This is a genomic window from Metabacillus idriensis, from assembly GCF_009674765.1.
Lineage (GTDB): Bacteria > Bacillota > Bacilli > Bacillales > Bacillaceae > Bacillus_P > Bacillus_P idriensis.
Genome location: NZ_WKKF01000003.1, coordinates 173,015 through 288,357, shown reverse-complemented (window position 1 = coordinate 288,357; position 115,343 = coordinate 173,015). Strand labels below are relative to the sequence as shown.

At 41.0% G+C, this 115,343-nt stretch carries 118 protein-coding genes and 3 pseudogenes (2 of these 121 running past the window's edge); 97 read left to right on the top strand and 24 right to left on the bottom strand.

The genetic code is table 11. From position 1 onward, the window contains the following. The 4 genes from gatB to GJU41_RS14365 all read left to right on the top strand — a co-directional run. A protein-coding gene (gene gatB / locus GJU41_RS14380) for an Asp-tRNA(Asn)/Glu-tRNA(Gln) amidotransferase subunit GatB (RefSeq protein WP_154319005.1) crosses the window boundary here: on the top strand, positions 1–754 show its 3' portion. The gene continues 677 nt to the left of window position 1, outside the view; only the last 754 of its 1,431 coding nucleotides appear in the window; its start codon lies off the left edge, out of view; the stop codon is at positions 752–754. A gap of 174 nt (positions 755–928) precedes the next feature. Further along, on the top strand, positions 929–1,840 hold the full coding sequence (locus GJU41_RS14375; RefSeq protein WP_070879503.1) for a diacylglycerol kinase: 912 nt from the start codon (positions 929–931) through the stop codon (positions 1,838–1,840). Between the two features lie 228 nt (positions 1,841–2,068). Next, positions 2,069–3,448, top strand: a complete 1,380-nt coding sequence (gene rlmD, locus GJU41_RS14370) for a 23S rRNA (uracil(1939)-C(5))-methyltransferase RlmD (RefSeq protein WP_070879504.1) — start codon at positions 2,069–2,071, stop codon at positions 3,446–3,448. A gap of 180 nt (positions 3,449–3,628) precedes the next feature. Continuing rightward, entirely contained in the window at positions 3,629–4,603 is a 975-nt protein-coding gene (locus GJU41_RS14365) for a tRNA dihydrouridine synthase (RefSeq protein WP_083328410.1), read from the top strand. A gap of 268 nt (positions 4,604–4,871) precedes the next feature. On the opposite strand, the gene GJU41_RS14360 is transcribed toward GJU41_RS14365, so the two are convergent. Beyond that, on the bottom strand, positions 4,872–5,834 hold the full coding sequence (locus tag GJU41_RS14360) for a helix-turn-helix transcriptional regulator (protein ID WP_154319004.1): 963 nt from the start codon (positions 5,832–5,834) through the stop codon (positions 4,872–4,874). A 106-nt stretch (positions 5,835–5,940) separates the two neighbouring features. Here GJU41_RS14360 and GJU41_RS14355 point away from each other — a divergent pair, with 106 nt between their 5' ends. Beyond that, positions 5,941–6,420, top strand: a complete 480-nt coding sequence (locus tag GJU41_RS14355; RefSeq protein WP_070879507.1) for a GyrI-like domain-containing protein — start codon at positions 5,941–5,943, stop codon at positions 6,418–6,420. Between the two features lie 18 nt (positions 6,421–6,438). Continuing rightward, on the top strand, positions 6,439–6,903 hold the full coding sequence (locus tag GJU41_RS14350) for a phage tail protein (RefSeq protein ID WP_070879508.1): 465 nt from the start codon (positions 6,439–6,441) through the stop codon (positions 6,901–6,903). A gap of 443 nt (positions 6,904–7,346) precedes the next feature. Here the strand turns inward: GJU41_RS14350 and GJU41_RS14345 are convergent, their stop codons facing one another. After that, the gene (locus GJU41_RS14345) at positions 7,347–8,237 is read right to left on the bottom strand and encodes a manganese catalase family protein (protein ID WP_070879509.1); all 891 of its coding nucleotides are present in this window, start codon (positions 8,235–8,237) and stop codon (positions 7,347–7,349) included. Between the two features lie 24 nt (positions 8,238–8,261). Continuing rightward, positions 8,262–8,471 (bottom strand): YuzF family protein, encoded by a 210-nt coding sequence (locus tag GJU41_RS14340; protein WP_070879510.1) that lies wholly within the window; start codon positions 8,469–8,471, stop codon positions 8,262–8,264. Positions 8,472–9,158: 687 nt separating this feature from the next. Here GJU41_RS14340 and GJU41_RS14335 point away from each other — a divergent pair. From GJU41_RS14335 to GJU41_RS14330, 3 genes and pseudogenes are all read left to right on the top strand, one after another. Next, positions 9,159–9,710 (top strand): annotated as a pseudogene (locus tag GJU41_RS14335) (cupin domain-containing protein); the annotation flags it as partial. A gap of 18 nt (positions 9,711–9,728) precedes the next feature. Further along, complete coding sequence (locus tag GJU41_RS25030) at positions 9,729–10,040, top strand: DUF5661 family protein (RefSeq protein ID WP_170292805.1); 312 nt, start codon at positions 9,729–9,731, stop codon at positions 10,038–10,040. 664 nt (positions 10,041–10,704) lie between these two features. After that, entirely contained in the window at positions 10,705–11,100 is a 396-nt protein-coding gene (locus tag GJU41_RS14330; RefSeq protein ID WP_070879511.1) for a VOC family protein, read from the top strand. Between the two features lie 63 nt (positions 11,101–11,163). Here GJU41_RS14330 and helD read toward each other — a convergent pair whose 3' ends face one another. Together helD and GJU41_RS14320 are read right to left on the bottom strand one after the other, a co-directional pair. Continuing rightward, complete coding sequence (gene helD, locus GJU41_RS14325) at positions 11,164–13,503, bottom strand: RNA polymerase recycling motor HelD (RefSeq protein WP_154319003.1); 2,340 nt, start codon at positions 13,501–13,503, stop codon at positions 11,164–11,166. A 386-nt stretch (positions 13,504–13,889) separates the two neighbouring features. Continuing rightward, on the bottom strand, positions 13,890–15,377 hold the full coding sequence (locus tag GJU41_RS14320; protein ID WP_224771435.1) for a DHA2 family efflux MFS transporter permease subunit: 1,488 nt from the start codon (positions 15,375–15,377) through the stop codon (positions 13,890–13,892). 242 nt (positions 15,378–15,619) lie between these two features. On the opposite strand from GJU41_RS14320, the gene GJU41_RS14315 reads away from it, so the two are divergent. The 3 genes from GJU41_RS14315 (at position 15,620) to GJU41_RS14305 (ending at position 18,812) form a co-directional block, all read left to right on the top strand. Further along, positions 15,620–15,871: a hypothetical protein gene (locus GJU41_RS14315; protein WP_070879513.1), complete on the top strand. Its 252-nt coding sequence runs from the start codon at positions 15,620–15,622 to the stop codon at positions 15,869–15,871. Between the two features lie 465 nt (positions 15,872–16,336). Beyond that, positions 16,337–18,235: a ribosomal protection-like ABC-F family protein gene (abc-f, locus tag GJU41_RS14310; protein WP_070879514.1), complete on the top strand. Its 1,899-nt coding sequence runs from the start codon at positions 16,337–16,339 to the stop codon at positions 18,233–18,235. 136 nt (positions 18,236–18,371) lie between these two features. Then, complete coding sequence (locus GJU41_RS14305; protein ID WP_070879515.1) at positions 18,372–18,812, top strand: cell wall hydrolase; 441 nt, start codon at positions 18,372–18,374, stop codon at positions 18,810–18,812. A 343-nt stretch (positions 18,813–19,155) separates the two neighbouring features. On the opposite strand, the gene GJU41_RS14300 is transcribed toward GJU41_RS14305, so the two are convergent. From GJU41_RS14300 to cidR, 3 genes are all read right to left on the bottom strand, one after another. Further along, positions 19,156–19,530, bottom strand: a complete 375-nt coding sequence (locus tag GJU41_RS14300; RefSeq protein ID WP_224771434.1) for a hypothetical protein — start codon at positions 19,528–19,530, stop codon at positions 19,156–19,158. An 11-nt stretch (positions 19,531–19,541) separates the two neighbouring features. After that, entirely contained in the window at positions 19,542–20,060 is a 519-nt protein-coding gene (locus GJU41_RS14295; protein WP_070879517.1) for an acyl-CoA thioesterase, read from the bottom strand. A gap of 251 nt (positions 20,061–20,311) precedes the next feature. Continuing rightward, entirely contained in the window at positions 20,312–21,208 is an 897-nt protein-coding gene (gene cidR / locus GJU41_RS14290) for a cidABC operon transcriptional activator CidR (RefSeq protein ID WP_070879518.1), read from the bottom strand. Between the two features lie 227 nt (positions 21,209–21,435). Here cidR and GJU41_RS14285 point away from each other — a divergent pair, with 227 nt between their 5' ends. From GJU41_RS14285 to rbsK, 7 genes are all read left to right on the top strand, one after another. Then, positions 21,436–21,948 (top strand): YehS family protein, encoded by a 513-nt coding sequence (locus GJU41_RS14285; protein WP_070879519.1) that lies wholly within the window; start codon positions 21,436–21,438, stop codon positions 21,946–21,948. A gap of 6 nt (positions 21,949–21,954) precedes the next feature. Then, positions 21,955–22,662, top strand: coding sequence for a M48 family metallopeptidase (locus tag GJU41_RS14280; protein ID WP_070879520.1), 708 nt, complete (start codon positions 21,955–21,957; stop codon positions 22,660–22,662). A gap of 239 nt (positions 22,663–22,901) precedes the next feature. Further along, on the top strand, positions 22,902–23,924 hold the full coding sequence (locus tag GJU41_RS14275) for a LacI family DNA-binding transcriptional regulator (RefSeq protein ID WP_070879521.1): 1,023 nt from the start codon (positions 22,902–22,904) through the stop codon (positions 23,922–23,924). Between the two features lie 96 nt (positions 23,925–24,020). Continuing rightward, on the top strand, positions 24,021–24,686 hold the full coding sequence (deoC, locus tag GJU41_RS14270; RefSeq protein WP_070879522.1) for a deoxyribose-phosphate aldolase: 666 nt from the start codon (positions 24,021–24,023) through the stop codon (positions 24,684–24,686). Between the two features lie 45 nt (positions 24,687–24,731). Continuing rightward, positions 24,732–26,072 (top strand): L-fucose:H+ symporter permease, encoded by a 1,341-nt coding sequence (gene fucP / locus GJU41_RS14265; protein WP_070879523.1) that lies wholly within the window; start codon positions 24,732–24,734, stop codon positions 26,070–26,072. 80 nt (positions 26,073–26,152) lie between these two features. Continuing rightward, the gene (locus GJU41_RS14260; RefSeq protein WP_070879524.1) at positions 26,153–27,166 is read left to right on the top strand and encodes an aldose 1-epimerase family protein; all 1,014 of its coding nucleotides are present in this window, start codon (positions 26,153–26,155) and stop codon (positions 27,164–27,166) included. A gap of 13 nt (positions 27,167–27,179) precedes the next feature. Further along, positions 27,180–28,100 (top strand): ribokinase, encoded by a 921-nt coding sequence (rbsK, locus tag GJU41_RS14255; protein ID WP_070879525.1) that lies wholly within the window; start codon positions 27,180–27,182, stop codon positions 28,098–28,100. Positions 28,101–28,146: 46 nt separating this feature from the next. On the opposite strand, the pseudogene GJU41_RS14250 reads toward rbsK, so the two are convergent. Further along, positions 28,147–28,811: pseudogene (locus GJU41_RS14250) on the bottom strand (cupin domain-containing protein). A gap of 516 nt (positions 28,812–29,327) precedes the next feature. On the opposite strand from GJU41_RS14250, the gene GJU41_RS14245 reads away from it, so the two are divergent. Beyond that, entirely contained in the window at positions 29,328–29,654 is a 327-nt protein-coding gene (locus GJU41_RS14245; protein WP_070879526.1) for a hypothetical protein, read from the top strand. 189 nt (positions 29,655–29,843) lie between these two features. On the opposite strand, the gene bglA is transcribed toward GJU41_RS14245, so the two are convergent. Continuing rightward, positions 29,844–31,283, bottom strand: a complete 1,440-nt coding sequence (gene bglA / locus GJU41_RS14240) for a 6-phospho-beta-glucosidase BglA (protein ID WP_070879528.1) — start codon at positions 31,281–31,283, stop codon at positions 29,844–29,846. 12 nt (positions 31,284–31,295) lie between these two features. Then, positions 31,296–33,185 carry a beta-glucoside-specific PTS transporter subunit IIABC gene (locus tag GJU41_RS14235; RefSeq protein WP_070879529.1) on the bottom strand — a complete coding sequence of 630 codons (1,890 nt, stop codon included), beginning with the start codon at positions 33,183–33,185 and terminating at the stop codon, positions 31,296–31,298. Positions 33,186–33,359: 174 nt separating this feature from the next. Between GJU41_RS14235 and GJU41_RS14230 the strand changes: the two genes are divergently transcribed. Further along, complete coding sequence (locus GJU41_RS14230) at positions 33,360–34,070, top strand: GntR family transcriptional regulator (RefSeq protein WP_154319000.1); 711 nt, start codon at positions 33,360–33,362, stop codon at positions 34,068–34,070. Between the two features lie 155 nt (positions 34,071–34,225). Here the strand turns inward: GJU41_RS14230 and GJU41_RS14225 are convergent, their stop codons facing one another. Continuing rightward, positions 34,226–35,137 carry an endonuclease/exonuclease/phosphatase family protein gene (locus GJU41_RS14225; RefSeq protein WP_083328390.1) on the bottom strand — a complete coding sequence of 304 codons (912 nt, stop codon included), beginning with the start codon at positions 35,135–35,137 and terminating at the stop codon, positions 34,226–34,228. Between the two features lie 416 nt (positions 35,138–35,553). Beyond that, positions 35,554–36,222 carry a YesL family protein gene (locus tag GJU41_RS14220; protein ID WP_070879531.1) on the bottom strand — a complete coding sequence of 223 codons (669 nt, stop codon included), beginning with the start codon at positions 36,220–36,222 and terminating at the stop codon, positions 35,554–35,556. 288 nt (positions 36,223–36,510) lie between these two features. Here GJU41_RS14220 and GJU41_RS14215 point away from each other — a divergent pair, with 288 nt between their 5' ends. The 10 genes from GJU41_RS14215 (at position 36,511) to GJU41_RS14175 (ending at position 45,036) form a co-directional block, all read left to right on the top strand. After that, positions 36,511–38,085, top strand: a complete 1,575-nt coding sequence (locus GJU41_RS14215; protein ID WP_070879532.1) for a vanadium-dependent haloperoxidase — start codon at positions 36,511–36,513, stop codon at positions 38,083–38,085. 148 nt (positions 38,086–38,233) lie between these two features. Then, on the top strand, positions 38,234–39,163 hold the full coding sequence (locus tag GJU41_RS14210; protein WP_070879533.1) for an ABC transporter ATP-binding protein: 930 nt from the start codon (positions 38,234–38,236) through the stop codon (positions 39,161–39,163). Beyond that, positions 39,160–40,248, top strand: a complete 1,089-nt coding sequence (locus tag GJU41_RS14205) for an ABC transporter permease (protein ID WP_070879534.1) — start codon at positions 39,160–39,162, stop codon at positions 40,246–40,248. The genes GJU41_RS14210 and GJU41_RS14205 overlap by 4 nt, the downstream gene beginning before the upstream one ends. 32 nt (positions 40,249–40,280) lie before the next feature. Beyond that, positions 40,281–40,943, top strand: a complete 663-nt coding sequence (locus GJU41_RS14200; protein ID WP_070879535.1) for an O-methyltransferase — start codon at positions 40,281–40,283, stop codon at positions 40,941–40,943. A 326-nt stretch (positions 40,944–41,269) separates the two neighbouring features. Continuing rightward, positions 41,270–41,695, top strand: coding sequence for an ASCH domain-containing protein (locus GJU41_RS14195; protein WP_070879536.1), 426 nt, complete (start codon positions 41,270–41,272; stop codon positions 41,693–41,695). Between the two features lie 446 nt (positions 41,696–42,141). Continuing rightward, positions 42,142–42,564: a GNAT family N-acetyltransferase gene (locus GJU41_RS14190; RefSeq protein WP_070879537.1), complete on the top strand. Its 423-nt coding sequence runs from the start codon at positions 42,142–42,144 to the stop codon at positions 42,562–42,564. Between the two features lie 13 nt (positions 42,565–42,577). After that, complete coding sequence (locus GJU41_RS14185) at positions 42,578–43,003, top strand: DUF1801 domain-containing protein (protein ID WP_070879538.1); 426 nt, start codon at positions 42,578–42,580, stop codon at positions 43,001–43,003. Between the two features lie 320 nt (positions 43,004–43,323). Then, a complete protein-coding gene (locus tag GJU41_RS24675; protein ID WP_170292802.1) occupies positions 43,324–43,467 on the top strand; it encodes a glycine zipper domain-containing protein in 144 nt (47 codons plus the stop codon). A 75-nt stretch (positions 43,468–43,542) separates the two neighbouring features. Beyond that, positions 43,543–44,070: a signal peptidase I gene (gene lepB / locus GJU41_RS14180; RefSeq protein WP_070879539.1), complete on the top strand. Its 528-nt coding sequence runs from the start codon at positions 43,543–43,545 to the stop codon at positions 44,068–44,070. A 147-nt stretch (positions 44,071–44,217) separates the two neighbouring features. Further along, positions 44,218–45,036, top strand: coding sequence for an SDR family NAD(P)-dependent oxidoreductase (locus GJU41_RS14175; RefSeq protein WP_154318999.1), 819 nt, complete (start codon positions 44,218–44,220; stop codon positions 45,034–45,036). Positions 45,037–45,054: 18 nt separating this feature from the next. Here GJU41_RS14175 and GJU41_RS14170 read toward each other — a convergent pair whose 3' ends face one another. Beyond that, complete coding sequence (locus GJU41_RS14170) at positions 45,055–45,306, bottom strand: hypothetical protein (RefSeq protein WP_224771181.1); 252 nt, start codon at positions 45,304–45,306, stop codon at positions 45,055–45,057. A gap of 332 nt (positions 45,307–45,638) precedes the next feature. Between GJU41_RS14170 and GJU41_RS14165 the strand changes: the two genes are divergently transcribed. From GJU41_RS14165 to GJU41_RS14140, 6 genes are all read left to right on the top strand, one after another. Beyond that, the gene (locus GJU41_RS14165) at positions 45,639–46,106 is read left to right on the top strand and encodes a DUF2243 domain-containing protein (RefSeq protein WP_070879542.1); all 468 of its coding nucleotides are present in this window, start codon (positions 45,639–45,641) and stop codon (positions 46,104–46,106) included. 1 nt (position 46,107) lies between these two features. Next, a complete protein-coding gene (locus GJU41_RS14160; protein WP_070879543.1) occupies positions 46,108–46,890 on the top strand; it encodes a cytochrome c oxidase assembly protein in 783 nt (260 codons plus the stop codon). 16 nt (positions 46,891–46,906) lie between these two features. Then, positions 46,907–47,737, top strand: coding sequence for an NAD(P)H-hydrate dehydratase (locus GJU41_RS14155; RefSeq protein ID WP_154318998.1), 831 nt, complete (start codon positions 46,907–46,909; stop codon positions 47,735–47,737). Positions 47,738–48,164: 427 nt separating this feature from the next. Then, the gene (gene proC, locus GJU41_RS14150; protein WP_154318997.1) at positions 48,165–49,007 is read left to right on the top strand and encodes a pyrroline-5-carboxylate reductase; all 843 of its coding nucleotides are present in this window, start codon (positions 48,165–48,167) and stop codon (positions 49,005–49,007) included. Between the two features lie 48 nt (positions 49,008–49,055). Beyond that, a complete protein-coding gene (proB, locus tag GJU41_RS14145) occupies positions 49,056–50,171 on the top strand; it encodes a glutamate 5-kinase (RefSeq protein WP_070879546.1) in 1,116 nt (371 codons plus the stop codon). Between the two features lie 18 nt (positions 50,172–50,189). Beyond that, entirely contained in the window at positions 50,190–51,458 is a 1,269-nt protein-coding gene (locus tag GJU41_RS14140) for a glutamate-5-semialdehyde dehydrogenase (protein ID WP_154318996.1), read from the top strand. 263 nt (positions 51,459–51,721) lie between these two features. Here the strand turns inward: GJU41_RS14140 and GJU41_RS14135 are convergent, their stop codons facing one another. The 3 genes from GJU41_RS14135 to GJU41_RS14125 all read right to left on the bottom strand — a co-directional run bounded on the left by GJU41_RS14135 (position 51,722) and on the right by GJU41_RS14125 (position 53,494). Beyond that, positions 51,722–52,336 carry a TasA family protein gene (locus tag GJU41_RS14135; RefSeq protein ID WP_070879548.1) on the bottom strand — a complete coding sequence of 205 codons (615 nt, stop codon included), beginning with the start codon at positions 52,334–52,336 and terminating at the stop codon, positions 51,722–51,724. A gap of 71 nt (positions 52,337–52,407) precedes the next feature. After that, positions 52,408–52,953, bottom strand: coding sequence for a signal peptidase I SipW (gene sipW, locus GJU41_RS14130; RefSeq protein WP_070879549.1), 546 nt, complete (start codon positions 52,951–52,953; stop codon positions 52,408–52,410). Next, on the bottom strand, positions 52,922–53,494 hold the full coding sequence (locus GJU41_RS14125; protein ID WP_070879550.1) for a DUF4047 domain-containing protein: 573 nt from the start codon (positions 53,492–53,494) through the stop codon (positions 52,922–52,924). Before GJU41_RS14125 ends, sipW begins: the two co-directional genes overlap by 32 nt. Before the next feature lie 234 nt (positions 53,495–53,728). On the opposite strand from GJU41_RS14125, the gene GJU41_RS14120 reads away from it, so the two are divergent. From GJU41_RS14120 to GJU41_RS14000, 26 genes are all read left to right on the top strand, one after another. Continuing rightward, positions 53,729–55,441 (top strand): M4 family metallopeptidase, encoded by a 1,713-nt coding sequence (locus GJU41_RS14120; RefSeq protein WP_154318995.1) that lies wholly within the window; start codon positions 53,729–53,731, stop codon positions 55,439–55,441. A 192-nt stretch (positions 55,442–55,633) separates the two neighbouring features. Beyond that, positions 55,634–56,881, top strand: a complete 1,248-nt coding sequence (locus GJU41_RS14115) for a helix-turn-helix domain-containing protein (protein ID WP_070879552.1) — start codon at positions 55,634–55,636, stop codon at positions 56,879–56,881. 138 nt (positions 56,882–57,019) lie between these two features. Beyond that, positions 57,020–59,449: a carbohydrate binding domain-containing protein gene (locus GJU41_RS14110; protein ID WP_224771433.1), complete on the top strand. Its 2,430-nt coding sequence runs from the start codon at positions 57,020–57,022 to the stop codon at positions 59,447–59,449. 355 nt (positions 59,450–59,804) lie between these two features. Continuing rightward, a complete protein-coding gene (locus GJU41_RS14105) occupies positions 59,805–60,125 on the top strand; it encodes a WXG100 family type VII secretion target (RefSeq protein WP_070879554.1) in 321 nt (106 codons plus the stop codon). Positions 60,126–60,142: 17 nt separating this feature from the next. Further along, the gene (locus GJU41_RS14100) at positions 60,143–60,310 is read left to right on the top strand and encodes a hypothetical protein (RefSeq protein ID WP_154318994.1); all 168 of its coding nucleotides are present in this window, start codon (positions 60,143–60,145) and stop codon (positions 60,308–60,310) included. A 369-nt stretch (positions 60,311–60,679) separates the two neighbouring features. Continuing rightward, the gene (locus GJU41_RS14095; protein ID WP_070879555.1) at positions 60,680–61,927 is read left to right on the top strand and encodes a hypothetical protein; all 1,248 of its coding nucleotides are present in this window, start codon (positions 60,680–60,682) and stop codon (positions 61,925–61,927) included. A 12-nt stretch (positions 61,928–61,939) separates the two neighbouring features. Next, positions 61,940–62,755 (top strand): hypothetical protein, encoded by an 816-nt coding sequence (locus tag GJU41_RS14090; protein WP_070879556.1) that lies wholly within the window; start codon positions 61,940–61,942, stop codon positions 62,753–62,755. A 20-nt stretch (positions 62,756–62,775) separates the two neighbouring features. After that, positions 62,776–63,333 carry a DUF5381 family protein gene (locus tag GJU41_RS14085; protein ID WP_154318993.1) on the top strand — a complete coding sequence of 186 codons (558 nt, stop codon included), beginning with the start codon at positions 62,776–62,778 and terminating at the stop codon, positions 63,331–63,333. A 199-nt stretch (positions 63,334–63,532) separates the two neighbouring features. Beyond that, positions 63,533–63,916 carry a DUF5381 family protein gene (locus GJU41_RS14080; protein WP_249042953.1) on the top strand — a complete coding sequence of 128 codons (384 nt, stop codon included), beginning with the start codon at positions 63,533–63,535 and terminating at the stop codon, positions 63,914–63,916. Next, positions 63,892–64,083 carry a DUF5381 family protein gene (locus tag GJU41_RS25255; RefSeq protein WP_318185824.1) on the top strand — a complete coding sequence of 64 codons (192 nt, stop codon included), beginning with the start codon at positions 63,892–63,894 and terminating at the stop codon, positions 64,081–64,083. Before GJU41_RS14080 ends, GJU41_RS25255 begins: the two co-directional genes overlap by 25 nt. A gap of 488 nt (positions 64,084–64,571) precedes the next feature. Further along, positions 64,572–64,841 (top strand): gas vesicle structural protein GvpA, encoded by a 270-nt coding sequence (gene gvpA, locus GJU41_RS14075; RefSeq protein ID WP_154318992.1) that lies wholly within the window; start codon positions 64,572–64,574, stop codon positions 64,839–64,841. A gap of 40 nt (positions 64,842–64,881) precedes the next feature. Then, positions 64,882–65,367 carry a GvpT/GvpP family gas vesicle accessory protein gene (gene gvpT / locus GJU41_RS14070; protein ID WP_224771432.1) on the top strand — a complete coding sequence of 162 codons (486 nt, stop codon included), beginning with the start codon at positions 64,882–64,884 and terminating at the stop codon, positions 65,365–65,367. 28 nt (positions 65,368–65,395) lie between these two features. Further along, positions 65,396–65,863: a gas vesicle protein GvpQ gene (gene gvpQ / locus GJU41_RS14065; protein WP_070879558.1), complete on the top strand. Its 468-nt coding sequence runs from the start codon at positions 65,396–65,398 to the stop codon at positions 65,861–65,863. 19 nt (positions 65,864–65,882) lie between these two features. Continuing rightward, entirely contained in the window at positions 65,883–66,143 is a 261-nt protein-coding gene (gene gvpJ / locus GJU41_RS14060; protein ID WP_070879559.1) for a gas vesicle protein GvpJ, read from the top strand. 85 nt (positions 66,144–66,228) lie between these two features. After that, positions 66,229–66,492, top strand: a complete 264-nt coding sequence (gene gvpO, locus GJU41_RS14055) for a gas vesicle protein GvpO (protein ID WP_070879560.1) — start codon at positions 66,229–66,231, stop codon at positions 66,490–66,492. A 28-nt stretch (positions 66,493–66,520) separates the two neighbouring features. Further along, on the top strand, positions 66,521–67,444 hold the full coding sequence (gvpN, locus tag GJU41_RS14050) for a gas vesicle protein GvpN (protein ID WP_154318991.1): 924 nt from the start codon (positions 66,521–66,523) through the stop codon (positions 67,442–67,444). 14 nt (positions 67,445–67,458) lie between these two features. Beyond that, positions 67,459–68,223, top strand: a complete 765-nt coding sequence (locus tag GJU41_RS14045; RefSeq protein ID WP_070879562.1) for a GvpL/GvpF family gas vesicle protein — start codon at positions 67,459–67,461, stop codon at positions 68,221–68,223. Position 68,224: 1 nt separating this feature from the next. After that, positions 68,225–68,488: a gas vesicle protein GvpG gene (locus GJU41_RS14040; protein ID WP_070879563.1), complete on the top strand. Its 264-nt coding sequence runs from the start codon at positions 68,225–68,227 to the stop codon at positions 68,486–68,488. A 4-nt stretch (positions 68,489–68,492) separates the two neighbouring features. Beyond that, positions 68,493–69,302 (top strand): GvpL/GvpF family gas vesicle protein, encoded by an 810-nt coding sequence (locus tag GJU41_RS14035; protein WP_154318990.1) that lies wholly within the window; start codon positions 68,493–68,495, stop codon positions 69,300–69,302. 18 nt (positions 69,303–69,320) lie between these two features. Continuing rightward, entirely contained in the window at positions 69,321–69,590 is a 270-nt protein-coding gene (locus GJU41_RS14030; RefSeq protein ID WP_070879565.1) for a gas vesicle protein, read from the top strand. Next, on the top strand, positions 69,562–69,846 hold the full coding sequence (locus GJU41_RS14025; RefSeq protein ID WP_070879566.1) for a gas vesicle protein K: 285 nt from the start codon (positions 69,562–69,564) through the stop codon (positions 69,844–69,846). Before GJU41_RS14030 ends, GJU41_RS14025 begins: the two co-directional genes overlap by 29 nt. Positions 69,847–69,875: 29 nt before the next feature. Next, a complete protein-coding gene (locus GJU41_RS14020; RefSeq protein WP_070879567.1) occupies positions 69,876–70,208 on the top strand; it encodes a gas vesicle protein in 333 nt (110 codons plus the stop codon). A gap of 14 nt (positions 70,209–70,222) precedes the next feature. After that, positions 70,223–71,059, top strand: coding sequence for a YtxH domain-containing protein (gene gvpT / locus GJU41_RS14015; protein ID WP_154318988.1), 837 nt, complete (start codon positions 70,223–70,225; stop codon positions 71,057–71,059). A gap of 27 nt (positions 71,060–71,086) precedes the next feature. Continuing rightward, positions 71,087–71,500 (top strand): gas vesicle accessory protein GvpU, encoded by a 414-nt coding sequence (gene gvpU, locus GJU41_RS14010; protein WP_070879569.1) that lies wholly within the window; start codon positions 71,087–71,089, stop codon positions 71,498–71,500. 286 nt (positions 71,501–71,786) lie between these two features. After that, the gene (locus GJU41_RS14005; protein ID WP_224771431.1) at positions 71,787–72,446 is read left to right on the top strand and encodes a 5-bromo-4-chloroindolyl phosphate hydrolysis family protein; all 660 of its coding nucleotides are present in this window, start codon (positions 71,787–71,789) and stop codon (positions 72,444–72,446) included. After that, positions 72,443–73,492 (top strand): toxic anion resistance protein, encoded by a 1,050-nt coding sequence (locus GJU41_RS14000; protein WP_070879570.1) that lies wholly within the window; start codon positions 72,443–72,445, stop codon positions 73,490–73,492. The genes GJU41_RS14005 and GJU41_RS14000 overlap by 4 nt, the downstream gene beginning before the upstream one ends. Positions 73,493–73,829: 337 nt before the next feature. Here the strand turns inward: GJU41_RS14000 and GJU41_RS13995 are convergent, their stop codons facing one another. The 6 genes from GJU41_RS13995 to GJU41_RS13970 all read right to left on the bottom strand — a co-directional run bounded on the left by GJU41_RS13995 (position 73,830) and on the right by GJU41_RS13970 (position 81,100). Further along, on the bottom strand, positions 73,830–75,281 hold the full coding sequence (locus tag GJU41_RS13995) for a carbon starvation CstA family protein (protein WP_070879571.1): 1,452 nt from the start codon (positions 75,279–75,281) through the stop codon (positions 73,830–73,832). Between the two features lie 173 nt (positions 75,282–75,454). Further along, the gene (locus tag GJU41_RS13990; RefSeq protein ID WP_070879572.1) at positions 75,455–76,183 is read right to left on the bottom strand and encodes a LytR/AlgR family response regulator transcription factor; all 729 of its coding nucleotides are present in this window, start codon (positions 76,181–76,183) and stop codon (positions 75,455–75,457) included. Further along, positions 76,170–77,921, bottom strand: coding sequence for a sensor histidine kinase (locus tag GJU41_RS13985; RefSeq protein ID WP_070879573.1), 1,752 nt, complete (start codon positions 77,919–77,921; stop codon positions 76,170–76,172). Before GJU41_RS13985 ends, GJU41_RS13990 begins: the two co-directional genes overlap by 14 nt. A 115-nt stretch (positions 77,922–78,036) precedes the next feature. Further along, a complete protein-coding gene (locus GJU41_RS13980; protein ID WP_070879574.1) occupies positions 78,037–78,411 on the bottom strand; it encodes a hypothetical protein in 375 nt (124 codons plus the stop codon). Positions 78,412–78,534: 123 nt separating this feature from the next. Beyond that, a complete protein-coding gene (locus GJU41_RS13975) occupies positions 78,535–80,049 on the bottom strand; it encodes a UDP-N-acetylmuramoyl-L-alanyl-D-glutamate--2,6-diaminopimelate ligase (protein ID WP_154318986.1) in 1,515 nt (504 codons plus the stop codon). Positions 80,050–80,137: 88 nt separating this feature from the next. Further along, entirely contained in the window at positions 80,138–81,100 is a 963-nt protein-coding gene (locus tag GJU41_RS13970) for a D-2-hydroxyacid dehydrogenase (protein WP_154318984.1), read from the bottom strand. A gap of 216 nt (positions 81,101–81,316) precedes the next feature. Here GJU41_RS13970 and GJU41_RS13965 point away from each other — a divergent pair, with 216 nt between their 5' ends. The 14 genes and pseudogenes from GJU41_RS13965 (at position 81,317) to nadE (ending at position 91,946) form a co-directional block, all read left to right on the top strand. Further along, positions 81,317–81,607, top strand: a complete 291-nt coding sequence (locus GJU41_RS13965; RefSeq protein WP_070879577.1) for a hypothetical protein — start codon at positions 81,317–81,319, stop codon at positions 81,605–81,607. Positions 81,608–81,681: 74 nt separating this feature from the next. Then, positions 81,682–81,912 carry an excisionase family DNA-binding protein gene (locus tag GJU41_RS13960; protein WP_070879744.1) on the top strand — a complete coding sequence of 77 codons (231 nt, stop codon included), beginning with the start codon at positions 81,682–81,684 and terminating at the stop codon, positions 81,910–81,912. Positions 81,913–82,053: 141 nt separating this feature from the next. Then, on the top strand, positions 82,054–82,482 hold the full coding sequence (locus GJU41_RS13955) for a YwqH-like family protein (protein ID WP_070879578.1): 429 nt from the start codon (positions 82,054–82,056) through the stop codon (positions 82,480–82,482). Next, positions 82,483–82,743 (top strand): YwqI/YxiC family protein, encoded by a 261-nt coding sequence (locus GJU41_RS13950; protein ID WP_070879579.1) that lies wholly within the window; start codon positions 82,483–82,485, stop codon positions 82,741–82,743. A 12-nt stretch (positions 82,744–82,755) separates the two neighbouring features. Further along, positions 82,756–84,726, top strand: a complete 1,971-nt coding sequence (locus tag GJU41_RS13945; RefSeq protein ID WP_154318983.1) for a T7SS effector LXG polymorphic toxin — start codon at positions 82,756–82,758, stop codon at positions 84,724–84,726. Between the two features lie 2 nt (positions 84,727–84,728). Next, the gene (locus tag GJU41_RS13940) at positions 84,729–85,283 is read left to right on the top strand and encodes an SUKH-4 family immunity protein (RefSeq protein ID WP_070879581.1); all 555 of its coding nucleotides are present in this window, start codon (positions 84,729–84,731) and stop codon (positions 85,281–85,283) included. 112 nt (positions 85,284–85,395) lie between these two features. Further along, complete coding sequence (locus GJU41_RS13935) at positions 85,396–85,866, top strand: pre-toxin TG domain-containing protein (protein ID WP_154318980.1); 471 nt, start codon at positions 85,396–85,398, stop codon at positions 85,864–85,866. Then, positions 85,793–86,808, top strand: a pseudogene (locus tag GJU41_RS13930) (hypothetical protein). The gene GJU41_RS13935 and the pseudogene GJU41_RS13930 overlap by 74 nt, the downstream one beginning before the upstream one ends. A 13-nt stretch (positions 86,809–86,821) precedes the next feature. Next, complete coding sequence (locus GJU41_RS13925; protein ID WP_070879583.1) at positions 86,822–87,370, top strand: SUKH-4 family immunity protein; 549 nt, start codon at positions 86,822–86,824, stop codon at positions 87,368–87,370. A 231-nt stretch (positions 87,371–87,601) separates the two neighbouring features. Continuing rightward, a complete protein-coding gene (locus GJU41_RS13920; RefSeq protein ID WP_070879584.1) occupies positions 87,602–88,375 on the top strand; it encodes an NUDIX hydrolase in 774 nt (257 codons plus the stop codon). Positions 88,376–88,429: 54 nt separating this feature from the next. After that, positions 88,430–88,978 carry a cysteine hydrolase family protein gene (locus GJU41_RS13915; RefSeq protein WP_070879585.1) on the top strand — a complete coding sequence of 183 codons (549 nt, stop codon included), beginning with the start codon at positions 88,430–88,432 and terminating at the stop codon, positions 88,976–88,978. Between the two features lie 19 nt (positions 88,979–88,997). Next, complete coding sequence (locus GJU41_RS13910; RefSeq protein WP_070879586.1) at positions 88,998–90,470, top strand: nicotinate phosphoribosyltransferase; 1,473 nt, start codon at positions 88,998–89,000, stop codon at positions 90,468–90,470. A 27-nt stretch (positions 90,471–90,497) separates the two neighbouring features. Further along, positions 90,498–91,112: a nicotinate (nicotinamide) nucleotide adenylyltransferase gene (gene nadD, locus GJU41_RS13905; protein ID WP_170292801.1), complete on the top strand. Its 615-nt coding sequence runs from the start codon at positions 90,498–90,500 to the stop codon at positions 91,110–91,112. 12 nt (positions 91,113–91,124) lie between these two features. Next, positions 91,125–91,946 carry an NAD(+) synthase gene (gene nadE / locus GJU41_RS13900; protein ID WP_070879588.1) on the top strand — a complete coding sequence of 274 codons (822 nt, stop codon included), beginning with the start codon at positions 91,125–91,127 and terminating at the stop codon, positions 91,944–91,946. Positions 91,947–92,496: 550 nt separating this feature from the next. Here the strand turns inward: nadE and GJU41_RS13895 are convergent. Further along, complete coding sequence (locus GJU41_RS13895; RefSeq protein WP_070879589.1) at positions 92,497–94,167, bottom strand: glutamine--tRNA ligase/YqeY domain fusion protein; 1,671 nt, start codon at positions 94,165–94,167, stop codon at positions 92,497–92,499. A 230-nt stretch (positions 94,168–94,397) separates the two neighbouring features. Between GJU41_RS13895 and GJU41_RS13890 the strand changes: the two genes are divergently transcribed. The 20 genes from GJU41_RS13890 to GJU41_RS13795 form a co-directional block, all read left to right on the top strand. Continuing rightward, on the top strand, positions 94,398–95,414 hold the full coding sequence (locus GJU41_RS13890) for a Bug family tripartite tricarboxylate transporter substrate binding protein (protein ID WP_070879590.1): 1,017 nt from the start codon (positions 94,398–94,400) through the stop codon (positions 95,412–95,414). Between the two features lie 303 nt (positions 95,415–95,717). Then, positions 95,718–96,170 carry a tripartite tricarboxylate transporter TctB family protein gene (locus GJU41_RS13885; protein WP_070879591.1) on the top strand — a complete coding sequence of 151 codons (453 nt, stop codon included), beginning with the start codon at positions 95,718–95,720 and terminating at the stop codon, positions 96,168–96,170. Between the two features lie 24 nt (positions 96,171–96,194). After that, a complete protein-coding gene (locus tag GJU41_RS13880; RefSeq protein WP_154318978.1) occupies positions 96,195–97,721 on the top strand; it encodes a tripartite tricarboxylate transporter permease in 1,527 nt (508 codons plus the stop codon). A gap of 54 nt (positions 97,722–97,775) precedes the next feature. Then, on the top strand, positions 97,776–99,383 hold the full coding sequence (locus tag GJU41_RS13875; RefSeq protein WP_070879593.1) for an ATP-binding protein: 1,608 nt from the start codon (positions 97,776–97,778) through the stop codon (positions 99,381–99,383). After that, the gene (locus GJU41_RS13870) at positions 99,367–100,056 is read left to right on the top strand and encodes a response regulator (RefSeq protein WP_070879594.1); all 690 of its coding nucleotides are present in this window, start codon (positions 99,367–99,369) and stop codon (positions 100,054–100,056) included. Before GJU41_RS13875 ends, GJU41_RS13870 begins: the two co-directional genes overlap by 17 nt. 187 nt (positions 100,057–100,243) lie before the next feature. Continuing rightward, positions 100,244–100,570 (top strand): hypothetical protein, encoded by a 327-nt coding sequence (locus GJU41_RS13865; RefSeq protein WP_224771189.1) that lies wholly within the window; start codon positions 100,244–100,246, stop codon positions 100,568–100,570. A gap of 48 nt (positions 100,571–100,618) precedes the next feature. Further along, positions 100,619–101,935, top strand: coding sequence for a WXG100 family type VII secretion target (locus GJU41_RS13860; protein ID WP_070879596.1), 1,317 nt, complete (start codon positions 100,619–100,621; stop codon positions 101,933–101,935). Then, positions 101,928–102,332, top strand: a complete 405-nt coding sequence (locus GJU41_RS13855; RefSeq protein ID WP_070879597.1) for a hypothetical protein — start codon at positions 101,928–101,930, stop codon at positions 102,330–102,332. Before GJU41_RS13860 ends, GJU41_RS13855 begins: the two co-directional genes overlap by 8 nt. Further along, positions 102,329–102,730, top strand: a complete 402-nt coding sequence (locus tag GJU41_RS13850; RefSeq protein WP_070879598.1) for an SseB family protein — start codon at positions 102,329–102,331, stop codon at positions 102,728–102,730. Before GJU41_RS13855 ends, GJU41_RS13850 begins: the two co-directional genes overlap by 4 nt. Before the next feature lie 434 nt (positions 102,731–103,164). After that, positions 103,165–105,879: a GTPase domain-containing protein gene (locus GJU41_RS13845; protein ID WP_070879599.1), complete on the top strand. Its 2,715-nt coding sequence runs from the start codon at positions 103,165–103,167 to the stop codon at positions 105,877–105,879. 158 nt (positions 105,880–106,037) lie between these two features. Further along, on the top strand, positions 106,038–106,871 hold the full coding sequence (locus GJU41_RS13840; protein WP_070879600.1) for a hypothetical protein: 834 nt from the start codon (positions 106,038–106,040) through the stop codon (positions 106,869–106,871). A 252-nt stretch (positions 106,872–107,123) separates the two neighbouring features. After that, entirely contained in the window at positions 107,124–108,056 is a 933-nt protein-coding gene (locus GJU41_RS13835; protein ID WP_070879601.1) for an NAD-dependent epimerase/dehydratase family protein, read from the top strand. 13 nt (positions 108,057–108,069) lie between these two features. Beyond that, positions 108,070–109,059: a pectate lyase family protein gene (locus GJU41_RS13830; protein WP_070879602.1), complete on the top strand. Its 990-nt coding sequence runs from the start codon at positions 108,070–108,072 to the stop codon at positions 109,057–109,059. A gap of 97 nt (positions 109,060–109,156) precedes the next feature. Then, positions 109,157–109,900 carry a YveK family protein gene (locus GJU41_RS13825; protein ID WP_070879603.1) on the top strand — a complete coding sequence of 248 codons (744 nt, stop codon included), beginning with the start codon at positions 109,157–109,159 and terminating at the stop codon, positions 109,898–109,900. Further along, on the top strand, positions 109,893–110,537 hold the full coding sequence (locus tag GJU41_RS13820) for a CpsD/CapB family tyrosine-protein kinase (protein ID WP_070879604.1): 645 nt from the start codon (positions 109,893–109,895) through the stop codon (positions 110,535–110,537). The genes GJU41_RS13825 and GJU41_RS13820 overlap by 8 nt, the downstream gene beginning before the upstream one ends. 37 nt (positions 110,538–110,574) lie before the next feature. Then, complete coding sequence (locus GJU41_RS13815) at positions 110,575–112,020, top strand: oligosaccharide flippase family protein (protein WP_070879605.1); 1,446 nt, start codon at positions 110,575–110,577, stop codon at positions 112,018–112,020. Beyond that, the gene (locus GJU41_RS13810; protein ID WP_083328395.1) at positions 112,010–113,260 is read left to right on the top strand and encodes an O-antigen ligase family protein; all 1,251 of its coding nucleotides are present in this window, start codon (positions 112,010–112,012) and stop codon (positions 113,258–113,260) included. The genes GJU41_RS13815 and GJU41_RS13810 overlap by 11 nt, the downstream gene beginning before the upstream one ends. A gap of 15 nt (positions 113,261–113,275) precedes the next feature. After that, positions 113,276–114,343: a glycosyltransferase family 4 protein gene (locus tag GJU41_RS13805; protein WP_154318976.1), complete on the top strand. Its 1,068-nt coding sequence runs from the start codon at positions 113,276–113,278 to the stop codon at positions 114,341–114,343. A 42-nt stretch (positions 114,344–114,385) separates the two neighbouring features. Then, entirely contained in the window at positions 114,386–115,003 is a 618-nt protein-coding gene (locus GJU41_RS13800) for a sugar transferase (protein ID WP_070879607.1), read from the top strand. A gap of 15 nt (positions 115,004–115,018) precedes the next feature. After that, a protein-coding gene (locus tag GJU41_RS13795) for a GNAT family N-acetyltransferase (protein WP_070879608.1) crosses the window boundary here: on the top strand, positions 115,019–115,343 show its start. The gene runs 446 nt beyond the window's last position; the window shows 325 of its 771 coding nt (coding positions 1–325); the start codon lies at positions 115,019–115,021; its stop codon lies off the right edge, out of view.

Sequence of the window (115,343 nt, the reverse complement as noted above, 5' to 3'; positions counted from 1 at the left end):
ACATGAAGTGAAGCGTCAGGAGGAAGTTCTTCTAGCAGGCGGCATCATTGAGCAGGAAACACGCCGCTTTGACGAAGCAACGGGAAAAACACTCTTGATGCGCGTCAAAGAAGGTTCTGACGACTACCGCTACTTCCCGGAGCCGGACCTTGTGTCCCTCTACATTGATGACGAGTGGAAAGAACGCATTCGTTCAACGATTCCTGAGCTTCCTGACCAGCGGCAAAAGCGCTACGTCGAAGAGCTTGGCCTGCCATCGTATGATGCACAGGTCCTTACTCTGACAAAAGAAATGTCCGATTTCTTTGAAGCAACGGTGGCAAAAGAAGCAGACGCTAAGCAGGCTTCGAACTGGTTAATGGGTGAAGTGAGCGGCTACTTGAATGCTGAAGGCAAAGAGCTTCAGGATGTGGCCCTTACACCAGAAGGACTTGCAGGCATGATCAAGCTCATCGAAAACGGCACAATTTCAACGAAAATCGCCAAAAAAGTGTTCAAAGAGCTGATCGAAAAAGGCGGCAATGCCGAGCAAATCGTTAAGGATCAAGGACTTGTTCAAATCTCTGACGAAGGCACGCTCCGTAAAATCGTAAACGAATCACTGGATGCAAATCCGCAATCCATCGAGGACTTCAAAAGCGGCAAACAAAAAGCGATCGGCTTCCTTGTCGGTCAAATCATGAAAGCAACAAAAGGCCAGGCGAACCCGCCGATGGTCAACAAGCTTTTACTAGAGGAAATTCAGAAACGATAAAACCAAGAGACGGCGCCGCGAGTGAACATCATGAATGGCGCCGTTGTTTTTATCCGGCTTTGGCTATACTAGTTCTAGGGTTTGCGTATCTAACAAAAAAGGTGTAGTATAATTGATGGTTTGTTAGATACAACAAATCATGGAAATACATTCTAACTTAGGATGATGGGGAAAATGAAAAGAGCAAGAATAATCTATAATCCAACATCAGGGCGCGAAGCCTTTAAAAAACAATTACCTGAAGTTCTTCAGAAATTTGAAATAGCCGGCTACGAAACGTCATGCCACGCGACAACCTGCGAAGGCGACGCCATCCAGGCAGCGAGAGACGCGGGCGAACGCGGCTTTGACCTTGTCATTGCAGCAGGCGGAGACGGCACCGTAAATGAAGTAGTTAACGGGCTTGCTGACCTTGAAGAAAGACCTCAGCTTGGCGTAATTCCCGTTGGAACAACAAACGACTTTGCGCGTGCGATCGGAATTCCGCGCGACAATATCTTAACAGCAGTAGACTCCATCCTAGCAGGCGAAGCAAGAGCGATCGACATCGGACGCGTCAACGGCCACTACTTCGTCAACATCGCAGGCGGCGGACGTCTCACTGAACTCACATACGAAGTCCCAAGCAAACTGAAAACCGTCCTCGGCCAGCTCGCGTACTACCTGAAAGGCATCGAAATGCTGCCTTCCATCCGTCCGGCTGAAGTAGAAATTGAATACGACGGAAAGCTGTTCAAAGGCGAAATCATGCTGTTCCTCGTTTCGCTCACAAACTCTGTCGGCGGCTTTGAAAAGCTTGCGCCAGACAGCAAGCTGAACGACGGCATGTTTGACCTGCTGATCTTGAAAAAAGCAAACCTTGCCGACTTTATCCGGGTCGCAAGCCTAGCCCTCCGCGGTGAGCATATCAGCGACAGCAACATCATCTACACAACTGCAAACCGAGTGAAGGTAACATCCGCTCAAAAAATGCAGTTAAACTTAGACGGCGAATACGGCGGCGATCTGCCGGGCGAATTCGTCAACATGTACCGACACATCGACGTCCTCATGCCGCTTGCAAAAGCACAGTCCATGGACGAATAGAAACTTGGCCCTGCGCCAAGTTTTTCTTATGTCTGCAGTGTGGTAAAATGAGGGTAATAGTTTGATTTAAGTTATCAATGTCTAGCTCCAGCGCCTAACACCTCGGTCAGAACGGCTCCGCCAAAAAAGTCAAAACCGGACTTTTCCGACGGATCCTTTTTTGCCTGTCGGAGCTAAACAGGCGCTTCCGCTTTTCTATATTATCAGTAAAAATAAAGGAAGATTATCATGACAAAGGCAATAGCGCCTGTACAAAAAAACGAATACTACGACGTGACCTTTGAAGACCTGACACACGACGGATCAGGTGTTGCGAAGATCGAAGGCTACCCAATTTTCGTTCCTAACGCCCTTCCAAACGAAAAAGGCCAAATCAAAGTCACGAAAATAAATAAAGGCTACGCATTTGGACGCCTAGTCGAGCTGCACGAAGAAAGCTCACAGCGCACCGATGCCCCGTGCCCGATCTATAAACAATGCGGCGGCTGCCAGCTGCAGCACTTAAGCTACCAAGGACAGCTCGATTTTAAACAGAAACAAGTAAAAGAAGTACTCACAAGAATCGGCAAGCTGAACCTGGACAATGTCACCGTTCACCCAACACTTGGCATGGAAGACCCATGGAACTACCGCAACAAGGCACAGGTGCCAGTAGGGGAACGCGAAGGCGGACTAGTAGCCGGCTTCTACCAGCAGCGCTCCCACGAAATCATCGACATGGAGCAATGCCTCATCCAGCAAAGCGAAAACGATGAAGTCGTCGCAGCCATCAAGACAATCGCTAACTGTCACGGCATCCGAGCCTACGACGAAAAGAAAAACAAAGGCTGGCTCCGCCATATCATGGTCCGCTACGGCATCGTCACAAAGGAAATGATGGTCGTCTTCATCACCCGAACACCCGATTTCCCAAACAAAAAAGCCATCATCGACGACATCACATCCCAATTCCCAGCCATCAAGTCCATCGTCCAAAACATCAACCCAAAACGCACCAACGTCATCTTCGGCGACCAAACAACCGTGCTCTGGGGCGAAGAATACATCTACGATTACATCGGGGATATCAAGTTTGCGATATCGGCTAGATCTTTCTATCAGGTCAATCCTGAGCAGACGAAAGTTCTTTACGATAAAGCGCTGGAGTACGCAGATTTGAGCGGTGAAGAGTCTGTTATTGATGCGTACTGTGGCATTGGAACGATTTCGTTGTTTTTAGCGCAAAAGGCTAAAAAAGTTTTCGGTGTGGAGATTGTTCCTGAAGCCATTGAAGATGCAAAACGCAATGCAGCATTGAACCGAATTGAAAATGCAGAGTTTGCAGTAGGTGAAGCTGAAGTCGTTATTCCGAAGTGGTATGAAGAAGGGAATGCAGCTGATGTAATTGTGGTCGACCCGCCTCGTAAAGGGTGCGATGAAGCCTTGCTGCAGACAATTTTGGATATGAAACCGAAGAAGGTTGTGTATGTAAGCTGCAACCCGGCAACTCTTGCACGTGATTTGAAAGTGCTGGAGGATGGCGGATACGCAACGGTGGAAGTCCAGCCGGTGGATATGTTTCCGCATACGACGCATTGTGAAGCGGTCGCGTGTTTAAAATTGGTATAATAGAAAAAGCAGCTGAGATAGAACATTCTATGCCATCTGCTTTTTTGTTTGTGAAATGATCAGATGTTTTTCCAATAATTTATAAATAAGCAGAGATTGATAAACAGTCAGGAAACATGATATAAGTGTAAAAGAATATTTTTTACCGGAAGTTTGACAGTGAGAGGATTTGAGTTTGACATGATCAATAATTTTTGGCGTGATCTGCCGAAGCCATTTTTCGTACTTGCCCCAATGGAGGATGTGACAGATGTTGTTTTCCGTCACGTAGTCAGTGCAGCCGGCCGGCCGGATGTATTTTTCACAGAGTTTACAAATTCGGACAGCTATTGTCATCCCGAGGGCTTGAAAAGTGTGCGCGGCCGATTGACGTTTACAGAAGATGAACACCCAATGGTGGCACATATATGGGGAGATAATCCCGACTATTTCCGTCAAATGAGCATTGGCATGGCGGAGATGGGTTTTAAAGGAATTGATATTAATATGGGCTGTCCTGTCCCGAACGTGGCATCAAGAGGAAAAGGCAGCGGCCTGATTCTCCGTCCGGACGTCGCGGCAGAACTCATACAGGCTGCAAAAGCAGGCGGACTGCCTGTCAGCGTGAAAACAAGACTCGGGTTTAAAAAGATAGATGAGTGGGAGGACTGGCTTGGGCACATCCTGAAGCAGGACATTGCGAACCTTTCCATTCACTTACGCACAAGAGATGAAATGAGCCAGGTTGATGCGCATTGGGAGCTCATCCCGGAAATCAAAAAACTGCGTGACCGCATCGCACCAAATACGATGCTGACCATAAATGGCGACATCCCTGACCGCCAAACCGGGCTTCAGCTTGCTGAACAATATGGAATTGACGGCATCATGATCGGGCGGGGTATTTTTAAAAATCCTTTTGCTTTTGAAAAAGAGCCAAAAGAGCACAGCAGCAAAGAATACCTAGATCTTTTAAGACTGCAGCTTGATCTTCAAGATCAATATGCAGAAGAAGTAACGCGTTCAATCACAGGGCTTCACCGCTTTTTCAAAATTTACGTCAAAGGATTCCCTGGAGCTGCTGAACTGCGAAACAAATTGATGAACACGAAGTCAACAGATGACGTGCGTGCATTGCTTGAACACTTCGAAAAAGAAAACAGTGACAGGATGTAAGTCTCAAAAATGCAGAGAATTTAATTCAGCACTAAGTTCCTTTGCAGCCTGCACCTTTTTGATATAGTCTTTTTCCGAAAAAAGGTCTTAAGAATGCAATATACCCGCCAGCACTCATGTGTTGTCACATACACTGTAGAGTGTGTATCAAAGCTGGCTTATAAAAATGACAAAGGTAAACCTCCTCTTATTAAATGCAGGGACGGCTCCTCTCGGTAATGATTTACCTGGGGACCGTCCTTTTTAATTGATTCCTCTTTGTTTAAATCTATGAGCGGTACAGGCGTAATCTCTCCTGTAAACCCTCTAAAACTTCTTCCGGCATTTCCCTGACCTTGACATCTGGTCCTAGAAAAAGCAGCCAATTGGTTATTTCGGTTAGTTCTTCAGGTTTATTCACATTGATGAAAGTCTTTAGAGTGGCTGTGGTTTGGTATGGATTCGTATAGAAAAGTGAAATCTTTAAAGGATGGTATTTTTTGAACTGGGCGATTGCGTTTGGGCCAAGCTCAAGGACAAGATTGATGGTTTGTTCCTGCTTGTTTAGTTTTCTTAAGATCTTTTTCTTGCTGATTCTTTTTTTTGACGGGTAGGGTTTGACATCTGTGAGATGGTCGACAGGAATAATCTTCTTATTTTCTTCTATTAAATCAAAGCATTCAATCAGCCATACGCTTTTTTCACGATAAAGGTGCAAAAGGTAAATCGGATATGACATTGCTTCCTTTTCTTCTTTGGTGGTTATGACTAGATAGCTGTCTGTAAGAAGGGTTTGGATGAGTGTTTCTAACATCGGGTGGGGAAGGTCAGACAGATCAAGCAGGTCGGGGTTATGTGGATTGGTCCCTTCAAAAAGCAGGATTTGATTTAGAAGAACAAGATCATCCTGCTGGTTTTTGGAGATGAGACCCAGTAACTTTTCAGCTAAAGACTGACGGCTCTTCAGGTAGGGAAGCTGCTGGTTTCTTGTAGCCATAAAGGCAATAAACAGTGCTTTGACCTCATCGTTGGTAAAACGAACATCGGGCAGTACGGAATTGTGCATGACAAAATAACCCCCATCCCTTCCAACTTCAGCGACAAGAGGCATTCCCATGGCTTCAATTTCTCTGATATCTCTAATGGCTGTCGAACGTGAAATGTTAAACTCCTGCATGATTTCAGAAATGGTAAAGCGGGCGCGGTTGTTAATATACCGCATGATGATATTGATCCGTTCAACTTTTTTCATGAGGGGCTCCTAAACAGTATCGTTTTTTGACATGATTTAAGACTATGATAAACCTAGCAAGACAATAATACAAATCATTGAAAAATGCAGAAAAGAGGTATGGGAAATGGCAAATTATACATTGGAAGAAAAAGAAGGCTTTACCGTAATCGGTCTTGGAACTGAGCTAAAAAGCGATTACACAGACTATGCAGGCATACACAGGGAAAAGTTCGAATTTTGGCAAGGCGTCAGCCAAGATGGAAGGCTGGATACTTTAAAATCCATGGCCGCCAATGACTATGTTTTTGCTGTGAACGAAGCGGTAAATAACAAGATGATGCATTATGCAGGCGTCATGACAGAGGAACCTGCACCAGAAGAAGCGAGAGTGATTCAATTTCCTAAAGGGGAATACGTAGTGGTTAAAGGCGAAGGAAAGTCAGCTGATGATTTGAATAACCAGCTTGCTGCTATTGCCTTTGGTCAAGTCCTTCCAGAAGCAAAGGATGTTGCCTATGTTGGCGGACCAAATGCAAGTGTTGAGATGGAGCATCGTAACGGCATGATTTATGGGGAAATGTGGATTCCTGTTGTCAGGAAATAATCAAAAGGAGGGATGGCAATGTCCTGTATCGTTGATTTTAAAAATGTGTCTGCGGCTGGTTTAGAGTCTTCGCCTGCAGCAGAAGCGCTTGCTGGTTTACGGGCAAATGAATCTCGTTACTTTATGAACAAATACAAACACGAATTTGCGGTTGTACCAGCGAACGAAAGCCAGGAGACAATCGATTATGTGAACCGGATTTTAAAGGAAGAGCGTGATATCGAGTTTGCGGCCAAACCGCTGGAAACGTCCAGATTTCAAGTGGCAAATATTAAATTTGCCTACGTTTTTTATGAGGATGGTCTCGCGGTCAACATCATGTATACCGTTGATGATCAGAAGAAGAGGGCAGTGGGCTTTAAGCTTTCTGAGGGAATGGAGATACCAAAGGAGTTAGAAGGCAAGTTTAAGTTTGCCAGACAGAAGTCTAAACTCGCTGGAACCATCAGGGGCTCGTTTTTTGTCATCAAAGGAGAATATTAAGGCAGAGCTGTACAGTGGAACGGAAAACAATTTTATTGAACAGGAAGATAAATAAACTCACAGCATACCGCCAGTATTGCTGCAAACACTTAAGGCATGTGGAGTGCTGTTCGCTACTTGTAAGTAAAGATAAATAAAGATTTAACAGTGAGTAGAGGGCCTTTCCTGAGTGGGGAGGCTCTTATTTATTGTCATACAGAGACTAACATAACTGACATCTTTGCTGCCAGCGTGAAAAGTAAAATTTTCTATCGTTTTCTAGTGAGTTAAGTTTCCAAGAATAATAAAAAAACAAGGAAAAATTTTCATCAGACGACTTCAAACTGATTCTATTTAAGTGTCAACTTGGATTGTTGAAGTATGAATGAAAATAGCGAACAGTGGCTGTTGCCGTTCGCTAAACAAATCCAAATTTAATTAATATTTTTCCTGCAAAAAAACCATTATAAATTTTCCATTAGACGTTTTTTGATTAATTCATAATCGTCCCTAGTAATACCAGGAGCAAATTCTTCAGGTAAATCCTCTAAGTCTGGAATTGGTCCGCCTTCAGGAGTACCAATTTTCACTTCAAGCGGTTGCCCATTTTCCGGATTTGTTCCTTTCCAAATCATTCCGATATCCCTGTATTCTGTTTCGCTCCATGTGAATAGCACATTGCTTAAGCCTTTTTCTATGAACGGTTTGGCATAATCAAATTTTGAGTTATCAAGATTTGGAATTGGAAGCATTTTCGTCAAGTCTACCCCTGTAGCAATTTCGATTGCTTTCGCATAGGCGAGGATATGTGTTCCTCCACGAACAAGCAAATACCCAATCATGGTTCTAGCAACTGGGTGATCAGTCATCTCATAAACTCTCATTTTATGTGTACGTGCACCAATTTCTAGAAAAAAGTTATGTGTTAAATCTAAAACCAGATTTCCGCTATTAAAAACATTATCACCAGTCCAAGGTCTTCCCATTGAATCACCTGGTATAGCCGTTTGAGCTGTAGAAATAAAATGGTGGGTGTTTCTCGCATCCTTCCCATTTTGAAGTGGAGTAATATCTGGATCCCCTGGAAAAGTATTCCCTACCGATAACAAATTAATCGTATTAGAAACAAGTTCTACATGACCAAATTCTTCTGCTGTAATGCTTGCCACTAACTCATAGAATGGTTTTAGCTTTTTTTTATTTCTGAAGTTAAAAGACTGAAACATATAGTTATTTAAGGTAGACATCTCCCCAAACTTGCCACCCAAGAGCTCTTGTACTGCTGCTGCTGCATTCATATCGCCGTGTGCGGGTATAGGAAGTTCAATTGCCAATTTATTTATTCTTTTAAACATTTTTTCCCCTCCACTTCCTTTTTGTTAACCAGGAAAAACCCAAATAATTTGCTGGGTACGAATAAAAAAGGGAGTTTCGTTAGATTCGACAACAATGTGATCTGGCATTACATTTTTCAAGGAGCCACGAACGCTGCCTCTTATGGTTTGAACAGTAACCATTTTACCAACAATGGTTGTTAATGTCTGATAAACATAGGGATCATAAAAGCTTAACAGGTTGTTGTTTGTCATTTAGATCCTCCTATTCTGAAGTCATTCTTACTGAGTATATGTTTCTCGATATGAAAAAAGACTGAAAAACAACTGTTCAATTGGACTCTTTTATGCTCAGTTTGGTTCTCCAGATGCCATGGCGCTGTTCATTAGCTATGACACGACAGGGGTGGTGAAGGATGAGTAAGAGAATCGTGATTAATCCATTGGCGCGGATTAGCGGCATTTGCTCTCAGCCCACTCAATGGCTTCATTCCGTGCTTTAGAAGATGCTTTAAACATTGAACAAGGAAAATAATTACGAGACATCTTTCATCGATGTGAGTTTTTACAAAATCATATCCGCCTTTTTTATCAGTAGCTTACCGTTTATCCACTTGCCAATTTACATGAATATCAAACTTTAGATATCTCAGCGCATAACTTTCACTTGTTTCAATCATTGTAACAACAGAAAGAATCTTAAAAGGGGTATCTCATAGGAGTGGAACCTTATGAGATCAGGTTCCATATTGGATTAATCAAATCTTTAGGAGAAAAATGGAAAACGTTTTTGCAAGATGTATCACAGACCATCGATAGCTTGATTGCTAAGAATTGTGTGTGTTATATAGATCTTAAGATTATAAGTAAAAATAAATAGAAGAACATTCCCTAAGGATAGGCATATGATGTTTTTGTATATCTGTGAAGGGAATGAAGAAAATGTACAATGTCCCTAGTATTTATCCATATCAAAATCAATATCATTATTATGTTAATGCACCAATGAGTGAAAGACAGTCTGTTTACAGGAATATTCCTAAGGGTACTAACCAATATGGTTTTAAAGATTATGGATCAGAACCATTTGGAGTTAATATCAATGAGGCTACGAAGCGAAACAAAACCTATCGTACCGCTTTATGGACAGGGGATCGTTTGCAAGTTACTTTAATGAGTCTCAATGTTGGCGAAGATATCGGTTTGGAAATGCATCCTGACGTTGATCAGTTCTTACGTATTGAACAAGGACAGGGAATTGTTCAAATGGGCAAGAGTAAAGATAATTTTGACTTTGAAAGAAATGTCTATGACGATTTTGCAATAATGATACCCGCTGGAACATGGCATAATCTAACCAATACAGGAAATATTCCGCTAAAACTTTATTCGATATATGCTCCTCCTAACCATCCATTTGGTACTATTCATGTTACCAAATCAGATGCAGTAGCTACGGAAGATGCTTATGGTCATCGTAATGACAAAAATATAATTATAAAAAATTCAAATATGTTTAGACCCGAAAATATTGATACAACAAATTCTAACACCTCTAAAACTAGCTTTTCTAAAGAGGAAGCAGCAGCAATAGCTTTACTTTTAGGTATTGATTTTACCAATAGTAAATTTGATTTAAATGAGTTTTGGATGGGAGTAAATACCGAACTTGAACATGGAAGAAAATACAATCAGACTAATGTTACTGCGGATGAACCTATCACTACTGGAAAAATTGCACTAGCTCATCTCAGTGAATTTCCTGATTATTATAGTAGGTTGAAAGTGCTTGAGGAAGAAGCAAAAGCGTATTGGAAAAAATAATGAACTGGATAAAAATGGTCAAGCGGAAATCAGGCTGACCATTAGTTATAGAAGAGTGTTGTGGATCATACGTTGTAAAGCGAATCTGATTATATTAGATTAAGATTGAAAACGTTGATAAATAGGCTTTTGTTTATCCTTATTCTGATTTAAACAGATAGAATTGGTGGCAGTATGTTTCTTTATGCCACCACTCTGTCACCAACTAGCTGAAGAAGCTTATAAATATAAATGATATAACGCCGGAGTTGCTACATAACTTTATTCATTAAAATTATTTGAAGAAAAACAAGGATCTTAACATTACCGTTTTTCTAACCCTTATATGGTCAATTGAAGTAGTGACCAGAAGTCGACACATGCGGAATGTGTGACAAAGCTCGTTTTAAATTATGAAGCAGAAACCTTAAAAGGTTCCTGCTTTTTTTCATTGAGATTAAATGTAGGATTTAAAGGTTGATTACCCTTTAGGCAACAGGTGTTTTTATCTTTTTGATGATACGAACGATACTTATGTGTTACGTATAACAGGAGCCTTAAATAAAAAAACGCAAGACTTATGTAAGAAAATGGGATAAATCATTGAACTTGGGTAAGAGATTGATTTACTATAAAGAAGTATTATGAAAATTATCATAAATTATTAGGGATATGGGAGGTACTCATGGGCAGATTAATTCACTTTGAAATTCACGTAAACGACATGGAACGCGCAAAGAAGTTTTATGGAGAGGTATTCGGTTGGACATTTCAGGACTGGAGTGATTATGCCGGGCTTCCTTACTTTGGAGCAGTGACCGGCGACGAGAATGAACCCGGAATCAATGGGGCTTTGATGCAGAGACAAGGTCCTCCGCCGGAACAAAACCAGCCGTTAAATGGATTTTCCTGTACATTGGGAGTGGAAAACTACGATGTAACGGAAACGAAAATTATCGAGCAAGGCGGCAAGGTGGCATTACCGAAATATGCGCTGCCCGGAATGGCGTGGCAAGGGTACTACCTTGATACCGAAGGCAATATCTTTGGGATTCATCAGCCTGATGTGAATGCGAAATAGGATTTATGATAAAAAGGAAGGAAAGGCAGAATGTATGCCTTTCCTTCCTTTTTTACTATTCCTTTAAGTCGAACTCTGAATCAAACTCTCCCTCGATGCCTCCTGCAAAAATGCACACGGTTCACCAACACTGAACAGCTGTAAGTGATGCAAAGCCCGGGTGCAGGCGGTATAGAACAATCTGCGAAGGCTCTCATCAAAGTATACTTGTGCGGATGCGTCATATATGATGACGGCGTCGAATTCTATGCCTTTGGCCAAATACGCAGGGATGACAACAATGCCTTGCTCGTACTCAACTGAGCCGCTTTTTACTAGCTTAATGTCTTCAATGCTTCCCAAGGCATTGTAGGCATGGGTGCTTTCGGCAGCGGATTTGCATATGACCGCGATCGAATGGTACCCCCGCTTTTGAAAGTCTGCGACTTTAGATGTGATGCGGCGGTGCAGCTCGGCTCGGTCGGATATCTGTGTCAGCACAGGCATCTCGCCGTCGCGTTCAAAAGGGGCAATTTGTTCTCCGCCAGGAACGAGCCTCCGTGTGAATTCGGTAATCGGTTTAGTGGATCTGTAGCTTCGGTTTAAGAGAATCGCTTCTGTTTCATCAGGCCCATATAAGCCGGTAAGCGGGTGGAAATCGGACATTTCGCTTGCGTGAACGAAGATTGCCTGGTTAAAGTCCCCGAGCACGGTCATCTTTGCGGAAGGAAACAATCGTTTCAAAAACTCGAATTGAAACGGAGAATAATCCTGTGCCTCGTCTACAAGCACGTGCTTAATAGAGGTGTTTGTCTGAAACCCCTGAATCTGCTCTTTCAAAAATAAAAACGGCGGAGCATCCTCATAATAAAGTTTGCCCTCATTAAGCATGTTCATGGTCAACAGGCAAATATCCTCCCACTCCTCAGGTGTGTTCCCCGCAATCCACTTGTTGATGCTCGCCGGGTTTGAAAAAAGCTGCCTATAGATGGTTGTAAAATGGACGAAACGAAGCGCCTGCACCCATTTCCGGAGCGGCTTCAACTTCTTGCGGACAACCATCCGGCCGAGCACCTTGATCTCTTTTTCGTAATCATCAAGATCGACTTTCGAACCCTGTTTTTTCTCTAAGTAGGCAAAAGCCTTTTGATACTCATCTTTGCTGAGAAGCTCAATTTCTTCCTGAACCCACGGCTTGGTCAGCTCGATTTTTTCGGTTTCATCGATTTTCTCACTCAGCCATTCTGTCAGCTTCTCGATTCTGTTGGAAAAGCGGATAGAGGTGTCGCTGCTATAAAACCTTTCTTCGATTTGTTTGGCAGAGACAAATGGTTTTCCTCTGAATTTCATCCCTCTAAACATCATGCCGGATTCTTCAAGCGATTGACTGTATGCTTTTATGGTTTCGAAAAACAGGGCCGATGCCTTGAACTTGATGCTTGCAGACCTTGTCCTGTGGGAAGGATCATCTGTGGCGGTGAGCACATATTCCAATTGATCATAAGGATCCTCAACTTGAAATGAGCTGCTCAGCCGGTGGTTCAAGTATTCCTGGAACGTAACCTGCTGCATATTCTCTTCGCCAAGTTCAGGCAAGACATTGGATACGTAGCTGTTAAACATCGAATTAGGCGAAAATAGAATGATTTGATCAGCCTTCAGACGATCCCGATACTTGTAGAGCAAGTAAGCGATCCGCTGCATGGCAGCCGATGTCTTGCCGCTGCCTGCAGCACCTTGCACAATGAGCAGCCTGCTGCTGATATGCCTGATGATCCGGTTTTGCTCCTGCTGAATGGTGGCCACTATGCTGTGCATATGTTTGTCTGTTCCTTTGCCAAGCACCTGCTTTAAAATCTCGTCTCCAATGGTAAGACTCGTGTCAAACATCGATTCTACAGTGCCTCCGCGGATGATGTACTGCCATTTTTTCTCGAGACTGCCTTTGATGACGCCGCCGGGAGTCTTATATTCAGCTGGACCGGGCGGATAATCGTAGTAAACACTCGAGACCGGAGCCCGCCAGTCATAAATCAGGAAATCCTCACCGCTTGAATCCGTAAGCGTAGAGATGCCGATATAGACTCTTTCGGCTTCCTGAGTTCCTTCTTCGATGAAATCGATACGTCCAAAATAAGGCGTTTTTTGCATGCGCTGCAGGACAGACAGCCGGCTTTTTGCATGCCTGTGAGTGTTCTGGCTCACGGTCAGGGCCTGCGCCTGCTGCCTTAAGCCGATGATTGTCTCAAGATAGTCGTCAAACGTATCTGTGTTCACCTTGACCTCATCCCAAAAGTGCCTTTGGATATGGACCACTTCACTCCGGCGCCGGCCGGCTTCATCTGCAAGCTTGCCGATCTGCTCCGAAATTGTCCCGGTCACCTGATCCAATCGTTCCTGCTCCTGCCGAAGGTCATTGTTCATTCAAAGCACTCCTTTAAAAAAAATTGAAAAATAAGGGTTGACTGAAGAGGGGTTTTGTTGTAAGATTAAAATAGGGATAAATTTATATTATTATATATTTAAAATGTGTTTCTATAGTAATATATCACAGCTTCCCGTTTTTATCAATGTATACTTTAACAATGAAATTGACGGTTTTTACTGATATATACTTAAACAAGGCGGGCAAAGGATTAACTTTGCCCGCCTTGTTTTGTTCATGTCATTCTCTTACAGATTTCTCAGGTCACTATGAAAGGCCTTTTTATTTCGTATAAGGATTGTTTAAAAAGGGCCAAACCCTGGTTGTTTGGCCAGGGAATAAAAAGCCATAGATTAGCCCGCCCTGATAATGTGTTACCTCTTTGTCAGTTCGCAGCACCTTGCTTCATTTTCAAACTCTGTTCTTCAGGCACAGCCCGTTTGATAAATAATGAAACGATCCATGCGATGGCAACTAGTCCGAATGCAAACAAGAATGCACTTTTCATGCCAGAAATCATCGCTAGAATTTGTAAGGTAGCAGCGTCATCCTTAATCAGCGTACTTTCCATAAAACGAGCAGAACCATTGGTCATGATAGAGACAAGCAATGCTGTCCCGACTGCGCCGGCAACCTGCTGGAGCGTACTGATAATGGCCGTGCCATGCGGATATAAGGGAGGCGGCAGTTCGTTCAAAGCGTTGGTCATAATCGGCATCATAACCATTGAAATCCCCAGCATTAACAGCGTATTAAAAATCATAATTGTGCTGTAGGAGGTTGACACTGTGATGAAGGCAAATTGCCACAAAGTATTCGCGACCAGCCCAAGCCCGATAAGCGCAAGCCACTTGGCACCAAATTTATCAAATAAACGGCCTGTAATGGGTGACATAATTCCCATGACAATTCCGCCCGGCAGCATGACCAAACCTGCCTTCAACGGACTGTAGCCTAATGCATTCTGGAGAAAAATCGGCAGCAGCATCATCGCGGAAAACATCGCCATCATGATAATCATCATAATGACCGTTGACATCCTGAAAATGGTGTATTTAAATGTCCGTAAATCCAGCAGCGGCTGTGTAATCGTCAATTGCCTCCAAGTAAACAAGGCTAAAGCACCAACGCCGATTATAAGTGGAATGAGAACTTCATAGCTCGACCAGCCCCCCTGTCCTTCTCCGGAACTGCTGAATCCGTACACAATCCCTCCGAATCCTAAGGTTGAAAGGAGAAGCGAAAGCGGATCAATCTTCGGATTACTTGTCTCCGTCACGTTTTTAAGCTTCATAAATGCAAAGATAATCACTAACAGTGCGATCGGCAGAACCCCGTAAAAGAGAACCCGCCAGCTGAAATGCTGTACAATGATTCCGGATAGCGTGGGTCCAATCGCGGGAGCAAACGTAATGACAATTCCAATGGTCCCCATTGCCGAACCCCTTTTTTCTATAGGAACGATTGAGAATACCACATTAGTTAGTAAGGGAAAGAGCAGTCCGGTACCCGCTGCCTGAAGCAGCCTTCCGATTAAAAGCATTTCTATCCCTGGTGCGATAGCGGCTACAAATGTCCCCGCCGTAAATAATCCCATAGCTCCAAGGAACAGGCTTCTTGTCGTGAAACGCTGAATTAAATAAGCGGTGACCGGTATAAGGACCCCGATAACAAGGAGATAACCAGTAGTCAGCCATTGCGCCGTGCTCGGCTCAATTCCGAAGTCATCCATAATTTTGGTTAAGGCAACATTAAGCAGCGTTTCATTTAAAATGGCTACAAACACACCCAGAATCATAATTATGACCAGTAAAAAGTTTTCTTTGCTCCCGAATGTCCCTGCGTTTTGAGCCGATTCGTTTTGATTTTTCAACGTCTTTCTCCTTTCGTTTTCAAAATGCATAAATAACAGATTGCTGCATCAACGTTGAGAAAGTATCAGCCTGCTTTCCGTCCATATTCATTTATTATTGCCAAATACAGAACAAATATTCGCATTCATAGTACCACATAAAAGATCCCTCTGCCAACGATGAAACAGAGGAAATTGGGGATTTAGAATAAAAATCATTTTAGCGGGCAAGAAGTGGTTTATTCAAGAGGAAAAGGTTTTTTTTGAAAATGAAGAAAAGCGCGGGGAAAGAAAAGAGTTTATTTTACCAGCGAACGAAAGAATGCAGGTTTGAGCGGGATAGAAAGCAAAACTATTTTGCAAATGAACAAAAGAAAGGCAAACCACAAAAGGATAATTGGCTGGATTTATCAGAAGATCATCCATACAAACAATTCTTAATCAAGCCATGTTGTATAGCAGTTCTAAAATTAGCATTAACAGCCTTTTATTTAGGCCTTTTTTTAATGTTTTAAAATCAATGCAAATAAAATAATTTACATATATATGTAAAAATGAGACAATAAAACAAATCTCAAAGGAGGAAAGTAACCATATGATGCCATCTTATTGCTAATTCATTTCCAGATAAAATTCATATGAATTTTATAACGAGTATAAATTTGCCTAGGTTGTTAGGTTTATTTGGTTATGCTCTTTATGGAATGTTGGCAATTTAGAGGATCGCTTACTTTTCTAAAATTGAGATGATGCGGGTCGGCTGTTTGTTTAAACAGTGGTGCTGATACAGGCATGTTCTGTGCATTTATGCAGACGCCTGCTTATTTGAGTTTACCTGAATCATAATCACTGACGATTTTAGGCTGTAAGAAGAGACATCTTCTTGCGGCCTTTTTGCATATAAAAAATGAATAGTAACTGTCTTCTTTGCCCTGTCCATAGACGGCGTAACTCACATAATCATGAAAGAAGGGGATTTTGTGTTTGAGTTGACGTTGCAGGGTGTTAAGAAATATATGGATGCTACGCTTGTGCTTAGAGATATCAGTTTTGAGGTGTATGCAGGAGATAAAGTTGGTATTGTTGGGGCCAATGGGAGTGGAAAGAGTACGGTTTTGAAGCTGATTGCCGGAATTGAGAAGATGCATTATTATCCGGGTTATCCGCAGACATCGAGTCCCGGGTATGATGAGGGGCTGATCCACAGGCCGAGGGGTGCGACGATGGCGTATCTTGAGCAGATGCCTTCGTTTCCTGAAGGGCTGAAAGTGATGGATGTGCTGAACGTGGCATTTGAGGACGTCTATGCGATTGAGAAACAGATGCGCGCATTAGAGGAGCAGATGAAGACGCTTGCGGATGCTGAGCTTGAAAAGGCCCTGATTAAATACAGCGATCTTGTTCAGCTGTATGAAGGGAAGGGCGGATATGAGATACAGGAGAAATTATGTAAGGTTTGCACAGGGCTGAAGTTCAGTGAAGCCTTCTTGAATCAGGATTTTGATTTGCTGAGCGGCGGGGAGAAGACGACGGTCATGCTTGGGAAGCTGCTGGTTCATGATCCAGACATTTTGCTGCTGGATGAGCCGACGAACCATTTGGATATGGATGCGCTTGAATGGCTTGAAGGCTATCTGAAGAGCTATAAGGGAATTGTCATCATTGTCTCCCATGACCGCTATTTTCTGGACCATGTCGTGACGAAAATCGTAGAGATTGAGGACATGGAATCCATCACGTATAAGGGGAACTATTCCTCGTTTGTGAGTCAAAAAGAAGAAAACATGCGGATTCAATTTGAGCATTTTCGGGAGCAGCAAAAGAAAATTAACTCCATGGAAAGCACCGTAAAAGATCTCAGAGACTGGGCGATGCGGGCTGACAACAACAAGTTCTTCAAACGGGCTGCGAGCATTCAGAAAAAGCTTTCGAAGATGGAACGGATTGATAAACCGGTCTTTGAAAGGCGGAATATGAGGCTGAACTTCAAGCAGGCCGAACGTTCCGGAAATGAAACGATCAAAGCGGCCGGCCTCTCGAAAAGTTATGCGGATAAAGTACTGTTTAAGGACGCTGAGTTGATGATTCGCTACGGGGAGCGAGTGGGTCTTATCGGCGGGAACGGCAGCGGGAAAACAACCTTTTTAAAAATGCTGTTGGGAGAAGAGCAGCCGGATGCCGGTACGGTTGAAGCAGGTGCCAACGTCATTGCCGCCTATTTGCCGCAGAAAATTACATTTGAAAACGAAGATCACACGGTGCTGGAATGCTTCAGGGAGGATATCTCAATTCCGGAGGGCAAGACGCGGGAGTATCTGGCTAAATTCATGTTTTACAAAAATACGGTCTTCAAGAAGGTGAAGCACTTGTCAGGGGGAGAGCGAATCAGGCTCAAGCTTGGGATGCTGCTTTTCCAGGATGTTAATTTATTGATCCTGGATGAGCCGACGAATCACCTGGATATTGATTCGATTGAGACCCTTGAAGAAGCGCTGGAAGAGTTCGCAGGGACGATTTTCTTCATCTCGCATGACCGGTATTTTATCAATAAAATCAGCCAGCGGATCGTTGCACTTGAGGACTGTGCGTTTAAAAGCTACCTTGGAAATTACGATGAGTATAAACTGGAGAAAGCGAAGCAGATTACTGCAACTCAAATGGTGAAAAGCAAGAAACACAGAGTGGAAGCTGTAACTGATGTGGATTTAAAGGCTTTGGCTCTGTCCGAGATTGAACGTTTTGAAAAGGAGCTTAGCGAGCTTGAGGCAGCTATGGCAGGCGAGTTGGAGTATGAAGAACTTAGCCGGATGTATGAGCGGAAAGTGATGGTGAGCAAGCAACTCGATGAGGCGATGGAGGTTTGGGTCGGCCTTGAGTAAGAAAAAGAATGAAGTACACAGATCAATTTTTTAATCAGGCTGAATGTACGTCTGGATTCAGGCTCATTTTTCATTATTTTAGTAACAATGACATCAATATGGGCTATTGTTCATACTATATTTTTGGGGTGGAAAAATGCCAAGAGTAAAATACACAGATTCAGACGTTGCCTTAATGGCCAGGATGATGAGAGCGGAAGCCGAGGGTGAAGGACAACAAGGGATGTTATATGTTGGAAATGTCATTGTGAATCGCCTTAAAGGAAATTGTATAGACTTTAAAAACTTGAGGACCATTCCACAAGTCATTTATCAAGTGCAGGGAGGGAATTACTCTTTTGAAGCAGTTCAAAAAGGAAATGTATTTTATAATAGAGCGAGATCGGTTGAAAAAAGATTAGCAAAAAAGAATTTGGACTTTTGGAGAGAGCATCCGGCAAAATTTGCTCTATGGTATTTTAATCCATATGCTCCATGTCCTCCAACTTGGTATGATCAGCCTTTTTCGGGTCAATTTAAAAAGCATTGCTTTTATGAGCCTAAACCAGGGACATGTGATAATGTTTATTCTGGATAAGTTTATTCTGGAATTTTCCTGTAAAATTACCTGAGATGCCAAAAAACAAAATTTTCAGGTGCTCAGTACGTTAGTTTAATATACATTAAGGGTGAGGACCACTTTAAGTGGTCTTATGCTATATGTTGATTTAACGGTATTTAGATACTTACCCTTGCAGTCACTCTTCAGGTTGAGCAGAGAGGGGGCAGTATTCATGAAGTTATTTCACATCAGCAAAACACCTTACAATGTGCACATTAAAGCTCGTTTTTAACAAAAAAAGGGTACAAATTGCTGTGCAATTTCGTACCCTTTTTTTCGTCTGAATTAAGATTCCTGCTTTTTAACATTGTTAGTCATATTACTTAATAATAGAAGCGCCTACCAATGATTCAGGTGTCATGCCAAGTATTAATTGACTGATTTTTGAGTAACCTGTATTTCTGTATTCAGAAAAAGTTTGTTTTAGTACTGGGAAATCAAGGTCATTTTTTAATTTTTGCAATTCTTTTTTATACAATTCTAAAACCGATCCATATGCAAATTTCGGGGTATATACACCAGGATCTTCATTCATAATTAAACATCCCAGGTAATGGTATTTAAATTGAAAGGCACGAGTAAGAAAAACCATATCCAACAATTTTTCAAAAAGGTCTGGATAGTCTCTTTTTAACTTCTCAAGGGCTTCTTTAGTATCTTTCAATTCATCAATACTAGATAAAGTGATCATCATACTTCCTCCTCTTAATTATCCCAAGGTTTATCCAATGAAATATACGCAGCTAATTCTTTACTTTTCTGTCTTCTTAATTTGCGCATTTCTGCTCTTTCTTTCCCTGTTTCGTAAAGAAATGCTTCTTCTTCTGTTTCAGGAATGATACTCGGAACTTCTACAGGCCGTTTATTTTCATCTAAGGCTACAAAAGTCAGAAATGCTGTAGCAGCAATTCTGCGATTGCCATTCATCATATCTTCGGCAATCACTTTACAAAAAATCTCCATAGAACTTTTTCCTGTATAAGTTACAAACGATTCGACACAGACTGAGTCAGTCTGATGAATAGGGCATAAGAAATCGATATGGTCAGTAGATGCCGTTACGCATTCTTTCACTCGAGAATGTCTGCGGGCTGATAAAGTTGCGGCGTCATCGAGCTTTTTCATCAAAACTCCGCCAAACAGTGTATTATAGTTATTTAAATCGCATGATAATACTTGAGCTGTATTAATAATGCGGCTTTCTTTTGCTTTTTTTGCTTCCATTAAAATGCTTCCTTTCATGAATGGATGCTAGTTAGTAAATACTATATCCACGTGATTAAAGGTTTTTTTTTACCTAAAACAAGTGTACGCCGCGCTCGATTGTAAGTAAAATGGTTATATTTTATCCGAAGCATAGCTTTTATCTATGTAAATGCTTTCAATTATTCCGTTTATAAATAGGAGATTATTAGAAAAAAAAAGACGGTTCATTTAAAAATGAACCGTCTTCCGGGAATATGGATCATATAAAATTAATCATCTCTAAATCCCTTTGTGAGCTGTTCTTTCGTGAACTGCAGCCATTCTTTTGCAGCGTAAGAAAAGTATTGATTTTTGCCCCAGATAATCGCTAAGTTCCAGCTGATTGACGGGTTTACTACTTTAACCGACTTTACATTTGTATTTAGATTATCGCAGATACTCTCAGGCAAGAGAGAAATTCCAAGTTTGGAAGCAACCATTTCCTCAATGAAAGACTGCTGTGAACTTTCAGAGATAATATGCGGATTAAAGCCTACACTGTTACAAGAAAGAATAATTCGATCGTTTAAGACAAAGTCCTTATTAAACAAAATAAAAGATTCATTAGCCAATTCCGCTAATTGGACTTCCTTTTTTTCTGCTAATCGGTGGGAAGGGTGAAGAATGAGCTTAAGGTCTTCTTCCATAAAAGAGAAATGGTCGAAGATGTCGTTCTTAGTCGGAAGAACAATGATCCCAACATCAAGAAGATTGTTGGTCACATCTTCTTCTATTTTTTTTGAACCGTCTTCTACTAATTGAAAGGTAATCCCGGGATATTTTTCGTGAAAGCTGCTGATAATTTTCAAGAAAAAATGCGCATAAAATATTGGCGGCAATCCAATACGAATATGCCCTTTTTTTAGCCCAGTCAGGTTGTCCAATTCCGTTTCTAAATTATTAAAAGCTTTGTCAATTAATTTTGCCTGCTCCAAAATGATCTGTCCTGCATCGGTCAAGGCTAATTTCTTCCGGGAGCGATCAAAAAGTTCAACTCCGAGCTCCGTCTCAAGATTTTTAATCATTTTACTAATAGTAGGCTGGGTGATAAATAAATGTTCCGCCGCACGGGAAAAACTATTAAAATTCGACACCTCAATAAAATATTGTAAATGTTTGATATCCAAAATCGTACACCTGCTTGTGGTTTTAGGTTATGTTTCCACTTTGATTGGAAATAACAGATATTCTATATAGCTAGCGATCCTATCCTTTGCTATAGTATATCCTATTTCTTAGTAAAAAAAGAAGCAGTGAAGTGAAAGTAGAAAGTGAAGTAGCCATTCACTATAAGAGTGGTTTAAAATGTAGTGACAGGTTTTGATGGAACTGCACGCTAATAGGAGGTTTTAAGATGGATAATAACGATATTTTAATTCGATTAAGATACGCACTCGATCTAAAAAATACAGAAATGGTTGAGATTTTTAAGCTTGGCGGGATTGAAGTGAGCAGGCAAGATTTGCCTAAAATCCTCACTAAATCAAAAGACAGCTACGACGATGAGATCGCTGAGGATGAAGAGAACATTAAATGTGACAATGTGATGTTCGAGTCCTTTTTAAATGGCTTCGTTACGTTTAAAAGAGGCAAACAGGAGCAAAAGCCGGGCCAGCCTGAAACACCGGAATTGACTTTGGGGAGAAGCGCTAATGTGAACAATCTTCTTTTGAAGAAAGTGAAAATCGCCCTCGCAATGACAAGTGAGGACATGCTTGATGTCTTCGAAAAAGCGGGCATCCATGTGACAAAAGGGGAATTAGGCGCTTTATTGCGAAAAGAAGGCCATAAGAATTACAAAGAGTGCGGGGATAAATTCGCTAGAAACTTCTTAAAGGGATTAGCTGTTAAATACAGAGGAGCTTAAGCGAGGATGATTCATACTTACTCTGGCGAAACCATCCAGTTTGAGGTTACGTACAAAAAGCGGATGTCCATCGTCCTTCGGATGGACCAATATGGGAATGTAGAGGTTCTGGCTCCGAAAGGAACATCTGATGAACGTGTGCTTCAGGCTCTAGAAGAAAACTGGGATCTCATACAGGCAAAAGCCAAGGAAATGAAGGAACGGCTGCTTGGGCCGAAAGAGAAAGTTTATGAACATGGAGAGAGGTTTCTTTATTTGGGAAGGGACTATCCGATCCAGATTGTTCATGATGAAACCATCCAGCAGGATCATGCCGTGTTTAAAGAAGACAAGCTGCAGATCTATGTAAAGCAGCTTGAGGATGAAAAAATCAAACAGGCGCTGAAACGATTCTATTATCAGCAATGTAAAACGATCGTCGAAAAGAGCATCAAGTCCTACCAAAGCAACTTTAAAATGAAGCCTCGTTCGGTTCGCATCGTGGACAGCAAAAAGAACTGGGGAACCTGTGATGGCAACCTGCAGCTGACCTTTAACTGGAAGCTGGCCATGGCGCCGATGAAAGTGATTGATTACGTCGTCGTTCACGAAATGTGTCATATGGTTCATTTGAATCATGACCGGTCATTCTGGCGTTTGGTTGGAAAGATAATGCCGGGGTATAAGGAGCAGGAGCATTGGTTGGCTGTTTCTAGTTGGAAGATGACGGTTTAAATAAAGGTGGTTCTTTTGTTTATTGGGAAGCATAAGAATCACCTTATTTTTTATTAACATATAAATTTGAAACCGTCTTCAAAAAAATCTTGCCATCAGAAATCAAACATGCTAATCTAATTCCAAGAATAAAATCTAAACGTTTACATTTTAAGAGTGACGATTACGTAGTTGAAATCATGTTTAATACCTATTCTTCTAAAAAAATCTAAACGTTTACATTTTTGGGGTGTTGATAAGTGGAAGCAAAACCAAATATTCAGGATGTGGCTAAGCTTGCAGATGTTTCGATTGCAACTGTGTCCAGGGTTATCAATAATCAGGGTGGGGTTCGCAGGGTAACAGAGGAGCGGATCCTTAAGGCAATTGAGGAACTTGGCTATATCCGCAGTGCAGCAGCCAGAACGATGAAGCGAAAAGAAACGAATACTATTGGCGTGATTGTTCCTGATATCAAGAACCCGTTCTTTCCTCTGGTTATGGCAGGGATTGAACAGAAAGCCCGTGAGAAGGAATTCTTTACGATTTTGAGCAGTACCAATGAATCTCCGAAAGTGGAAGAGGAGATTGTAAAGAATTTTATTGAGCGCGGTGTGGACGGTGTGATTATTACAACGGCCAATGAAAATGGGGACCATTTGAAGCTGCTTCATGAGCAGGGGATTCCGGTAGTGGCGGTTGACCGCAGCATTAAGAAGTTCGAAGTGGATACAGTTCTGGTGGATAACAAGAAAGGCTCTTACCAGGCGGTTCAGCATTTGATACTTCAGGGGCATGAAAAGATTGCGATCATATGTGGTCCGCAGAGCACGACCCCTGGACTTGAGCGGTTCTTAGGTTATAAGAAGGCGCTTGAGGATTACAACATTGAATTGGACGAGCGGTATGTGATTCATGGAGATTTCGGGGAGCAGAGCGGTATCGAAAGTACAAAAAAGCTTTTTGAACTGGATGATCAGCCGACTGCGATTTTTTCTTCCAACAACTTGATGACGATCGGCTGTATGAAAGCGCTGGATGAATTGAACTGGAAGCTTGGAAGTGAGGTTTCGTTCATTGGGTTTGATGAAGTAGACATTGCGACATTCTTGAATCCGAAGCTTAGTGTCGTTGCAAGACCTATGAATGCGATTGGAGAGATCGCTTTTCAGCTGCTTCATGAAAGGATTTCATTTAAAGGAGCTCTTCCGAAGCGGGAGTATTTATTGTCTCCAGAGCTGAAGATCAGGGAATCTTGCCGATTAGCGAGTCAGCCAATGTGAGAATGAGAATAGGGCGATCATGGATCAAATTTGATCCAACGCCTTTCTATATAATGAAAGCGTTTTATTTTAACTTAAGAAAGAGGAGATAAGGATATGAATACAGCAAAAATGATTGACCATACGCTGTTAAAAGCAGAGGCAACAAAAGAACAAATTGTGAAACTTTGTGAAGAAGCGAGAGAATATGGATTTGCGTCAGTTTGTGTAAATCCGGTATGGGTGAATACGGCGGCAGAGGAGCTTAAAGGGAGCGATGTAAAGGTTTGTACCGTTATTGGTTTTCCTCTCGGAGCTTCAACAGCTGCAGTTAAAGCTGCAGAAACAGCGGATGCGATTCAAAATGGCGCTGGAGAAGTGGACATGGTGCTTTCAATTGGTCTTTTAAAATCAGGATCAGAAGAAGCGGTTGAAGCTGACATTCGTGCGGTTGTTGAAGCCGCTGAATCAAAAGCGATTGTGAAGGTCATTATCGAGACATCACTGCTTACTGAAGAAGAAAAGGTACGCGCTTGTGAGCTTTCCCTTAGCGCTGGTGCCGATTTTGTCAAAACGTCTACTGGATTTTCAACAGGGGGAGCGACGGTTAAAGATGTAACGTTAATGCGAAAGGTTGTTGGAGACAAGGCTGGCGTAAAGGCATCTGGAGGCATTCGCGATTTGAATGATTTGAGAGCGATGGCTGAGGCTGGTGCGAACCGCATCGGGGCAAGCTCAGGTGTAAAGATTATGAACGGTGAAGCTGTTGAAGGCGGATACTAATTTTATAGAGTAATAGATTACAAAGGACAAAAGGGGATGTTAGAAATGAAAGCAAACAACATTATTCAGCTTCAGGATGGGTATTTGAACCGCACACCGATTTTTCAGTTTATCCTCTTGTCTCTGCTGTTCCCGTTATGGGCAGTGGCGGCAAGCTTGAATGATATTCTGATTACACAGTTCAAGCATGTGTTTGAACTTAGTGATTTTGCAAGCGCTTTAGTACAAAGTGCTTTTTACGGAGGCTATTTCCTAGTAGCGATTCCTGCTTCTATGGTCATTAAAAAAACAAATTATAAATTTGCAATTCTAACAGGTTTGCTTTTCTATATTGTGGGCTGTTCACTGTTTTACCCGGCATCACATATGGCCACTTACACGATGTTCTTATTTGCCATTTTTTCAATCGCGATTGGCTTAGGTTTTCTTGAAACGGCTGCGAATACATATAGTTCAATGATCGGACCGCGCAAGTATGCGATTCTTCGATTGAACATCAGCCAAACGTTTTACCCGATTGGTGCCATTTCCGGAATCCTGCTTGGAAAATATCTTGTGTTCCAGGAAGGCGCTAGTCTTGAAGCACAAATGGCAACGATGACTCCTGCAGAAGCACAGGCTTTTGGATTAAAAATGCTAGAGCATACTCTTGAACCTTATAAATATATTATTTTCGTTCTTGTCGGTGTGCTTGTTCTGTTTGTTCTTACGAAATTCCCTTCTTGTAAACCGGAAGTGAAAAGCACCATAGCTTCAGAGAAAGCACCTGGCATCTTGCAGACACTTAAATACTTAGCTGGCATCAAACGTTTCCGCAAAGGAATTGCCGCTCAATTTTTATATGTAGGAATGCAGGTAACAGTCTGGTCCTTTACGATTCGTCTAGCACTGGATCTTAATCCTGATATTAATGAACGTACAGCTTCAAACTTTATGGTATACAGCTTTATTGCCTTCTTTATTGGTAAATTCATCGCGAATTTCTTGATGACTCGTTTTTCACCATCGAAGGTATTGGTTACTTATTCAATTATCGGTTCAGCTCTGCTTGCTTATGTGGCATTCGTGCCGAACATGACAGCGGTGTATGCAGCGGTTGCCGTGAGCATGCTGTTTGGACCGTGCTGGCCGACGATTTATGCAGAAACGCTTGAAGTCGTTAAAGAGAAAAAATACACAGAAACAGCTGGCGCCATTCTAGTGATGGCGATTGTCGGGGGAGCTGTTGTCCCAGCCGTTCAGGGATTTGCTTCTGACATCTTTGGTTCAATGCAGACGTCTTTCCTTGTATCAATGGCTTGCTTCGTTTATGTAGGTTTTTATTTCTACGGTGAAATGAAAACACAAAAAAACGCTGAGCAAGTAAAAACAAAAGCCACAGCGTAAGACTTAGACTCCAATCCAATAGATAAGGCAGCCTTTTACCTGGCTGCCAAATCTATATGGGCTTGAAAGGAATGGAAAGAATGACAGGTATGATAGAATTACAGCGTGCATTTTTCTCAGAAAGCAGCAAAGTGATTTTCAGAAACACTGAATTTACTGTAAGCTTATTTAAATATCCATCTGGTGTTGAAGCGATTGAACTGAAAAATTCCCGCGGCAGAATGGTTGTGCTTCCATATATGGGGCAAATGATTTGGGATTTGGAATTTGACGGTGCCGATCTGAAAATGAAAAACATGTTCTCTCAGCCGAAAAAGGCAGAACAGGTGATTGATACCTATGGCTGCTTTGCTTTTCACTCTGGATTAATCAGCAACGGCTGTCCTGGTCCCGAAGATAATCATGAACTCCACGGAGAAATGGCATGTTCAGTGATGGACAAAGCGTGGTTTGAGATTACGGATAAAGGCATTAAAGTATGTGGTGAAACAGAGTATGTCAAAGGCTTCGGCCATCATTACATGGCTTCACCGAGCGTTGAAATGGTAAGCGGGGAATCATTCATTAAGATGAATATGACAGTGAAAAACCTCTCAGGTGCAGAAATGCCGCTTCAATATATGTGCCATACAAACTATGCCTATCTTGATCAGGCAGTGATGAAGCAGAATATTCCACAGGATGCTTTTAAGCTTAGGGAATCGATTCCAGGTCATGTGAAGCCGACTGAAAAATGGCTGAATTATAATAAGAAGCTATTGAATGGCGAAGAATCGCTCACTCAATTAACCAATCCAGATATGTATGACCCTGAGATTGTGTTTTTTGCAGATGAACTCAACCAATACGAAGACATAGCAGAGTTTGAAATGGTATCGCCTAATGATGTGACATTCTTTACAAAATTTAAAACAGCGGAATTAAAATATGCTACAAGATGGTTATTACATAATACGGACCAGCAGGTAGGAGCGTTTGTCCTGCCGGCAACATGCCGTCCTGAAGGCTTCAAGGCTGCTGAAAAAGCAGGAACATTAATTTCGCTTAAAGCCGGGGAAGAACGGTCATTCACCGTTGTAACCGGAAAGAAATAAGGAGGAAAAGAACATGGATATAGCAGTTATCGGATCCAACATGGTGGATCTTATCTCATACATTGATAAAATGCCTAAAGAAGGAGAAACACTTGAGGCGCCTGACTTTGAAATCGGGTGCGGCGGCAAAGGAGCAAACCAGGCTGTTGCAGCTGCCAAAATGGGCTCTAACGTCATGATGGTCACAAAAGTTGGGGATGACCTGTTTGCAGACAATACAATTCAAAACCTAAAAAACTACGGTATCGATACAGAATTTACAGAGAAAGTGCCAGGCACATCAAGCGGAGTTGCCCCTATTTTCGTAGACCCGGAATCAAAAAACCGCATCCTTATCATTAAAGGAGCGAATCAGCACTTGCAGCCAGAGGATGTAGACCGTGCAGCTGAAAAGCTTAAGACATGCTCCCTTATTGTTCTTCAGCTTGAAGTTCCGCTGCCGACGGTTTACCGCGCAATTGAAATTGGAAACAAGCATGGCATTCCGGTTATCTTGAATCCCGCACCTGCATCTAAGGACTTGGATTTTGAATATGTATGCAAAAGTGACTTTTTCATCCCGAATGAAAGCGAACTTGAGATCTTAACTGGCATGCCAGTAGAGTCTGATGAGCAAGTCAAAGCAGCAGCAACCGTCCTGATTGAAAAAGGAGTAAAAGATGTCATTGTGACAATGGGCAGCCGCGGCGTGATGTGGGTTACGAAGGATAAAACACAAGTTATCGAGTCACATAAAGTGGCAGCGATTGATACCACTGGAGCAGGCGATGCATTCATTGGATGCTTTGCACACTACTATGCGAAAAACGGGGACCTGCTTCAGGCGATAAAAATGGCGACAGCATTTGCGGCATTGAGTGTTACTAAACGTGGAACACAGTCTTCTTATCCGACGGCGGAGGAAGTTGAAGAGTTATTGAAAATCCAGGCTTAATAGAAACAAGACAGGAGCAGAGCTTCCTGTCTTGTTTCTTATTTACTCAGTAATACGGATTATACTGCGCAGGATAAGAATATTGAGTCTGCCCCTGCGGATTGTAATACTGCGCTGCATAAGGATTGTAAGCTGGCCACTGCTGCGGATAAGCCGTAACCGGCGGTTCAAACTCCTGTCTGCCATTGCAGTCATTGGATGGGCCAATGATGACGGTCTTTTTGATTGACGCGATTGCTTCTTTCCATTTGCCTTCATCCAGGCAATAAGTGTCTGCCATGACGTTGGCTGGCGTTAAGCGCATGATGTCAGATCCGAAAATGGCTTGCGGGTACGGGGCGTCAAAGATGGCAATCAGATGGGTATTATCTTCCACAGCCACTTCATAATGCCAAAATCCCTGCGGCACATTTGCCACTTGGCCCGGTTTAATCGGAAGATTGATCAGCTGATTTGTAAACGGGTTGATGAATGAAACAACGGCAGAGCCTGATACACAATAAACCAGCTCCGACGCATTCTGGTGAATATGCGGTTCTACATACTTGCCTTTGCTCAAAAAGATATCAAGCAGCGAGACGTTGCCAAGGGTGTTCATGTTGTTGCGCCCGAGGGCATTGATGTAATTACGCGCGTCTCCTTTAAACAGCTGGTTGTTGTTCAAATCGAAGTATATTTGTTCTTTGAAGATGTATAGTCAATCTCTAAAATGGCCACTCTGTCAGCCTCCCTGAAAATAGTCCTTTCATTCTATGATGGGGCGGAGAATGCGTGACAGATGCCTATTTCAAAAAAGCCTGACCCTCTGAAGGTCAGGCTTGTCTTATTTAGAGGTGCTTGTTTTGTCCATATGCTTCAAAAGCTCATTCAATACCTGACTGTAGGTAGACAAACGCTCTTCTGTGCGGCCAGGGAATGCTTTTTCGATAAAATTTTTCATCGAATCCCCCTTTTTATTAAAATACAAATACATGGATAATGATAAAAATAGATTCATAGACTGACAATCCATTTTTAACTTAAAAAGCATGAGAATCTGAACTGAGAAACTAAAAGAGCCGCAAGACAAAGATTTGTAATTTCATGTTGGAATTAGAAGAATCATAGAAGAAAAACAGGAGGATTCACATATAAATCTTGTTCTTTTTGCAGGAATATGCAGGATTATTAGGGAATAGGTAATAGTTTGACATCAGCTGCGGAGGCATGAAAGTAGAGGAGAGACACATGATCGAGATTTTCGCAAAATATAACTTCAAACTAACTAAAGAAACAACCAAAGCGATAGAATTCGAACATATTATTAGTAAAGACGTCATCTATACTCAGAACACAAAAGGAATCAACATCGCCCTTCATCCTGATACAGCAGAGTCGCTTTGTCTGACCGAAAAAAGCGACGGGCCTGTGCATAGCACGGCGCTGCGCATTTTTCCAAAAAGGAAGAATGGCGGGAAGACAGCCATTCATTTTGGCTATTCTTTTAAGTTTCAGTCAGAGGAAGAGTTAGGCGATTTCTTAAGTAGGTTAGATGATCTTTTTAGATGCAGATAAAGAAAACGATCAGCGAGTGCTGATCGTTTTTCTTTTGTCTATTCATCAGTTCATCGAGAACCATTCTTATTTTGAAAAAATGACCATGCTTTTGATAACCAATTATTTAAATCGTTTTTGCAAAGATGTTTCTTTTTACAAGGATCCATCATTGTTTAGCTGACAAGATACTAGTCCTGTTATTTTATATTATAATTCTGCACCATTCGTCTCAATCACGTTTTTATACCAATCAAACGAATCTTTTTTATAACGCTTCATAGATCCATTTCCTTCATTATCCCGATCCACATAGATCATCCCATACCGTTTTTTCATTTCCCCGGTAGTGAATGACACAATGTCTATAATGCCCCATGGTGTATAGCCCATTAGATCAACGCCATCGTATGTTACGGCTTTTTCCAAAGCTTCGATATGGGATTTCAAGTATTCGATTCTTTGAGTGTCATGGATGGATCCGTCCTCTTCTACTATGTCAATGGCACCGAAGCCATTTTCCACGATGAACAATGGAATTTGGTAGCGGTCGTAGAAACGGTTTAGGGTGTATCGTAAGCCAGTTGGATCGATCGCCCAGCCCCAGTCGCTGGATTTAATGTAGGGGTTCTCTACTCCGTTTGGCAATCCGCCGTTGACGATATCTCCCGTGTTGTCATTGACTACACCGGTTTTGACGGTAGTGGACATGTAGTAGCTGAAGCCTAAGTAGTCCACCTTTCCGTTTCTCAGGATTTCGTCGTCGCCGTCTTCGATTGGGATGTTGAATCCTTCTCGTTCGAACTCTTTAAGAGCATAGCTTGGATAGTAGCCGCGGACATGTACATCCGGGAAGAAGTAGCGCTGCCTCATTGTTTCTTCCGCCAGCATGACGTCTTCCGGGTTTGATGAGTAAGGGTAGATCGGTACATGGGAAACCATGGCGCCGATTTGGAATTCCGGGTTAATTTCTTTTCCAATGGATACAGCTAATGCACTGGCAAGCAGTTCATGGTGTCCCGCGATGTACATGATTTCTTTCGCGTTTTCATTTTTTTTAACCTGAACCCCTGAGTTTGTCCATAAAAACAGCGGGTTGTTAACATCCATTTTGTTGTTGATTTCGTTAAAGGTCATCCAGTATTTCACTTTGTTTTTATAACGTTTAAAGCAGACTTCCGCAAATTTCACAAAGAAATCGACCATTTTTCTGTTTCTGAATCCGCCATATTCTCTTGCTAAATGCAGCGGCATTTCAAAGTGGGATAAGGTAATGACTGGTTCGATTCCATGCTTCAGCAGTTCATCAAATACATCATCATAAAATGCTAAGCCATCTTCGTTAGGTTCCGCTTCATCGCCTTTAGGGAAAATTCTGCTCCAGCCGATTGAAGTCCTTAAGCATTTTAATCCCATTTCGCTGAATAGAGCAATATCGCTTTTATAGTTATGGTAGAAGTCAATGGCTTCATGGTTTGGGTAGAATTCATTCTCTTCGATCGTTTCAGTGATTTTTCTCGGTACGCCATGGGCACCTGCTGTCATGACATCGACTACACTTGGTCCTTTTCCGCCTTGATTCCATCCGCCTTCAAATTGGTGTGCAGCTAAAGCGCCGCCCCATAAAAAATCTTTTGGCATTTTCTTCATAAGCCATTCCTCCTATTTCACGACTGTTAATAATTTTTGATGTAAAGAAGTTTCTTCAAGATCTTCAATGATAATTTTTTCATAAGCTGCTGAATTCGTTATGATGACTGGTGTAACAGTCTTTAACCCCTTATTCAGAATGCTTTCTTTGTCAAATTCGACGAGCAAATCGCCTTTTTTCAATCGGTCTCCATCTTTTACTTTCATTGCAAATGGTTTTCCGTCTAAAGTAACTGTATCCAGCCCGATATGTACGAGCATTTCAATCCCGGATTCTGAACGAAGGCCAATGGCATGCTTTGTAGGGGCCACCATAACTACTTTACCGTCAAAAGGACTGTATAATTTGTTGTCTGCTGGATGAATGGCTAAGCCTTGTCCCATCGCACCAGAGCTGAAGACTTCATCTGGCACCGCTGAAAGGGGGATGACCTTTCCGCTTAATGGAGCATCCACTGTTTCTTCATTGTTTTGAGGTGCTTGTAAATCAGCTTTGCTTTGATCTGCTTTTTCACTATTTGCTTCTTTAGCTGTATCCTCTCCATAACCGAAGAGCTGAATGAGAATGACCGGAAGGATGATGGCAATTGCCGAACCGATCAGAATCCCCCAAATGGACGTTGGAAATTCGGCATTGATTCCATTGACAATCGTAAGCGGTCCCGGCAGCCCGGCGTAAACAAAGTAGTAAGGACTGAAGAAGCTCGCGGCAACAGCTCCGACTGCCCCGGAAATGCATCCGAAAATGAACGGTTTTTTAAATCTTAAAGTCACTCCGTAAATGGCCGGCTCGGTGATTCCGAAGATTCCGGTGATCCCAGCTGAAATCCCGACTTTTCGTGTTTCCTGATTTCTCGCTTTCAAAATGACTCCAAGGACAGCTCCGACCTGTGCAATCACGGCAATGGTCTGGTAAGCCTGAAAGGAATCGCGGCCATACTGTTCAAAATTCGCCAATACCATTGGTGTGACTCCCCAATGGACACCGAAAATAACGACGATCTGCCATAAGCCGCCGATAATGGCTCCGGCTAAAGCAGGTGCGTTTTCCGCCAGGAAGTTATATCCATTCGCAATCCCATTTGCTCCCATTGTTGTAACAGGGCCAATTAATAGAATGGTTAATGGGACCATGAGGATCATGCAAAAAAATGGAACAAATAATGGCCGAATCACTTCATGGATGAATTTATTTAAAAATCTTTCCAGGTAAGACAAGATCCATACTAAGAATAGCGGAGGCAGGACGGAGGATGTATACACCGTTTCTGATAAGGCAAGCCCCAGGAACGTAATGCTGTCTCCTTCTGCAATTTTTGCCGCCATATCTGCCCAAGTTGGACTAACCAATGCCGCACTGCATGCTACGGCTATAAAGGTGTTTGTCTTAAAATGCTTGGATGCGGTAATGGCGATGAAAATAGGCAAAAACGTAAATGGTGCCCATGATATAAAACTTAAAACCTGATAAGTGCCTGTTTCTGCAAAGCTATTAAAAAATAAATTGATGATGATTAACAAACCCTGCAAAATACCGGCTGCTGCCAATATGTAAACAAAAGGAGCAAAAACGGCTGACATTGTGGCAATGACGCGGTTTAAGATCGTTCCTTTGTTTTCGCTGTTATCATCCGATGCTTCAACGTTTACTAAACTAGAAAACTCTTCATAGACTTCTCCTACATGCTGTCCGATTACGACTTGGAATTGTCCGCTGTTTTCTACTACCGTAATGACGCCGGGCATGGATCCTACAATTTCTTTCGCTTTCGGATTTGACCGCTTAAGGACTAACCGGAGCCTTGTTGCACAGCGCGTAACCCCAACCATATTTTCTTCTCCGCCGACCGCTTCTAAGATGTCTTTCGCGAGCTTTGGATAGTTTCTCACTTTACCCGACAATTTAATTCCCCCCTGAATGAAAATTGTAGTATACGCTTACAGTATAATTGTACCGGTACAATTAATCAATACATAAACAATTTATTTTGTTGGGTATAATAATATTGAATGTGCGATTTAGAAGGTTATGCTATAATTTTGGTATTGGAAATGATCAATAAATGAGGAATGTGCATGTTAAAGTACCAGCAAATCGCAGCAGAAATGGAAAAGTATATTGAAGAACATGAGCTTCAGCAGGGGGATAAACTGCCTGTTCTGGAGGCATTAATGACTCAATTTGAAGTGAGCAAGAGTACAATCACGAAATCTTTGGATCTGTTAGAAAAAAAAGGGGTTATTTATCAAGTCAGAGGCAGTGGGATTTTTGTTAGAAGGCATAAGAGAAAGGGATATATCAGTCTGCTTTCAAATCAAGGATTCAAAAAAGATCTTGAGAATTTTACCCTAACTTCAAAAGTGATTGAATTAGATGTGAGGAAACCAACAGAAGAAGTGGCTTACAATTTAAATATTGAACTTGAAGACGATGTCTATTATGTAAAAAGGGTCCGGTTTGTGAACGGGCAAACGTTGTGCCTGGAAGAATCGTATTTTAACAAATCGATCGTTACGTATTTAAACAGAGAGATCGTCTCTGAATCCATATTCAGCTATATTATGGAAGGACTGGGATTGAAGATCGGCTTCTCCGATTTATTTCTTAATGCAGGAATCCTGAATGAGGATGAAGCGAAGTGTTTAGGCTTGCCGAACGGATCACCTAAACTCTACGGCGAGAGTATTTTTCACTTAACCAACGGACAGCCATTCGATTTTTCTAAAATCACGTACAACTACGAAAATTCCCAGTTCTTTATTCAGGCGAATAGTCATTTTATATAAGCATAAATAAGAAACGGCGCATATACGATGCGCCGTTTCTATTTGTAGATCAAATCAGGGAAGGTTCTCCATCTAATAAAGAAAACAAGGAAAAAATCCCGAATAAATACAAGTGCAAAAAAGACCCCTGCAATGATGCGGGGGTCTAGCTATTTTCAGTTATACTTCATTGTTAAATCAGTCACAACAGGGTAATGATCGCTTGGAAATTGCCCATTCTTTTGATAGTTAATGATTTCAATTGTTTTTGCTAAGATGTTGCCTTTTGCAAGGATCCAGTCGATGCGTCTTTCAGGACCTTGTCCAGTAGGATCGTTAAAGCCGTTGAATGTTCCAAGATCTTCGTTCACGCGAGTTTGAGCTGTATCCCAAAGATCACTGAAAGCTCCGTCTTGTGTAAGAGTTTGATGCGGAAGACTAGTAGGACTAGTGTTAAAATCTCCTGTTAAGATGACGGGTAAATCCGGATTGAATTCTTTTGTTTTTTCTAAGATTAGTGAGGCACTTTTTTCTCTGGCTTCTGGTGATTGATGATCAAAATGCGTATTTACTACATAGAACTGCTGGTTGCTCCTTTTTTCAAGAAACTTTGCCCATGTGACCATACGTGGAATTTGATTCCCCCAAGACTTTGATCCAATAACTTCTGGGGTATCCGATAGCCAGAAGTGATCATATTCAAGTGGCGTATACTTATTTTCGTTGTAGAAAATAGCTGAGTATTCGCCTTTGCTTCCGCCTTCACGACCTAGGCCAATCCAATTGTATTTTGGCAGCTGGTCTTTTAGATCTTGAATTTGCTGATAGACAGCTTCCTGAGTTCCAATGATATCTGGCTGTTCCTTTTGGATAAGCTTCTTGATGGTAGGAATCCGCTCCGCCCAAGTATGCGGGGAAGGATCATTGCTGTTTAAATATCTTAAATTGTAAGTCATTGCCCTTAAGTCTACCTCGGATGATTGCTTGGATTTTTCTGCAGCTGAAACATTTTGCATTCCTGAAAACAAACTGCTTACCATGGCGAGTACCATTGCGGCGAAAAAAATAGGTTTTAATCCTTTTTTCAACTGTTTTCCCTCCTAAGTATGTATGCTTACCTACTAAGCATAACGTCTGATTGTAAAAAATATGTATTAAAGGGAATAAACTTTGTAAAGAGAATATGAGTTATGAATACTCTTGATATCTCAAGGATCTGACTGTTGAATTTAGGAGATTAGTTTTATAGATGTGAGAGATTTATTTCCTAGAAAAATTTACAGAGGTTTTAATATGTTACGTCAATTTAACAGAATATAATTTTTCAATCCTGCTCAGTGTGCGTATTGAGTATAGTACTTATTGTGAAATCAAAACGGGACGCAATCACTTTTCCGCCTAAGTGGGCAAAGTTCTGCAAAGCAGTGTCAAAAGTAAGGAAAGCGGATTTTTACTAGATTCCATATCAAAAAGCCTGCCTTCAAAAGAAAGCGGGCTTTCATTCTTAACTTTCAACAACCTTACGAAAAACAAAAAAAGCAACCAAAGCCCCCAAACTCCCCAATCCAAGCAGTACCAGAAGAGGAAACAGGCTTGTGCTTATGTAAAACAGGATTCCAACCCCTGCCGCAATACCAACTGTATGTACCGGCTTTCCCAGCGAGAGCAGCATGGAGTTTTTAAGCGATTGGAACAACTTCAGATGAAAGTGCACCGTGTTGGAAAAGAAGTGCAGAGTAAAGACAAACATGAACATGCCTGCTGCCAGGAATAGATAGTAGAGGGGCGAGCTCGCTTTGGCAAAGTATAAGTAGTCGATAACTAGGATAATCCAGAGTGGAACAATAAGCAGGCCGCCGGTCATGCTGCGGACATAGTTTTCTTTGTAGAAACTCCAATATGAACGGATCAGCGGAACTTGGCTGTCCGTGGTCACCCATTTGCGCACGATGCCGAAGAGTGCGGCTGTAGCCGGAAACAGGATAAATGGAGCAAAGAATGCAATGGTTAGACCGTTGACTATTAAGCCAGCTGGTTCTTTAATTGCAAATAAATTGAAAGTTAAGTAGACGATAGGCAGGTTGAAGAAAATCCAGACGATGTTTGCTGTAAAGATTCTGGTGATCCATTCGGTTATGGTGTAGAGCTGCTGCGGCAATTCTCCGAGTTTCATTGATATCCCCCTGTTGCTTGAAAACGTTTTTCTCTTATCATAGCATAATTTATTTTTTCTTTTGTGCTAAGAGTTAGTTCCCAATTGCAAGCTTAGAACCAATCATGTCAATAATTCCTGGCTTTTCGGTTAAAAGTTAACCATTCTTTCAAAATGATCTAAATACCCTAATCCAAAAGACTATACATTATAAATACCTTTACATAATTTGAAGTTATAACAGGATTCTTGTGAGTTTTGAGTTGTCTAGAAAATTTATAAGGAACCTACTTTGAGAGGTATGATGTAATGGAAGAACCGAAAAGGTTAAGTGCAAGTGGCAGTAAGTCTCATTCCAAAAAGAATTCATGTCAAATCGGACCTTTTTCACAAAAGAAACGGCGTGATGAAGTACTGAAGTTACGTATGAAACAAGCAAAGTATTTTGATAGACATTACCGTGCTCATCGATGTAACGGAGATGAGGAGCTTTATCCAAATAAAATCGGGAATTTTTCTAAAGCATTGCCCCATAATCTGCTTGGGGAGGTAGACAAAAAAGCATATAGATCTTTGAAGAAGGCACTAACATCAGGAGAACCTGAAGATTTCGATTCGATCCTTATGGGCAATGTTGTGAAGCTTGCAAATCCTCAGGCTGCTTATTCATTCGATATAGTGGGTCCTGATAGTCATCAGTTAAGCATAGCTGTTCCTCCCCGATTCAGCAGTGCGTGGCAAGCGGGTGAAATGGTGGAGCTTTACTGGCGAGCACTCACCAGAGATATCCCTTATTCAGATTACAATCAGAATCCACTGATATTGGAAGCGGCTGCTGAGCTTTCAAAGCTGTCTGATTTCAGGGGGCCAAAAGAGAATGGAGTGGTTACGAGTAGAACCTTGTTCAGGGGGAATACACTTGGAGAGCTGACAGGGCCATTGATTTCTCAATTCCTTTGGAAGGATATTCGGCAAGGGATTAAAACTGTAACACAGAAATACTATACTCCAGTGCCAGGTGACGACTACCTGACATCGTACAACGAATGGGCAACTATACAGAATGGTCATCCTCCATCTACTGCCAATCATCTTGATTCTGTCCCAAGGTATATCCGGAATGGCAGAGATCTCGGAGAATGGGTTCATCAAGACTATTCATTCCAGGCTTTTCTTAACGCGTGCTTAATATTGATAACTTACGGACAAGGTGCTCTTGATCAAGATAATCCATATATTCATTCAAAAACGCAGGGTGGTTTTATTACCTTTGGGTCCGTGCATATGCTGGACTTCATTACAAAAGCAACTAGAAATGCGTTAGAAGCAGCATGGTTTCATAAATGGTTAGTCCATCGCAGAGTTCGGCCAGAGGAGTTTGGAGGCTTTGTTCATAATCATCTAATTGGTGCATCGTGCTGCCCTATTGATCAAGAATTGCTGGATTCAAATGCTATAAAACATATAAAAAGCAACTTTGGTACGTACTTGCTGCCACTAGCCTACCCGGAAGGCTGTCCGACCCATCCTTCATACCCTGCCGGACATGCAAGTATTGCTGGAGCTTGCGTTACAATCCTCAAAGCTTTCTTTAATGAATCCTTCGCCATTCCAAATCCAGTGGCTGCTAATTCTGATGGTACAGCCCTCATCCCTTATGCCGGTCCAACCTTAACAATAGGTGAAGAATTAAATAAACTTGCCTCTAATATCGCACATGGACGCGATACAGCGGGCGTACACTTTCGATCTGACGGAGTTGAAGGTCTGAAATTAGGTGAATCAGTGGCCATTGGCATTCTACAAAGCTATAGAAAAACCTATAATGAAACGTTTAAAGGCTTTACCTTTACAAGATTTGATGGGACGAAAATAACCATTTAAGAGCCGAATTTTGTTTTGGCTCTTTCTTTAATTAAGCACATAGCTTGTAGATTGAAAGAAAGGGATAAAGCCCTCCCGCAAAGAATACATACCTATATAAACAAATCTGAGGCAGCAGCAAGACTGTCTCATTTTGGAGTGTGAAAAAATGAGTGATCATGAACGGATTATTACCGTGAATGGCTTGGTGAAAAAGTACGGTGATTTTACTGCGGTCAATGGAATTGCTTTTGACGTGTATAAAGGCGAAGTATTTGGAGTGCTTGGCCCGAATGGTGCAGGGAAGACGACGACTTTGGAGATGCTGGTCGGACTGCGGAAGCCGGATGGAGGTTCGGCTGATATTGGCGGGTTTGATGTGGTGAGGGAATTGAAGAAGGTGAAGGAAGTGATTGGGGTCCAGCTGCAGTCGACGACGCTGTTTGAGCTTTTGACGGTAGAAGAAATTCTTCATTTGTATGCAAGTTTTTATAAAAAACAGATTCCGATTCATCCGCTGATTGAGGATATGCTTTTGACGGATAAGACAAAGAGCCGGATTAAAAGCTTGTCAGGCGGGCAGAAGCAGAGACTTGCGATTGCGCTCGCTCTTGTCCATGACCCTTTGATTATTTTTCTGGATGAGCCGACGACGGGACTTGATCCGCAGGCTAGAAGAACGCTGTGGGATATTATTTTTAATCTGAAGGAAAAGGGAGTTACGGTTGTTTTGACAACGCATTACATGGATGAAGCTCATGTGCTTTGCGACCGGATCGCCATTATGGATCAGGGGAATCTGATTGCACTCGATACACCGGCCGAGCTTGTCCGCAGCCTTCACTCTGAAAATGCGGTGGAATTCCGTTTTGAGGGAGAAGCAGCGGAGATGGATTTCTATGAAATTGAAGATGTCAAGCAGGTTGGGGGGCAGAAGGATGCAACCATTCTCTATACGGATAATCTTCAGGCTACTTTAACGAGCCTCATTCAAACGGCTGCAGACCGGGGTTTGAAATTGGCAGACTTACAAATTCGAACGGCAACGCTTGAGGACGTCTTTATTCATATGACGGGAAGGAGGCTGAGGGAGTCATGAGGGCATATTGGCAGTTAACGTTAACCCAGCTGCGTATTTTTCTCCGCAATCGCCAGGTCTTATTCTGGACGCTATTGTTTCCAATTTTTCTAATGGTCATGCTCGGATCATTTCTGGGAGGCGGGAACAGCATGTCGGTGACGGTTGGAGTTGTCGATCAGGATAAATCCGGTGAATCTAAGGTATTTGTAACCTCATTAAAGAAAAATAAAGCGATGGAGCTTGAAATGGAGTCGGAGGAGGACAAAGCCTTCAGCGAGGTGAAAAATGGAAATCTGCAAATCTTGATTGTGATTCCAAAAGGTTATGGTGAAGAGCTTAATCAAGAGTCTCCTTTCAAACTCCCAGTCTATTATGACGAAACAAATACAGCTGTCTCGCAGCTTGGACTGCAGCTTGTAAATGGAGCGGTTGATCAGATCAGCAAAGAAAAAGCAGATTACAAGCCTGTGGTCGTCACCGAGGCGAAAGGAATTGAGACGCTGAATCTGCAGTATATTGATTTCCTTGTACCGGGAATTGTGGCGATGATGATTATGAGCAACAACATGAACGGGGTGGCCGGGCAGATCGCGGCGTGGAGAGAACGGGGGATTTTAAGAAGAATGCAGGGAACAACTCTCAAAGCATCAACCTTCATTGCAGCTCAGATCACGGCGCGTCTTATGCTGAATGGTTTGCAGGCACTGCTTGTACTTATAATAGCGCAGCTGATTTTCGGAGTGGATGTGCGCGGATCCTGGCTGACACTGATCACTTTTGTTATTTTAGGTACGCTTGCCTTTATGGCAATCGGATTTATCATTGCCGGAATTGCAAAAACACCGGAGAGCGCAGCACCAATCGCAGGATTCCTTTCGTTCCCAATGCTTTTCTTAGGAGGTGTCTTTTTCCCGATAAAAAATATGCCCGATTTTCTGCAGCCGATTGTCTATGTGCTTCCAATTTCCCATTTAAGCCATGCATTAAGGGAAGTTATGAACGTCGGAGCATCCTTCTTGGCACTTGGAACTGAAACGTTGATTTTGGGATGCTGGGTTATGGGAGCATTTATCGTGGCGAGCTTGACGTTTAAGTGGGAATAAGAACCAGAACAAAAGATAAAGGAGCCGATCATATGACGACACCAGCAACCTGGAAGAAAGCAGACGATTATTTTATTTCTAAACTTCATTCCGCTGACCCGGATATGTCTTACATCCTTAAGGCAAACGAAGAGGCGGGGCTGCCTGAGATTGATGTGGCGCCTAACCAGGGCAAGCAGCTTTATTTGCTTGCGAAGATGAAGGGTGCGAAAAGGATTCTTGAAATAGGAACGCTCGGCGGCTACAGCAGTATTTGGCTGGCGCGTGCGCTGCCTGAAGACGGACAGCTTATCACGCTTGAATATGAAGAGAAGCATGCGAAGGTTGCCATGGAAAATATGAAAAAAGCCGGTCTTGATCATAAAATTGAAATTATTGTTGGAGCCGCGCTTTATACGCTTCCTGCACTCCAGGATCAGGAACCGTTTGATTTTATCTTTATTGATGCGGATAAAGTCAATTATCCAGGCTATTTTGAATGGGCAATAAAGCTTTCTAAACCAGGAACCGTTATCTTGGGAGACAATGTGGTCCGCGGCGGAAAGGTTATCGATGAAAACAGCGGGGACGAGAATGTGAACGGTGTCCGAACGCTGATGGATTTGCTTTCAGAGGAGCCTGGAATCGAGGCGACGGCTATTCAGACGGTGGGAAGCAAAGGGTACGACGGATTTGTGCTTGGGATTGTCAAATAAAAAGGGTAAAGCTGCTGAACAATGGCAGCTTCTTTTTTTGTGAAAGAATAACAAATTATTGTTTGGGATGTTACTTAAATTTAAGCCTGGTGCAGGTAGCTTCAAAATGATGAAAATACCCTCATTCACCAGACTATACATGAAGTAGAGCATTACATAGATTGTAGGTATATCAGGAAGTATGTTCTTATAAGATTCATTTATATAAAAACTGAATCGATTGAGAGATGAATTCCGATCTCAAATAGGAATTTGTCCGGTCCTCATAATACTCTCTCTCATGGACAAGATATAGACAACGAAAACGTATTATGGAGGCGGGCAGAGTGAAAGTGTTATCAATGATTCAGCCATGGGCAAGTCTTTTTGTGCTCGGAGAGGTCAAATATGAAACAAGGTCATGGCGCACAGCCTATCGCGGGACGCTGGCCATTCACACGAGTAAAAAAATGGATAAGACAGCCTGCAGACATGCAGGCATCCAAGCTTTGCTGGGCAAGCATGGGTATACCGAAAATAAACTTCCATCGGGCAAAATTATTGCAGTTTGCAGACTTGAAAAGTGCCTTAGGGTTATAGAAAATAATCAGGAATCGGCAATTTTGGAAGATGGACGGATTGTCACAGGCAATGATTTTTTCCTGGGAGACTACAGAGTGGGAGGCTATGTGTGGGAAGTTGAGGACATGCAGCAGCTGGATGAATATATCCCTGCAAAAGGAAGGCTTGGATTATGGGAGCATAAGGTATAGGTTACATTCTGATTGAGTCTTTCTCGAATGGCTTAAATGGAAAAATATAAATCCGCTGCAAACGTGGATCCCAACAACCGCAAAGTGTTAGGCAAGCTCAGATCCTGATAAATAGTACCCTTTTCCTTTTTGAATAGAAGAATTTGGTTGTAGCTGGTCAATTCCTGTTTGATCTGCTTAATATCAGTAAGCATGGTACTTCGGCTAACCAGAAAACGGTCAAGAAACGTTGTAAGATAAACTGGTTTTCCCTTGTAAGAATCATCACTGCGGCCGTATAATTTACGTAAAAGGATATTGCTAGAATAAAAGAAAAGTTAGACGGATTTGTTCTAGTAAATGTAAAATGGTACAATCTGCCCGTTCATCAAAATAAAAAGAAACAGGAACTTGGTATCTGTAAAAAGAATTATTAAGTAAATATTAAATAGACAGGGAGACAGCACATGACATACTACATTTTAAAAGAAGATAGTCTGTACAGCAAAAATATCGTCAATCAAAAACTCTATGAGTACAATTCCCTGCACTTTCCGGAGGATTTAAACGGCAGGTATGAAGAAGTTAACTTGTATCTCAAAGATGAAAATGACATGGTCCGCGGAGGGATCTTAGGAGAAATCTGCTGGAACTGGCTTGAGATTCATACTCTGATGATCGATGAGGACCTGCGTCATTCAGGTCACGGATCAAAGCTTCTGGCAGAAGCGGAAAATCTAGCTAAACTTAAAAAATGCGACTTTGTAAAAGTTGATACCCTCAGCTTTCAGGCAGTGGATTTTTACAAAAAGCACGGGTACGAAGTGTACGGCACGCTTGATGGAGTTGGAAGAGACTTTAAGCACCACTATTTGAAAAAGGACCTGTAAAGGAGCGAAGTTTGTGGCGTATGAATTGAAAACAAAAGAAACCGACAATAGTGTACTTGAGTTTATTGAGGCGGTTGATTCTGCTAAGAAGCGTGAGGATGCTTACGAGCTGCTGGACATCTTTACAGAAACGACTGGCTATGAGGCTAAAATGTGGGGACCAAGCATCATTGGCTTTGGTTCGTATCATTACAAATATGCGTCGGGTCATGAAGGGGATGCACCGCTTGTCGGCTTTTCACCCCGCAAAGCTAAAATCAGCCTTTACTTTGCACCAGGTGAAACGAAGCGGGATGAGCTCTTAAAAGAGTTTGGAAAGCATACGACCGGGAAGGCTTGCGTCTACATAAACAAGGTGGCTGATATTGATATTGAGGTGCTGAGGAAACTGATTCAGCAGTCTGTCACTTTTTTAAAGGAAACATATCCGGATCAGTAATCAGAAGAGGCGGGCCTTATTAAAAGGTCCGCCTTCTTTTATTCACCGTTCTGCTTGGCAGGTCTGATAGCATACAAAAAGCAGGAAAATCCGGCACAGAGGAAAAGAAAGATAATGAAGTTCATAAATGGAGGTGCATAAAATCCTACAAACCCCTGAAGAAATTAAAACAAAAAGCCGAATGAAAAATAGATGGCTGAAGCAATATGTTTCATAAAGGACATCTCTCCATATTTATGGAATGATATAGATATATTCCCTGAATTTTGAAACTTTCCGCTTTGAACATTCGTAGATAGTCATATAAGGAGCGGATGAAAATGAGTGCTGAAAAAAAGAATCAAACGGGTTTGGCCCTTAGCATTGCACTTGGAGCAGGTATTGGAATCGCGCTTGATAATATTGGAATGGGAATTGCTATCGGGATTGTTTTTGGAATCGCATTCGGGTCTTCAAAAAAGTAAATCGCAAGCTTAATGTTTTTGATGCACAATGCCTCTTTTTAAGAAAAAGCAGTCGAGCCAATTGGAGGGACAGCAATGAAAGATAATACAAGAAAAGAAGTATGGAGCTGGATCAAATCAATCGTATTTGCCGTCGTGATTGCATTGATCTGCAGAGAATTTCTGTTTGCGCCTGTTGTTGTGGAAGGAAAGTCCATGCAGCCGACGTTTCAGGATCAAAACAGGCTGATCATTTCTAAAACAAGTGGAATTCAGCGTTTTGACATGGTGGTCTTTCACTCACCAGAACGGGGAAAAGATTACATCAAGCGTGTCATCGGACTTCCTGGTGATACAGTTGAAATGAGACAGGATACTTTGTACATTAACGGAAAGAAATACGATGAGCCTTATTTAGATGCATCTAAAAAGAACCTCCCTTATAATGAACAGCTGACGGAAGACTTTCAGACCATCGTTCCAGAAGACGCATACTTTGTGATGGGAGATAACCGACGGCAAAGCAGGGACAGCCGCGAGATAGGCCCAATTTCTGAAAAGGAAATGATCGGCGAAGTAAAGCTGCGTTTTTTTCCATTAAATCAAGCAGGTATTCCTGAATAGATCCGGTCACCTCTATTGCACCTGAAGCAGTGGAGGTTTTCTTTTTGTAAAAATGACAATCCAAGGAACAATCTTCTGTTTTTACCTTTTTTACTGTTAAAAATTGTATAATTTGGTTGTGAAGAACTAATTTGCGGAGGGATGCAAATGGAAGAGTTCATGAAAGCTGCGATTGTGACAGGAGGGGCTTCAGGGATAGGCAAGGCGCTATGCAGGGAGCTCATTGCAAGAAACGTGTTCGTCATCCTGGCAGACATTGATGAGTCTGAGGGGAAAAAGACGGAATCCGAGTTTAACCAAAGCGAAACTGTCTCAAGATTTGTTCGTTTGGATGTCACTGATTATAAACATGTAGAACAACTGATCGAAGAGACGTTCCAGGAGTTCGGCCGGCTTGACTATATGTTTAACAATGCGGGAATTGCCATGTACGGTGAGCTTTATGATATGTCCATCGACCACTGGAAAACGATTATGGACGTCAATGTTTGGGGAGTCATCAACGGCACCCAGGCAGTCTATCCCATGATGAAAAAGCAAGGTTTCGGCCACATTGTCAACACCGCATCCGCAGCAGGACTTGGACCCGCACCAGTCTCATCCGCTTATTCCGCAACAAAGCATGCCGTTGTAGGTCTTACAACATCCCTGCATTACGAAGCTCTGGCACATGGTGTAAAAATAAGCACCCTTTGCCCGGCATTCGTCGATACGCCTATTTTCTCAAAAGCAACAGCCCTCAATATTAATAAAGACATGATGGCAGAACAAATGAAAAAGCAAAAAATGATGACGCCTGAGAAACTCGCAAAGCTTGCGATTGATGGTGTGCATAAAAATCAGCCGGTCATCTGTCCGATGCCTCTAAGAAAAACCATGGATTTCTTCTTTTTAATCGTGCCTTCAGCCCATAAAGCCCTGATGAGGCTCGTCTGCAAAGTAAGCAGGCAGGCGAGGGTGAGCTGATAAATGAAAGTGCTGTCATTAATTGATGACAGCTCCTTTTTTATGAAGCTTTTTCTTTTTCCACGGTTTCCAGATTGAGATAATGATAATAAAAATGGTAATCGCAATCTGAAAAATGACGGCATACTCCCTTATTGCATGATTATGAATGAAGTTGGCATTAGTTAATGCTGCGCTTCCTTCAGTCTCAAGCAGAGCCATATTTGACATCATCAGTTTATCCACGACAAAAATGCCAATGAAAGTCTGCAATGCTGTAATTAAGCGCAAAAGAGCTCATAATTCCGCCTAAGAATATGGAAATGAGCAGAATGTGAGCAATTTTGAGCCATTTTAATCCGGCTGGGCCAGCTTTTTTCAAGAAGATCCTCCTTTCGGCATTTTATGAAACCTACTTCAGTCTATCAATAGAAAAGAAAGATCGGGATGACCTGCAGATGCATTCATGGATAGGGGGGAGACTGATTTTAAAAAGGAAGATAAGTCTATTTGAGAGTTTGGTGCTTTCGTATGATATCTGGGCACATTACAATATATACGTTTATGCCGGATATTTAATGGGGAATTTCAATAGTAAACATTTGGAATGGAGGGACCCAAAAATGGATCCTGCACAATTGGCTCAAAGGGAGGCATACTCTTCCCGCAATCTTCTTTCAGGCATCTTGTTTGGTCTGGGACTTGTCGCTTTTATTGATGAAACCATCTTTCATCAGCTTCTTCACTGGCATCATTTTTATGATAAATCGACAACGGATATCGGTTTGGTTTCGGATGGTTTGTTTCATGCATTCAGCTGGCTTGCGACAATCGGAGGGTTATTTTTGTTTGCAGACCTCAGACGCCGGAATGGCTTATGGCTAAAGAGATGGTGGGGCGGCGTCTTATTCGGAGCAGGCGCATTTCAATTGTATGATGGCACCGTTCAGCATAAGCTGATGGGGCTTCACCAGATTCGCTATGTGGACAATGTGTACATATATGATTGGATCTGGAATATCATTGCAGCCTTGATGCTGATTGCCGGCATCATTCTCATCATCCAGACAAAAAAGCGGAAGGCTGACTAGAATGCATCATTCCCATCATGTAATCGGAATCGGCCTTCAATTGCTTATGGCCCTGCCATATGTTATGGCTTTGGTTTTGTATGTCGCGGCTGTCTTGATCTCTAATCGCAGCCGCAGAAAGTGGCCTGTTTACCGAACTGTTTTCTGGTTTATTGGGATTCTTTGCGCAGTTGCTGCTGTGAGCGGTCCTCTAGCTAATCGTGCCCACATGGATTTCACCGCACACATGCTCGGACATTTGCTTCTCGGCATGTTGGCGCCGCTGCTTATGGCTCTTGCCGCACCAATGACACTCTTTTTACGAACCATAAAAGTGAACCAGGCAAGACGGCTTACTGGTTTGCTGAAAAGCGGTCCAGTCCGCGTTCTAAGTAACCCGGTTACGGCTGCTTTATTGAATGTGGGAGGACTTTGGGTCCTTTATACAACGGATTTATACGTAGCCATGCATGAGAACATCCTGCTCCATGCCGTCATCCATCTTCATGTTTTTTTAGCAGGTTATTTATTTACTGTATCTATGATTTACATTGATCCGGCGCCGCACAGGACGAGCTATGTATATCGCGCAATTGTCTTGGTGCTTGCACTCGGAGGCCACGGAATCTTGTCAAAGTACATCTATGCTCACCCGCCAAACGGAGTGCCGGCAGATCAGGCTGAAGCTTCCGGAATGCTGATGTACTACGGTGGAGATGTGATTGATATTGTGCTTATTTTTATCCTCTGCCTTCAATGGTACAGGGCAGCGCGTCCTCGTATCGGGGAGCTATCGCTAAATTAGAAATGAGGTAATCTGCATGACTTCCTTTTGGACAGAAGAAAACGTCAAATCGACTCTTCCTAAAAGAGAAACTTCAGCTCACAAAGGCACGTACGGAACGGGTCTTCTTTTAGCGGGAAGCGAGGACATGCCGGGAGCTGCGCTGCTTTCAGGTCTTGGTGCGATGCGCAGCGGGATCGGGAAGCTTGAGATTGGCACAGTCGAAGAAGTCATTCCGTATGTTGTCCCGATTTTGCCGGAAGCGACTTATTTAAGAAATGGATTGCAGAAAACAGCAGAAGACAACGTCGATTTGGATAAGTACAAAGCGATAGCGGCAGGGCCTGGCTTAGAGCCAGTTGAAGAAACGGAAAAGGCCATTCATCAGCTGCTGAAACTGGATTGCCCCGTATTGCTGGATGCTGGGGCGCTGTCTGAGAGATCGTATAAGAAAAGACAATCACCTGTTATTCTGACTCCACATCCTGGAGAGTTTTCAAAAATTACGGGTGTTGATGTCAAAGAACTGCAGCAAAACCGCCCGCACCTTGCCTCCGTTTGGGCGAAGAAGCTAGGTGTGACAATTGTTCTAAAAGGAAACGAGACGATTTGCGCTTTCCCGAATGGGGAAGTCTGGGCAAATCCGACAGGGAACAGCGCGCTTGCAAAAGGCGGCACAGGCGATACTTTAACAGGAATGATGCTTGGAATGCTGTGCTGCCATAAGGACTGGAAGCATGCCGTCTTAAATGCTGTTTACCTTCACGGAGCATGCGCAGATAAATGGTCTGAAAAGAGGTCGGCACATACGATGCTTGCCCATGAGTTAACGGAGCTGCTTCCTGAGGTTTGGAAGAGGTTTGAGTAATCCCGCAATAATAGAAAGGTTGATAAAGAGTGTCCCGTCATAAGAATGGGGACACTCTTTTTTGAATCCTTTCCATTTCCGGCCGAATCCTTTCTTTTTCACCAGATTTTACTTGCCCTAATCAGCCCCTTACTTGCCGAAATAGCTAAAATACTTTCTTTTTTCCAAGCGTCTCCTAGCCCGGCAAGGCCGTTATCTTTTAAAACCAAAATCCAAATATCCGCAAATATCCCGATTACAGCCGATTATTCCGGTTTAAACCGATTCGCTGATAGGTAACCCATCAATGATAACGCTTCCTTTCACTATCTCGGCCTATTCCTTATGAATGTCCTGTATTCCCTTGAATCTCTCTCTCAGCATGTTACGATTATAACCGTTGAAAAAAACGAACGGACACGAACAGAGATTTTTGAGGGGGCTCATTATGTTAAGAGAAAAATCAGTTGCGTTTTTAGGTGCAGGTTCGATGGCAGAATCAATGATTTCAGGGATTGTACAAGTCGGAAGCATCCCTGCAGAAAATGTTTATGTAACAAATAGAAGCAATCAATTGCGTCTTAAAGAAATGAATCATGTTTATGGTGTAAACGCGGTACAGCAGGATGCACTGCCATATGAAGAAATCGATTTGTTTATCCTGGCGATGAAGCCGCAGGGTGCAGCAGATGCACTTCGGGCACTGAAGGATAAAGTAAGAGCGGATCAGGTTGTGATTTCTGTTTTAGCTGGTATTTCTACAGAGTTTATGGAAGATCATTTAAACCTGAATCAGCAGGTTGTGCGCGTGATGCCGAATACGTCGAGCATGATCCAGGAATCAGCTACAGCGCTAAGCCCTGGAAGACATACCGCTATGGATAACGTACTTGCGGTGAAAGAACTGCTCAGCTGTATGGGAAAAGTCTTCTTAATAGAAGAGGAGCAGATGGATATTTTCACGGGAATCGCAGGAAGCGGTCCGGCTTACTTCTATTATTTAATGGAGCATATGGAACAGGCGGGCGTTGAAAAAGGAATGGACGAAGAGATGGTACGCGAGATTGTTGCTCAAACCATTCTTGGCGCAGCGAAAATGATTATGGCAAACGACGAAGCACCAGAGAGTTTAAGAAAAAAAGTGACTTCACCAAATGGAACAACAGCATCAGGACTTGAGGCATTGCGGAAAAATAATGGCGGAAAAGCCATTTCACAGGCGATACATCATGCGGCAAAACGTTCGAAAGAGCTGAATGAAGAAATGGCAGGAGCATTGGTGACGTCTTAACCCGAATGTACTAGATAAGGTTAGACACAGATTCTCAGGAGGGATAGGATGTTAAAAGAAGAGAAAAAGATAAAAAGAGTTGTTATTAAGATCGGAAGCAGCTCTCTGACAAGTATGCACGGCGAGGTAAGCCGAAGAAAGCTTGAGAAGCTGGCAGATCAGATTGTCGAACTCAAGGATGCGGGCTATGAAACGGTTGTAGTTTCTTCAGGAGCCGTGGCAGCGGGCTACCGCAAGCTTGGATGCATTCAGCGGCCGTCAGCGCTGCCTGAAAAGCAGGCCGCAGCTTCCATCGGACAGGGCCTGTTAATGGAATCTTATTCAGAACTCTTTTTATCTCACGGATACGTCGCTTCACAGCTTTTGATTACAAGAAGCGATTTTTCCGATGAAACACGCTACGGAAATATGAAAAATACGATGAATGTGCTGCTTGAACGCGGCATTATTCCGATCGTAAATGAAAATGATACTGTAACAGTCGACCGTTTGAAATTTGGAGATAATGATACCCTTTCTGCTAAGGTTGCAGCTTTGATCGGCGCAGATCTGCTGATTATTTTATCCGATATCGATGGACTTTATAATGATAATCCTAACAGCAATCCGGATGCTTTGCTTCTTGAAAAAGTAGACGCGATCACACCGGAAATTGAAGCAGCAGCCGGCGGTTCAGGAAGCGCAGTCGGAACAGGCGGCATGAAGTCTAAAATTGCAGCCTTTAAGATTGCGATGGCATCAGGCATTCAATCTTTCTTAGGGAAATCAAGCACTAGAAATATCTTGATGGATGCTGTAAACGGAACAGCGAAAGGCACGTATTTTGAACCGAAGCCGAATGCGTTCAATCTTGATAAGAAAAAACAATGGATCGCATTCCATTCTGGTCCTGAAGGCAAGATTATGATTTCGAATAAAGCGAAAACAGCCATCATCGATAATCAGCGAAACATTTATCCGATCGATATACAGGAAGTGAACGGACGCTTTAATGATGGCGCGGTCGTGACAATTCTTGATGAAGACGGAGAAGAATTCGGTCTTGGCAGAATCAACTTTTCAACGGAAAACTTAAAAAGAGATATTCATAATGAAACAACGGCAGCGATTGATCAGGAGACATTTGTTTGCTCTCTCGATTTTTCAATAAAGGTGCCAAGCTAAAAATGAACGGGAGGCGTTTTGATGAGTATTGCAGCTCTTAAACCAATGACGGTGGAAGAACAGGCAATCACAGCGAAAAAAGCACAGAAAGCATTAAGCTTGTTAACGACAGAGGAAAAAAATGAAGCTCTTAGAATTGTGGCAAATGAATTAGAAAAAGAATACCAAGTGATTTTGGATGCCAATAAAGAAGACTTGGATAAGGGCAGAGAAAAAGGGTTTGATGAGGCCTACATGGATCGTTTGGCTCTTAATCAAGATCGTATCGGCGATTTTGCAGAGGGTCTGCGTCAGGTGGCTGATCTTCCTGATCCAACTGGGGATGTTTTGTCAAACTGGACTCTTGAAAACGGCTTAAAGGTAGAAGAAGTCCGCGTTTCTCTAGGCGTCATCGGCATGATTTACGAGGCGCGCCCAAATGTAACGGCAGATGCGGCAGGACTTGCGCTTAAATCAGGTAATGCGATTGTGCTGAAAGGCGGCTCGTCTGCACTATCATCAAACAAAAAGATTGTGGAAGTGATGCACCGTGCGCTTGAGAAAACGAAAATTCCGAAAGAAGCCGTTCAGTTTATCGCTTCAACGGATCGCGCGGCAACACAGCAGCTTTTCACAATGAAGGAGCATATTGACGTTCTGATTCCAAGAGGCGGCGCTTCTTTAATCAAGGCGGTTGTTGAAAATGCAACAGTACCTGTTTTAGAGACTGGAGTAGGAAACTGCCATATTTATTTTGATAAAGAAGCTGACACGGATAAGGCGCTGAACATTCTCATCAATGCCAAAACAGACCGTCCTGCAGTATGTAATGCAGCGGAAACACTGATTGTTCATCGTGACTGGCTTCTTGAAAATAAAGAAGCACTTGCAGATGCTGTGAAAAAGCATGGCATTACCATTCATGGAGACAAGGAAGCAGCCGATGCTCTTCCAAATGTGATTCCTGCAAATGAAGAAGACTGGGCGGGCGAATATTTAAGCCTGGATCTTGCAATTAAAACAGTAAGCAATCTTGATGAAGCTATTGATCATATCGATCAGTACGGCACGAAGCATTCAGAAGCAATCATCACAGAAAACGCGGAAACAGCTAAGCGTTTTATGCACTTAGTCGATGCTGCAGCCCTTTATCATAATGCTTCAACAAGATTTACAGATGGCAGCGCGCTTGGATTCGGCGCAGAAATCGGCATCTCCACACAAAAGCTCCATGCACGCGGACCGATGGGCTTGCCGGCGCTGACAACGATTAAATATATGATGACGGGGAATGGACAAGTTAGGTAAATATCGAATAACATTTAAAAACGCCCGATTTTGGGCGTTTTTACTTTGCTTTATAAATGAGTTAAAAAAACTAGGATTTCTATTTGATTACCTTAGTTAAAGAATTTTTTGGTTTTGGGTACTCATACAACCGCTATGATTACCTTACAGCTTTGGGGAATCTAAAAAATGTTAAAATAACAAAAAGGATACCAATTGCTGCGCAATTTGGTACCCTTTTTCATTTCCACTTTGAATTTACCTCTACGGTTTTTTACCTATTGTTAGTTATTGCTTTCATCCGTATCATCATAATAAGTTCCTGCGCCTTGCTGTGCATTGAAGTTCCAGTTAACTTGAAGCTTGTCGCCCTGGAATTGATTTTGATCCTGTCCGTTGTCAACAAACTCAAACAGAACGAAGATTTTTTCTTTGCCGCCAGCCGGTATGCCGTCAGGCTTTGTTGTGCTGCCGACGAAAGTATCAATTTGAGTTAAGTCTGGCGTCTGATTTTGCAGGTCGGCTAGGGTTGTTTCCACGACTGCATTTGTTGCGCTGCTCGTGTTGTACATAATCGTAACTTTAATGTGTTTGGCGAGATCATCTGTGTTGTCGCCTTTCCAGTCCTCTACAGAATACTGAGTATTTAATAGGACTTTATGGATGTCTAATGTCCCGTTGTTTTCAAGAGTGAATTCACGGTACACTTCATCTCCTGGTTTAATGTTGTTTACATTGACGACAAGGTTAGGGTTAACGCCAAGATCCAATGTTCCTGCTGCAAACGTATTTTTCGTTTCTACTGTGTCACTGAAGTACGCAAAGGTTCCTCCGCTGACTAAAGATAGTCCAAGTGCTGCCGTCATTACCCCGCTGCTTATTTTCTTAACAAAACTCATTTCTTCATCCCCTTTAATTGTTATGTAAGCAAAATTTATTAAACTCATATGCAATGTGATACATAGGAGGTCTAACCGGCTTTTGTCAGTTCCATTTCCTTTACTGCAGTGAAAATCGTGCGAAATGCAGAGAGTATCAACAGGGCGCCTGGAACGATTAATAGAAGAGCTGATCCCGCTTTTGAGTTTGCATAATTCATAGCGTATCCTGCATAAGGAATTGTAAATCCGCTGTATTCCCCAATAATTTGTCCAGGCTGCACTGTCCACATATCAGGTCCGTTATTATTATCACCCTTTGTTTGATACGCAGCTTGCCCATTTTGATCGATAACTTTGATGACTCTGTGGGTAATCAGCTTTTCGTCCATTTGAAAAGTAATAATATCGCCTTTTTTATAAGTGAACGGATCTTTTCCAAGTTTGATGGAGATGACAGACCCTGTTTGGAACACAGGTTCCATCGATCCTGATAAGACAGCTTTCAATTGATGGCCCATAATTGCGGGCTCTCCGCCGGTCAAGCGGGAAGAAAGGACGATGAACGCTAAAGAGCAGATGATCAGGATGAATATCCCGCTCAGACTATTTTTCACTAGTTTCGTTATCACTTTCAGCTGCCTCCTTTTGGACGGATGCCTGATTTTCCATCTCTTTTATCTGTTTAACAAGAGAAGTTTGAAAATCTTCTATCCGCTGATAATCAATGAACTTTTCTGCTTCTTTTATAATTTTGCCGACGGCTTTTACCCCTTTTGCAACGTAATCTAGTGGTTTGCCGTTTTCTGAAGCGGACTGCTTCTGATAGGAGAGCAATTCTATATAGAGGCTGTCCAGTTCTTCCTGTTCGGCAGCTAGCTCTTCTTCAATGGCTTCAAGCTCGGCAAGTGTTCCGTGCAATTCTTCCAGAGTGCCGCCCTCTGACTGTTCAGGGATACGATTGTATGATTGAATCATCTTCTCTCCGATTTGCCGGGCTTGTTTTTCCATTAACTGAACGCCCTCTGGAAAAAGAACGGCTGCTGAGATAGTTAGCGGGGCGGGTGAAGTCTGGCTGCTGAAAACAGCTTCTGTTTCACCGATGAGCTGTGTGCCTGTATAAAATCCGATACAGCACAAGCATGGCAGCGAAAGTAGTTTAGGCAGTATTCCTTTCATTTCCGAAACCTCCAGGACAAGCGGTGTGCTACTGCCTTAATTATTACTGAATGATCCTAAAATTGTTATGGGGTTATTTTTCAAGAAAAAGAACCAAGGATTTTGTCGTTTTTCATCATTTCTTAGGAAATAACGCAAAAACAAGGCATTAAAATAACCCAATTGACTTAAATGAGAATATTCACAATAATTCAAATTGTTACAGCAGCACAATTCGAATAAGGGGTGAAGGATTTGAAAAGGAAAAACAAAGGGAAAAAAGCCGTGATACCAGCAGTATTAGCTTTATCCGTTGTGCTGGGCGGGATCGCACTGCCGACAGCTAATGCACATGCCGCTGAAACAACGGTTCTGTTTGAAGCGGAAGGGTTAAGTAAACAAGCGGTTGTCAAAGCATTTCTTCAGTCTAAAGTAGCGGATTCCGGGGCTCGTTCAGCAACAACATCCGGCGAGCAATTCAAGATTATCAGCGAACAGGCAGATCTGGCGACAAATACATATCACGTGCGTACAGTTGAGCAATACAACGGCATTCCTATCTATGGATCTGGCCAAAGTGTTGCCCTTGATGCAGAAAACAACGTGTATGCTTCGTTTGGAGATGTTACGCAAAAATTAGCCCGTGCAATCATACCGACTGAGCCTGTTTTATCAAAAGAGGAAGCAGTGGAGATTGCAAAAGAAGGCGTCGTATCGGAAATAGGAGAAGTTAAGGGTTATGACGGCATTGATTCCGAATTAACGATTTACAAGCATGAAGGAAAATACTACTTAACATACTTGGTCAAAGCTTCTACTTCCATCCCTGCTCCTGGTTATTTCCATTACTTCGTTGATGCTTTAACTGGAGATGTAGTGGAGAGCTTTAATGCTGTTCATGAAGCGGATTTGCCGTCTGTTTCTCCGGTGAATTCAAGAGGCTTGGATGTTACTGGTACGATGCAGTCGTTCCTTGCTGTGAAGGATCTGGCAAGTGGGACAAGCTACTTGCATGGGGCTGCTGCTTCTGGAGGGAATGTGGTTGATGTTCACACTTACAACGCGAAGAGAATGGGGGAAACTCCGTTTATACTCCTCTCTGCTCTTTTAGGATATACAGGCCAAGAGGTCACAACGAAGACCAGCTTCTTTGCAGATCCGGCGGCTGTTTCAGCACATGTCAACTCGATTAAAGTAAATAATTACTATCAAACCATGCATAAGCGCAACAGCTTAGATGGCAATGGCATGAAGCTTGTCAGCACTGTTCATATTGGGGAGAAATGGAACAATGCTGCGTGGAACGGAAAGCAAATGCTGTATGGAGACGGTGACGGCGTTCAGTTCAGCTCGCTTGCAGGAGGACTTGATGTGGCAGGACATGAAATGACACATGGTGTAATATCTAATACAGCCAACATGACGTATCAGGATGAATCCGGCGCCATCAACGAATCAATTGCAGATATTTTCGGGGCATTGGCAGAAATGCATGCAAGTGGTTCCGCAAGCGCACCTGAATGGGAGATGGGTGAGGACATTTTCACACCTAATAAACCTGGTGACGGTGGCCTGCGCTCACTAAGCGATCCTACGAAAACAAAGCTGAGCACAGCCTATCTCCCTTCAGGCCATTATCCTGATCATTACAATGACCGCTACTTAGGCACTTTAGACAAAGGCGGAGTCCATATTAACAGCAGCATCAACAACAAAGCAGCCTACCTGATCTCTGAAGGCGGCGAGCACTACGGAATTACTGTAACAGGCATCACTCGCCAAAAAACAGAAAAAATCTACTACCGTGCTTTAACGAAATATCTCACTCCTTCATCAGGCTTCAAAGAAATGCGCCAGGCTGCGATTCAGTCAGCAAGAGATCTTTATCCAGACCGCAGTGGCCAGCCATCTGCTGAAACAAAAGCTGTCATTGCAGCGTATGATTCTGTTGGAGTTCCGGCTGAATAATTTTTTGAAAAACCATGGACTACAGTCTATGGTTTTTCTTTGAATAAATTCTGGCAATTTCATAGTTCGATGGTCACGTTCAGAAGTTTTCAAAGATGTGTCTAAATCCTCATCCCTCAAGCAGGGAAAACGTCGTAAAATGGATACATTTATATAGATGTTTTTTACAGACGGGGATAGGGAGAGATGTGTATGCTAGAAGGAGAAATTATTAAATTTTACCGAAAAAGAGCAGGACTCACACAAGAACAATTGGGTAAAGATATCTGCACCGCTACACATGTAAGTAAAATTGAGAGGGGGCATACTCAGTATTCAGAGGAAATCATTGACTTATTTTCTGCCCGCTTACATATCGATATTAAAAAAGAAATCGAAAACCTCCAAAACATAGAGAAAAAGCTCCACCAATGGCATTCGTCCATCATCATGCTGAGAAAGAAAGAAGCGGACAAAATCAAAACAGAACTCGAACGCCTGCCCTTTATCAGCTCCTCAAATCATGGCGTCTTCTATCAATTGCTGCTTGCAAGATATTACATTTTGAACAAAGAAGGCGAAAAAGCCTTCACCATCGTTCAGCATATTCAGAAGGAAAATCCCCAGTCTTCACCCTACGAGAGAAATCTTCTTCAGCACGTGATTGGGCTGTGCTACCTGGAAAAGTACAACAATTTCAGCAGTGAAAACCGGAATAAAGCAATCGAAGCAATGAAAGGCATTCATCCGCAGGACTACCCGAACAGAGAATACCATTATCATTTGGCTGTCGCGTATCACTGGGTTGAATCAAAAACGATGGCCTATCTGCATGCTGAAAAAGCCCTTCATTTTTTTAAAGAAACAAATAATTTTTTCCGTGCGATTCAATCTGAAGCTGTTATGCTTTTGCAAAAAGAAAGTGCGACCAAAGCTGAATTAGATCTTAAAATAGCGCGTTATCATCAATTAATTGAGGATTGCGATGCCATTTCAGCTGATGAAATCAAAGCGATGCTGCTCCACAATGCTGGACTTGAATGCTTTAAAAGAAAAGAATATGCCTCTGCGCATCCATTTTATAAAAGTGCTCTTAAAATGGCGGATAAAAACAAGGTTATTTATCTGAACAGGCTCTACAATTATGCAGATAACTGCATGGAAGGCAAGCTCATTCCTCAAAAATCTTTGCTTAAATTGGCTGAAGACGGGCTTGCCTCAGCGAAGAAAATGAACAGCATCCTGTATAAAATTCTCTTTACGCTCCTTAGCTACAAGATAAAAAATGCGTTTGAAGAGTATTATTTATATATTGAAGAGAGCGGTCTGCCTTTTTTTCAAACGAACAATCAAAAAACAATGATTGATAAATTCGGAAAACAGCTTTATACCCATTACACAGAAACAGAACAGTATGAAAAAGCAGTCCGGATTGCGGATGGCTTTATTCAGCAGCAGTAAAAGTGAGGTGCCCGTGCAGCTCCTTTTTTTCATTTCTAAAATATTGCGCCCTTATACAAAATTTCATGTCTGAAGAATGATGAAAAGTCACGCTAAACTAAGTGTAGGTTCATCATTTTTAAGGGGAGGGAAAAGAATTTGAAAAAAGGAATGGCGATCATGATGTGTGGTCTGCTCATGCTTTCAGGCAGCATTTATGCACAGGCAGGAGAAAAGGAAGAGAAAAAAGGAGAAGCGATGAAAAAAAAGCAGTGGTCTCTTGTATGGTCAGATGAATTCAGTGGAACCGAAATTGACAGAAGCAAATGGAACTTTGACTTGGGCAACTGGATTGTTGATGCTGACGGGAAAGGAATTGCATCAGGCTGGGGAAATAACGAGAAGGAATTTTATACGGACTCAAAAGAAAACGCTTACACAAAAGATGGAAAGTTGATTATTAAAGCAAAGAAGGAACAAACATCCGATCAATTTGGCACGTATGACTATACGTCGGCTAAGGTGAAAACAAAGGGACATTTCAGCCACAAATACGGACGCTATGAAATCAAGGCGAAGCTTCCTGCTGGAAAGGGACTATGGCCGGCGATCTGGATGCTTCCCGAAGAAGATAAGTATGGTTCATGGGCTGCTTCTGGAGAAATTGACATTATGGAGTCCTGGGGAAGCAAACCTAACCTTGTAGCCGGAACAATTCATTATGGGGAAGGATGGCCGAACAACAAATACACGGGCAAGGAATATCATTTTAAAGATAACAGCACAGTCACCGACTGGCATACGTACGCCCTTGAATGGGAGCCTGGCGAGCTTCGCTGGTATGTGGACGGTGAGCTTTATCAAACTCAAAACAAGTGGTATTCAAAAGGAAAAGACAATGCGGCGAATTTTGCCTATCCAGCGCCATTTGACCAGAATTTCTATTTAATCATGAATCTTGCAGTCGGAGGATGGTTTGACGGAGATCCGGATGCGTCAACAACTTTTCCTCAGCAAATGGAAATCGATTATGTCCGTGTGTTTGACTTGAAAAATGGAAACTACGCTGACCCTGTTGAGCCCAAACTTGAACCTGTCCGGCTCCCGGCAAATGCGAAGCAGCCCTTGGCAGATGGAAACTTCATTTACGATTCAGCTTATGAACAGCCGATTACGGATATTGCGGCAGGGGAAGTTGCTTTGAACAAGGAATATTGGAACTTCGTTCATCTCCCGGACTTTGGAGGAGCAGGGGCGGTTTCGGTTGAACAGGTATCGGGGATGAATTTTGCCAAAACCTCGATTTCTAATCCTGGAAGTCAGCTTTACTCGCTCCAATTGATTCAAAACCTTTCACTTGGACAAGGAGGGAAATATAGAGTCAGCTTTGATGCAAAATCAACTGCTCCCCGCAGCTTGATGGTAAAAGCTGGTGCGGGTCCTGACAGAGGCTGGGTCAAATACTCGAATGAAGAGTCCTTCAACCTGTCTGATCAGCTTCAGTCCTATGAATTTACGTTTGACATGCTGAATGAAACAGACATTGAGGCACGGCTCGAATTTAACTTAGGCGGAAATGGGACAAATCCTGTGTGGATCGGAAATGTCAGAGTGGAGGATGTAACCGGTGAGGCACAGGATGAGAACGCCTCAAAGCAGCCGCTTCCAGACGGCAACTATATCTACAACGGAACATTTGATCAGGGACGCATGGACCGGATGATTTTCTGGAATGTAAAAACAGATGATGCTAAAGCAGAAGCAAGCGTTAACGAGAGCTCAAGAGAACTGAAAGTGGACATTAAAAAATCGGGCAAGAGCTCTGAGTCTGTTCAGGTTTTACAAAAAGGGGTTCAATTGATCAAGGGAAATGAATATAAGGCGATTTTTAAAGCACGTGCAACGAAACCAAGAGACATTCAGCTGGATGTCCTGAGCAAAGACGGCACTGTCAGTTATTCAGAACCTAAAATCGTTCAGCTTTCCTCAAAAATGGAAGAAAAAACGGTTGAGTTTACGATGACGGATGAGCTCAGCGATCTCGAAGGCCAGCTGATTTTCAACATGGGAGGAGCTAAGGGAGATGTCTTCCTTGACGATATTGTCCTCCTTAAAACGACAGATAAAATCGACTATGGAAATATCGATTTGTTTCCATTGAAAAATGGCGATTTCAGTAACGGCTTGACCTCATGGGGCTCCTATATCCACTACGATGCAGCGGCTATGATTGCTGCTGACAGCGGAAAAGCAGAGATTGCCATTACAAACGAAGGCAATGAACCGTGGAGCCTCATCTTACAGCAGGAAAATATGAAGCTTGCAAAAGGGGCAGTTTACGAAGTATCGTTTGAAGCACGTTCGACTAAGCCGCGCGAGGCAGAGCTTACAGTTGAAAATGTGCAATATACAAGGTTTCTAAGTGAAAAGCTTCCTTTAGCCGATGAAATGCAGACGTATTCTTTCGAATTCACGATGCCGTCGGATGACATTGCTGCGATGAAATTTTTGTTAGGAAAGACGTTGGGTTCTCCACTTGGAGCTCATGCAATAGAAATCGATAATGTGGTATTAAAAGTTAAACAATAAATAATGAAGCAGAATCTCAGGTGGTGAGATTCTGCTTTTTTAATGAAAATGGAAATTTTTATAAAAACAGGTTTATCTCTATATGAGCGGGTGGTAATAGATAATTGGGATATTTTTCTTCTTATTCATCATTACTAAGTCCTAATGATTTCTTAGTAAGGACTATTATCTGTCTAATACCAGTACTTTTCTCGCATGAATGCCTGAACAATCAGCCTTAGAAAATGTTACTGGAGACTTATGGAAATTGGAAATTGAATCTAGTAACATTTTCTTATATGTGCAAAAAAGGAACCATTATGTAGAAATATGAAGGATATACATAGAAAAACGCAAGAAATGAAGAGGTGAAAATATGAATTCAGAACACGTCAGAGCCCTTGCAAGGGTGTTTCAGGAAGCTTCAGATTCCGTGAAAGACCAGGAAGAAAAATTGCTTCAAGACATTAACAATAATGCAGCTACATGGAGCGGTAAAAGCAGAAACAAATTTGATTCCGCTATGGACGAAGCCCAGATTCTGTTCCAACGACACTCAGACAACCTCTACGACATCAGCCGCGAGCTCGAAGCCGCCGCCGACTCTGTTGACCGGGTGAGGGAAGAGATTGAAAGACAAGAAGAATTAGAGAGGCTTGAGAGAATTCTCCGTTTGAAGAAATTAGATGTGCAGTAGGAAGGTTGGGATGCAGCATGAACCATCGTTATGACCATGATCCGAATTTTAATCGGAAAAAGAAAAAGAAAAAGGTAGACGAACGCCAAGGAATGAATGACGGCTGTGTTCCTGGATGCGTTGACTTTTTTATTATTCCCATACAGATTGGCATTGTTGCCTATCAGTTGATACAAATTGTTTAAATGAATTTCAGTATTGAGGTGCTTTCTGAGTAATCGATTTGTACCGGGTAATGATGGTTGTTTACCAAGTTGTCTTGATATATTTTTATTACCTTTACAGATGGGAATATTAGGATATTATTTCAATCAATTTATTTAATGATGTTTTAATTTAGGATAATAGAAATATGCTGAGGTGCGGAATGAGCAATAACGGTAGAACAAGATAAGAAGTAAAGAAGAAGCTGCCGATGCTGCAAGGGGCGGCTGTATGTTGCCAGGATGTATAGATTTTTTTATTATTCCTTTACAGGTTGCCATATTAGGTTATCAATTTTTTTATCTTATATAATTTATCTGAAAAACAAGGTAGTTGGGAGTTGAAACTCTATGTCTAATCAAATATCGGTTAACCCGGATAAGTTAGATGAACTTGCAAATTCATTTGTAGCCAAACTTTCTGAAATTGAAGCTGAATACAAACAGCTTCATTTGGAACTTGCTAATCTTATCATGAGTGCTCCGGCTGAATACCAGCATTGCTTTTATCAAGTTGGCGATACATGGTCAACGGGAAATGCTCTAGTTGATTATCTTAGCAATCTTGAATTTGACATTCGGTCAAGTGCAAATAAATTTGCAGAAGCTGATAATTTAATAGGAAAGTTATATAAACTTCATGAAAACTACGGTGCAATAACAGCTCTTGGTGCACTTTCTGCGAGACAGGCTGCATATTACGGTATAGGCCTGACTAAATTTATGAAGAATGCAGACGATGTATACTCTTTTCGACATATGGGAGTCTTAAACGCTTTGTCAGATGTCATTGATAATTCAAAGTTCAAAAAAATAGCTAGAGGTTACCTTCGTTTTAGTTTTATATCAAAAAAATACAACGGTTATTCTTTTGCTGATTTACTTCATAAAAAATATGCTAAATATTTGCCTGGCGAAGCTGTCGATTTTACAAATGACTCCAGGTCTCTTTACAGAAAAATTAAAAATAGCAGTGTAGACACAGATACATTAAAATCATTTGGGAAGTCTGCTTGGAAATTTGCAAAAGTCAACGGGCCAATAACATTTGCTGTTACAGCAGGTGCCTCAGGGGTAGGCATGGGTTTAAAGATATCTGAAAACTATGCTAAATATGGTAATAATCCTGAGGTTTTAAAGCGTGAAAATGCAAAAGCTGTTGGTACTGCAGTAAATGATACTTTCGTAATTGGGGGAGCGTCGATCGCCGGTGCTGTAGTAGGAGGAGCTTTAGGAAGCTTAGTTGGTCCAGTTGGCACTGTAGTTGGCTCTGCTGCCGGATCATTTATTGGCGGAGTAATAGGCGAAAAAGTAGCAAAGTTTACTGCTCCTTATGCGGAAAAAGCAGCAATTGCTTTTAAAGAACCTATTCATACAGTTGTTTCGGGATTGAAATCTGGATTTGAGAAAGCAGGGAAAGCAGTAGATGTATTCAATACTGGGGTTGAATATGCGAATAAGCAAATCAAGGAAACATTAGGAGATCCAATTGGAAAAGCAAAAGAAATTGGCGAAGGATTCTCAAAAGCAAAAGATACAGCTAAATCGCTTTTGGGGGGAGCTGCGAACTTTGTTAAAGGCAAATTTTCGTTTGGATAAGGAGGAGGAAATATGAATACTATTAAACTTAGTATAGAGGAATTGATTTTCTCATTTTATAGTGAAGGGCTTTATGAGCAAGGAATCTCATTAAAAGAGGCTTTCTTTTCAGATATAAATGACAGTGAACTTCAAATGATGCTAGAAATTGCATCTAGATCATTGATGGCGAAGGATATGATAAAAGAAGTAAACGGCCATTATAAACTAAAAGATGAATACACTGGTTACATTCAGATTTTAAGTCATGCAGAATGCACTATTCAATTTTCCAAGTTTTCGCCCGATTTGTCGAAGGAAGAGGCATTATCCATTCATATTCATAATGGGAAAGTATTTGCACATGAAGTGCTGTACGATCAGCAGATTCATACTATTAACAAGCTAAGTGAAAAAGAGGCTAATCAGCTGATCACCAGCAGATTCTCTCATAAAACTCTTCCTAAAGACAGAAAAATCATTACTACTTTAACAAACGAGAATTTTGAACAGCTTTTAGAAGAAGTTAGTCAAACGACCCTTTTATCCAGTGATCGTACTGATAAATGGATTTCACAGATTCAACCTGTCGATGCTGATTTATTTACTGATTTTATCAATGATATGTTCAGCCGAAAAGCAAGATTGGACAGCATGCTCCTTCTAACCTACGATAATAATAACAATCCGAGCGTTGCAGACTTATGTTTTGTCATTCCTGGTAAGGAAACAGATTGGCTAATTTCAAAAAATCCGGAAAATCAATTTAATTTAGAGAGTGCAAGCAAAGATTTCTTGGAAAGTTTCGTACCGTCCTCTATATTTAAATTAAGGGCCAGCAGCTTTTAAGTTAAAAGGAGGAAGAAGATTTGATAAATCTAACAACATCAGGTAATACGATCAAAATAAAGGGAAGTAAATTCTATTATGGAATTTTGGCTGCTTTTATACTTGGCGGTTTACTTGGAACAGGCTATTTAATCATAGAAGGTTTGAAATTCAATTCCACTTTCTCAATATTGTGGGTAGGCGGAGGTTTTATCTTTTTTCCTATCTTTCTCTATTTGTTTCTATGGTTTCTTCCTGGTCTCATTCCTGGTAAAGTGCTCATTTCGCTAGTCCAAGGTGAAAATGGCTATTTAGTTACCAAAAAAGGAAACGTTTCGTTTCAAAATATCCAGCAAATTAATTTAGTGCGTAATTCTCTTAATTTAGTCAACAGCATCGTTATTGAAACCTTTGATCGAAAAGTATATAAAATACCTACTTATGATTTGGTTGATGAAGTCGATTATGCTGTCATTGTAGATAAATATATTTTCCCCCATATGACTAGTGAGGCAAAGGCGGTATGGGACCGCAAAGTAAACCTAGAAAAGTTATATAAGGAAGTACAGTATGAGAGAGAAACCGGTATTAAGGGTTAATGAGTGTGTATCAATTGCCTTATAGAAAAATAATAATAAGCAAAATAATTGGCCAGTATAACAGCTGGCCAATTATTTAATAATGACAGCCAATTAAGAACTTAATTCTTCATAATAGAACAAAGAGGAGAGGTTCTTAGCTGGAACTTCCTTCATTACATAGAAATATCACTTTACTTAGCAGGGAGTGTGATTCTTTTTGCTAAACCTGCAAAAAGAAAACAACAGCGTCAAAATAAAAGGCTCCAAGTTTATGTATGTATGGATGCTTCTTGCTACCTTTGGTGGGCTTGCAGCTTGTTTCTTTCTCATCATAAATGGTTTTAAATTAGATTCAAAGTACTCGTTTTTTTACCTTGGAGGAGGCTTTTTGCTTTTTCCAATCTTTCTATATCTTACACTATGGTCACTTCCGGGGTTTGTACCGGGAAAAACGCTGCTTGTTCTGACAGAAGGCTCAAGCGGCTTCATTATGACAAAGAAAAACAAAATTCCCTTTTCAAATATACGGAGCATCCTTATTGTAAGAAATCCGCTTAACCTGATAAATGATATCTCATCGAAACGTTTCAGGGTGAGGTAAGCAAAATCCGGACTTACAACTTAATTGACGACACAGACTTTGCCATTTTGGTAGATCAATTTGTTTACCCGAATATGAGAGAAGATGCAAAGGAAGTCTGGGACCGCCACGTGAACTTAAGTGAATTGTTTGAGGATGCAAAACATGAGCGGAAAACAAACGTTTAGTCTTTGTAACGCAGACTAAAATGAAGCAGGCAGGAAAAACAAATGTTATTTCCTGCCTGCTTTTTTCTGTAGGATCTTTTCGTAAACTTTGTAGTAGGTTGCAGCGGAAGGAACGGACAACATTTATAATCGAAAAAAACAATTTTTGTGATAACAGACTTTCTGGACTCCCCGTATTCCAACCGAATACGGTTTTTTTATCCCCAAAACGAACAAAAATCCCCTCTGGATCACTTTGTAATCACCTTGTAACAAAATTGACTTTTTTGTCTTAAATCTCTTTGAAATCTTCTGAAAATCCCGCCATTTCAGGATTTTATGAAGAAGATTCCGAAATGTGATGCGGAAATAATGGAGAATGATGGAAAGCAATTTCATCTATTATCCAGCCCATGTTTTAACCCGTGTTTTAAAAGGTATATCCCAAGTAACAAAGCGATTAGGGCTTGCCCAAATTTACATCGTCAATGAAAGGAGCTAATAAAGAAATGAGTATTCAAAAAAGTAATGACAGTTCGAGTTTAGCGGAAGTTATTGACCGGATTCTTGATAAAGGAATTGTAATTGATGCATTTGCCAGAGTGTCGCTTGTAGGAATTGAAATTTTAACGATTGAAGCACGGGTTGTGATTGCCAGCGTCGACACATGGCTGCGATATGCAGAGGCTGTCGGATTGCTGCGTGATGAGGTGCAGGAGGAAGGTCTTGCAAATCGTCAAAAGAATGAACGGGACACACAATCAGCTTTTAACTTTTAAATAAATGAATCACTACTATATATAGAAATGGGGACAAATCATGGCGAGCAAAGATAAGAAAGAAAAAATGGAAAATCAGGAAGAATCGAATCAGCAGGAAGAACAGAATCAAGATGAGAAGCAGCATAACTCTTTAAATTATGCCATTTTAGGCGGAGTCGTTGGAGCCGGTATCGGATTGCTTTCAAGTCCTGAGACAAGCAAAAAAGTGTTTAACAGTCTTGGTCAATCAGAAGTAGTAAGAGTTGCCGGGAAGGAATTAAGAAGAACGGCACAGGAAATCATTACTGAGCAGGCAATGGTTGCACTCAGACAGACAGCAACAGGCTATCTTGATAAAGGAAACTTAAGCAGCCTGCTTGCTCCGAAAAAGAAAAAAGAAGCTGCTCCGGAAAATGAAAAAAGTGAAGAAAAGGAATTAGACTCTTCACAGTATGATGAGCTGAAAGAAGAAAACAAAAACATGAATGACCAGCTTCAGCGGATTGAAGAAATGCTGAATCAGCTAATTGAAGCAAAGAAATAAAGTGATCTGCCCTGGAAGGGGTGATTAGATGGATAAAATGAAAAAAGCCGCTTTAAAAGCCGGTAAAGAAATCATAAAACATACGCCTGAACCTATTAAAGAAAAGGTTGAGGATAAGGTAAAAGAAAAGGCGAAGGAAAAATTCGTCGAGAAAACAGAAGAAAAGCTGCAGGAGAAAGCAAATGCAGCTGCTGAAAAGCTCGGCCATGCTAAAGACGAGAACGCAGATAAAGTCCATGGCAAAGCGGAAGAAGCAAAAGAGAAAGTGCAGGATGTCCTGCTGTCTGTAAGGGATAAGCTTGGCAATGTGAAAGAAGCAGGAGAAGATTTTCAAGAGAAGATTTCTTCTAAAGACGATAAGAAAAAAGTTAAAGGCTATAAAGGCATCAAAGGCGTCAATCAGATTAAAAGCTCCACAGATATAAAAAGCTCTACGAAGATCAAAAGTTCCAATGACATTAAATCTTCAACAGATATTAAAACCATTGGATCTTAACTGAGAGGAGAAAAAAGAAATGTCGATTCAAAAGAGCAACAACAGTTCGAGTTTAGCAGAGGTTATTGACCGGATTTTAGATAAAGGGATCGTAATTGACGCATTTGCAAGAGTCTCAGTTGTAGGAATTGAGATTTTAACGATTGAAGCGCGTGTCGTTATTGCCAGTGTTGATACATGGTTGCGTTATGCAGAAGCGGTAGGTCTTCTTCGTGATGAAGTCGAGGAAAAAGGTCTCCCTGCACAATCGAATGAAAGAAGTTCACAGTTTAGTATTTAAGATGTTCAGGGCATGGAGCCATACACAAAATGGCTCCTGCTTCTTACCTTGAAACGGCTGAAGGAACAATCGGAGGCGACACAATATGGCTATAAAAGATATTTTGAAAAACGTAAACGACTTTTTCAGCGAACATGTAGCACCGCCGCACAAAATCACTTCTGTTGAAGCGATGGAAGAGGGCTGGAGAGTTACAGTTGAAGTAATCGAAGAAAAAGAATATATGAAGAAATACGCAAAAGATGAAATGCTCGGAACCTATGATTGCCAGTTAAATAAAGACGAAGAAGTGATTTCGTTTAAGAGGCTGGACATTCGGTACCGAAGCGCAATCGGTATGGAACAGTAAGGGATGAGCGGGCAGGAGGCAAGAAAAGATGACGGTCTTAAAAGAAAAGGTGAAAAAAGATGCAAGAGCATTGATTCAGGACGATGAGACGAAGGATCTTCTCAAGCGTTCCTTACAATACTTGAAAGCCGGTTATTCAGTTCATTTTACAGGCCCCTCAGGTGAAGGAAAAACCTCCCTTGCGCTTGCTCTTGCCAAAAAAAGAAAACGGCCGGTCATGCTCATGCACGGAAATCACGAATTAAACAATAAAGATTTAATTGGAGATTTTACAGGCTATACGAGTAAAAAAGTCGTCGATCAGTATGTCAGATCTGTTTATAAAAAAGATGAAAGTGTCAGTGAAATGTGGAAAGACGGACGGCTGCTTGAAGCAGTTAAAAACGGATATACGTTAATTTATGATGAGTTCACCAGATCACGCCCTACTACTAATAATATATTCTTATCGATTTTAGAAGAAGGTGTTCTCCCATTATACGGCTCTAAATTAACTGACCCATTTGTCCGGGTTCATCCCGATTTCGCTGTTATTTTCACCAGCAATCCTGCTGAATATGCAGGCGTTTACGATACGCAGGATGCCCTGCTTGATCGCTTGATTACAATGTTCATCGATTATAAAGATGTTGAACGAGAGACGATGATCGTAGCTGAAAAAACAGATGTAGAAGAAAACGAAGCAAGAGCGATTACAACTCTCGTTACGAATTTGCGGGAAGCCTGCTCAAACGATAAGAATAATGGTCCTAGTTTAAGAGCTTCAATGATGATTGCGAAGCTTGCATCAGAACAGGATATTCCAATAGATGGTGAAGACGCGGATTTTCAAAGCTTATGCATCGATATTTTGTGTCATCCAATCAGCAGATGTCTTGATTCGGATCACGCTAAAGCAGATGCAGAGAAATTAATTATAGATGAATGCAGCAAAATGGACGTCTTGGATTAGAGGAGTGTTTGATAATGAGTGAACAAGAAATGGGTATTTATATTTTCAGCGGAATTCAAACGACAGAAGATGGAGATTTTGGAACGGTTGAAATCGAAGGCGAAGAGAGGGAAACCTTTACGATTCGCTATAAAGATGCAGCGATGGTTGCGGCCGAGGTTCCAATGAAAATCTATAATCCGAATCGTCAAAATTTAATGATGCATCAGCATGCAGTTGCCGAAATTATGAGCAAAAATGATACAGTCATTCCAATCAGTTTCGGGAATGTTTTTAAATCCAAAGAAGATGTGAAAGTTCTATTGGAAAATCTGTATCCTCAGTTTGAAAAGCTTTTCCCGGCGATCAAAGGCAAGATTGAAGTGGGCTTGAAAGTGATCGGCAAAAAAGATTGGCTTGAGAAAAAAGTAAATGAGCATCCAGAGGTTGGGAAAATATCCGCTTCTGTGAAAGGCAAGTCTGAAGCGGCCGGTTACTATGAACGCATTCAGCTTGGCGGCATTGCACAGAAATTATTTGCTGATCTGCAGAACGAAGTAAAAGCAGAGGTATTTACACCGCTTGAAGAAGCAGCTGAAGCCGCTAAAGCAAATGAACCAACTGGCGAAACCATGCTTTTAAACGCAGCATTCTTAATTGACCGTGATTCTGAAGAGCTATTTGATCAGAAGGTTAATGAAGCACATGAAAAATGGAAAGATAAAGTCGATTTTAACTACAGCGGTCCATGGCCTGCATACAACTTTGTGAACATCAGGTTAAAAGTAGAGGAAAGCTGACATGATTCATAAATTGGTTACCGCGCCAATGAATCTCGTAGTTAAAATCGGGCAAAAGGTCCAGGAAGAAGCAGAGAAAGAGTTATATGATCTTCCAACCATTCAGCAAAAATTGATCCAGCTCCAAATGATGTTTGAGCTCGGCGAGATTCCAGAGAAAGCTTTTCAAGAAAAAGAAGATGAGCTTTTGATGAGATATGAAATCGCCAAGCGCAGGGAAATGGGAGAGTGGGATAAGCTGACGAAACCAAGAGACGAGGGATAAGCAGATGGGCGATTTGATTTATTTATATGGATTGATTCCAACGGAAGAAGCAGCAGCACATCAATCGTTTCCATCTTTCACAGGCTTTGATGGTGAACGCAAGCTGTACACCATTCCGATCGACAATGTCACCGCAGTTGTTTGCAAACTGGATTCTGATCATTATTCAGAAGAAGCCATTAAAGACAAGATCGACAGTGATATGGATTGGCTGCAGGAAAAAGCGTTCCATCATCATGAAACGGTTGCTGCCCTTTATAAGAGCTTTACGATCATTCCGCTGAAGTTTTGCACGATTTATAAAAATGAAGAAAGCCTGCAGCAAACCATTCAATCTAATCAATCAAGAATTGAAGAAACCCTTTCTAAGCTACAGGGAAATGAAGAATGGAATGTGAAAATCTATTCAGATGATCATGAGCTGAAAAAGCAGGTAAGTGAAAACAATGCAGCGATTGAAGCGAAGAAAAAAGAAATAAGTGAACTTCCCCGCGGAAGACAATTTTTCGAAAAGAAGAAGATTGATAAGCTGATCGAAGATGAACTTGAAAATGAAAAGAATCGAGTTTGTGAACAAGTGCATGAAAAGCTGAAGGAGCATTCGCTTCACGCAGCTATTAAGAAAAATTGGAGTAAAGATGTCACAGGTCTAAAAGAAAACATGGCCTGGAACAGCGTGTTTCTTCTTCCAATGCCCAATGTGGAAAGCTTCCTGGAAGAAATGAAGCAGTTTGAACAGGAACTTGGCGGCACTGGCTGGAGATTCGAAGCTACAGGCCCATGGCCAGCGTACCATTTCTCCAGTTTTTCATAGAAGTGAGGGATCTGACAGATGTCTCTTAGAGAATCAGTTGAAAACAAGGATATAGCACTTATTGATATTTTAGATGTCATTCTCGATAAGGGTGTGGCCATCAAAGGTGATTTAATCATTTCGATCGCTGGTGTGGATTTAGTGTATTTGGATCTAAGGGTTTTAATTGCTTCCGTTGAAACACTTGTTCAATCGAAAGCAGGCAACCGAAAGCCCGTCACATCTGATCAATTCGATAAGCAGAGGGAGGAGTTAGTTGATGCAACAGGTAAGCGGAACAAATGGTAGAATCCAGCTTGATCCTGACAATGCCGAACACGGACTTGCGCAGCTAGTCCTGACAGTCGTTGAGCTTCTCCGGCAAATTGTCGAACGTCATGCGATGCGGCGGGTGGAGGGTGGAACGCTGACGGACGAGCAAATTGAAAATCTGGGTGTTGCCCTGATGAACCTTGAAGAAAAAATGGAAGAGTTGAAAGAAGTCTTTGGCCTTGACGCCGAAGATTTGAATATAGATCTCGGTCCTTTAGGCAGCTTGTTATAACCTAACGCGGCCACTTGGAGGGACATGTAATGGCAGTCCAAACTACTGGGCAATCGAGCTCAATTGTAGATGTACTTGAAAAGATTTTGGATAAAGGGGTCGTCATCGCAGGCGATATTACCGTCGGAATTGCGGATGTCGAACTGCTGACAATTAAAATCCGCCTCATAGTCGCTTCTGTTGATAAAGCAAAAGAAATCGGCATGGACTGGTGGGAGAATGATCCTTATCTAAGCTCCAAAGCGGAGAATAACAATACAAAAGCACTGGAAGAAGAAAACAAGAAATTGAATGAACGATTAGAGCTGCTTGAAAATCAGCTTGGCTCAAATCGTTTAAATACAGCTAACCAACTAAAATAATGGAGGGATTTACAATGGCAGAACAAACAAAATTAGACAACTCACAGGTGGAAAATCAAAAGGAAAATACGAAAGCCGCGAACTCGAACAAAGAGAACTCAAATAAAGAGCAATCTACTCAGGAAAAATCTTCAAGAAGAAGCGCACCAATCAAACGTACAGTTGCAGGAAGTATCCTTGGAGCAACAGTTGGATATCTGGCTACACCAGAAAACGGAAAGAAGCTGCTTGCCCGTATTGATACAGATGAATTAAAAAGCAAAGCTGCAGACTTTGGAAAAGCAGCAAAGGAAAAATCATTCCAAGGTGCTTCAAGCTTAAAATCATCAGCTACTAATCTATTTAAAAAAGACAAAACAAAGTCAGAAGATGCTGATCAAGAAGAAGCAGTGAATCATTCATCAGAAGAAGAAACTTCATCTTCAAATTCAAATGAAGATTTCGAAGCATTAAAGCAAGAAAACGAGACTCTTCAAGAACGTCTTCAGCAGCTTGAGGAAAAAATGAACAAATTAAGCGGCCAAAGCAGCACAGAAGAAGATGATGAAGAGGACGACGAAGAGGAAGAAGAAACACCAAGCAAGAAAAAAACAAGCAAATCAAAGGCTGAATCTGATGAATCAGATGAAGACGAAGATGATAGTGAAGATGAAATTGAAGAAGACGAAGAAGAAGAAGAAGAAATGATGTACGATGGCAAAGACGAAGTGAAAAAGCCGCAAAAAAAATCAGGACGCGGAAGAAAGCCTAAGGCTTCAAAATCTGCAAAAGCAAAAGATGAAAAAAATGAAAAAGATGAAGAAGAATCAGAAGATACTTCTCTAAGCAGCGACGATGACACATCATCTTAACTGAGAGAGGAAGGAGGAGACGTGGAGATGAGTACAGCAACAGCCTCATCAAAAGACAGTGTACTTGAATTCTTTGTACAGGCTTCAAATAAACACGGCTTTGCGCTGGACATCACGTTAAACGTGAACGGTGCCGTTATTTCAGGCACAATGGTTTCCGCTAAGGAATACTTTGATGCACTGAGTGAAACGTTTGAAGATGGCAGTGAAGTCGCACAGAAATTAAGCGAGCAGTTATCCCTTGCAAGCGAATCCGTTGAATCAAACGGAGATGCTGAAGCCCATTTCATTCATTTGAAAAACACGAAAGTGTATGTCGGCGACAGCAAATCCACCCCTTCCAAAGGACAAATCCTCTGGAGAGGCAAATTAAGTGAAATCAATGGATTTTTCCTCGGGAAAATTTCAGATGCGAGACCAGCAAGCAAGAAATCAGAATAGATACAAACAGCCGGGAGCCATTTGCCCGGCTGTTTTTTTATGGAGAACACCTATGGTCACCTCGTGAGATTAGGAGATAATGGTCAGAGCAGGCATTAAATCATCCTCCCGCCTCTCTAAGCCTCAAGCCCTACACCTCCTACTATTGCCGACCAATAGAAAAATCGGCAGTAATGCTGTATATTAATGATAAAGGACTATTTTCCATTTTTATCCCGCCAGGACTGAAACCCCTTACTATATACATACGTATTTAAAATAGAGACTTTATGTTAGGAGTCGATTGATGATGAATCCGTTTGTGGCATTCAGTGTCCGGATGCTTGCGGCCATACCGGCTGCAGGGACTGTCGGGACCGTGAGTTTAATCGGTTTTGATCAGCCTTTATTAGCGGCAGCTGCTTATTCGCTCGCAGGAGGAGCCTCTGCTTATTCAATTGCTTCAGTGAGTATGAACTCCAGGTTTTTAAAGAAAAATTCTCTTACCCGGAAAGATTATAAATACATCAAAAAACAGCTTGAGGAAGTAAAGCCTAAGATGGCCCGCCTGCAGAAGACGCTTTTAACCATTCGCCATCTTCCTTCTTTAAAAGAGCGAATCGAGCTTGTGCGTGTTGCCCGAAGAATCTACAGTTTAACAATAAGAGAGCCGAGACGTTTTTACAAAGCGGAGAAATTTTTCTTTTCTCATTTGGATTCGGCTGTGCTGCTCGCTGAGAAATACGTTTTCTTGTCCTCCCAGCCTAAGAGGAATTGGGAGCTTGAGAAATCATTAAATGAAACGAGAAAAACATTAAACGATTTGACACGTCTGATTGAACAGGATTTGTACTCCATGGTACAGGATGATGTCGATGAGCTTAATCTTGAAATCGATGTAGCCAAACATTCCATTAAAACAAATCAAGACACGAAACATCTTGATGAGAGCCGGAAATTTAAATGAATGAGATTGATTTATTTCAGCAAATAAACACAGCCCGGCTAATTGACGTGCTTTCTGAAGAGGAAAAAATCAGGGCATACGAGCTGGCCAAACAGATTAACCCAAAAAACCATGCACTATTGGTATCATTCGGGCTGCCTGCGCAATCCAAGCTGCTAGCTTTCTCAAATGTCATGCTTGAGCAGGTGCAGCGAAAGGATATCGGGCAGGTTGGCGAAATCCTCGACGAATTCATGAAAAACCTGAATGAGGTCCGTCCTGACGATTTACAGCAGGAAGAAACCTCATTTTTAGGGCGTCTGTTTGGGAAACGAAAGAAATCCATTCAGGAAGTCCTCTCCAGATTTAATAAAACTGGGGCACAGATTGACAGAATCAGCGTAAGACTTGAGCGCAGCAAAAATATGCTTTTATCTGATATTGTCATGCTCGACAGGCTCTATGACAATAACAAAGATTATTTTCACTCATTGAATGTCTATATTGCAGCCGGAGAAATGAAGCTTGAAGAACTGCACAATAGAATAATCCCTGAACTAAAAAATGCAAATTCAGGTTCCAATGATCCAATGAAGCAGCAGGAATTGGAGGATCTTCTTCAATTTGCAGATCAATTGGATCAGAGGCTGTATGACTTAAAAATCAGCAGGGAAATAACAATTCAAAGCGCACCTCAAATTCGCATGATTCAAAAAACAAATCAAAAGCTGGCTGAAAAAATTCAATCCTCCCTCGTAACAGCCATTCCGCTTTGGAAGAATCAGGTGTCCATTGCACTGACTCTGATCAGACAAAAGAGCGCGGCAGATGCTGGAAGGAAGATTTCTGAACCTGCAAATGAACTCTATCAAAAGCAGGCCGCGGTTATTGGCGGAGCGAAGCGCAGCATGTTTGATTTAGATACACTAAAAGAAATACAAGAAAACCTTCAGGCTTCCATACAGGAAACGATGAGAATCCATGTGGACGGAAAAAACAAACGCGAGGAAACAGAAGCCGAGATCATGGCCAGAGAAAGCGAACTAAAGCAGAAGCTTCAGGCATAAGAAAAGCGCAAGCGCCCGTTTAGCGCAGGCATGACAGATAAGGATCCGCCAGAAAAGGCGCTTTTTGCCAATACTTTCGGATCCGTTCTGGCCGAGGAGTTGGACGATTCCGCTCGCCATCGAAGCGCAAAATTTTATCCTTTCTTATCTCTTGAAAAAAGCAGGAACCGTCATCGGTTCCTGCTTTTTTACGTCAGAATCACAGTAATTATGCCCCCTACGATTACTAAACATCCTGCAATTTTTAAGAGCAAAGGAGCACGATCTGTTCCCTTGCGATTTACCTTTTCTTCTTCCTCATTAACTGTTTGCCGGTAATTCGGACTGCAGCAGCCCATTATGATACCTGCTTCCAGCCTGAAACGTCATCTTCAAGTGGAAGGTTATTGGCTCTTGCTTTCTTAGCTGCGATATAGAAAGTAACGATTACCGCAATCGTAGCAATAGCTGCTCCAATGTAGGAAGTTGTCATTGATAATCCGAATCCGATTGGTGCATTCAAGATGTAAGTCACCGTCACCATCGTCATGAAAATTCCCGGAATCATGGCAATCCAGTAATTTTTCTTGGCGATGAACAAGTACATAGCCCCAACCCATAGCGCAATAACGGCTGTCGATTGGTTTGCCCATGAGAAGTATCTCCATAGAATCGTGAAATCAATTTTTGTCAGAGCAAAAGAGATGACGAACAATGGAAGTGCAATCCATAAACGGCTTGACATTTTCTTTTGAGAAATATTGAAGTAATCAGCAATAATCATACGTGCACTTCGGAAAGCCGTGTCTCCTGATGTAATCGGCAGGATAATAACGCCAAGTACGGCAAGTGTTCCTCCGATTGCTCCAAGCATAAGAGTAGAAGCTTCACTTACTACTGCGCCAGGTCCGCCTTCTGCAAGCAGCGCGTTCAAGCCTGTGCCGCCGTCAAATAAGCTCATTGCTGCAGCAGCCCAAATCATCGCAATGACACCTTCAGCAATCATCATGCCGTAGAAAATCTTGCGTCCCTGTTTTTCATTTTGAGTCGTTCTTGAGATAATCGGAGTTTGCGTAGCATGGAAGCCAGACAGCGCCCCGCAGGAAATCGTCAAGAACAGCAATGGAAAGATTGGAACATTATCAGGGTGAAGATTTGCAAGCGTAAGCTCCGGAATTGGAGCGCCTGTAATGACCAAACCTCCGCCAACACCAATCGCACTGATTAAAAGCAATGCGCCAAAGATCGGATAGAATCTTCCGATGATTTTATCGATAGGAAGCAATGTCGCCAAGATATAGTAAATAAAGATAGCTGCAAGGATAAGTCCCATTGTTGCCCAGCCGTTCATTAAGCTGTAAAGCAGGCCGGCTGGTGCTGTAACAAATACGGTTCCTACTAATAAAAGCAAAAGAATCGCGAATGCGTTTACAACATGCTTCATCACTTTTCCTAAAAACTTTCCGGCAAGCTCAGGTAAATGAGCGCCGCGATTGCGGATAGAAATCATACCTGTTAAATAGTCATGCACGGCTCCTGCAAAAATACAGCCGAGCACAATCCAAAGGAAGGCAACCGGTCCATAAAGCGCTCCCATAATTGGGCCAAAGATCGGACCGACACCAGCAATATTCAGCAGCTGAATCAATGAATTTTTCTTCGTGTTCATCGGCAGGTAATCAACACCGTCCTGATGAGTAAAAGCAGGAGTCGTTCTGCCCTCGTTTACACCGAACACTTTTTCAACAAATTTACCGTACGTAAAATAACCAACAATTAAAAGGACAACACCGGCTAGAAATGTATACATAGGAACCCTCCTTGAATAATTAATGATGTATGCGTTTACATAAGTATAAAGGACTACAGGAAGTTATGGACGTTTTGTGTACAAGATGCAGAAATAGAGGGGTAAGATGCCGAAAAGAAGGATTTAGATGCAAAAAAAGAAAGCAGGCGTTTTCCATGCTTTCTCAAAAACCATTATATCTCCAGCCGCTCCCGCAGCGACTTCACATAATTCCTGCTGACAGAAAGCATCTCCTCGGTTCCTTCCAGTTCAAGCTGATAGGCCCCATTGAACCACGGAGTGAGCTTTGCCACATAATCCAAATTGACAAGGTAGCTTTTGTGGATTCGAAAGAAACAGTATGGGCCTAAACGGGATTCTAAGTCTTTTAATGGTGTTTTTGTATCGAAGCTTTTTGTCCTTGTAATGATTTTAGTAACTTTATCATCGCGGTACATATATAATATATCCTTTGGTTCTAGGTAGATGATTTCTCCTTCAACCTCTACGGCAAGCTTCCCGGTTATTATACTTTTCTCTGAACCCTTGGCCTGAATCAGCAATTTTTCCATTCTCTGCACAGTTTGCTTTAGCTGCTCTTCGTCATAGGGCTTCAGTAAATAATCGATTGCTTCGTATCTGAAGGCTTCTGCCGCAAATTGAGGATAGGCTGTTGCAAACACAATCAGTGGGACTTTCTTTAATTCCATCAGTGATTTCGCCGCTTCCATGCCGTTCATTTTGGGCATTTCAACGTCTAAAAAAACGACGTCAGGCTGAAGCTGAAGTGTTTTCATGACGGCAGCTTCACCTGTATCTGCTTCTCCAATGATTTGGATCGATGAAAATTCACTTAATAAATGTTTTAATTCATCGCGGCTGTACCGTTCATCATCCGCAATGACGATTTTAATTGTCTCCATTCGTTTTTTCCTCCGTATTCGGAATCGTAAAAAAAATCTCAGTCCCATGACCTGACACACTTTTCACTTGAAGGGCAGAAGTGCTGCCGAACATCATGGTTAATCTGCGGTTGACGTTATACAGTCCAAGACCTGATCCATGTGCAGATTGCACGGTTTCTTTCCCAATCTGTCTGACCCGTTCTGTACTCATTCCATGTCCATTATCTTTTACGTTTACGCAGGTTTTTCCATCTTTTCTATGAACGGAAATGGTGATCACACAGTTTTCTTCCTTATCCTTAATGCCATGCTTGACCGCATTTTCCACAATGGGCTGCAGGCTCAAAGGCGGGATTCTTACAAAGAGTGCATCATCATCGATTTCATAATGAACTGACAGCTTGTCAACAAAACGCGTTTCCTCAATCGCAAGGTAAGCTTTTATATGCTTTAGCTCCTGCTCAAGTGTGGTCATGTCACTGGTGGTAGCGTTAAGGTTGGATCTTAAAAAATGTGACAGAGAGACAAGAAGCTTTCTTGCTTTTGCAGGATCTATCCGGATCAAAGAGACAATCGTGTTTAATGAATTAAAAAGAAAGTGAGGACTAATTTGGGCTTGAAGTGCCTTGATTTCAGCTTCTTTAGCGAGCTGAAAGGCTTTATCCGCTTCAGCGATTTCAAGCTGATTGCTGAGCAGGCTGCTGAGGCCGGTAATCAGCTCCATGACAATATCCGTAATTTCTTTTTTTGATTCAAAATAAAATTTCATCGTGCCAATCGTTTCCCCGCGCTGCTTAAGCGGTGCGATTACAGCGGCACCGAGCGGACACGATGCTTCTCTGCAATGAATGGTTCTGTCACTGGCAATAATCAGATCACCATTACGAATCACATCTTTTGTTATTTGTGTTTGAATCGGGCTGTTCACACGGTGATGATCATTTCCGAGACCGACATGAGCCAGAATTTCGGTTTTACTTGTCATCGCAACAGCGCTTGTCTTAATTTCCTTATGCAGAATTTGGCAAACTGCCTGAGCCGATTGAGTATTCATGCCGCCCCGAAGATAGGCGAGTGTTTGATCGGCGATTCGCAGTGTTTTTTGAGCCTGCAGGGCACCGGCTTTTTCTTCTTCATTCACTACATTTTTTATGATGAGAAGAAATAGAGCGGAACCGAGACCGTTTGCAAGAATCATTGGCACGCCTATCATTTCGACAAGCACAAGCGCTTTTTCAAAAGGCCGTGATACGAGCAGAATGACCGCCATTTGAATAATTTCAGCTAAAGCCCCTATAAGAAAAGCGGAAGAAAGCTTAACCTGAGCATTCTTTTTAAAGAAAGCCCCTGCCAAAACTCCAGCAATAATAGAAGCAAGTCCACAAGAAAGAGCGGTAAATCCTCCAAGGGTAAAGCGATGGATACCCGCAATCAGCCCTGCTCCTATGCCGACCTTATAGCCGCCTAAAAGCCCGGCAAGCACGACACCGATGACTCTCGAATTAGCAATGGCTTCATCAGAGGCAAGTCCTGAAGCCCACCGGTTAAACTCGAGTGTTTCTGTGCTCAGTGACAAGCCTGAATATGTGCCGATGATTCCGAAAAAGCCAAAGAAAAGAATGGCTGTATACTGCTGGCTGCGGTTTAATTGGTCCTGATAGATCATGCTTCTGAAAAAGCGGAATCTTGTCAGAATAAATGCAATCGTTACAATAATACTGAGCCGTTCGAGCATTGTAATCAGCAGTTCAAACATACATCTGCTCCTTTTTGGATAAAAGAATATGTTCTTATTCTAATGGAATGCAGGCTTTTTACAAAGCAGAGGGTTTTTGGCACACAAAAAAGCAGCGAAAAGGCTGCTTTGGATGTTAAAACCCGTCTTCAGCTGTAAACGGAATGTTTAGTCTGTTTTCGACTGCACGAAGGCGCTGGTTTAAGCGGTTCAGACGTCTTGTGTGACGCTCGACGACCTGATTAAGACGAGTCACTTCTTGATTTGTCTGGTTAAGCTCTCTTCTAAGATTTCTGATTTCCTGGTTTTGTCGATTAATCTCACGTGATTGCTGCTCGTTTTGTCTTTCTAAAGCATTGATTCTTCTTTCAAGCGACTGAAATTGTTGCGGCTGACGATCTGGATCGAATTGGTCCTGCGCTTGCTGCGGCTGATAAGGGTTGTATTGATAATTCATATAATAGTCTGTTTGCTGAGGGACATAACCTTGATAAAACTGATATGGGTTCATGTGGGCTTCACTCCTTTGTGTCATGTTACTTAAATAGCCTATGTAGCAAGATGAGGAGTGGCAGGGCAGATGCCTATAGACAGCCTGAAAAATATTTCAGGAAGCAGCAAAATGCCATGAGCTTTATGCTTCAAGCTCATGGCAGTCATGATAATAGGATTGGTAATGAGATTCGATGATTTCCTCGTCTGAATGAGGAATTTCTTTGCCTTTTACAATTTGCGCTCCATTTATGCAGCCGCTGGTAAGGAGGATGATGTCATCTGGTTCACCTGCTGCCAGAGAAGCGATGACTCCTTCTTTACGAGTGAGGGCTGCTTTGATGTTTGGCGCTTTCGGCTGCGAAAATCCTTTCATCACTTGATCAATGATGATTTGAGGATCATGATGTCCGGGATGGTCTACCGTTACAATGACTTCGTCTGCATGTCCTTCAATGGCTGCGGCCATCTTTGGCATTTTATTAAAGTCGCGGATGCCGATTCCTGCAATCATGACAATCAGACGGTTGTATTCCATTTTCTTAACTTCTTCCACCAGACGGGTAAGAGCAACAGGTGTGTGGGCATAATCCAGAATGATTTTCTTGTTGTCCGGCCCGGTAATAACCTGGAAGCGTCCTTCTGGGCTCTCAAGCATCGGCAGGAAGCGCAGAATATCTTCCATTCTGTAATTGAATAAAAGGGCAGTTCCAATTGCAGCAAGTGCGTTGGCAATATTATAGGTTCCGAAAATAGGTGCTGTTGCCTTATGAATCTTCCCATTATAAGAAAGATCAAAATTAGTTCCTATATCAGAAAATTGAATGTTATCAGCACTGATATCAGCCCCGCTTACCGGAGACAAGCTATAGGTAATTTTTTTGCCGCTGTATGTTTGTGCAAGCTCTAATCCCATATCCATGTCATCAAGATTAATAACAGCAGATTTTGCCTGGTCAAAAAGAGCCAGTTTGCATTTTTTATAATGATCAATCGTTTTATGATATTCAAGGTGTTCTTCAGAAAAGTTAGTAAGAATGGCTGCATCAAATTCGATGCCGTGCACTCGTTTTTGGTCAGTTGCGATGGAGGAAACCTCCATTACAGCTGCTTTATCGCCAAGCTCCGCCAAATCATGAAAGATTTGATGAAGATCGGTGGATTCAGGAGTTGTCGGTGTGCTCTTTTTATATGAGAGCTTATGTGTAGATGCCCAAATTCCAGTTGTTCCGATTGAACCGGCTGGAAGATCTAACAGCGTCAAAAGAGAGCGCACATACGCCGCAACAGTCGTCTTTCCATTGGTCCCTGTGACCCCTATGGTTTTAAGTTTTTCATCAGAATGATTATGAAACCTCTTTGCAAAAAGAGCCATTGTTTCTCTAACGTCTTCTGCAAGAATGAAAGTATGATCAGGATAGTCGCGGCTCAGCTGCCCGAGCTTTTCAAAGCTCGTTCCGATAACGGCAGCAGCTCCGTTCGCCAGTGCTTCATCAATATACTGATGACCGTCATGCTCCTCGCCTTTCATGCTGAAAAAAAGGGCGCCGGGCTTGACCTGTTTTGAATGAAAAGCAAGGCTTGTTATGTTTTGAGAGGCTTGTCCGAAAATATGCTGCAGAGTAAGGTTTTCTAGTTGATCAAATTGTATAATCATTCGTGTTCCTCATTCATGATTCTGGATTTGTATTAGTCTTTATATTTTCCAATACAAGCGCTCTTCCTATACTAAAAATTTATAACAATCAGTATCCTTTTTTATAATCGACTAAGTTGATGGAAGGGGTGTCTCCTGTTAGATACTGCTTCAGATTAGGAATCAGAATGGTTTCTGCAAGGCGCTCGTTATAGTATTCTGTTGAACCGGATGTATGCGGGGTAATAATCACATTTTCAAACTCCCACAAGAGACTCTTTTCCCCAAGCGGCTCAATTTCAAACACATCAAGGCCAGCTCCTGCAATTTCTTTTTCCTGAAGCGCTATTATGAGATCTTCCTCAGCCACAGTCTCGCCTCTGCCAATATTAATAAAGAACGCAGAGGACTTCATTTTTTTAAACTGCTCGTATTTGAAAAGCTGATGAGTATCTTTTGTAAGCGGCAATGTTACGACGACATAATCACACTGAGGAAGGACATGATCCAGCTTGTCACTTGTATACAATTTATCCACAAACTCTGCAGGCTTGCCCGAATGGCGCACACCAATCACGTTCATGCCAAACGCTTTAGCGATCTTAGCTGTTTCCTGACCAATCGCTCCAACTCCAATAATGCCAATCGTTTTTTCGTGTATCTCGAGCTTCATATCAGCATGATGCCACTTCCGTTCGGCCTGGTTTCTAACATACGTATGTATTTTTCGCGTCAGCCCTAGCATGAGGGCGAAAATCGTTTCTGAAATTGGGAAAGCGTGCACACCGTTTGCGCTGGTTAAGAGAATCTCTTTCTCATTAAGTGCTTGAAGCGGCATATTATTGACTCCAGCACTCCAGGACTGGACCCATTTGAGCTTTGAGTCAGCTGCAAGGAAATCTTCTTCCATCCCTTTTTTCCACCCGGCAATCACTTCGGCATCCTTAAGGTGATCCTGCCAGACGGATTTGTCTCTTCCTGCGATAATTTCCCAGTCAGGAATGATAGCTGTTATCTCATTGATGTGTTTTTGATCAAGGTCTTGTGCGATGATAAGTTTTCTTTTTGTCATGATTAATCCTCCCAGTAATGTCCGTATGAAGTTAATATTATCAGAAAATTCGATTTGACTATGCATCGGAAGTTTTAAGGGGACTATATACATTTCTTTCTGTCTGATTTTTTAAAAAATATAGTTTTTCCGCTTGAAAATTGGGTAAAGAGTTAGGAGGGGAAATTTCCTAGTTTCGTACCGAACTAATAGATAATGAGGTGATTTTCAGGAAAAATGAAGATACTTCAAGAGCGTTTTTATCCAAGTGTCAGCAGGGTTCTGGCTTTAGCGGGTGATCACGAGAATAACCCGCAGTTTCTGATTGGCTATGACGTGGAAGGCAATCAGTTATTTCATGTAAGATGTCCAAATGGCTATTCCTTTCTCTACTTGTCATCGCATCTAAACGCTGATGTAGCCGTTGTTTGCGGGATGGAAAATCATCAATCAGAGTCCTGGCCGGATTTTTATTTTTCTGTGGATCACGAGAGCGGAGCATTGAACCGAATTTGCCGTGCTAAATGAATGCGGCTTTCCTTTATTGCATAATCCAACTATAATAATGGATACCACTTATGCAGGGAAAGCGAGAATCGAACATGTATCTTACAGTTAAAGAAACAGCCGAGCATTTGTCCATGCCGGAAGCGTATATTGAAAATCTGATTTTGCAGAAGCAAATCAGAGCAGTTCATGACGGAGAGCAGTATTTGATCAACAAAGAGCAGTTTACGACACACTTGGAACAGATGGAAAAATACAAAGAACAGCTGGAAGAGTGGCTGAGCAAACCGATTCCCGAAGACATTGACATCAAAGATGAAGATTAAAGAAGTGCACACTCTGCACTTCTTTTTTGTAAGAAAAAAGGGGACTGCTGTCAAATTGAAGCCAATGGTCCTATTCAATCGTGCTACTATCTACCTTATACTATAAAATATGGAAATTATATCAGGTCAGAGGTGATCAAAATGGGTTTTTCGGAAATGCTGAATCAGATTCATGGTGCGATATCCTATCAATCTTCTGAATTGAACGACCAGATTAATAGACTTCAGCGTGCTAAACAGCAGATTGAACATGAACAGACGGAATGCATGAATGAGATGCGCAAGATTCTTGATCCCGAGCTTGATCATTTATGGAAAGGGTCAAGAGCGGATGATTTTCATGAAGACCGCAATGAAGCTTATAAAGTGATGCGTAATATTGCAGATGAAGATTATGATGCTTATAAGCAGAGAATTCAGTGGAAAATTAACTCTCTTGAAATCGACAGAACGGTCTTAAATGCAGTCAGCGGACTAGCCCATGAAGCAGACAAGCTTTTGGCCGTTGGCGAGGATGCATTTGAGGAGCTTGGAAACAGAATAGACGATTTAAAAAGGCGGTTGTTTTAAATGACCCAAATTAAACTGAATCATGCAGAAATGATGAAACAGCTGGATGAAATCAAACGGGCATTGGATGCTTTGGTTTTAGACGGACCAGAAGATGCCGGCCAAAACAAGCTTGACTTCACAGAGAAATGGCAGGAGCGGGAGGAAATGATTCATCAATTTATCTCGCAGTACGTAACGATTGTTCAGAAAAATGTAGAAGATACGCGTGCAAATGTGGATTCATTGAAAGAACAAGATGAAGCGATTGTCCACAGATAGGACAAAAGGGAGGTGGCAGCGATTAAAGTTTATGAAGCAAAAACGCTAGTGTCGGCAATGGAAAAGAGAGCCAAGCAATACGACGAGCTGAAGGAACAGCTGAATCAGCTGAAAAAACAGTTTTTAGATATCGTCAACTCTGGTGATGAATTCCAGGGAAAAGGGGCAGAAGCGATAAAAGGCTTTTATTCTGCACAAGTTGATGTCGTGGAAGCCTGGATGAGACTCATTGATAAAAACATCGCTTTTTTCAGGGGAATTCCCGGTGATGCGGAAGATGCGAAGCTCTCAGGCGATACCTTTGTCCAAATGTCCTTTATAGAAGAAAATGTGCCGCGTGCTCAAAATCGTGCGAAGGAAATGGTCCACAGCCAGCAGGATGCTCTGCAGTCCATCTTTCGCAGTATAGATGATCTTGTCCCGCTGCATGTTTTTTCAACCGACACATTCGAAGACCACATGGCAAAAGCTGAAAAAGAACGCACCCAAACGATAGACGCGGTCAATCAGCTCGATCAGGCGCTGACAGAAGAATACGCCATCTCAGAAAACGATCAAAGCTACTTGGTCGGCCTGTTCGGTCAGCTGCTCGAGTCCTCAAGACAGGGCACCACCATCACACCTATCAACTTCGATGCAAAAGCCTATCAAAACAGTGAAATCTACAAAATGAAAAAGGACATCGAAAACAGCTCCAAAGAATATCTATCCTTCAAGAACGACCAAGCGGAAGCAAGAAAACAAGCAAAAATCGCCGAGGAACTCGAAAACCGCCCATGGTACGAAAAACTCTGGGACACCACCAAAACCTTCACCGGCGAAGTATCCGGCTACTATGACTACAAACGAGCCACAGAAGGCGTCGACCCCGTCACAGGAGAAAAGCTCACAGATGCCCAGCGCATCGCAGCCGGAGCCATGGCAGCAGCCGGCTTCATCCCGGTTGTCGGCTGGGCAGGCCGGGCTGCCAAAGGCGGAAGCGCCGTCTATAAAACGGTTAAAGCGTATAATGCGGCAGACCATGCGCTTTATGCATATAAAACCTCTAAATCATTTAACACGCTGCAGAAGACGGAGATGGGGATTTATGGGCTGGTGTCGGCTAATGGGCTGGGTGAGGCTGTTTTAGGCAAAGATATGTTTGGGAATGAACTTACTAGTGAACAGAGGCAAAATAGTATGTTGCAGGCGCTTGGGATTTTGGGAGTTGGTGGAGCAGCTTATGGGCTGGATAAATTGGCTGCGAAGAATGGCGGATTGTTGAACGGGCCTTATAGCAATAATTTTGTTAATAAGCAGATAGAAAACGGGAATGCTATTTTAACTGACATTGGAAGAAGAGTAGGTAATTTTCAGGTTCCTGTTAGGATAAAGAGTGAAGCTATTGTGACTAACACTGGGGTAAGTATGAATGTTTTTAATGTAGAAACTAAGGCATTAAGAGATGTGATGATGCAGGCAAATTCTGCTAAAATAAAAGAAAAAGATATCAACGTTTTTGAATATAATAACATCAGAAATTACAGAAATATTGATATAAATAAAATACCCATAAAATATAGAGCTGATCCAAGATTAGTAACTGAAATGGACTTTAAAGGAAAAGGTAAAAGTGGTGCAAATGCTGCAGGATGGGAAAGAAATGCAGCTAAACATTTCAATCAATTGTTAGATCAGATACCTGAAGCTTGGAGTGACACAAACATAGAACGTATAGAGAACGGTCTTGTTCCAATTGTTGATGAAAGATTTGTAGAACATTTTGACCAATATAAAGAGTGTATTGGTGATAAGTTAATTCATCATCATATTGGAGGTGGCGGACAGGCTGCTGCAGTGCCTTCATCACTACACAGAGGATTTGGAGGAATCCATAATATAGAAAAAGAATTATTAATTAGGGATAACGACCCTTTAACAAATATAGGACAGACTTTTACGTCAGATGTTAATAGAATTCATAAAATCAAATTGGAGGAATAACAATGATTAAACCTCAAGAGTTTTTAGAACGATGGAATAAAGATGTATATGGTTTAGTACATTATAAAGAAGATGTTATAGATAATAGTTCAATCTTAAATAATGATAAGAATTTCTTGTTGATAGCTGGATTACCAGAGTCTGCTGCACCTTTTTTATCTTTTGAAGGTTCTGACCAAGGTGGGGGTAAACCTCTTAATGAAAAATATGAGGTAAGTGAAAATAAATTTAAAGAATTTATATATATAGGATTTACAGGAGAAAATAATCCAATTTGTATTTCTACAAAAAGTGGTGCTATTGTTAGTTTTGATTATCAAAATAACTTTGATGAGATATTCATTAATTCATCTATAAATCAATTGGCAGAATCATTGCTAATATATGTTGATTTTGTAAAAAAAATTAAATTGGTAAATGGAAGAAAAGCTTTTTTAGAAAAAAATGCACCAACAGACTTAATACTATGGTTAGAAGAAGAACTAAGAAAAATAGATAAAAATGCTTTGACTGAAAACAGCTTTTGGAAGATAGAAATGGAAAGCTATGAGCAATAAATTTTAATGAATTAAAAGTTAATAAACGTTGATAGTGATTATCTACTATCAACGTTTTTTTGTTTAACTCTCATGATAATCGATTCCTGACTGGCCGACATTCGAAGACCACATGGAAAAAGCTGAAAAAGAACGCACACAAACGATAGACGCAGTTAATCAGCTCAATCAACAGCTGCTGGACTCCTCAAGACAGGGCAGCACCATCATACCCATCAACTTCGATGCAAAAGCTTATCAAAACAGCGACATCTACAAAATGAAAAAGGACATCGAAAACAGCCTCCAAAGAATATCTATCCTTCAAGAGCGACCAGGCAGAAGCAAGAAAACAAGCAAAAATAGCCGAGGAACTCGAAAACCGCCCATGGTACGAAAACTCTGGGACACCACAAAAACCTTCACCGGCGAAGTATCCGGCTACTATGACTACAAACGAGCCACAGAAGGCGTCGACCCCGTAAACAGGAGAAAAGCTTACAGATGCCCAGCGCATCCCAGCCGGCGCCATGGCAGCAGCCGGCTTCATCCCAGTCGTCGGCTGGGCAGGCCGGGCTGCCAAAGGCGGAAGCGCGATCTATAAAACGGTTAAAGCCTATAATGCGGCAGACCATGCGCTTGATGCATATAAAACCTCTAAATCATTTAGCACGCTCCAGAAGACGGAGATGGGGATATACGGGCTGGTGTCGGCTAATGGACTGGGTGAGGCTGTTTTGGGTAAGGACATGTTTGGGAATGAACTTACTAGTGAACAGAGACAAAATAGTATGTTGCAGGCGCTTGGAATCATTGGATTAGGGGGAGCAGGCTATTATGTTGACAGGCTGCAAGCAAAAAATGCTGTCTTTCCAATGCCTCCATATAGTAACCAGTATGTGAATAAGAAGATAGTAAAAGCAAAAACAGAATTGAGTGATATTGGAAGGCGGATTGGTGACTTACCTGTTCCAGTGCGGGTTAAAAGTGAAGCATATTCAACTAATATGGGCTTGAATTTTAATTTTCCTTATGTTGAACATAAATCATTAAGAGAATTAATTATTCAAGCAAAAACTTTGAAAAGCGTAAATCACGAATCTATTAGAGGATATAGACAAAGAGACTTAACTGATTATCCAAGGAAGTATTTAGTGGATTCTCGCTTAATCGTTGAAATGAATTTTAAAGGGAAAGGGCTTTCAGGTACTAATGCTGCTGGTTGGGAAAGAAATGCTAAAAAATTCTTTAATGAATTACTTAAAAGAATCCAGAATATTGGAGCGAGAAAAATATTTCTACAATTAAAAGAGGCCGAGTGCCTATCATGGATGAAGATTTTATTAAACATTTTCCACAATATAAAGACTATCTAGGAGAACCGATGAGACACCATCATATTGGTGAGGGAGGCCAAGCAGTAGCACTTCCACTTTCTTTACACCCAGGATATGGAGGTATTCATAACGTAGAAAAAGAGTGGGGAATTACGGGAATAGATGATAATATAGCTGAAAAATTAGAAACATTTATTAAAGATAACTAAGGAGTTGCATAAATTGATGTCACCTGAAAATTTCTTGAAGAATTGGAACACTGCAAAAGATGGAGAATTAATTGCTTTTAATGAAGATGGTTTGATTATTGACTCGATTTCTGAACAAACAAGAGATTTCTTGGTGAATGCTGGTTTACCTGAAACACCCCCACCTTATCTTGAATTTATTTCATCAAATGGAATTTTGCTTAGTCTTATAGAGAAATTTAATATGCCTTCGAAATTTAAAAATTATTGGTATTTAGGAACTACAGGCTCTGGTGATCCAGTTTGCTTAAACGTTAAGGATAATATCGTTTATTTAAATAATGGTGATAATTATAATGAAATATTTATAAACTCTTCAATTAATCAATTTGCTGAATCAATTTTACTTTTCAATAAAATGATTGATAGAGCAATAGAAGTAAATGGAGAAGATGCTTTTCTTGAAAATGATATACCTGAGGAATTGATTACAAGGTTAAAAGAAGACTTAAAAAGAATTGATAAGGAATCCATAGATTCTAATTCATTTTGGAGAACGGAAATTGAAAATTTACAGGAGTAGCTTAAAGATATCAATAAGTATGGATATGATAAATGGAATGAATAGATATTAAATCAGATATAACATCGAACATGTAATGAAATTAGAAACCTTGACAGGTATTATACCTTTCAAGGTTTTTTTCGTAAAATTCCCCCACATAATTCATTGACACCCTCCAAAAAATAAGGTATAAATAAATTAACAATTAACAACTTGTTAATTAAAAACGAATTAAGGAGCCAGTTATTCATGTCAAACGATGAAGCTCTTAAGAAATACGATATAAAAAAATACAGGACTCCTGATGGGTACACGTCAGATATTTGTGTGTTTACGATTGTGTCTATAAGCGATGGCGAGTATAAGCCGCCGCTGATGGATTTGAAGCTGATGCTGATTCAGCGTGCTGCGCTTGATGCAGAAGGGAATCCAAACATTGAGGCAAGCAAGTGGGCGGTTCCGGGAGGATTTGTTCAGGATGATGAGTCGGCGTTTGAGGCGGCTAAGCGGGAATTGGAAGAGGAAACGAGTGTTTCCGGTGTTCATGTGAAGCACTTTGGCGTGTATGATAAGCCGGGACGCGATCCGCGCGGCTGGATTATCTCGAATGCGCATTATGCGATTGTTCCGGAGCATTCGCTGTCCCTTAGAAAAGCTCAGGATGATGCTGCAGAGGTAGAGCTTTTCTCGATCAAGGATGTATTGAAGCTGGATCTGGCGTTTGATCACAGGGACATCATTGAGGATGCTATTAAAATGATTAGGAATGATCTTTTGCAGACGACTGTGGCAAAGAATTTTCTTCCTGAATTCTTTACTTATTCGGAGCTGCAGGCGGTGCTGAAGACAGTGACGGATGATCCTGCCATTGCTAGTGACCAGTCATTTTCAAGGAAGATTAAGACGCTGCCATTTATCAAGGAGGCAGAGGGAAAGACATCAAGGACGTCAAAAAAACCGACGCAGCTTTATACGTTTGTCGAGATGGATGTCGTCAAGCCGATTTATACGGCACGTTATTAGATTTGATAATTAACAATTCATTAAGTGTTAAATACTATAGGGGAGTGGACATTGATGAAAAGAGCGTTAATTAACATTGACTATACGGTGGATTTTGTAGCGGATGATGGAGCCCTTACTTGCGGAAAGCCGGGGCAGGCGATTGAGGATGAGATTGTCCAGTTGACGGAGTCTTTTATAGATGCAGGAGATTATGTGGTCTTTGCAATTGATATGCATTACGAGAACGATGAGTTTCATCCGGAAAGTGCTTTGTTCCCGCCTCATAATATCGAAGGAACAGCCGGCCGCAGACTTTTTGGGAAGCTTGAAGACGTTTATGAGCAGAATAAAGAGAAAAATCATGTACAATGGATGGATAAAACAAGATACAGTGCGTTTGCGGGTACGGATCTTGAAATGAAGCTCCGCGCACGCGGTATTACGGAAATTCACCTTGTTGGGGTTTGTACAGATATTTGCGTGCTGCATACGGCAGTTGACGGTTTTAACAAAGGCTTCAAAATAGTTGTTCATGAAAAAGCAGTGGCAAGTTTTAATCCTGAAGGCCACGCATGGGCGCTTTCTCATTTTAAAAATAGCTTGAATGCACGGGTTGAATAGACAGATGGAGGTTCCTTTGATGAAATACACAGACGACAGTTTAATGCTTCATACGGATCTTTACCAAATTAATATGGCAGAAACGTACTGGGAAGATAACATGCACAACCGGAAAGCAGTGTTTGAAGTCTTTTTCAGAAAACTGCCGTTCAGCAATGGCTATGGGGTTTTCGCCGGTCTTGAACGCATTGTCGAGTACTTACAGAGTTTTTCCTTTACAGAAAGTGATATTGAGTATTTAAGAGATGAATTAGGATATAGAGATGATTATTTGGAGTATTTAAAAGAGGTTCGCTTTACTGGAAACGTGCGTTCAATGGTTGAAGGAGAACTTGTTTTCGCTAATGAACCGATCCTGCGCATCGAGGCGCCGCTGGCAGAAGCTCAGCTGATAGAGACTGCTTTGCTTAACATTGTGAACTATCAAACATTGATTGCGACGAAAGCGTCACGCATCAAGCATGTAGTTGGCAATCAGAGTGCAATGGAGTTTGGAACACGCAGAGCACATGAAATGGATGCGGCAATTTGGGGCACCAGAGCTGCTTACATCGGCGGGTTTGATGCGACATCAAACGTCCGCGCAGGCAAAATGTTCGGCATTCCTGTTGCAGGCACACATGCTCATGCTTTGGTTCAGGCTTATCGTGATGAATATACTGCGTTTCATAAGTACGCGCGACGTCATAAAGATTGTGTATTCCTGGTCGATACGTATGATACGTTAAAATCAGGGGTTCCGATAGCAATTAAAGTGGCAAAAGAGCTTGGCGACAAAATTAACTTTAAAGGGATTCGCCTTGATAGCGGGGATCTTGCTTATCTGTCAAAGAAAGCAAGAAAAATGCTGGATGAAGCAGGATTTACTGAGACGCAGATTATTGCTTCGAATGATTTGGACGAAAATACAATTATCAATTTAAAATCACAAGGTGCTCAAATTGATTCATGGGGAATCGGCACGAAGCTGATTACTGCATATGATCAGGCCGCTCTTGGTGCTGTCTATAAATTAGTATCCATTGAAAATGAAAACGGGGAAATGAAGGATACGATTAAAATCAGCGGAAATCCTGAAAAAGTGACGACACCGGGGATTAAAAAGGTATACCGCATCATTAATTCCGTCAATAAAAAATCAGAGGGCGATTATATTGCGCTTGAGGATGAAAATCCGCAGGCAGAGGAGCGTTTAAAAATGTTCCATCCGGTTCATACGTTCGTCAGCAAGTTTGTAACGAATTTTGAAGCGAAGGAACTGCACCGTGATATTTTTGTGGATGGAAAATTAGTTTATGACCTTCCTGAGCTTCAGGAAATTCAGGACTATGCGGCTCAAAATATGGATGTCCTATGGGATGAATATAAGCGGACGATGCACCCTGAAGAGTACCCGGTCGATTTAAGCGAGCGCTGCTGGGAGAACAAGATGCGAAATATCGAAGAAGTTCAATCTAAGGTTAAGAATATGATTGAACAGGGAAAGAAGTAAGTAGAGGACGATGGGAGAGAAGCGCAAGTGGGGAAGATAGGGATTTATGGTTCGTCGTTTGATCCGATTACAAATGTTCATTTATGGACGGCAAGCACCGTTGCACATCGCTGCAGGCTGGATAAAATTATCTTTCTGCCTTGTTCAAACAAACGGAAAGATAAACTGATGAAGACATCTGATCTGCACCGCTGGAATATGCTTGAGCTTGCTCTTAAGGGGAATGATAAGTTTCTGGCAGATGATTATGAAATTAAGCAGGAAGCCTGGAATGTTTATACGTATTACACGCTGGAGCATTTTAAAAAGAAATACCCGAATGATGAAATTTATTTTATTATGGGTGCTGATCTGCTTGTTGATATCGCAGAGGGCAAGTGGAAATATGATCAGGAACTGATTTCAAGCAATAAATTTATTGTGATGGCCAGAGAAGGCATCGATATGCTCCGGACGATTTCCCGGTCCCCAATTTTGCGGAATCATGATGACGGCTCAACTTTTCACTTGATTGATAAAGGGCTTGCGATGGAAATCAGCTCTACATACATCCGCGACGAGTTTTCAAAAGGCGGGGAGCCGCGCTACCTGCTGCCTGATGCTTGTTATGAATACATTAAAAAACATTCTTTATATCAATAGGAGGAATTTTTGATGAGCTTGCAAGAGAAGATTATGAGTGATTTAAATGTTAAACCTGAAATTGATCCGAAGGCTGAGATAAGAGAACGCATTGAGTTCTTAAAAGACTATGTGAAAAAAACAGGTGCTAAAGGATTTGTTCTTGGCATCAGCGGCGGTCAGGATTCTACATTGGCAGGCCGTCTTGCACAGCTTGCTGTTGAAGAATTGCGCAGTGAAGGCAAAAGCGACGCGAAGTTCATTGCGGTCCGCCTCCCTCACGGTGTTCAGCATGATGAAGATGATGCGCAGCTGGCGCTGAAATTCATTAAGCCGGATCAATCGATCACGTTTGATATTAAAACGACGGTTGATTCCTTTGAAAAGCAATATGCAGATGCCGTTCAGGATGAGCTGAGCGATTTTAATAAAGGGAATGTGAAAGCAAGAACACGCATGATTACTCAATATGCGATTGCAGGAGAGGCTGGACTGCTTGTCATCGGTACAGATCATGCTGCAGAAGCTGTCACAGGGTTCTTTACGAAGTATGGTGACGGAGGAGCAGACCTGCTTCCTTTAGCTGGCCTGACTAAGCGCCAGGGCAGAAGCGTGCTGAAAGAGCTTGGAGCTGAAGAAAGATTATACTTGAAGGTTCCGACTGCTGACTTGCTTGATGATAAACCACAGCAGGCTGATGAGACGGAGCTGGGTATTACTTATGATGAGCTTGATGATTACTTAGAAGGAAAATCAGTGTCAGAAGAAGTCGCTTCTAAAGTGGAAAAGCGCTACTTAATGACTGAGCATAAACGCCAGTTGCCAGCGACCAAGTTTGATGGATGGTGGAAATAAATAAGGAAAGCAGCCGTCATTTTTGCGGCTGCTTTTTATATTTGTCTATGATTGAGGATTGTGGAATCAAAGCGTGCGATAGATTCCTCTTGAAATGTTTTTCGATTTCGGCTGTAAAATTCGAATGATCGGCTGCAAGTTTGCGGAATTTGGCTGATAAAGGGTCCTGACGGGGCTCCACACTCTTTTATTTTTTCATTTTGTAGCTCACTGACTGCAAAATAAATAGTTTTTCCTGTACACTCAGCATTCTCCAGCTGCCTGCCTTGATTTTCATGATTCTTCGTCCTCCTTTCTGCTTAGTATTTATTTTTTTCATCCTTAATTTTTCTTTGTTAGTACGTTTATACCGCGAAAAAATAGGATTAAAACCATCCAAATTTCTGCAATGTTCGGGTTGGACTTTGACTGGATTTGTAAAAAGAGCGGTTCAGACGACGTCATTCAACTGTATTGGACAAGCTTCTTACCATTGACAATCGAATGCTGAAGAACATTTCATCAAAAAAAGACCTAAATTTCGAAGAAATTTAGGTCTTTTCTATGTTTATTATAATTTGAACGAGCTCTTTAGAGAAACAATCCGGTTGTAAACAGCTTTTTCAGGTGTTGAATTCTTCGGATCTACGTTGAAATACCCGTGTCTGAAGAATTGGAATTTGTCCTGGCCCTTTACGTCCTTCATGTTTGGTTCTACAAAACCTTGAACAACTTCTAAGGATTGTTCATTTACGTAATCAAGGAATGTTTTTTCTTCTGCTTCCTCTTCGCTTTTCTCCGCTTCCAGGTCTGCGTCAAGAATCAGCGGCTGATAGAGACGGAATTCTGCAGGAACTGCATTTGCAGCATCAACCCAGTGAATGGTGCCTTTTACTTTGCGGCCTGTAAAGCCTGACCCGCTTTTCGTTTCAGGGTCGTATGTGCAGTGCAATTCAATGACATTTCCGTTTTCATCTTTGATGACTTCTTCACATTTAATGAAATAAGCATGCTTCAAGCGCACCTCGTTGCCAGGGAAGAGACGGAAATATTTTTTCGGAGGATCTTCCATGAAATCGTCCTGTTCGATGTAGATTTCTCTTCCGAACGGGATTTGGCGTGAGCCCATTTCAGGCACTTCAGGATTGATCTCTGCATCAAGCATTTCTGATTCGCCTTCAGGATAGTTCGTAATCACGACTTTAAGCGGTTTAAGGACACCCATTGTACGAGGAGCTTTCAGCTTAAGATCTTCTCTTGCGAAGTGCTCGAGCATGGCTTCGTCAACAGCTCCGTATCCTTTAGACACACCTGTTTCTCTTACAAAATTACGGATGGCATCGGATGTGTATCCTTTTCTTCTAAGACCTGATACCGTTGGCATGCGCGGGTCATCCCAGCCGTCTACAAAGCCTTCGTCAACGAGCTGCTTCAGCTTGCGCTTGCTCATAACGGTGTTCGTGATATTTAAGCGGCCAAATTCAATTTGCTGAGGTTTGCTTTCCATTTCACATTCTTCGACAACCCAGTTGTATAAAGGACGATGATCCTCAAATTCTGTTGTACAGATAGAATGAGTCACGCCTTCAATCGCATCTTCTATCGGATGGGCGAAATCATACATCGGATAAATGCACCAAGTATCTCCAGTATTATGATGAGTCGCGTGTGATACTCGGTAAATAACAGGATCGCGAAGATTCAGGTTTGGTGACGTCATGTCGATTTTAGCCCGCAGCACCTTGCTGCCTGTTTCAAATTCACCTTTGCGCATTTTATCGAACAGCTCAAGGTTTTCTTCAGCGGAACGATTGCGGTACGGGCTTTCTTTTCCAGGCTGAGTCAATGTGCCGCGGTATTCGCGGATTTCATCAGCAGTCAGATCATCTACGTATGCTTTGCCTCTTTTGATTAATAGGACAGCGCGGCTGTACATTTCCTCAAAGTAGTTTGATGCAAAGTGAAGCTCATCCCATTCGTAACCGAGCCATTTCACATCTTCTTTAATGGAGTCTACATACTCCTGATCCTCTTTTAAAGGGTTCGTGTCATCAAAACGCAAATTGGTTCTGCCGCCAAAGTCATCGGCAAGTTCAAAGTTAATTAAGATTGATTTTGCATGGCCAATATGAAGGTATCCATTCGGCTCAGGCGGGAAGCGGGTGATGACCGTTGAATGCTTTCCGTTCTCCAAGTCCTCTTTTATGATGCTTTTGATAAAGTTTGACGAGTTATTTTCCAATATTTATCGTCCTTTCTTCTATGTAAACTTCATTATATCCATAAATCATCAGTTCATTTTACAATTATATGTTTCCCGAGCCATTTATTCAAATGAATTCAGCTGTTATTTCACCCGTGAACAAAAAGGACAAAAAGGAACTAAAGGTTTTTATGCTCTTTACTTGTATAAACTATATTTTTTCAGAATCCTCTGTAAAATTAAGAAAACGCTTACAAAGGAGGATTTATATGTTCGGATTAAAAAAAGTATCCATGATCATTTGTGCAGGCGCTCTTGCATTAACCTTAGGTGCTTGCAGCAGCGGTGAGAAAGCTGCTTCTGGCAGTACAGGCTATCCAACAAAGGCTTTAACGGTTGTCGCGCCATCAGGTGCCGGAGGAGGCTGGGATTTAACGGCGAGGTCATTCGTGAAGGTCTTGAGTGAAACCAAGCTTGTAGATCAGCCGCTCACAGTTGAAAACAAACCAGGCGGAGGCGGAGCGGTATTCATGGCCGAATATGCCACACAGGATGTTCAAAATAATGACCGGCTATTTGTCAATTCGCCTCCTGTTATTATCAATAACCTGAAAAAAGAGGGGAACAGTCCGTACGGGTACAAAAATACAACACCGCTTGCCCAATTGACGAAGGATTACGGGGCAATTGTTGTGAAAGAAGATTCAAAATACAAAGATCTTAAATCCTTATTGGATGATGTGAAAAAAGATCCGGGCAAGCTTACTTTTGCAGGAGGATCTGCACCTGGTTCTATGGACCATCTCATTTCGATTCTTCCTGCTTATGCAGATGGAGTGGATCCGACAAAGTTGAAATATGTTTCCTATGATGGGGGAGGGGAGGCCATTACAGCTCTTCTCGGGAACAATGCTGATGTGATCGGAACGGATGTATCAAGCGTTAAAGAATTCTTAAAGGCAGGCAAGGTACGAGTTCTGGCAACAACAGCACCCGAAAGGCTTCAAGGCGAGCTTAAAGATCTTCCAACTGCGAAGGAGCAGGGCATTGAAGCAGAATTCACCATTTGGCGCGGGGTATTTGGTCCAGAGAAAATGTCTGATGAAGCCTATAAATACTGGGATAAAACAATAAATAAATTAGTCCAGTCAGAGGAATGGAAAAAGGAAGTCGAAACACAGGGATGGGAAATGGAATATAAGAATGGCAAGGACTTTAAAACGTTTTTAGAAGAGCAGGAAAAACAAGTGCAGACCCTTCTTGAGGCTGTGGGAATGGCGAAATGATTTTGAAGCTGAAGAAGGAGACAGGCTTCTTCTTGCTTCAAGTTTTAAGTAAGAATAAAATTTAGCGTTTCTATGTCTAGCTGAAGCGCCCAGATCCTCGGTCAGAACAAGGTGCTTCCGCTTTTCTTAACAGATAAGAAAGTATAAAATTTTGCGCTTCGATGGCAAGCGGAATCGTTCAGGCTCCTCGGCCAGAACAGCTCCGAAAGTATTGGCAAAAAGCGCCTTTTCTGTCGGATCCTTATTTGTCATGCCTGCGCTAAACGGGCGATTCCGCTTTTCTTATATGAAAGGATGATTCAGATGTCAATCCATTTTGACAGAGCAGCAGCCGTTTTGTTTTTAACAGTCGGAGCGCTCTTTATGTACGGCAGTATGCAGATCGCAGAATCTTCTTATGGAAGTGTTGTCGGGCCTAATATTTTTCCGTTCTTTCTCGGTGCTATCCTTTTTCTGCTAAGTCTGCGTTTATTTTATGAAACCCTTCATTATCAAAAGAAATACGGAAAAAAGGAACCTTTGCAGATCAAAGCATTCATTATTATTTTCGCTGCAACCTTGCTTTATATTGCGCTGCTGGAAACAATCGGTTATGTCATCACGACATTTGTCTTCCTATTCATATGTTTTCAAGCAATGGAACGGGGGCAATGGGTGAAATCAATTGTGATATCTGCTTGTTTTTCTGCGGGAATTTATTATTTATTTGTTGTTGTTCTTAAAGGGACCCTGCCGAGCTTTCCGGTATGGTTTTAAGGAAATGAAAGGAGGAAATGCACGATGGGAACTCTTGATTATCTGCTGCAGGGCTTTCAGTCAGCCTTCATTTGGTATAACATCCTTTTTGCTTTTGCGGGGGTCCTGATAGGGACAGCGGTGGGCGTGCTGCCTGGAATCGGGCCGATGAGCGGCGTAGCCCTTTTAATACCGGTCACAGCTTCTATGACTGGGGGACTGCCGCCGGAACAAGCGGCAACAAGCGCCATCATTCTGCTTGCAGGTGTATATTACGGAGCGATGTACGGAGGCTCCACAACGTCTATTCTTTTAAATACACCTGGGGAATCATCCTCTGTTGTCACCACACTTGATGGCTATCAAATGGCAAAGAACGGCAGGGCGGGAAGTGCTCTTTCCATCGCTGCAATCGGATCCTTTTTTGCCGGAATTGTAACGCTTATTGCCCTTATCTTATTGGCAAAGCCTTTATCAAGCGTAGCCATTAAGTTTGGACCCGCAGAATATTTTTCACTAATGCTGCTTGGCATCGCAGCAGTCAGCGGTCTGGCAGGAAAATCGGTGACAAAGGCTCTCATCATGACGATCACAGGTTTATTGCTCGCAACGATTGGAGTGGACAATGTTTCAGGTGTTGCAAGATTTACATTCGATTTCCCATGGCTTTATCAGGGCATTGAATTTTTAACGATAGCTGTTGGCTTATTTGCATTAGGAGAGGTTTTTAAGACGATTCTTGAAAAAGAAGAGGAAGATGCGGAAATTGCCAAAATCAATAACATTTTTCCTTCTAAAGATGAATTGAAGGAATCAGCAGGTCCGATTGCAAGAGGTTCATTTTTAGGTTTTTTCATCGGGATACTGCCGGGCGCCGGCGCTACATTGGCTTCATTTTTTTCGTATATCATGGAAAAGAAAATCAGCAAGAATCCATCGAAGTTCGGCAAGGGTGCGATTGCTGGTGTGGCTGCACCTGAATCTGCGAATAACGCTGCATCTGGCGGCGCGATGATTCCCTTATTAACGCTTGGCATTCCGGGATCTGGGACAACTGCGATTCTGATGGGTGCCCTGATGATGTACAACATTCAGCCGGGTCCGCTGCTTTTTGAAGATCATCCTCAAGTTGCATGGGGCTTAATTGCAAGTATGTTTATAGGAAACGTTATGCTTCTAGCATTAAATATGCCGCTTGTTAAAGTGTTTGCAAAAATAATTCAAACACCGAAAAAGTACTTGATTCCCATTATTGTCGCCATTTCCATTTTTGGTGTATACGCGGTGCAGGTCTCAGTCTATGACTTACTCCTTCTCCTTGCATGCGGTGTTCTCGGCTACTTTTTGACAAAGAATGATTACCCAATTGCTCCTCTGGTGTTAGGCTTGGTTTTAGGCCCTATGATAGAAAACAATATGAGAAGGGCACTAACTATTTCAAATGGAGACTACAGCATTTTCTTCTCACGCCCTCTTTCCATATCTTTTTTGATTCTTACGGCACTATGGCTGCTGATTCCTGTTTTGATGAAAAAACGGGGAAAGGATGTCATCATTAACGTAGAGGGCTAAAAAACTCCTTTTTAATAAGGAGTTTTTTTACTATGATTAAGCTGAGGTGAATGAATGCGATTACATACTAAGCTGATGATAGGGATTTGCCTGGTAGTTGTCCTGATGGCAGGGATATTTGAATTAACGTTTAAATCCATCATGGAGACCAATTTGAAAAAGGATAAAGGAATGCAGGCACTGTCTATTGCCGAAACGATCGCTTATATGCCTGAGATCGGTGAAGCTTTCTCAGCGGAAAACCCGTCTGAAATCATTCAGCCGATCGCAGAGAAAATCCGCAAAGAGGTGAGGGCGGAATTTATTGTCGTAGGAAACCTTGAGGAACTCAGGTATTCACATCCTGATGAGGATCGCTTGGGCGAAAAAATGGTTGGCGGAGATAACGACGACGTATTTAAAGGAAGAACTGTCATCTCTGAATCCATCGGAACCCTTGGGCCATCTCTTAGAGGAAAAGCACCTATATTCGACCTGAACGGTCAAGTGATTGGAGTCGTTTCTGTTGGGTTTCTTCAGGAAGATATTGAAAAAGAGCTGACAAATCTTGAAAATAAAATCTTATTTTTTACGATCATCATTTTAATAGGCGGAATTATTTCGGCATTATTAATCTCATTAAATATAAAAAAAGCCATATTCGGCCTTGAGCCGCGTGAGATTGCATGGATGTATCAGGAAAAGCATGCTATTTTAGAGTCCATTCATGAAGGAATCATTGCAATTGATACCGATGGGAAAATCACGATGGTAAATGAAAATGCCCATAAAATCCTGCAGATTCCAAATGAGATTCTGTTAAGAGGAAAGCGGATTGAAGAGATTATTAAAGATACTCATCTGCTGCAGGTGGTTGATTCCGGTCAAGCTGAGTACGATCAGGAATTTATCATTCTGGAGGAGGTTTTCGTTGTAAACCGCATTCCTATTTTTGATAAAAGAGGGGAAGTTATAGGCGCTGTAGCTAGCTTTCGGAATAAATCCGAGCTGTCACAGGTGCTGAAGGAACTGTCCCACGTAAAAGCATATGCGGAGGGTTTAAGAGCGCAGACGCATGAATATTCAAACAAGCTGTATACCCTACTTGGACTTATCCAATTGGGTTCTTACAAAGAGGCGATTGAGTTTATTTCAAAAGAAGTAAATGTCACACAGGGATTTATTGGCTTCATCATGAGGGAAATTCCCGATCCTATTCTAGCGGGATTTATTTTAGGGAAAATCAGTCTGGCAAGTGAATTAAAAATACAGTTTTCCATAGATGAAGGAAGCAGCTTTCAGGATGTTCCCGACTCGCTGAATCGTGATGCGTTAATCACCATTTTTGGCAATCTGCTGAATAATGCGTTTGACGCTGTCAGAGAAAAAGAAGATGGTGATAAAAAGGTATCGCTCTTTTTAACAGATCTGGGCAAAGAATTGATTATTGAAGTTGAAGACAATGGACCAGGTATAGCGGAGAAACATTTCGAGCGCATATTCCAGCAGGGGTTCTCTACAAAGAGCAGGGACAAAAATGCAGGCATCGGACTGAGTCTTGTTCAGCAGGCTTTGAAAAAAACGGGAGGAACGATCACGTTTTCATCGAAGAAAGAAGAAGGAACAGCATTTACTGTAGCCATTCCAAAAAGCAGGGGGTATGATCATGAATCAAGCCATTGAGGTGCTGATCATTGAAGATGACTTAAGGATTGCTGAGATTCAAAGAAGATTTCTTGAGCAGATTAAGGGATTTCAGACCATCGGAATTGCTGCTAATTATGCTGAAGCAAAAAGCTTGATTGATATTTTAAAACCTGATTTAATCCTGCTTGATGTGTATTTTCCGGATATGAACGGATGCGATTTATTGAAAGAAATCAAGCAGCTTGATAGGCAAACAGATGTCATTATGATAACAGCTGCCCGGGAAATTGAAACCGTTCAGGAAGCCATTACAATCGGAGTGTTTGATTTTATTATCAAGCCTGTTGTTTTTGAACGGTTCAAGCAGTCCTTAAAAAGATACGAAGACCACTACCTCAAGCTTGAAGCAATCAGATCGGAAAACAAAATGATGGGTCAGGAAGAAGTGGACAAACTTCTGTATAAGCAGCAGGACATTTATGAAAAACCCATGCTCCCAAAGGGAATCGATAAACTGACGCTGATTAAAGTCATGGAAGTGCTGGATGCGGGACAGGGATTAACAGCTGAAACCGTGGCAAAGCAAATCGGCGTGAGCCGGACAACTGCAAGGAGGTACCTTGAACATCTCATCTCCGAGGAGAAAATTGCTGCTGATTTATCCTATGGAACAATTGGCAGACCTGAACGCGTTTATGTCCTAAAATAAGGTCATTTTATCGGAATAAAAGACGTGAAGTTTTCAATATATTCTAATAGTAGGAAAGGATAATTTCTTTTCTAGTCATATTCGCCTATGTGTAAAAATAGTTTAATAGATAGTTGCCGGATTCATCCCCATATTTTAACATAACTATAAGATGCTTCTAAATCAGGAAGAAGGACGTGGAAAGAACTTGTTGGATACGATCGAAGACTTCTTTGAAGACTTGGAGAGAAAGAGAAAGCAGGCCGAATACAACCGGGATGCAGATGAACTCGAAGCGTACCTTGCTGCTATTAAGAATGCAATGGGTACGTTTGATGACGGCGTTTATCATTTTCATAACCTTCATCAGCAGTATGCAGATGAATGGACGGGACAGACAAAATTAGCCTATGAAAGTATTAGAGATGACATTCGTGTCACTTATCATCATATATACGAAATGAAGGATGAGCTTTTTCAGGAACTTAGAAATGAAATCGGAAGGCTTAGAGAGCTGGCTGCTGGCTTAGCCTGATACAGCGCTGCAATTGGTTTTAAGGGATAAAGGAGAGGTAGACCGCATATGGAAATTAAAATTAGACCGGAAGAACTTGAAGATTTCGCACAGCGCATTGAGCAATCGCGTTCTTATACGGGAGATGCACTTGATCTGCTAAACTGGGAATCTGCCAGACTGCGCTTTACCTCTGTTGCACGTGTAGACAGGGCTCTTGATCTTCAGGAAGAGATCCGTCATCTCGTTAATCGGTTTCATACACTGACGCAAGATGCAAAAACATTAATTGAAAACACCGCAAATGGCATGAGAGAAGCAGATGAGGCCGCCAAATCGTCTGCTTCTTCGGGCTGGGGCGGTTTTTTCTCCGGTCTGTGGGATGGTGCTAAAAATGGGCTTACAGATGCCTGGGACGGGCTCGTATCCCTTACAGAATGGGAAACATATGAAGCCATGTGGGATGCCATCATTCACCCCCTTGAAACCCTTGAATCCATGTGGAACACGCTCTCCGAAGCCTGGGAAACAAAAGTAATAAATGGTGATGTATACAGTCGTACGGAATTCTTTACATATGGAGTCGTCTCTATTGGACTTGGGATTCTCGGAGGCAAGGGAATTGATAAGCTTGGAAAAGCTGCGAAGCTGACAAAAGTGCCAGATGGGACATCCTCTAATCCGAAAGTTGCGACTCACGGGGTGGATACGAGTTTTGATTATTCAAAGCTTTCGCAGGGAAAAGGGTTTGCAGCGGAGATTGATTTGGTGCTTGATGAAGCGGGGCTTTCAAAGGACGAATTCTTAACCCTTCAAGCCCAATATTACAAGGATTTAACGCCTGAGGAATTGGACAAAATGCATCAAGTCCGCGAAGCTGTACCGGCTGTCAATAGTTCAACCGTATTACAGAAGGTCATTGACCAGGATAAGCTAGCGCTGTATTTATCTGGTCAACTTACAGACGTCGGCGGATGCATAGCGAAGATGGATGATGTCAGAGACATTACATCGTCTGCAGATATGTACAATTCCTTGCGGATGGACTATCCGAACACACCGTTTTCACCTGACAAAGAATACGCTGTGATCCGATTTACAACAGAACAAAGCGAACGTCTAAAGATCCCATATGCAGAAGAGTTTAATAGCCCTCATGCAGCAAAGCCTAATGAATATATCAGCTATCCTCAAACTGGGCATGGATTTACAGCGGCTGAAAATGGTAAGATTGTCCCTGAGTTTGAAACGGTTTATGGAAATAACGCGAGACCAAGCGCCGGTGAAATCTACGTTTTCAAAGATGGCGTAGAAGAACTGGTTGGAATCTATGATAAATATGATCAAAGATTTTACAGTATAGAGGAGTTAAACAGTCATGATTAAAAAAGGAGAATACGGCATCTATAAAGGGAAAGAGTATTCAATCATCCCTGAAGGAAGCGGAAAGGTCACTTTGCGCACGCGTGACAAAGCAGCTCAAGGAGCGGGATTTCAGGCAGCAGGATTGAAGAAGAACATTTTCATTAAAGAAATTGCTCAATCTGAATTAGAGAATGCCTATGAGTATAAACCTTATGCCATTTATAAAGGCCGGGAATTTATTGTAGAAGGCGTCAATGAGGCAGCTCAAACAGTCATCTTGAAATCCATTGATCCAAATACAGTGGATGAACTTGGATTTTCATCACTCGGAAAATATGAGTATATAAAAACCGTTGATTTTGCAGAAGTAAACATCTCAGAGAAAAAGAGCCCGATTTTAGGATTCGGAGAAAAATGAGCAATCCATTCAACACCTTAGAAAAAGCTTTGATTGATGCCATGAGTAACAGCGATAAAATAGCTGACTTTTACGAAATACTCGGGAAAAGTACAATTTGGCTGATTAAAAAGCAAACAAGTGAACTAAATGCCGATCGACAAGATGAATTTTCGCTGAAGCAGGTTCAGATAATGGAGAAGAAAACCCGGAAGCTATTGCCTGTCTTTTCTTCAAAATTTCCAATTGAGAAAATGTTCAAAAACAGTACAGCCATTGCTGTATCTTTTCAAGAAGTGCTTAACCAGATAGATGGACAAACAGGGATCATATTAAATCCGGACACCCCGTTATCAAAGCTGCTTATTCCGCAGGAGCTGGATATGATGAAGAAGAAACAGAACTTTTTTAAGGGCTGAGTTTTATAGAAGAGTGGGCATGGTAATAATATTTTGGAATTAGGGAGGAGATTAATCCTCTCTTTTTTGTTCTTTGAAATGGGGACAGATCCTACATGATTAAAAAAGGGAAGTATGCGGTGTATAGAGAAGGGTTTCGACAAGTTGGTTTATTTTACCTGTAAAATAAGTCTTTAGAATCACTCGACCACTATATAAGGAATTATTCTCCTTTTAATTTCCGGTGTTTTCCATTATTTCAATGAAATTCGGATAATCATACATCTAAATTCCAACTTAAAGCCCAGTGAAATAGCAGTGGCTATTCCGGCTAGATCCTTTGTAGTGTAAAAATCGGCAAAACGGGTATACACATATAAAGCATTCTAAATGCATCTTTTGATAGAATAGACTATTATAGATAAGTTTCTAGTGTACGTTAGGTGGAGGATAAAATGACAAACGATAAACAGTTGATTCATAAAGCATATTTTGAAAGGTTTATGGAAGACAGTGCTTCCGCTCAGCCAGTACAGGTGCTTGGCGAACTTTATTTCGAGGAGCAGGCAAAGGAAGTATATGATCTGTCCTTTATTCGCTTCGCGCAAGGCGAGGTTTATTTTCACAACAAAGATTATGAGACAGCTATTTTCAAGTGGGAAAATATCAGCAATGAATTAGAGCCATGGGCTAAGAAAAATATTGCGGATTCTTATTATGCGCTTGGTCATCTTTCAGCTGCAGAGGATATTTACACATCCATTCAAAGTGATTCGAAGACTTTGAAGATGGAAGTGGCGCTTGAATTATTTTCACTCTATCTAGTAAGAGACAAGATTGAACTTGCATATAAGGTTATTAAAAAGGCACTGGATATAAATTCTGATTATCCGAATGTAACGGATCTTGCCCGATCTTTCTATGAGGATCAGCAGGACTGGAAGAATGCCGTGGAGCTTGCTGTAAGTGAGGGCATGCGGACGGAATCGCTTCAATGGTTTGAGCTGCTGGATGAGTATGTTCAAGCGGGATATACGAAATCGTTTGATCCGGAATACTTTTATCAGCCGCTTATTTCGCTGTTCCGAATTAATCAAAAATTATTTCAGAAGGTTACGGCTTCTTTGTGGGAAAGCTACCGCAATGAAGAATCTTACTTATCATGGCTGAAAACCGTTAATACCATTTTCCTTAATGTTGAGGTGCAGCCGTTTGAATCCTGGACGAAGATGTCCGATATCCATCAGAACACTTACTTAAGTGTGATAAATGGCACATATTTGGTAAGGGATTTAGAGGATATCGTTCCTGTCTTATTAGCAAACTGGCAAAAGCTTGCTAATCAGTCAAAAGCGTTATTTGCAGCAACTGCCGTGCTTGCATGGAATGAAATTTTCCCGGCAGCAATGGATGCAGAGAGTCTTAAGACAGCGGAAAAGCTGATTTTTGATTCTGAACATGACAGCATCAGTCTTGAATACAGCCTGGATTTATTTAAGTCTCTTGTTTCTTGGTCGGAGAATAACCATATCGAAGTGGGCTATAAAAAGAAATGGCTTGTTTCCGGGCTTGCTGATCTAAAGACATCCCATCTTTTAATCAGCGGCACTGCTGAAAGCGGCAAATCTGATTTTATTAATCATATCCTTCACGAAAATCTGGTCAGCCGCACGGGTTCACCTGTATTTGTACGATCTGAAGGTGATTTGGCGGAGATGAATGAAATTACTGATGCCGGGATCAAAAGGATATCTGATAATCCCGAGTATCAGGAATCAGAAAATACGTGGATTGAAGTGAAGTGGCCATCTGCTCTATTAGAAGAAAACAAGACGGTGTTCTTGCATACACCTGAACTTGACCGTCTTTTAGATGTAGAACAAACAGCTGAATTTCTTCCGATATCAGACGGAATGCTGTTCGTCCTTGATAAAAATACGCCTTTTAACGAGCACGAGCTTGAACTGCTGATGAAGCTTCAGGAATATGGACATGATACACCGTTTCACTTTATCCTGAATCACTCATCTGAACAGTGGAAATTGGCAGAAGAGCTGCAGGGAACCATCAACCAGTTCTTCCCGCAGTCACAGGTTTTTGCTTTTTCACCTGATCATCTTGCTGGATTGAGAGAATTTTTAAATACTGTTTTCAGCAGATCGGATGCAAAGCTTGAAGAGAAACGCACAGCAAAACTGCTTTATTTCATTCGCAAGACACTCACGGATCTTTTGAACAAACGGGTTCAGATGGAGAATCGATTAGTAGAGTCGGTTAAATGGAACGAGGATATCTTAGTAAGGCTGAACGGCTTCATGAATCATTTAAGAGATGTGGAGCAGGAAAAAGCAAAATCCATTTCAGCTTCCTATCGTGAAGTAACTGCCGAGATGAAAAGAGACATGGCTGTGCAGCTGCCGAAAATATTGCGCAACTGTTCAGCTCATATCAGCGAAAACAGCGATTTCAGCCAGATTCACATCACCTTAAACAAGAAAATGAATGAAGAAATTGACGCCTATGTTCATCAGAACCTGATTCCAAGGTTTCAGACAGCTCTCCGTGAATGGCTTGCACAATCAAATGAAGAGCTAAATGAAAGTCAGGCATATCTTGACGAAATGAGTCAATCTTTCAACGGTTTATACGGCGAAGAAAAAATGAAGCTTCTCTGTGATTTTAAAGTCATTGAAGACTGGCGCCGTGATTTAAACAGAATGACAAGCAGAGCGGATGTTGAAGAGCAGAATATCCTGCTTAGATTCAAGCCGACAGAATTCCTGCTGAAAAGCGCAGGGAAACTGTTCGCTGCGATGCCTCAAAATAAATCAATGCTGTACAACCAATATAAAAAATATGTTGAAAGCAAAAACTATGAGGACACAGCAGAAGAAATTTCAAAAAAATTCTTCCTCGAATTTGACTTATTTGAAAAAGCTCTAAAAGCGGACATTATCATGTTCTTCCAAAATCCGATTCTGTATGTGGAACAGACCATTAAAGAATCAGAAAATGAAATTGCAAGTTCAAAAGCAACCCTTGAAAAAATGAAAGCAAGTCCGGAAATCTATTACGATCCATTGCGCCTCTTCGAAGTAAGACTCCTTCAATATGAATTTATGGTGAAGGCGAATGAGGAGAATACGTATTCTCCTAATCTAAATAAATAGTCGTTTTTCTTTGCCCGCTGATTCTATTTCAGCGGGCTTTTTCTTCTATAAAAATACGTAGCAATCAGCAGAATTCGACATAGAATATAGTAATACTTCGCTGTGAGAATAATAGAACGGCAAAGTAGCAAATTCAAATTCATACAGGACGTGAACATATGAGTGTGTTAGTAGAAAATTTTCAAGGCGCGAACGATTCAGCCAAAATACAGGCAGCGATTGATTACGCACAGAACAATGCAGATAAGCTAGTGGAGCTTGGAAATAGGGATTATATTATTACGGGTCCAATTGTGATTAAAGCGGGTGTCAAACTATTATTCAATTACGGTTCCCGTTTCATTGTCTATGGTAATTTCCGCGTCATTGAGCTGCAAAAAAATGCATCTCTTTCAGGTGCTTATATCGCAATAGATGATTCGAGATTTAATTCAGTTGTGATTTATTTGGACGGAAAGTACAAATACTACAACACCTGGAACAAAACAAAAATTGAAAACGTAAATATCATAAATTGGAGTGAGAGCTATAAAGGAACAGGCCTTTCTCTCTACTCAAACGGCACAGGTCATGAAATCTCCTTTGTAAACTTCGAAAATATCAATTTTGCAGGACTCAATACAGCAGTAAAGCTTCAGGCAGTCAAACCTGCCAGCGGCTACAGCTGGGTAAATGCAAACCGTTTTATCAATTTCTCAATTGATGATTGTGTAAATGCAGTCGTATTAACTTCAAGCGAAACGATTCCAAATGAATGCAGCGGCAATCAGTTTGTAAATATGCAGATTCAGCCTTCAGGGATGACGAATAAATTGTTAACGATTAATGGGCAGTATAATGAATTTGATGGTATGGCATGGGATTTAGCATTAATTCCACATACAAGACCTATAGTTGAATTTACCGTGAGCAGTTCTTACAATACTTTTGAGTTTAGAAGTATACCAATTTCAAAAATTAGTGATAAAGGAAGTTTTAATAAAATAGTATAGAAATCAAAGGTGAATTCATTGAATGAATTCACCTTTGATTTAAAAAACAACTATTTCGTTCTTTATATAAAACAAACAACTATGAAAATTAGAGGAAAATGAAGGTAATAGCCGCAAATGTTCTTTTTAAAGAAAAAAATAACTGATTTTAGCGTTTTCTTATCAATTAAAAAAAGATTATACTCAACATATAAATTCACTATAAAGAACAAAAAAGAGAGAAATGTGCATTTTATATGAGGAGTTGAGAAAATGAAAGTTCTAGTTACTGGCGGAGCGGGATTTATCGGTTCACATATTTGCGAAGAATTAATACATGCAAAATTTGAGGTTGTTGCAGTTGATAATTTGATTACTGGCAAGGAGAGTAATGTTCCTGCAGGAATAAAATTTATTAGATCTGACATAAGAAACTCTGTAGATGAAATTTTTGAAATTGAACAACCAGAGTATGTCATCCATATGGCAGCACAAGTATCCGTTTCAAAATCAACATTGAATCCTTCATATGATGCGGATGAAAATATTATGGGAACCATTAATTTGTTAAATGCATGTGTAAAGTATAACGTTAAAAAGTTTATTTTCGCATCTTCAGCCGCAATTTATGGAAATCCTAATTACTTGCCAATAGAGGAAACTCATGCTTTAAATCCCTTATCATTTTATGGTTTATCAAAATTAAGTGCTGAGTTATATATACAGCTTTTTTCTGCTTTATGTGGTCTTAAATATACGATATTAAGATATTCAAACGTATATGGAATAAGGCAGGATTCCAACGGAGAGGCAGGAGTCATTGCCATTTTTAGTGAAAAGTTTTTAAATAATCAGCAGCCGTATATTCACGGTGACGGACATCAGACTAGAGATTTTGTTTTTGTGAGGGATGTAGCAAAAGCAAATGTATTAGCCTTAGAAAAGGGAGAAAATGAAATTTTTAATATCTCAAGTCACTCGGAAGTATCGATAAATCAACTAATAAAAGAATATGAAAGAACTCTGGAGATTAAAGCTAATCCCATACATGGTGCTAATAGAGAAGGGGATATTAGAGAAAGTGTTCTGTCCAATAAAAAAGCAAAAGAACATTTGGGTTGGTGCCCGAGTTACTCAATTAGAAATGGTTTATCGGAAATGATTAGCTTCTACAAAAAAGAATCTGAACATGTATATCGGGTTTAAGGAATCAATTTAAATGAGAAAAACGAAACCAGTCTTTTTTTCTGGGATTATCATAGGAGTTTTTATTGCTTTGTCAATTCTCATTGTCGTTCAAAAAATTTTCTTTAATGAGTTACATGCAAATCAGAAAGTTAACGTTAATTTTGTTGATGTAGAAAGTTTCGGGGCAAATGGCACGGATCTTAATGATGACTCCCTTGCTATTCAAAAGGCAATTGATTACAGTGCTAAATCTAAAATTGGAAAAGTAAAACTACAGGGGAATAAAAATTATATCCTAACACGAGGCATAAAGATTAAAGAAGGAGTAACCTTAGAATTCGATCAAAATACAAGATTATATATTGAAGGCAATTTTAGGGGAATTGAAGTAGAAAAAAATGCTTCAATTTATAATGGCATAATAGAAGTATCTTCCCCAGAATTTGATGATGAAGTAATCTATTTAAATGGTTCTGAGCAATTCTGGTCTTCTACAAGGACAAACATTTCAAATGTAACGATTGTCAATTCAAGTGAACGTAATAAAGGAACGGGTATTAAGCTAGTTTCTGAAAAATCTGGCGACTTTATTAGTTTTACTAATTTTCAAGATATAGAAATTATTGGTTTTTATAATGGAGTACGTCTTATCTCAACTCAGCAGGGATCTAAAGCTGAAGGGGGATATAGTTATATAAATGGAAACAGGTTTATAAATCTGACTCTTGACGATTGTGTATCTTGCATTGAGATTGTAAGCTCTGCAACAGTACCAAATGAAGTTTCAGGTAATGAATTCTCGGGGCTTCAAATTCAAATTTCCAAAGCTACAAAAAAAATTTTAACAGTAAGCGGAAGCAATAACAGATTTGAAGCGATGGTATGGGATACTCAGTTATTAGAGAAACAAAGCCCAATCATTGTATTTACAGACCAATCTGCATACAGTTTATTGACTTCCAATCTTCAAGAAAATTTTATTTCAGATAGAGGTAATTCAAATAAATATCTTTCAAATTAATTATTTTGTTTCAGTAGCAGCCATTCCTGCTAAAATCGTTCTTTATAAAGAATTAATGATGAATGATTGCATCTTTAAATTATTTTAGGAGGGTCCTATGAATGAGAAAATGGATTTAAAGAAATTTATTTATATATTAAAAAGAAGATTTTTTACAATCTTTCTAACAACCATTTGTTTGTTTGCATTAAGTGCGCTTTCTACAATTTATATTATTAAACCAATATATGAAACAACAGAATATATTTTAGTTGGAAAATTAAAAAAAGATGATAGTACATATAGCAGTGTTCAAGATATAAACATGCTGCTGGCTTCATCTATTGATATTATAAAAAGCCCTATTGTTCTTCATTCTGCTGCAGATGAACTTTCTGTAAAACCAGAAGAATTAGCAGAAATGGTAACTGTCCAAAATAATAAAGACTCTCAAATTATTAATATAGTAGTTAGGGATGACGACTCAGATTTTTCTCAAATCGTGTCACATACAATTGCCAAAACTGCAGTGGATAAAATGAAAAATTCATTAAATGTAGATGATATTCAAGTTCTCAATCGTTCAGAAAAAGATATATTGTCAAAAAGAATTGGCAGTCCTGAGCTAAATATGGCTATCGGATTTGCCGTCGGATTATTTATCGGGATTGGGTTAGCCATGCTGAAAGAATACTTAGCTAATACAGTGAGCGATCCAAATGTTATAGAGTTTGATATGGGCATTCAAGTTTTAGGAGCTATAAGTCTCTCAGATAAAAGTAAATTTCACAGCCGGAGAGATAAATCATTAAAGAGCGATAGTACTGAAAAAGGAAAAAGAGGAGGAGAGATACATGTTTAGCAAAAGTAATAAAATGAATAAAATAAATAAGAAACTGCCTCTTGATGAAAACTTTATAAGCACAGAACAAATCAGGTTAATTCGATCAAATATTGAAAACACAGTAAAAAAAGAATCACTTGTTATCATGCTTACATCTCCTGTAAATGTTGCAGATAAACCTTTAATAGCTGCAAAGCTAGCAATTGCGTATGCAGAGCAAAATAAAAAAGTTTTATTAGCAGATTCAAATTTCAGGTCACCTTCCGTGCATGAATTATTTAATGTCAGTAACATAACTGGTTTATCAGATCTTATTCTAAATGGAGACGCTATAGATCCGTTCATAAAAGATACATTTATTAACAATCTTTCAGTTTTAACAACGGGTCCAAATCCTTATAATTTAATGGAATTATGGGTGGAAAGTAAAATAGAAAATCTAATTAAGAAATGTGGAAAATCATATGATGTGGTTATCATTGAGGCGCCGCCATATTTGATGGTCTCAGAATCACAAATATTAGCAAATTATTGTGATGGAGTTGTTTTAGTAATACAGGAGCATAAAACGGAAAAAGAAGAAATCATTAAAACGAAACACTACTTAGAGAGAGGAAATAAAAATATCCTGGGTGTAATCTATCAAACAGGCTGACAGTATAAGTAATTGCTTGGGCAGGGTGTGATGACCGGTGGAATCAAGAAAAAACTCAATATCTTTAAATATTATACACTTGTTTTACAGCACGGCATTTGCGAGTGTAATCAACGCGATAGCATTAATTGTACTGGCTAATTATCTAAAGTCTTATCACTACGGAATGTTCAGTGTAATTCTTGCATTTGCTATGATTATGAGTTTTTTTACAGATGCTGGATTAAGTCAAGTTATCATTAGGGAAGGTTCTAAACAGGGAGCCAATTTATCTACCATTATTTCATCATACATTAAAATGAGACTTGGTTTGTTAATTGGTACATTACTAGTAGGATTCTTGTGTTTACATTACTTTTATTCTAACCAAACAAACTTAATATTCTCTGCTTATTGTTTAATTATTCCTATGGTAGCTGGAGTAGGAATGCAAAGTATTGGAATTGCTTTTTTTCAGCTAAGAGAACAAATGCATATGAATGCTCTTATTAGAATTCTCTCTTCAATTTTACTGGTATTGGGTATTGTTTTAGGAATGTTTTTAACGGTGAGTCCTCCACTCATTTGCTTTTTATACGGATTCTCTTATTTTGCGGCAGGCATCGTAAGTTTCGGTTTAGTAATAAAAGAGATAAAACTCGACTTTAAAACTCGATTTCATAAAGGCCTTTTTAATCAGTTAGGTTTTTTCTCTGCTGCGGGATTATTATTTGTCATTGGCCCACAGTTAGGTCCAATTATATTGGAAAAAACACTTTCACTTAAAGAGGTCGGTATATATGCTGTAGCTTACCGCATTCCACAGGCATTGCAGCAAATACCATTTATTGTAGCCGGTGCTTTCTATCCAGTTTTATTCAGATATTATAATAACAATCAAATGAAAGAACAGTTGGCTCTCACAATCTTACAAATAAAGTTAATGGCATTGATTGGGATGAGCATGATGATTCCATTCTATTACATTGCTGATTTCATAATTGATGTGGTGTTTGGAGAATTATGGATGGATGCTGCGGGACCGCTTAAAATATTATCATTTATTCTTGCTTTTCAAGCAGTAAATATTGCATTGGCAGATGGGCTGACAACAAGAGGTCTTCAGTCTAAAAGAACATTTGTTCAAGCTGTTTCCATCACGATAGGAATTGTTTTTTATATTTTCTTAAGTGCAGAGTATGGAATTATTGGTGCAGCCTATGCTGGTGTCTTAATTGAAATTATATCACTAGTAGGTTATTGGTTATTTATACCTGATCGAAATAGTATTGCAATAAAATCGTTGGTTCCATATCTTTTTTTCATTCTTATTAGTATTAGCATTATTGAGGGATTTCTTAGTTCATCGCCAATAAAAGCAATATTAGCCCAATTTGCAGCTTTGCTTCTCTTCTTTTTATGCGATAAAGAATTAAAAACTAAACTAGTCAATTTAAAGAAATGGAATGTAAAAAAGTCGAAGGGGGCAGAAAATGGATTATAAATTGATTGAACAATCCCCGAGACAAAGCAAAACAATATTTTTCCTTATTCTTCTTGTCACTCTAGCTAAATATAATATTTATTTAGGATTCGCATTAAAGCCGTATATGTTTTTTCTGGTTTTTTTCTTAATTATTCATGTCTCTTCTTTCTATTTTCAAAAATTTCAGCTGTTCGAAATATTAATGCTTGCATTTTATTGTATGTATAGTTTTACAGGTGCCTTTTCCTTGTATCCTGAATCAAGCATTAGAATGATCTTAGGAATTTCTCTCTATATCTTCTGTTATTTATTAATGAAGTTTATTATTGGTTCATCAACCGTGCAGGTGATTGAAAAATCAGTATCTTCAGCAGGAATCGTTTTCAATTTAGCAAGTTTATCCTTGTATATAGTCGGGCTTCAAAGCTTTAATTTTATTTTTGAGGGTGATGGGATTCCAAAGTATGGCGTTTTAATGGATCGGGATTATCCAAGGCTAATAGGATTGCTTCAGGATCCTAATTTCTTTATCTTTTATAATACGCTTTTTTTCTCTTACTACTTGTGCAATTCTAATTCTGTAAAAAATAAGATTGGATTAACATTATGCATCTTAACCAGCTTATTGACCTTTTCTAGAGGAGGACTAATTTCATTAATTTTGATTTTTCTCCTATATGCTTTAATGAATAATCCAATCAAACAATTACGTTTGATTGTTGGATTAATAGGCTCTCTTACGATTGTTGCGTTTATTGCTGTAGTAGTTATGGATTTTGACATTTTTGGGATTTTAGGATCAAGAGTCAGCGATTTCTCAAGTGATGGTGGAAGCGGGAGATTTGAATTATGGGGTAGAGCGGTAGATTACTTTTCATCAAATGTCATCTTCGGATTAGGTGCTTATAATTTTGCAGATTACAATACGTTTGAATATGGGGATATCCTTCATGTTCACAATACATTTTTAGATATTTTGTCAGAATCGGGACTTCTAGGCTTTTGCTTTTATTTGCTATTTGTTTTTATCGTATTCGTTCAATTAATACAAAGCAGGCTATTTAAAATTAAACCTTACCTTTTTATAACTTTTGTTGCTTTTATTTTACAAATGATGTCCCTTTCTCTTTTAATAAATGACATGTTCTTTTTATATTTAGCCATTTTGTCGACTTATTTAAACGAACATGAAAAATTTCAGGAACAGCATAAAATAAAGTCAGCATCTTTACCTGCTATAAAAAACTCACTTAGTTAGAGGATGTGTATCGGAATGAATATTCTTTTACTGACAGATAAACTAGCAACAGGAGGAGCTGAAATGTATTTCTGCAAATTAGAAAACAGCTTAACACATCCTGATCTTACTTTTTATACAGCTGCAAGCAGCGGAGAATTATTTTCACAGATAGTAAATAAGGAAAGATTTAGTGAAATTTCAAGGAAAAATCATTTCTATAATTTGATGAAAATTTATCGAGTAATAAAAAGAAACAAAATCAATCTTGTTCATGCAAACAGTCTAAGAATGGTTTTATACTGTATTTTTTTAAAAAAGCTTACATTTATAAAATTCAACTTGGTTTATACAAAGCATAATATTACTGTACTAGAGGGGAATATTCCCAAGTTGTTTTCTAAATTATTGAACAATCATGCAGATAGTATTATTACTGTAAGTGATTTTGAGAAAGATAATCTTATTAGTCTCGGGGTAAAAAAAGAATTGATTACGACAATCTACAATGGAGTAGATCTAAATCAATTTCAGTTTCATAAAAAAGACACTGATCTACAATTTAAAATAGGAATTCTAGCCAGATTATCAGAAGAAAAAAATCATGAACTGTTCTTAAAAATAGCTCATGAATTAAAAGAACATCAAAATTTAATGTTTTATGTTGCGGGAGATGGTCCTGAAGCTAAAAACATAAAGAAGATGATCCAAAATTTAAATATAGATCATAAGGTAAAACTATTGGGAGCCGTAAGTGAGCCAGAAAAATTTATAAAATCAATGGATTTATTATTGCTTACATCATATCGTGAAGTTTTTCCTATGACTATTATTGAAGCAATGGCTGTTGGAACACCCATTATCTCAATAGATAGAGGGGGAATAAGGGAAGCAATTAAGGATAATCAAACTGGTATTCTGATAAAAGAGCATTCGGTCTATGATTTCTGCACCAAAATTAATTATATTAAAGCAAATCCTAAACTAAAAAATAATATAATAGAAGTTGCTCGAAAGAAAGCAGAAAAAGAATTCTCTCTTCATTACATGGTTGAAGGAACGTTAAAAGAATACCTAAAGCATACACCTGAAAAAATAAGCTGAATCTTAAAATTATTATGTTCGTTATTAAGAAGGAGGTCCTGTATGAAAAGAACCATTGATGTAGTTGTGGGATTTATTTTGATCATTTTATGTTTACCAATAATGGTCTTCGCGGCTATTCTTATCAAGTCTAAAATAGGGTCTCCTATTTTTTTTAAGCAGGAGAGAATTGGATTTCGAGAAAAAAAATTTACGATTTATAAATTCAGAACAATGACAAATGCAAAAGACAAAGCTGGCAGTTATTTGCCTGATAATGAGAGAATGACAAAATTCGGAACTTTCTTGAGAAAGCTAAGTATAGATGAAATGCCCCAGCTATGGAATGTCCTTAAAGGGGATATGAGTTTCGTTGGTCCAAGACCGCTGCTAATTAAGTATTTGCCATACTATACTGAAAATGAACGGAAAAGACATAGTGTCAGACCTGGAATTACGGGGTTAGCACAAGTTTCTGGAAGAAATAACTTGAACTGGGATAAAAGATTTCAGCTGGATGTTCAATATGTAATGGAAAAATCTATTTGGTTAGATCTTCAAATAATCGGTAAAACATGCTTGAAAGTGCTTAAAAGTGAAGGGGTTTCAGAGATACCGAGTGAAACGATGCTTGATTTAGATATAGAGCGGCAATTAGTTAAAACAGCAGAAAATAAGTAGATATGAGGTGGCGCCATGGAACTCAAAATACTTCCAATACTTCAAATAGATGCCTACATTATACAAAACTTAATTCAATCAGGGATGAGGCCTGATATTTTTCATAAAACTATTTTCAGTTCACGGGGATATACTACTTTTTTAGAAAATATTTTGTCCTTTCCAGAGTCATTGAGGAACATAAAGTTTCGCGGCGCTTACTTAAATAATAGGTTAGTTGGATTTGCGGAATATAGAATATTAAATGATAGTGTTTTTCTGAACAACATTTACGTAGATAAAGAATTACAAGGTAAAAATATTGGGAAATTCTTGCTTGAAACTGGATATGAGCTAGCGG

Bases quoted from the DNA above. Each gene is read 5' to 3' on its own strand.
- GJU41_RS14375 (WP_070879503.1), top strand. From the start codon at position 929: ATGAAAAGAGCAAGAATAATCTATAATCCAACATCAGGGCGCGAAGCC.
- rlmD (WP_070879504.1), top strand. From the start codon at position 2,069: ATGACAAAGGCAATAGCGCCTGTACAAAAAAACGAATACTACGACGTG.
- GJU41_RS14365 (WP_083328410.1), top strand. From the start codon at position 3,629: ATGATCAATAATTTTTGGCGTGATCTGCCGAAGCCATTTTTCGTACTT.
- GJU41_RS14360 (WP_154319004.1), bottom strand. From the start codon at position 5,834: ATGAAAAAAGTTGAACGGATCAATATCATCATGCGGTATATTAACAAC.
- GJU41_RS14355 (WP_070879507.1), top strand. From the start codon at position 5,941: ATGGCAAATTATACATTGGAAGAAAAAGAAGGCTTTACCGTAATCGGT.
- GJU41_RS14350 (WP_070879508.1), top strand. From the start codon at position 6,439: ATGTCCTGTATCGTTGATTTTAAAAATGTGTCTGCGGCTGGTTTAGAG.
- GJU41_RS14345 (WP_070879509.1), bottom strand. From the start codon at position 8,237: ATGTTTAAAAGAATAAATAAATTGGCAATTGAACTTCCTATACCCGCA.
- GJU41_RS14340 (WP_070879510.1), bottom strand. From the start codon at position 8,471: ATGACAAACAACAACCTGTTAAGCTTTTATGATCCCTATGTTTATCAG.
- GJU41_RS25030 (WP_170292805.1), top strand. From the start codon at position 9,729: ATGTTTAGACCCGAAAATATTGATACAACAAATTCTAACACCTCTAAA.
- GJU41_RS14330 (WP_070879511.1), top strand. From the start codon at position 10,705: ATGGGCAGATTAATTCACTTTGAAATTCACGTAAACGACATGGAACGC.
- helD (WP_154319003.1), bottom strand. From the start codon at position 13,503: ATGAACAATGACCTTCGGCAGGAGCAGGAACGATTGGATCAGGTGACC.
- GJU41_RS14305 (WP_070879515.1), top strand. From the start codon at position 18,372: ATGCCAAGAGTAAAATACACAGATTCAGACGTTGCCTTAATGGCCAGG.
- GJU41_RS14300 (WP_224771434.1), bottom strand. From the start codon at position 19,530: ATGATGATCACTTTATCTAGTATTGATGAATTGAAAGATACTAAAGAA.
- GJU41_RS14295 (WP_070879517.1), bottom strand. From the start codon at position 20,060: ATGGAAGCAAAAAAAGCAAAAGAAAGCCGCATTATTAATACAGCTCAA.
- GJU41_RS14285 (WP_070879519.1), top strand. From the start codon at position 21,436: ATGGATAATAACGATATTTTAATTCGATTAAGATACGCACTCGATCTA.
- GJU41_RS14280 (WP_070879520.1), top strand. From the start codon at position 21,955: ATGATTCATACTTACTCTGGCGAAACCATCCAGTTTGAGGTTACGTAC.
- deoC (WP_070879522.1), top strand. From the start codon at position 24,021: ATGAATACAGCAAAAATGATTGACCATACGCTGTTAAAAGCAGAGGCA.
- fucP (WP_070879523.1), top strand. From the start codon at position 24,732: ATGAAAGCAAACAACATTATTCAGCTTCAGGATGGGTATTTGAACCGC.
- GJU41_RS14260 (WP_070879524.1), top strand. From the start codon at position 26,153: ATGACAGGTATGATAGAATTACAGCGTGCATTTTTCTCAGAAAGCAGC.
- rbsK (WP_070879525.1), top strand. From the start codon at position 27,180: ATGGATATAGCAGTTATCGGATCCAACATGGTGGATCTTATCTCATAC.
- GJU41_RS14245 (WP_070879526.1), top strand. From the start codon at position 29,328: ATGATCGAGATTTTCGCAAAATATAACTTCAAACTAACTAAAGAAACA.
- bglA (WP_070879528.1), bottom strand. From the start codon at position 31,283: ATGAAGAAAATGCCAAAAGATTTTTTATGGGGCGGCGCTTTAGCTGCA.
- GJU41_RS14230 (WP_154319000.1), top strand. From the start codon at position 33,360: ATGTTAAAGTACCAGCAAATCGCAGCAGAAATGGAAAAGTATATTGAA.
- GJU41_RS14220 (WP_070879531.1), bottom strand. From the start codon at position 36,222: ATGAAACTCGGAGAATTGCCGCAGCAGCTCTACACCATAACCGAATGG.
- GJU41_RS14215 (WP_070879532.1), top strand. From the start codon at position 36,511: ATGGAAGAACCGAAAAGGTTAAGTGCAAGTGGCAGTAAGTCTCATTCC.
- GJU41_RS14210 (WP_070879533.1), top strand. From the start codon at position 38,234: ATGAGTGATCATGAACGGATTATTACCGTGAATGGCTTGGTGAAAAAG.
- GJU41_RS14205 (WP_070879534.1), top strand. From the start codon at position 39,160: ATGAGGGCATATTGGCAGTTAACGTTAACCCAGCTGCGTATTTTTCTC.
- GJU41_RS14200 (WP_070879535.1), top strand. From the start codon at position 40,281: ATGACGACACCAGCAACCTGGAAGAAAGCAGACGATTATTTTATTTCT.
- GJU41_RS14190 (WP_070879537.1), top strand. From the start codon at position 42,142: ATGACATACTACATTTTAAAAGAAGATAGTCTGTACAGCAAAAATATC.
- GJU41_RS24675 (WP_170292802.1), top strand. From the start codon at position 43,324: ATGAGTGCTGAAAAAAAGAATCAAACGGGTTTGGCCCTTAGCATTGCA.
- lepB (WP_070879539.1), top strand. From the start codon at position 43,543: ATGAAAGATAATACAAGAAAAGAAGTATGGAGCTGGATCAAATCAATC.
- GJU41_RS14175 (WP_154318999.1), top strand. From the start codon at position 44,218: ATGGAAGAGTTCATGAAAGCTGCGATTGTGACAGGAGGGGCTTCAGGG.
- GJU41_RS14165 (WP_070879542.1), top strand. From the start codon at position 45,639: ATGGATCCTGCACAATTGGCTCAAAGGGAGGCATACTCTTCCCGCAAT.
- GJU41_RS14160 (WP_070879543.1), top strand. From the start codon at position 46,108: ATGCATCATTCCCATCATGTAATCGGAATCGGCCTTCAATTGCTTATG.
- GJU41_RS14155 (WP_154318998.1), top strand. From the start codon at position 46,907: ATGACTTCCTTTTGGACAGAAGAAAACGTCAAATCGACTCTTCCTAAA.
- proC (WP_154318997.1), top strand. From the start codon at position 48,165: ATGTTAAGAGAAAAATCAGTTGCGTTTTTAGGTGCAGGTTCGATGGCA.
- proB (WP_070879546.1), top strand. From the start codon at position 49,056: ATGTTAAAAGAAGAGAAAAAGATAAAAAGAGTTGTTATTAAGATCGGA.
- GJU41_RS14135 (WP_070879548.1), bottom strand. From the start codon at position 52,336: ATGAGTTTTGTTAAGAAAATAAGCAGCGGGGTAATGACGGCAGCACTT.
- GJU41_RS14125 (WP_070879550.1), bottom strand. From the start codon at position 53,494: ATGAAAGGAATACTGCCTAAACTACTTTCGCTGCCATGCTTGTGCTGT.
- GJU41_RS14115 (WP_070879552.1), top strand. From the start codon at position 55,634: ATGCTAGAAGGAGAAATTATTAAATTTTACCGAAAAAGAGCAGGACTC.
- GJU41_RS14105 (WP_070879554.1), top strand. From the start codon at position 59,805: ATGAATTCAGAACACGTCAGAGCCCTTGCAAGGGTGTTTCAGGAAGCT.
- GJU41_RS14100 (WP_154318994.1), top strand. From the start codon at position 60,143: ATGAACCATCGTTATGACCATGATCCGAATTTTAATCGGAAAAAGAAA.
- GJU41_RS14095 (WP_070879555.1), top strand. From the start codon at position 60,680: ATGTCTAATCAAATATCGGTTAACCCGGATAAGTTAGATGAACTTGCA.
- GJU41_RS14090 (WP_070879556.1), top strand. From the start codon at position 61,940: ATGAATACTATTAAACTTAGTATAGAGGAATTGATTTTCTCATTTTAT.
- gvpA (WP_154318992.1), top strand. From the start codon at position 64,572: ATGAGTATTCAAAAAAGTAATGACAGTTCGAGTTTAGCGGAAGTTATT.
- gvpT (WP_224771432.1), top strand. From the start codon at position 64,882: ATGGCGAGCAAAGATAAGAAAGAAAAAATGGAAAATCAGGAAGAATCG.
- gvpQ (WP_070879558.1), top strand. From the start codon at position 65,396: ATGGATAAAATGAAAAAAGCCGCTTTAAAAGCCGGTAAAGAAATCATA.
- gvpJ (WP_070879559.1), top strand. From the start codon at position 65,883: ATGTCGATTCAAAAGAGCAACAACAGTTCGAGTTTAGCAGAGGTTATT.
- gvpO (WP_070879560.1), top strand. From the start codon at position 66,229: ATGGCTATAAAAGATATTTTGAAAAACGTAAACGACTTTTTCAGCGAA.
- gvpN (WP_154318991.1), top strand. From the start codon at position 66,521: ATGACGGTCTTAAAAGAAAAGGTGAAAAAAGATGCAAGAGCATTGATT.
- GJU41_RS14045 (WP_070879562.1), top strand. From the start codon at position 67,459: ATGAGTGAACAAGAAATGGGTATTTATATTTTCAGCGGAATTCAAACG.
- GJU41_RS14040 (WP_070879563.1), top strand. From the start codon at position 68,225: ATGATTCATAAATTGGTTACCGCGCCAATGAATCTCGTAGTTAAAATC.
- GJU41_RS14035 (WP_154318990.1), top strand. From the start codon at position 68,493: ATGGGCGATTTGATTTATTTATATGGATTGATTCCAACGGAAGAAGCA.
- GJU41_RS14030 (WP_070879565.1), top strand. From the start codon at position 69,321: ATGTCTCTTAGAGAATCAGTTGAAAACAAGGATATAGCACTTATTGAT.
- GJU41_RS14025 (WP_070879566.1), top strand. From the start codon at position 69,562: ATGCAACAGGTAAGCGGAACAAATGGTAGAATCCAGCTTGATCCTGAC.
- GJU41_RS14020 (WP_070879567.1), top strand. From the start codon at position 69,876: ATGGCAGTCCAAACTACTGGGCAATCGAGCTCAATTGTAGATGTACTT.
- gvpT (WP_154318988.1), top strand. From the start codon at position 70,223: ATGGCAGAACAAACAAAATTAGACAACTCACAGGTGGAAAATCAAAAG.
- gvpU (WP_070879569.1), top strand. From the start codon at position 71,087: ATGAGTACAGCAACAGCCTCATCAAAAGACAGTGTACTTGAATTCTTT.
- GJU41_RS14005 (WP_224771431.1), top strand. From the start codon at position 71,787: ATGATGAATCCGTTTGTGGCATTCAGTGTCCGGATGCTTGCGGCCATA.
- GJU41_RS14000 (WP_070879570.1), top strand. From the start codon at position 72,443: ATGAATGAGATTGATTTATTTCAGCAAATAAACACAGCCCGGCTAATT.
- GJU41_RS13995 (WP_070879571.1), bottom strand. From the start codon at position 75,281: ATGTATACATTTCTAGCCGGTGTTGTCCTTTTAATTGTTGGTTATTTT.
- GJU41_RS13990 (WP_070879572.1), bottom strand. From the start codon at position 76,183: ATGGAGACAATTAAAATCGTCATTGCGGATGATGAACGGTACAGCCGC.
- GJU41_RS13985 (WP_070879573.1), bottom strand. From the start codon at position 77,921: ATGTTTGAACTGCTGATTACAATGCTCGAACGGCTCAGTATTATTGTA.
- GJU41_RS13980 (WP_070879574.1), bottom strand. From the start codon at position 78,411: ATGAACCCATATCAGTTTTATCAAGGTTATGTCCCTCAGCAAACAGAC.
- GJU41_RS13975 (WP_154318986.1), bottom strand. From the start codon at position 80,049: ATGATTATACAATTTGATCAACTAGAAAACCTTACTCTGCAGCATATT.
- GJU41_RS13970 (WP_154318984.1), bottom strand. From the start codon at position 81,100: ATGACAAAAAGAAAACTTATCATCGCACAAGACCTTGATCAAAAACAC.
- GJU41_RS13965 (WP_070879577.1), top strand. From the start codon at position 81,317: ATGAAGATACTTCAAGAGCGTTTTTATCCAAGTGTCAGCAGGGTTCTG.
- GJU41_RS13960 (WP_070879744.1), top strand. From the start codon at position 81,682: ATGTATCTTACAGTTAAAGAAACAGCCGAGCATTTGTCCATGCCGGAA.
- GJU41_RS13955 (WP_070879578.1), top strand. From the start codon at position 82,054: ATGGGTTTTTCGGAAATGCTGAATCAGATTCATGGTGCGATATCCTAT.
- GJU41_RS13950 (WP_070879579.1), top strand. From the start codon at position 82,483: ATGACCCAAATTAAACTGAATCATGCAGAAATGATGAAACAGCTGGAT.
- GJU41_RS13940 (WP_070879581.1), top strand. From the start codon at position 84,729: ATGATTAAACCTCAAGAGTTTTTAGAACGATGGAATAAAGATGTATAT.
- GJU41_RS13935 (WP_154318980.1), top strand. From the start codon at position 85,396: ATGGAAAAAGCTGAAAAAGAACGCACACAAACGATAGACGCAGTTAAT.
- GJU41_RS13920 (WP_070879584.1), top strand. From the start codon at position 87,602: ATGTCAAACGATGAAGCTCTTAAGAAATACGATATAAAAAAATACAGG.
- GJU41_RS13915 (WP_070879585.1), top strand. From the start codon at position 88,430: ATGAAAAGAGCGTTAATTAACATTGACTATACGGTGGATTTTGTAGCG.
- GJU41_RS13910 (WP_070879586.1), top strand. From the start codon at position 88,998: ATGAAATACACAGACGACAGTTTAATGCTTCATACGGATCTTTACCAA.
- nadE (WP_070879588.1), top strand. From the start codon at position 91,125: ATGAGCTTGCAAGAGAAGATTATGAGTGATTTAAATGTTAAACCTGAA.
- GJU41_RS13890 (WP_070879590.1), top strand. From the start codon at position 94,398: ATGTTCGGATTAAAAAAAGTATCCATGATCATTTGTGCAGGCGCTCTT.
- GJU41_RS13885 (WP_070879591.1), top strand. From the start codon at position 95,718: ATGTCAATCCATTTTGACAGAGCAGCAGCCGTTTTGTTTTTAACAGTC.
- GJU41_RS13880 (WP_154318978.1), top strand. From the start codon at position 96,195: ATGGGAACTCTTGATTATCTGCTGCAGGGCTTTCAGTCAGCCTTCATT.
- GJU41_RS13875 (WP_070879593.1), top strand. From the start codon at position 97,776: ATGCGATTACATACTAAGCTGATGATAGGGATTTGCCTGGTAGTTGTC.
- GJU41_RS13870 (WP_070879594.1), top strand. From the start codon at position 99,367: ATGAATCAAGCCATTGAGGTGCTGATCATTGAAGATGACTTAAGGATT.
- GJU41_RS13860 (WP_070879596.1), top strand. From the start codon at position 100,619: ATGGAAATTAAAATTAGACCGGAAGAACTTGAAGATTTCGCACAGCGC.
- GJU41_RS13855 (WP_070879597.1), top strand. From the start codon at position 101,928: ATGATTAAAAAAGGAGAATACGGCATCTATAAAGGGAAAGAGTATTCA.
- GJU41_RS13850 (WP_070879598.1), top strand. From the start codon at position 102,329: ATGAGCAATCCATTCAACACCTTAGAAAAAGCTTTGATTGATGCCATG.
- GJU41_RS13845 (WP_070879599.1), top strand. From the start codon at position 103,165: ATGACAAACGATAAACAGTTGATTCATAAAGCATATTTTGAAAGGTTT.
- GJU41_RS13840 (WP_070879600.1), top strand. From the start codon at position 106,038: ATGAGTGTGTTAGTAGAAAATTTTCAAGGCGCGAACGATTCAGCCAAA.
- GJU41_RS13835 (WP_070879601.1), top strand. From the start codon at position 107,124: ATGAAAGTTCTAGTTACTGGCGGAGCGGGATTTATCGGTTCACATATT.
- GJU41_RS13830 (WP_070879602.1), top strand. From the start codon at position 108,070: ATGAGAAAAACGAAACCAGTCTTTTTTTCTGGGATTATCATAGGAGTT.
- GJU41_RS13825 (WP_070879603.1), top strand. From the start codon at position 109,157: ATGAATGAGAAAATGGATTTAAAGAAATTTATTTATATATTAAAAAGA.
- GJU41_RS13820 (WP_070879604.1), top strand. From the start codon at position 109,893: ATGTTTAGCAAAAGTAATAAAATGAATAAAATAAATAAGAAACTGCCT.
- GJU41_RS13810 (WP_083328395.1), top strand. From the start codon at position 112,010: ATGGATTATAAATTGATTGAACAATCCCCGAGACAAAGCAAAACAATA.
- GJU41_RS13805 (WP_154318976.1), top strand. From the start codon at position 113,276: ATGAATATTCTTTTACTGACAGATAAACTAGCAACAGGAGGAGCTGAA.
- GJU41_RS13800 (WP_070879607.1), top strand. From the start codon at position 114,386: ATGAAAAGAACCATTGATGTAGTTGTGGGATTTATTTTGATCATTTTA.